The organism is Acidiphilium sp. MT5, from assembly GCF_054767495.1.
Genome location: NZ_BAABMR010000009.1, coordinates 1 through 111,670 on the forward strand (window position 1 = coordinate 1; position 111,670 = coordinate 111,670).

Consider the following 111,670-nt stretch of genomic DNA (forward strand, 5'->3'; position numbering starts at 1 on the left):
GTCCGACCCCATCTTGGCACATCCGATGCCGTAGGGCCGTCCACCCCAACATTTGAGGGTGAGATTAAAGCGGGCGTAGTCGGGGGCGCCGAGGGTTTTGCGGAGCATCTGCGCGATCGCGGTGAAGCGGTCGGCGAGACTCTGTGCGAGGGTGTTAGTGACCTGCTCCATTTCGCTAACATGGCATAAGAGGGGGTGGGTGCGAAAGGGGAAAATTAGCACAAGAATTAATTGGCTATTAGGGATTGGGGGTATAGCGTGGGGGCATGCATCAAATACGGGGTTTGGTGGGTGCGAATCGGTATTGATCTGGTAGGCACGGCGTTATGATGCTGTGCGGCGTGTGGTGAAGGTTGGGGGCGGTATGCTGAGTTCAGTTGAGATGTGTGCTGGCGCTGGTGGACAGGCCCTGGGCCTGGAGCAAGCGGGATTCGGCCATGAGGCGCTTGTCGAGATTGAGCAAGATTATTGCAAGACTTTGCGGTTCAATAGGTCAGAGTGGAATGTATTGAGCCGAAGCTTGGTTGATTTTGATGCCCGACCGTATCGGGGCATTGATTTGCTGGCCGGCGGGTTGCCTTGTCCACCGTTTTCAGTCGCTGGGAAGCAGCTTGGCGAAAATGATGAGCGGAATTTATTTCCCGAGGCGTTGCGTCTTGTTGACGAGTGCCGCCCGCGGGCCATCATGATTGAGAATGTGCGTGGATTTTTGGATGCAGTGTTTGAAGATTACCGGGTTTATTTGAAGGATCAATTGAAGAAGTTAGGCTACGATACTGAGTGGCGATTGCTGAATGCCTCGGAATTTGGAGTTCCGCAGTTGCGCCCGCGTGTGGTGATTATTGCGCTCAAGAAGGGGGCGATGGGTGATTTTGAATGGCCGGCGGTTGCTGCCCATAATCCGCCCACGGTTGGCGAGACGCTCTATGATCTCATGGCGGCGAATGGCTGGCGCGGCGCTCCGGCTTGGCGGGAGCGCGCGAGCGAGATTGCACCAACGATTGTTGGTGGATCGAAAAAGCATGGCGGCCCTGATCTTGGCCCGACGCGTGCGCGCAAGGCTTGGGCGACACTTGGGGTGAATGGTATTTCGATTGGCGAAGCCGCACCTGATCCTGATTTTGTTGGGATGCCCCGTTTAACCGTCCGGATGGTGGCTCGGTTGCAGGGATTTCCCGATGATTGGCAGTTTGCGGGCAAAAAGACGATTGCCTATCGGCAGGTTGGCAATGCGTTTCCACCACCGGTTGCTCGTGCCGTAGCCACCCAAATTCAACGGGTTTTGGCGCGACCGAAAGCGGTGATGACGACCCCGGCACGGCGAGCCTCGTAAAAGCCGGCGAAATCAGTGATTTAGAGTCGGCAAGCCCTCCCGAATTTGCCATAGTTTGGCAGAGACAAATTGGGAGAAGTCCGTTGGCAAAGGTTGATGGCGCAAAAAGGCGCTTGTTAGCTCATTTTCTGGCAAATATCGGCCGGGTGATGGACAGGGATGAATTGCGGCCGATTGCCAATAATCGAAGCGAATGGGCGCGCCGGGTGCGCGAGCTTCGCGATGAGCAAGGTTACCAAATTTTGTCGCACTCTGATCGGGCAGACCTGAAGCCTGGTCAGTATTTGATGATTTCGGCGGAGCGTAAGGAGGCCGCTGAACGAGCAATTTCAAAAGAGACGCGGGCGCGAGTTTTGGAGTTATATGGGTCGGTTTGTTATAGTTGTGGTGCCATCGCCGGTGAACCGAACCCCGCGAATGGCAAAGTCACTGTGTTACATATGGGCCATATCAAAGCCAAATCGCATGGTGGCGACGATACAATATCGAATCTTCGGCCAGTCTGCATGGTTTGTAATACCGGCGCTTCGAATACCACCCCTGAGTTGCCCAGTGCAAAACGTATCATTTCAGAACTGCGCAAGGCTCCCCGTTCTGACCAGTTCGACGTGTATACGTGGCTTAAAGGTAAATTCGAACCAGAAATTTAGCAACGGGCGTTTGGGGATGTCGTCAGGGTAGCGAGTGATCGCACGATTGGGGCACGAAGGGTTGGTGCTGATGGGCACGCAGAAGGGTGGTGGGGTGCTCAAGCGCACCCGATCCTACGAGGCGGTTGGGGCGGCGTGAGATGATGGCGTAATGCGCGGTTGGCTGGGTCGCCGATATGGCGGGCGGTGAGGTGGGCGGCGAGGGCTGATAGGGTTAGGAAGAGGGCGAGCCAGGGAAGTTGCAGCCAATAGCTCATGGATTGGGCGGGCACGATGTCACGCATGATGGCGAGGATGATGATGTGAAACAAATAAAGCTCGTAGCTATGACGGCCAAGCCATTGGATGGGTTGTGCGGGGAATTGGCGGGTCCAGCGCGGTGTTGGCTCCGGCAGGCTACCGAGAATGATTCCGGCCGTTGCTAATGCGAGGAGGGTGAAGGCGTAGATTTTGCGATCTCCGCCAAAGCCGTTCAGCCAGACTTCAATGAGTGTGAGTGTGGCGATGATGCGCAGGGCGCGGGCGGCGCGGTTGGAGAGTTTTAGGTGTGGGGCGAGCAAGGCGCAGAGGCAGCCGATGGCGATTGCGTCGAAACAGGCGAGATTGGCGTAGAGATAGAAGATGTCGCTATGCAGATGGTGGGCGCGGTAATACGGCCCGATGATGATGAGAATGATGCACAGGGCAACGATGAGCCAGGTTTTGCGGAGCAGAATGCAGGCCAGCGGGAAGATCAGGTAGAATAAATCCTCGACCGATAGCGACCAGTAGATATTGAGGCAATAATTGAAATAACCCAGACGCTGCATCAGAATATTATGCCAGAAGGTTAACACCGACCACGCGCCGAGTACAACATCGATGAGTGGTTTGTTGGGTTGCTTGAAGGGGGCCAAGCCGGTGAGGCCGAGGGTGACGATGATGGTTAGGGCGATGAGCAATAAGGGTTCGAGTCTGGAAAAGCGCATGACGTAGAAAGAACGGAGCGAAATTCGGTTCAGCGCGCCGTATCGGGCCAGGGAATTGCTGGTGATCAGATAGCCCGAAATGACAAAGAACATTGTCACGCCAAAATTACTCCAGCCGATGAGCGCAAAAACGGCGGCGCCGCCGAGCAGAGTGTGGAGCGGGCCGCTGCTCCAGGGCTGGTACGTATCGCTGAAATGGAGCACCATCACCATCAGGATCGCGATACCTCGGAGGAGATCGATCCGCGGGTTGCGTTGGGGGGCTGGGGTCAAGCGATTGATGGTGTTGAGGGGGGCATGGTGCGGTCCGAATTGGAGATTGGGGGGATGGTGGCCAATTTGGCGGGAGCGTGCAAGACTGATTGTGGTTAGTGATTTTGGTTGGCAGCTCATCGGGTGATCGGTTGCGCGACTCATGAAGCCTATTCGCGCGTCATTCTCGGATCGGCGCGTTTTTGATTTGTGCGCGCGCACGGGGTGGCCGAAAGATGGTTGGGTGGATGGTCTTCATCGATGAGGAGCAGAGATGAAAATTCTTACGATTATCAATGAGTTTCTGGCTAAATTTCAGGGGGGTGCGGCGGGCAGGATCAGTGCTTTGCCGGTGCCGGTTCAAGATATTCGGCTTGATCCGCGTGATTCGACAATCATGATGTATGTTTCCATGGTATTTTCAGATCATTTGGAGCCTGAAGCGCTGCGCAGGGCTGTTAATTATTGCTTTGAGACATACCCTACTATTGAGGGTGCGCATTTTTCGCCGCTGATAAATTGGGTGAACGAGCATGCGGATGTTAAGTTTTATGAGATTCCGGTTCGGATGCGGGTTCAATTATGGCGGGGGGTGATTCGGTATTTTGGATCATCATTCGCGGCGGAGGCGGAACGGCTGCCGTTGGCGGTGCGATCGATCCCTTATCAGCGGTCATGGACCGAGGACAAAAGGCGGCAGCGCGCGATAAAAATTTTGTTTCAATGCTTTATGGAGGCACATTTTAATATATGTCCGATCGCTGATGCGGAGCAAATTTATCCGTTTAAAGCGGTGACGCGGAAATTCTACATCCATAGGCGGCTGGAGCGGTTTCATTGCGTGAAGTTTGGGCAAATTGCTGAGCCAGATCGGCAGGAGATTTACCGGTCAATTCTTGATTATTTTGATTTGACCGAGGATCAGTTTCGCTATCCCAGGGTTTTGAAAGTCATCAAATATACCCCCCCGGCAAATGCGCCGCGAGGCGATTCGATAAGGCGCTGAATGCGCTTCTGATTGAGCGAAAAGTTTTTGCTGCTTTTTTCAAAAAGCAGGCTTTTGCTTGGTTACGACGCGGCTTGGATGGCGGTGGCGAGGGCTTGGGCGGTGCAGGCGTAGCCTTGGTCGTTGAGGTGCATGTGGTCGGGGGCGAGGAAGTGGTGGAGGTGGGGCCAGCTGCGCATTAGGTGGTCGCGGGAGAATAGGTTGACGCGGTATTCTTGGGCGAGGTGGGCGAGGGCTTGGTTGATGCGGGTGTTATCGGGCTGGCGGCGGAGTTTATCGGAGCGTTGGTTATCCATCAGGATGATATCGGCGCCTGAGGCTTTGAGGCGGTGCAGGCCGATGCGCACGAGGCGGGTGAAGATTTGGGGGGGTTCGCCCCTTGCTGCGGCGTTGGCGCCGACTTGCCAGATGATGAGTTGCGGGCGGAGCGAGAGGATGTCGCTTTGCATGCGTTGGTCTTCGCGCTTGGCGTCTTCGCCGTTGATGCCGCGATTGATGACGCTGATTTCGGCGCTGGGGAAGGCTTCGGTCAGATCATCTTGGAGTTCGGCGGGGTAGGAATCGGCGGGGTCGCTGGCCATGGCGCCGGCGGTGGAGGAGGAGCCGAGGGCGGCGATGATGATCGGGCGGTGTGCGGCGAGGGCGGCTTTGAGCACCGGCAGATGCAGGGTTTGGCGCGGGGATGGCGGGCAGGTTGGCGCGGCGGCGGCGCTGAGGCCGGGACTGACGCTGGCGGCGAGGAGCGATAGGATCAGGATGGTGGCGCGGTGCAGATTAGGCATTCGGCGCGGATTCCTTGGGTTTGCTGTCTTTGAGTTTGTACCAGGCACCGAGGGCGGCGATGGCCCAGAGGAGCGACAGGCCGGCGGCGTTGACGAAGAGTTGGGCGAGCCAGCCCTGATTGGTTTCGAGGATGGCGCGGCCAATGAAGGAGAGCAGGATGCTCGCGCAATAGGTGCTGAGCCCGTATTGGCCGATCAGGATGAAGATGGCGGCGGCGCGACTGCGCATGATCGGGTGATCGGCGCGGAAATAGCGGGCGGCGAGCCAGGCGAGGGCGAGGATGGAGGCGAGGCGGTACGGGTGCAGGCCGGATTTGTCGATATTGCGGATGAGGGGCGCGATCAGGGTGGGAACGTGGCGGGCGAGGCTGGGTTCGATCCAGGTGGTGAGCAGGATGACGAAGCCGAGGACGAGGGTGGCGATGGCCAGGGCATCGGTGCTGCGGGGCGGGAGGTTTGGGCGACCGTAGCGGGCGAAGCTCATGCCGAGCACGAACAGGAATTGCCAGGTGAATGGGTTGAAGAACCAGCCATGGCCGGTGGCGGTGGGCAGGTTCCAGCCGAACAGGCGGGCGCCGGTATAGAGGGCGAGGCTGCTGAGCAGGAGGGTGCGGGGGTGGCGGAGCAGAATGAGCAACGGGGCGATGCCGACCATGATGGCGACATAGAGGGGCAGGACGTTGAGATAGGCCGGTTGGTAGGTGAGGAGCACGAGGTGGATTGAGGCGCGGAGGGGATTGGCGATGAAGGCTTGCAGGCCGATGGCGGCGAGGTAGTGCGGGCGGTGGAATTGGCCCGCGAGGGCGGAAACCAGGGCGATGAACAATACGGCGAGGAAGATGTGGGCGATGTAGAGGGTCCAGGCGCGCTTGGCCATGTCGGCACCCGCAGAGAGGGGGTTCGCGCGATCAAGTTTGCGGCCATAGACCAGGGCGGCGGCGAAGCCTGCGAGCAGGATGAAGATTTCGGTGGCATCGTTCAGAGCGAGGTTGCGCACGGTGAAGCGGGCGAGGGTATCGTGCGGGATATGGTCGAGAAAAATGCAGAACAGGGCGATGCCCCGGAAGAAATCGACGCGCAGATCGCGCCCGGTGCCACGGATGAGGGTCATTAGATCAATATTGGTTTCGCTCGAATCGACAGATCCGAGCGGAACCAATGAAATTGATCGGCAAACCAAGGCTAGGGCGCGATTGATGAGGAGCAATCACGCTCTAAGCTTCTCGGCGGGCGGATAGAGCGAGGGCGAGGGTGCCATCATCGAGGATGTCGATGGCGCCGCCGACGGGCACTCCTTGGGCGAGGCGGGTGACGCGCACGCCGATGGGTTTGAGGCGTTCGGCGAGGTAATGGGCGCTGGCCTGGCCTTCGACGGTGGAGGGGAGTGCGAGGATGATTTCCGGGGCTTCGGCGAGGCGGGCGAGCAAGGGGGTGATGCGCAATTGATCGGGGCCGCGCCCGGCGATGGGCGAGAGCAGGCCGCCGAGCACGTGATAGCGTCCGCGAAACAGGCCCGCGCGTTCGAGCGCCCAGAGATCGGCGACGGTCTCCACCACGCAGATGATCGGCTCGCGGGTGGGGTCGGTGCAGATGGCGCAGGGGTCGGTGCCATCGAGGGTGCCGCAGATGTGGCAATTTTGGATTTTGGTGGCGGCGTCGGCCATCGCTTGGATCAGGGGGATCAGCCTTTGTTCCTTATCGCTCAGCAGGCGCAGCACAATGCGCCGGGCGCTGCGCGGGCCGAGGCCGGGGAGACGACCGACGAGCTGGATCAGGCGTTCGATTTCCGGCGCACTCATGGTTCTGCGATAGCGTGTGGCGCGGGGCGCTGCAATTGGTATAAGATTGGGCGGTGTAAGATTGAGGAGCAAAAAATGGCTGAGCAGGATTATCCGTTTCAATTGAGCGATGCGGAATGGCGGGCGAAGCTGAGTGCGGATCAGTATCGGGTGATGCGCGGGCATGGCACTGAGGCGCCGGGGAGTTGCGCGCTGCTGAGCGAGAAGCGGGCGGGAGCCTTCTCCTGTGCCGGGTGTGGCGCGCGGTTGTTTGAGACGGCGACCAAGTTTGAAAGCGGCACCGGCTGGCCGAGTTTTGATGCGCCGGTGGCGGGCAGTGTGGCGAGCACGATCGATCGTTCGCACGGGATGGTGCGCACCGAGGTGCATTGCGCGCGCTGCGGCAGCCATCTCGGCCATGTGTTCAATGATGGGCCGGGACCGAGCGGGCTGCGCTATTGCATTAACGGGATTGCGATGGATTTCACGCCCAGTTAGACGCGCTCACATGAACAGGGTTTTGTTTTGCGGCATGCCGGCATAGAGCGAGGCGACATATTTGGCGTAGCCATTGTAAATAACGGTGGGAATCACTTGATCGGTGCCGATCACGCGCTCGCGCGCCTGGCTCCAGCGCAGGGTGGGGAATTTTGGGTTCACATTGGCCCAAAAGCCGTACATGTCCGGGCTGGTTTGCTGCCAGAAGGTTTTCGGCTGGGATTCCACGAATTCGATGCGCACCAGGGATTTGGCGGATTTGAAACCGTATTTCCAAGGGAGCACCAAGCGGATCGGGGCGCCGTCTTGTTTGGGCATCGGCTGGTGGTACATGCCGGTGCCGACGAAGGCGAGTTCATTCATCGCCTCTTCCATGGTCAGGCCTTCATGGTAGGGCCAGGGGAAGAACGGGATGTTCAGGCCGGGCATGACTTTATGATCGGCGAGTGAGGTGAATTTGAGATATTTGGCGCGGGCGGTGGGTTGGGCGAGTTTGACCAGATCGCTCAGGGCAAAGCCCTGCCAGGGGACGACCAGCGACCACGCTTCGACGCAGCGATGGCGATAGACACGGGTTTCGGTTTTGACCTTTTTCATCAGGTCATCGAAGCTGATGGTGAAGGGCTTGGCGACCTGGCCATCGATGCGGATGGTCCAGGGTTCGAGGGGGAGTTTTTGGGCGGCGCGCCAGATGTCTTTGGAGAGGCCGAATTCGTAGAAATTATTGTAGGTTTCGGCGTCTTTGACCGGCGTGATCGGGCGGCCCGGATCAAAGCGCATGGCGTGGGGCGAATAGGATTGCGCAGCGGGCGCGGTGGCTTGGGCCTGTGCGGTGCCGATCAGGCCAAAGCCGAGGGCGGCACCGCCCATGGTGGCGAGGGCGGCGCGGCGATCCAGCGCCAGGGCTTCGGGGGTGGCGGCGGATTCGGGCAAATCCCAATCGCGAGGGTGGCGGATCAACATGGTTCGCTCCTTGTTTTGGCCTATATAGGGGCGTTTCTGAAACTTGGCTATCAAACTGATGTGAGGGTGGCGTGATGGATGACCCAATAATGGCGGCGTTGCTCACGGTGATGGCGCGGCTGCGCGACCCGCAGAGCGGCTGCCCGTGGGATTTGCAGCAGGATTTTGCCAGCATCGCGCCCTATACGGTGGAGGAAGCCTATGAGGTTGCCGAGGCGATTCGGAGCGGTGATCCAGAGGCGCTGCGCGATGAGTTGGGCGATTTGCTGTTGCAGGTGGTGTATCATGCGCGGCTGGCCGAGGAGCGCGGCTGGTTTGATTTTGCCGGTGTGGCGGCGGGTATTACCGATAAGATGATCCGGCGGCATCCGCATGTGTTTGGCGCGGGGGCGGCGCGCGATGCGGCGGCGCAGAGTGCGGCTTGGGAGGCGCAAAAGCAGCGCGAGCGGGCGGGGAAGGCGATGAGCGGGACGCTCGATGGGATTGCGAGCACCCTGCCCGCTTTGATCCGCGCGAAGAAACTGAGCGGACGGGCGGCGCGGGTGGGGTTTGATTGGCCGGACGCGCACGCCGTGCTCGATAAATTGGATGAGGAAACGCGGGAGTTGCGCGCCGAGTTGGCGGGCGCTGATCCGGCGCGGCTGGAAGATGAGCTGGGCGATATGTTGTTCGTGATGGTGAATTTGGCGCGCAAGCTGGGCTGCGATGGCGAGGCGGCGCTTTCGCGGGCGAATGCGAAGTTCGAGCGGCGGTTTCGCGCGGTGGAGCAGCGTTTGGCGGCGCAGGGGCTGGCGCCGGCGATGGTGGATTTGGCGGCGATGGAGGCGGCGTGGCAGGCGGTGAAGCGTGAGGAGATTGGGGGGCCAGAGCAGGCTGGATGAAAATATTCGGGTAATTGCATAAAAACTATTGATCGGCGCTGAAAAATGTTCCATTGAACGAATATAACGGGATCACGCAATCTTTATTGCTGGGTCAGAATGAAAAACGTTTAGGGAAGGAATGGGGATGCGGTATAAAACACGTCTGATGCTCGGGCTGGCCGCGGTGATGGGGTTCGGGTTTGGCACCGCGCATGCGACATCGGGTTATTTTCAGACCGGCTATGGGCAGAAAGTAGTCGCGATGGGCGGCGCCTCGGATGGCGTGGTGACCGGCGCAATGGGCGGGGCGAATAACCCGGCGAGTATTGCGTTCGCGGGTGAGAGCTTCTCGATTGGTGGGACGTTTTTCAATCCGATCCGCAGTTCCAACCGGATCGATAATGCGTATGGGCTGAACGGGTCATCGGTGAGCAAGGATGATAATTTCCTGATCCCGGACATTGGTTTCAACACGCATATCAATGATCAATGGTCGTTTGGGCTGACCATTTATGGCAATGGCGGCTTGAACACCGATTATCCGGGTGGGGCGCTGAAATGCCCCAATCCGCAGACCGGGCAGTTGCAGCCGGGCAATTTGCTGTGCGGGCCGGGTCATCTCGGGGTTAATCTCACGCAGGCGATCGTGGCGCCGAGCATTGCTTATCGGGTGACGCCGACTTTTGCCGTCGCGGTTTCGCCGCAGATTATTTATCAGACGTTCTCCGCCGATGGGTTGCAGCCGTTTGAGGGTTATTCATCTGATCCGGCGGCGGTGACCAATCGCGGTGGCGATGGCTCGCTCGGCATTGGCGTGAAAGTCGGGGTGTTTTGGCAGGTGACGCCGCAATTCTCGGTGGGTGGCACCTATTCGCCCAAGGCCGATATGGAGCGGTTCAAGAAATATGCTGGGCTGTTTGCCGGGGCGGGTGGTTTTGATGTGCCGGCGAGTTTTTCGGTCGGCGCGGCCTATAAGATTACGCCGCAATTGATGGTTGCGGCTGATTTCCAGCGGATTTTCTATGGGGATGTGCCCTCGATTGGCAATCAGAGCAGCAATCAGGCGCCGCTCGGGGCGAATAACGGGCCGGGCTTTGGCTGGCGCAATATCAATGTCTATAAGGCCGGTGTTGCCTATAAAATCGATCCGCGCTTCACGCTGCGGGCCGGTTATGCCCATTCCGACAATCCGGTGACATCGAAGAATGTGACGTTTAACATTCTGGCGCCGGGTGTGGTGGAAAATCAGGTTTCCGCTGGTTTGACCTATCATTTTACGCCGCAAAACGATGTGACGCTGACGGTGTTCCATGCGTTCCAGAACAGTGTTTCGGGCGCGACCAGCCCGCTGCTGCCGGGTGGCGGGATTGATAGCGTCAAATTGTCGGAAAATTCGGTGGGTATTGGGTTCTTGCACCATTTTGCTCCGCCGCCGCCCGCACCGGTGGCACCCGCGCCGATGCCGGTGGCGACCCCTGCCCCGGCGCCGGCACGGACCTACCTTGTGTTTTTTGACTGGAATAAGGCGAATTTGACGCCACGGGCGGATCAAATCATCGGGCAGGCGGCGCAAGCCTCGCGCAGCACGCAAGTGACGGCGTTGCACGTGAATGGCTATACCGACACCTCCGGCACGGTGGCTTATAACCAGAAATTGTCGCTCCGGCGCGCGGATGCGGTGGCGGCAAAGCTGGTGACCGATGGTGTGCCCAAACAGGACATCGAGATCAAAGGCTATGGCGAGACGCATTTGCTGGTGCCGACCGGGCCGGGTGTGCGCGAGCCGCAAAACCGGCGGGTTGAGATTATTCTAAACTGATAGTGGCGACAGGGTGCGGATGGTTCCGCACCCTTTTGCTGATCGGGCCTTCACCACGCAGCCGGTGCGCCGGTTGCCAAGGCGGGAGCGTTTGTCATGATGAAATCAAAATATAGTTTGGTTCTGCTGGCTTTGTTGAGCGGCACGGCCCTGGCTGCGCCGCCGGGCGGCAGCGTGGCTGGGGGCGATGCCGGCAAGCCGGTGTTTATGTCACCGCAATGGGCCGGGCATTTATGCGATGCATGGAACCATGACCCGCAATTGACCAAAGGTTTGGCCGGGGGTTGGGCGCATAATGTTGATGCCCACGGCTATAAAATCATTACGATTTCAGACTCGATTTGCAAAATCAGCGCGCCGATCGAGCTGAAAATCCAGGATCAGGCCGGGTTTGCTAAATGTATTTATGGCGGGGCGCTGACGGCCAAACATCTTGATTATAGCCATGATTATTCGATGTGGGCGACCACCCAAAACTGGCTGCATATGGGCTCGCCGATGACGGCGATGATGTTTGGGCGGTTGAATTTCAAAGGGCCGAAATTCGAGGCCATGGGGAATATGGGGCCGTTTGGCGGATTTTTGCATCTGGTTTCCACCGTGCCGGCTAGTTTCGGCTATTGCCCGCCGCAAGGGCCGGGCTTGCCAAAATAGCCCTATCGCCTGGATTTCGCGTTGTGGTAGCTTTTGGGTGAACCGGCCCGGAGCAAAGCCATGACATTGTCCTCGCCCCCTGATCGACCTCATCTTGCTCCGGCAGGGCGCGGGCCGGGCACGCGCGCATGGCTCGCGGGGGTTTTTGCCGCGATTGCCGAGCGCACGCGCCGGAGTGCGGTGCCGGGCAGTGCCGGGCCTGATCCGCTCGATTATGCCAAATTATTGGCGGCGTCGTTGATTTCTGAGCGCGGCGAGGCTTCGGGCGCGGCGATTGCGCAGGAATTGCTCGCGGTGCTGGCCTCGCTCAGCGCGGAGCAGCTTGGCGCGTTCTGCACCTATTTGGGCGATGGGTTTGTCCCTGATCCGGCGGCGCTGCGGGCGGCTTCTTCGCGCTACTTAGAAGCGCCGAATGCGGAGAATAGTTTTTTGCTGGCCGAAGCCGCCGAGCCGCCCCGGCAGGAATTGCTGCGGCGGATGAATATGGCACCCGGCGGCACGGCGGCGCTGATTGCGCTGCGGCGCGATGTGCTGGCGCGGCGGAGCGCCAATCCGGCGCAAAAGCGGCTGGATGCGGATTTACGGCATTTATTCTCCTCCTGGTTTAATCGTGGGTTTTTGGAATTGCGCCGGATTGATTGGCAAACACCGGCAGCGATTTTGGAGAAATTGATCGCCTATGAGGCGGTGCATGAAATTCAGGATTGGCAGGATTTGCGCCGCCGCTTGGCTGCCGACCGGCGCTGTTTTGGGTTTTTTCATCCGGCCTTGCCGGGTGAGCCGTTGATTTTCGTGGAAGTGGCGCTGGTGCACGGCTTGGCCGGATCGGTGACGGCTTTGCTCGATCGCGATGCTGATGACGCGGCACAGCGTGCGCGGGCGGCGGCTTCGGACACCGCGATTTTCTACTCGATTTCCAATTGTCAGGACGGGTTGCGCGGGATTTCGTTTGGCAATTTGCTGATTAAGCAAGTGGTTGAGGAGTTGCGCAACGAATTGCCGAATTTGCGCTATTTCTCCACCCTGTCACCAGTGCCAGGATTTCGCGCCTGGCTGGAAGGCTCGCATGGCGCGGCGGTGCTGGCCGAAATTCTGCCCGACGACACGCAACAGGCGACGCAAGCGGCGACGCGGGCGGCACTGGCGGGCGCGCAGAATGCCGAGCAGCTTGAGGCGACGGCGCTGCGGCCGATTTTGTTACAGCTTTGTGCGCGCTATTTGACCGGCAAGGCGGCCTATTGGCGGATTGATCCGGTCGCGAAATTTCATTTGGGCAATGGGGCGCGGCTGGAGCGGATTAATTGGATGGCCAATCCGACGCCGCGTGGCTATCAGGAATCCTACGGGATTATGGTGAATTATCTCTATGATTTGGCGGCGATTGAGGAAAATCATGAGGATTTCACCCGTGATGGCCATGTGCATCGCGGGGCCTCGGTCGAGGCGTTGCTCAAGCCGCCCGTGTCGGCGGGCGAAAAGCCGGGGCTGGTGCGGCGCATGCGCTTGGGGTGAGTGATTGGGGTGAGTGAAGGTCTTCCGCCTGCGCCGGTTTATCTGCCGTTTCAGGCGGGGGCGTACCGGCCGGCGATGGGCTTGATGGCGGGACCGCTCGATCAGCTCACGGCTTTTGACGATCAATATCTGGATCAGATGGCGCAGCGGCGGATTTTGCTGGCAACGCGGCGCGATGAGGTGTTGGCGGCCACACCTGGTTCGGGCGCGATGTGTGCTGAGGCGCTGGCGGTGCTGGTTGCGCATTTATGCGCTGACCGTGCGGCGTGGTTCAGCCGGTGCGACAATGTGCTGACCAATCATTTGACCGGCGAGACATGGGCGCTGGATCGGCTCGATCATGATCCGCTGGAGGTGGCGGGGCGATTGGTGGTTGAGGATATTTGTTTGCTGGCCCCTGCCCCCTGCCCGCTGCTCGCGGCTGCGGTGCTGTGTTTTCCCTCACGCTGGCGGCTTGCCGATAAAATCGGCCAACCGCTCAGTGCGATTCATGCGCCGGTGCCTGATTATGGGCCGGCGTTAAGCGGGCCGGTTGATCGGTTTCTCGGTTTGCTCAAGCCGGGGCGGCTGGTTGCGCGGATGAATTGGTCGATCCATGATGATGCTGCTTTGTTTCAGCCCGAGGCCGATCATGCGCCGCGTCAGACGATCACGGCGGCGAATGCCGGGGCGCTGCTCACCATGCGCATTGAGCGTCAGACGCTGAGCCGGTTGCCGCAGACGGGGGCGATATTGTTTACCATCCGCACCTATCAGCATCGGTTGAGCACGGTGGCCGCTGTGCCGAGCGCGGCGGCTTCGCTGCGGGCGGCGTTGGCGGTGCTGCCCGATGCGGTCGCGGCGTATAAGGGGATTAGCGCGTTTCGCGCGGCGCTGGAGGGGTATTTGGGTGGGTTTGCTTGCGTGGAGGGGTCGTGAGGGGATTGGTAATCGACTGATTTGATCAACACCGATATAACGCGAATGAGTTGAAAGGCACACAACATGGCAGCAAATCGCGGCGTAGGCGAGTTTGAGCATGAGGCGAGTGGGTTAAATCAGGATCGTGCCGTTGCATCGATTAACGACGGTATCGAGATCGGCGCGCCGTTTCGGGTTGATCGCAATGAGATGCTCGAACGACTTCGGTTAATCAGCATGCGCAGCAGTGCTCGACTGCACGGGCGGACGATGATCGCCGAGACTGAGCTTTATGACGAAGCCGGTCTACCCACGTAAATTTTTGTGCTCTTTCAGTTATCGTTTTGCAGGGGTGGAAATCCCAGCGGTTAAGCCGGTCAGACGAGAGTGAGCGAAAGATCAATCTCGTCGCGGATTGCAATGTTATCGTGCCCGATCAGCGGAATTTCGGGTTTGAGGGCGCGTGCGGCATTGACCGCGCCGGGGCGTAGGGATTGGAGCGTAAAACCCCGACGTTGGTAAAAGCGCAGCGCGGCGATATTATCGTTGGTGGTGGTGACCCTGAGCGATGGCACGCCATCGCGTCGCAGGGCGGTGATGAGGGCTGCTAACAGTGCGGAACCGACCCCCTGCCCTGGCGTTAGGGCATCGAGCGATAATAATTCGGCACCGCTGGCGCTGATCCGATAAGTTGCCAAGCCGCGCTGCGGGTCCACAACCCAGGCCGGGAGCGTCGACAAATCGATGATCTCGTTATGCACCACCATTTTAGCACCACCCCAGCGCGCCTGGAGCAAAGTCTCGATCCAGCGTTGATCGGCGCTGGTACGGGGACGAGCGTGGGGACAAGCGGGGGGACGGTGCAAAATTTACACGTCGAGATTCGAGACTTTGAGGGCGTTGCCGACGATGAAATCGCGCCTTGGTTCGACCACGTCACCCATCAGGGTGGAGAAAATTTGATCGCTTTCCTCGGCGTCGCCGATGCGCACTTGCAGGAGGCGGCGCAATTGCGGGTCGAGCGTGGTTTGCCAGAGTTGATCCGGGTTCATTTCGCCGAGGCCTTTGAAGCGTTGGATGGCGAGGCCTTTGCGCCCGATGGCGAATAACGCCTCGATCAGGCTGCACGGGCCTTGCACGGCGCGCAGCACGTCGCCCTGGCGCAGTTCCGGCGCTGTGGCGAACAAGGCGGACAGGCGGGCCGTGCGGTCATGCAGCCAGCGCGCTTCGCTTGAGCGCAAGGTTGCGAGATCGAGCGTGAAACGCTCGGCGACGCCGCGCACAGTGCGGGCGATGACGATGCCGCCAGCATCGACCGCGACGATCCAGCCGCGTTCATTGGGGAGCGAAATGGCATCGAGCCGGGCGGCGAGTGCGGGGGCCTGTTCGGTCATCGCCGCAGGATCAGCGCCGAGCAGGCCGACGATGGCGGCTTGTTCGATATAGGCCACCGGCATGTCGCGCGCGAGATCGGTGATGCGGCGGGCGGCTTCGCGCAGGAACGGCAATTCGGCGGCGAGATCCATCCCCTCGATCCGCGCTTCGTGCAAGGCGCGCTCGAACAGATAGGCTTCCATCGCGTCATCATCCTTGAGGTAGCGCTCCTCATTGCCGCGCTTGGCGCGATAGAGCGGCGGTTGGGCGATGTAGAGATGGCCACGCTCGATCAATTCGCGCATTTGGCGGAAGAAAAACGTGAGCAGGAGTGTGCGAATATGCGAACCATCCACATCCGCGTCGGTCATGATGACGATGCGGTGATAGCGCAATTTGCTGATGTCAAAGCCGCCTTGATCGGCATCCGCCGGGCCGATGCCGGTGCCCAGCGCGGTGATCAGCGTGCCGATTTCCGCCGAGCCTAACATGCGGTCAAAGCGGGCGCGTTCGACATTGAGGATTTTGCCTTTGAGCGGCAAAATGGCTTGGGTTTTACGATCGCGCCCTTGTTTGGCGGAGCCGCCGGCGGAATCGCCCTCGACGATGAAAATCTCTGATTTGGCGGGGTCACGCTCCTGACAATCGGCGAGCTTGCCGGGGAGGGTGGAAATATCAAGCACGCCTTTGCGCCGTGTGAGTTCGCGGGCTTTGCGGGCGGCTTCGCGCGCGGCGGCGGCATCGAGCACTTTTTGCACAATCAGCTTGCCCTCGCGCGGATGGGTTTCCAGCCAATGTTCCAGCGCATCGGCGACGGCGGCTTGCACGAGCGGCTGAACTTCGGAGGAAACCAGTTTATCTTTGGTTTGCGAGGAGAATTTCGGGTCCGGCACTTTCACCGAGAGCACGGCGGTGAGCCCTTCGCGCATATCTTCGCCGTTCAGCGAGAGATTGTCTTTTTTGCTGATGGATTCGGCGAATTTTGACAGAACACGGGTCAGTGCGGTGCGAAAGCCCGCGAGATGGGTGCCGCCATCGCGCTGCACGATATTATTGGTGAAGCAGAGCATGGTTTCGTGATAGGTTTCATTCCAGCCCATCGCGAATTCAACGCGGATGCCGCCGGGACCATCGGCTTTGTAATCGGTGATCGGGGGGGCGAAAATCGGGGTTTTGGCGCGATCCAGCCAATTCACAAACTCGGTCAGCCCGCCTTTATAGAGGAATTTTTCCTCCTGCACCGGCGTATGACGCTCATCGCGCAGGGTGATCGCGAGGCCGGAATTGAGGAACGCCAATTCGCGCAGGCGGCGCTCGAAAATGGCGAAATCGAATTCGGTGTGGGTGAAGGTGCCGGCCGAGGGTTTGAAGCTGACTTCGGTGCCGTTGACATGGTCTGACTGGCCGACGCGCGCGAGCGGGGCAACGGAATCGCCATGCTCGAAGCGGATGAAATATTCCGCACCATCGCGCCAGATCCGCACCTCCATCCATTCGGAGAGGGCATTGACCACGGCGGCGCCGACGCCGTGCAGGCCGCCGGAGACTTTGTATGAATTCTGGTTGAATTTGCCGCCGGCATGCAGCTTGGTTAGCACCACTTCGGCGGCGGAAATGCCCTCCTCGGGGTGGATATCGACCGGGATGCCACGGCCATTATCGGTGACCGTCATCGAGCCATCGCCGTTCAGCACCACTTCGACCTCGGTGGCGAAGCCGGCTTGGGCTTCATCGACCGCGTTATCGATGATTTCGGTGCCCATATGGTGCAGGCCGGACCCGTCATCGGTGTCGCCGATATACATGCCGGGGCGTTTGCGCACCGCATCCAGCCCGCGCAGCACGCTGATCGAGGCGGCGTCATACGCTTGGTCGGGGGTTTGGTCGGGGGTTTGGTCGGGGGTTGGCTCGGCCATGGAATCGGAGGATGGGGTCAGGCCAGGGGACGCCACGGATTGGGTCATAAAAACGATGCACTCCAGAGATCGGGATTCGGGTTTTTATCGCACAAAATGACCGATTTGCCTAATCGCCGACGGGTTGGATCAGGGGGGCGCACCGGCGAGGGCGGCGCGCAGGGCGGCGGCATCGAGCAGGCGGGTGGTTTGCGCTTGGCGCTGCGCGAGGACGGCCTGCTGCCAGGCGATTTCTGTTGTTAAAACAGTGTTGTAGCTGACGGCACCGAGGCGGAACTGGGCACGGGCCAGGCGATAGGCGGTTTTGGCGGTGTGGGCGCTCGCGCGATCATCATCCACCGTGGCGCGGGCGGCTTGCTGCAGGCGCAGCCCATCGGCCACCTGCTGGAAGGCGGTGAGCACGGTTTGGCGATATTGCGCGAGGGCGGCGGCCAGGGTGGCTTGGGCCGCGCGCTCATGGGCATGCAGCACACCGCCCTCGAACACCGGGGCGAGCAGCGAGCCAGCCAGCGTCCAGAGCGCGGCGCTGGGCTGAAACAGCGTGTTCAGGGTTTCGGCGGCATAACCGCCTTGCGCCGAGAGGTTCAGGCTCGGGTAAAGGGCGGCGACCGCCTCGCCGACGACGGCGTGATCGGCGCTGACCAGAGCGCGGGCGGCGATGATGTCGGGCCGGTGCGCGACCAGAATGGAGGGCAAGCTGAGTGGCGGGTTGGGCGGCAGGGCAAAATCATGCAGGCGAAAATGGGCGCCGGTGAGTTGGGCGGGCGGGATGCCGGCGAGCACGGCGATGGTGTGGCGCTGGACGCTGGCGGCGGCGCGCAAGGCAGGGATTTGCGCCAAGGTGGCCTGGAGTTGGGCGCGCTGCTGGAGCACGGGCAGGCGGGCAATGGCGCCGGCGCTGCGTTCGCCGGTGAGCAAGGTGAGCAAATGGCGCTCGCTCGCGGCGATACTTTTCTCCGTATCGATTTGCGCCTGCAAGCCGGCCTCGGTGATGGCGGCGTTGACCAGCGCGTCCGCGACGGTCAGGCGGGCGGCGGCGGCGGCAGCGCGGCGATAGGCGATGCGCGCTTGGCCGTTGCGAAAGGCGCTGGAGCGCGCACCGAACAGGCCGGGATTATAGCTCAGCGTGCCGGTGACTTGGAAAATCGTGTAGGCGCCAAAGCCGTTCGGGCCGGTGGGGAAGGCTTGGCGGGATTCCTGCGGGTTAAGGCTGAGTTGCGGCAGGAAAGCGCCATTGGCGGCTTGCGCGTTGGCGCGGGCGCGGGCGACCAGCGCCTCGGCGGCGGCGATGGTGGGGCTATGGACCTGTGCGGCGGTGATCAGGCGGTTCAGGGCGGGGTTTTTGAAACTCTGCCACCAAGATTGGCGGAGCGAGCTGCGCACGCTCGGCGTGCCACGCAGATAGGCGGTGGGCACGGGTTGCTGCGGTAGTTTGGCGAGCGGCACGGCGCAGCCGGTGAGGGTAGCGCTGGCTGTAAGGGCGATCAGCAACATGCGGGCGCGGGTGCGAAAAATCATCGGGCGCGCCGGTGGAGTAAAAGATACATGGCGGGAACGGCGAACAGCGAGAGCATGAAGCCCGAGGCCATGCCGGTGGCGAGCACCGCGCCGATATCGTAGCGGATCACCGCTTGCGGGCCGTTCGCGAGCATCAGCGGCACCGCGCCGCCGATCAGGGCGAGCGTGATCATCAGGATCGGGCGGAAGCGCAGCTGGGCGGCGCGATAGATCGCGGCGGGCAGATCATCGCTGTCACGCGCTTCGAGATGGGCGATTTGCACGAACAAAATCCCTTGCCGGGCGATCAGGCCCCAGACCGCGAGCAGGGCGATTTCGGTGACGATGTTGAGCGTGGCCCCGCCGAGGCTGATCAGGATCAGCGGGCCGAGGCTGGCGAGCGGCACGGTGGTGATCACCACGAACGGATCGCGCAGCGAGCGGAACTGGCCGGCGAGCAGGAAAAATAAACCCGCAAAGCCGAGCGCAAACAGCATGTTATTCGCCCGCTGCGATTGGCGAAACGTAGCAGAGGGGCCGGCATAGCCGAAGGAGGAGCCGGGGGCGTGCTGGAGCAAAAAGGCGCGGTGCAAGGTGGCGAGCGCATCGGACAGGGCGATGCCTGCGCGCGGCTGGCCGGTGATGGTGACGGTGGGCAGGCCTTGCCACGAGCCGATCGCGCTGGGGCGGGCGCGCAGGCGCATGCGCGTCACATCGCCGAGCGGGATCAAGGCACCGCTCTTGGTGCGCACCGGGGTTGCGGCGAGGGCGGCGATGTCGCTCGCGCGCGGGCCGGTGGCGATGATATCGAGATTGGCGTGGCCCAAGCTCACATGGGCGAGCGAGGCGCCGGAGAGTTGATCGCTGATCGCAGCCCCGATGGCGGCTTGGCTGACGCCGAGATTGGCGGCGAGGCGGGTGCGGGTGGTGATGATGTATTCAGGCTGCACCGATCCTGGCGAGACTTGCAGAAAATCGAATTTGCCGCTCGCATAGCCGGCATTGATGATCGATTGGGCGAGGTTGAGCAAATTGCCGTAATGGGTTTGGCCGGACACCAGCACATCGACCGGCAGGCCGTTCAGGCCGGGCAGGCCGTTATTTTCGGTGACATAGGCCTGCACGCCGGGCAATTTGGCGAGGGCGGTGCCGAGGATTTTCGCGGCGTGGCGGGCCTCACTCGGATTTTCAAAACTATAGCCGCCAAACAGGCCGTGGTAATTTTCATCGGCGACCATCCAGTCGGGCTGGCCGGGTTCGAGCCGGTCGAGCACATTTTGGATGGTGTGGAATTGCTGGGTGAGATAGGTGATCGAAGCACCATAAGGCCCTTCGGCGAAAATATTGACCGACAGCCCATCGGCGGCGGGGGTCAGATTGCGCGGTGCGGCGCTGTACAGCACGCCGCTCAGCACGGCGAGGCCGAGGGCGATGCTGACGACCCAGCCCGGATGCGGCAGGCTGCGGGCGAGTAGGCGCAGATAAATCGCGCGTAACCGATCGATGATGGAGGGGCGGGTGGAATGGTGCTCGCGTGCGCCGGCCCAGAGCGCGATCAGCGGCACGGCGGTCAGGGCGATCAGCAGCGAAAATAGAAAAGCGGTGATCAACACCAGCGCGAAGGGGCGAAACAAGGCCGCGGTCAGGCCTTGCAAAAACACCAAGGGCAGGAACGCGACCACCAAGGTCGAGGAAATCGCCGCGAGCACCGGGGCGAGGAGTGTCACGCTGGCGGCGGCGGCATCGAGCGGGGTTTCGCCCTCGGCGATGCGGCGGAAAATATCCTCGACCACCACAATCGCGTCATCGACCACCAGGCCGACGGCGAGCACCAGGGCGATGATGGTGAATAGATTGAGGCTTTCGCCGAGCAGATGCATCACGATGGCGGCACCAAGCAGCGAGAGCAGAATGGCGAGGAAGGGTGCGGCGGCGGCGCGCAGCGTGCCGAGCGAGAGCCGCACGATCACGCCCACCAAGAGGATAGTGATCAGCAAGGTGGCGGCCAGATCGCGCAGGCTGCGGGTGATGCTGATCGATTGGTCATAGGTGACGTTGAGATGCAGGCCGGGCGGCAAGGTGGTGCGGATATTGGCCAGCACCCGGCGAAAATCGCGCGAGACTTGCAGCACATTGCCGCCGGGGGCGACGCCGGCGGCGAGGAACACCGAGGGTTTGCCGCGCCACCAGTTTTTGAAACTATGGCTGGGTGGGCCGAGCGAAACCGTGGCCAGCGCCGAAAGCGGGATGGTGACGCCCGCGCGCGTGGTGATTGGGATGGCACGAAAGCGTGCGAGCGAGCCGAGATCCGGGCTGCCTTGGATGGTGATGATCGAGGCGTGATTGCGCAGGCTGCCGCCAGCGGCGAGCGCGGCGCGGCTGCGCAAGGCGCGGGCAATATCTTGCGCGGTGACGCCGAGAGCCACCAGCCGCGCCGGGTTCATCGCCACCCTGATCGCGGGGCTGGGCGCAAATAGATGCACCGGGCCGATATTGGGCACGGTTTCCAGCCGGGGGATTACGTCGGTTTGCAAAAACCGGATGACTTCGGTGCGCGAAATGCCGGGCGCGATGCGGGCATTGACATTGAGCTCCTGATTGCCGTTGGAGCGGCCGATCAGCGCGACATTGGGCAGGCGGACGGCGGCGGGGATGTCGTTACGGGCGGCATTCACCGCCGAGAGCACTTCGGCATAGGTGGTGTTTGGGTTAGCGCCGGGGGCGAGGAAGGCGCGAATATGCGACACACCTTGCCGGCTGGAGCCAGTCACATAAGCGATGCCGCCGACGGCAGCGACACTCGCTTCGGTGGGCACAGTGACGAAGCGATTAACCACCGAGGCGGCGGCACCGGGATAATGGGTGCTGATTTTGATCCGGTTGGCGGGGATTGGCGGGCTGGGGCGGATCGGCAAGGTGGCGAGCGACACCAGCCCAAACAACACCAGCGCGCAAACCCCCAGCAGCACCAGGATCGGGTGCTGTAACAGCCGCGCCCACAGGCCCGGGCGCGGGGGGGTGGTGAGGGTGGCGCTATTATCCATCAGGCGGCGGCGGCAAACGGGTCGATCATTTCGCCATCACGCAGCTTGAAGCCGCCCAGGGCGACGATGCGGTGGAGCGACGGATTGGCACCGATGATCGCGGTGGCGCCGCTGGTGGCCAGCACATGCACATAGATTGCATGCACGCTGGTGCTGCCTTTGGCGGTGTGCAGCGCATAGACGAACGTGCCAATCGGGCTGTTATTCAAGGCGGTGGCGGGGATGGCCAGGGCTGCGACCGGCGCACCGACCTTGAGATGAACAATGCCAAAGGCACCGGGCAAAGTATCGGGGTTCGGGTTGATGATTTGCCCTTCGACGCTGCGGGCACGGGTGGTGACATTGAGTGCGGGGCTGAGGGCGGTGATCACGCCGCGCACCACCGGCATTGGCGCGCCAGGGCGGGCGCGATCGGGGAGTGAAAGTGCGAAATGATCGCCAGGGCCGATGCCGGCCAGCTCGGTTTGCGGCACGGCGAAGCGCACCAGCAACGGGCTGGTTTGGGTCAGAGTGACGATGGGAGTGCCGGGGGCGAGATAATCACCGAGCGAGACGCGCCTGATGCCGAGCACGCCGCTGAACGGCGCGGTGATCACGAGTTTTGCGGCTTGGGCGGCATCGAGCGCCAATTGGGCTTGGGCTTGCGCGGCGATTGAGCGATCCGCATCGATTTGCGCGGCACTGACCCCGGAAATCGCCTGCAATTTGGCATCGCGCGCCAACACTTGGGCGGCTTCTTGCGCTTTGGCGTGGTCCAAAGCGAGGCGGGCTTGGGCGGTGGCCTGGTTCATGCGCAGCAGGATTTGGCCCTGGCTGACACGCTCGCCCGAATGAAACAGGATGGCGCTGACCATGCCGGCCCGGCTTGCCGCCAACACGGTGCTTTGGGCGGCGACCACCTGACCGGAAAGCTGGATTGCGGCGCGATAATGCAGAGGGGTGACCACGCTGACCGGCACGCGCGGCGCAGGGGCGGCGGCGATCAGTGTGACGGCGAATAGCGGCGCCATAATCCATCGAACCGGCGCGATCATCCTGGCGGCTGGCATGCTTCTTCCTGAGGGTGGCCACGCGGGCCGGATGGAGTGAAAAATTTTATTACGCGGATTTTTCCGCTTGGCAAAGACCCGCCAGGGGATAATGTGCGAAGCCAAGGAACGCGCAAAATTTTGCCCAGGCGGAGGAGACGACAATGGATCACGCGAGCGGCGATGCGGCGGCCACCCATGAGGTGTTGAATCAGGTGGGCGAACCGCCCGATTTTAATGCCTATCGGCAGGATCAGGCGCTCAGCGAAGCGATAGAGGCGTTCGGCGCAGGGTGGGCGGCGCCGAAGCTTGCGGCCTGTGGCGCGCTGATCGGCAGTGGCGCGATGCGCCAACGGGCCTATGAGGCCAATCGCTACGGGCCGGAATTGCGCACCCATGACCGGTTCGGTCACCGGATTGACCAAGTATTGTTTCATCCCGCTTGGCATGAATTAATGACGCAAGCGCGGGCGAGCGAGACCCATGCGCTCGCTTGGACCAGCAACCAACAGGCCGGTCAGGTGGCCGCGCATGTAGCCCGGGCGGGGCTGGCTTATTTATGGGGTCAGGGCGAGCCGGGCGTGATGTGCCCGAGTGCGATGACCTTTGCCGCGCAGGGGGCGTTGGCGCATGCGCCCGACTTGCACGCACAATTCGGCGCCAAAATCTGGTCGAGCGCTTATGATCCGCGCCCGCTGCCGCCGGCGGAAAAAGCCGGGCTGGTGGTGGCGATGGCGATGACCGAAAAGCAAGGCGGCAGCGATTTGCGGCAGACCCAAACCATTGCGCGCCCGCTCGGCGGCGGGCGCTACGCGCTGACCGGGCATAAATGGTTTTTCTCGGTGCCGATTGCTGATTTGTTTCTCACCTTGGCGCGCACCGAGAGCGGGATTTCCTGCTTTTTGGCGCAAGGCTGGCGCGATGATGGCGCACGCAATGGCGTGCAGATCCAACGGCTCAAAGACAAAATGGGCAATCGCTCGAACGCGTCCTCAGAGGTTGAGTTTCGCGATTTGGAGGCGGTGATGGTCGGCGCTGAGGGGCGCGGGATCGCGACGATCATCGACATGGCGCATTTGACCCGGCTGGAATGCGCGATTGGTGCGGCGGCGCTGATGCGCCACGCGACCAGCCTTGCCTTGTTTCATGCCAGCCGACGCACCGCGTTTCAACGAAAATTGATCGATCAGCCAATGATGCAGGCGGTGCTGGCCGATATGGCGCTCGATAGCGAGGCGGCGCTCTGGCTTTCACTCCGCGCCGCCGCCGCCATTGACCAGGGCGAGGCGTTGGCGCGGGTGATTGTGCCGGTGGCCAAATATTTCATTTGCAAACGCGCACCGGGCTTGGTGGCGGAGGCGGTGGAATGCCATGGCGGCAACGGGTTTGTGGAGGAAAACCCAATTGCCCGGCTGTATCGCGAGGCACCACTCAACGGGCTGTGGGAAGGCTCGGGCAATGTGATGTGCCTCGATGTGATCCGCGCACTCACCCGCCAGCCCGAATCGGCGGCGGCGTTGCGTGCGGAATTGGTCGCCGCCACCGGGCTTGAGCCGGCGCTCGATGGTCTGCTCGGCGAGATTGAGGCGGCTTTGGCGGCACCAACCCATATTGAGCCGCAGGCACGCCGGGTGGTTGAGCAGATTGCCCTGGCCCTGAGCGTCGCGGTGCTGCGCGCCCATGCGCCTGAGCCGCTCGCTGGCTGGTTCTGCACGGCGCGGATTGCAACACCCGGGCTCGCTTATGGGGCGGCGCGCGGCATTGATGCGGGGGCGATGCTGGCGCGGGCGGCGGTGATTCGCACCGCCTGATGCGGGCGAATACCAATCTGGGCGGCTGATCACGGGGTTAGCACGGCGCGGTTAGCAAGGCGTGGTTAGCAAGGACTGCTTTTTTGAAAAAAAGCAGCAAAAAACTTTTGAAAACTAGATCAATATTGGTTTGAACTGAATCGACAGAGTCGAGCTAAACTAATGAAATTAATCGATAAACATAGGCATGAGCGTGATTGATGACAAGCAATCACGTTCCAGGGCAAGGGCATTTGCACCGGCACCGACCCCGATCAACAAAGTTTTTTTTGCTGCTTTTTTGTTCACAAAAAAGCAGAGTCTTGGCTTGCCGCCTGACCGCCGCATGCGGGCGTTAGGGCAGCACGATGCCAAATTGCGCGTCGGGCCGGTCGAACAAGGTGAAAAACTGCCGCAGGGCCGGGATGTCGCCGCTGATCTGGAGGGCGCTCGATTGGATTAGGCCGGGGAGATCGGCGGCTCCAGCGAACAAAGCGAGCAGAACGGCGCGGGTCAAGGTGAGGCTCGCTTGCGCTTGTGGTATTGCGTCCGCTGCCGCCAATTTTTGATGGTGCAGCACGCTGTTGGTGATCTGCATGGCGTGGGTTTCGCTGACATCGGTGAAATGCCAGAGCAAATCGAAGGCCAGCCCATCGGCGCGCGGCCCGTTCAGGGAGACGGCGAGCGTGTCAAGGATGGCGGCGACCGGCAGCATCGCGGCCATGCCGCCGGGGGCGGCGGCGCGGCCCATGGCCGGTTTTTGGATGGTGCGCAATTCCTGAGCGCCGGTCAGGTAAAAATTGCGCCAGGGGGCAGATTCCGCCTGATAGCCGAGCTGTTCCAGCGCATCGGCCTGCAAATGGCGCGCGGCTTGGTGGCTGGGATCGGCGAACACCAGATGGGTGAGCACCTCGGCGACGAAGCGATACTCACCGGCCTCATAGGCGGCGGTGGCTTTGGCCATCAGCGCGTCAGCGCCGCCGATGAAATCGACATAACGGCGTCCGGCCTCGGCGGGCGGCAGCGGATGCAAATGCGCGGGATGGCCATCGAACCAGCCGAGATAACGCTGATAGACCGCCTTCGCATTGTGCGCGACGGTGCCGTAATAATCGCGCAGGCTCCATTCGCGCGCGAGCGATGGCGGCAAGCGCAGCGCCTCCGCGATTTCGATGGGGGTGCAGCCTTGATTGGCCAGGCGCAGGGTTTGATCGTGGATATATTTATAGATATCGCGCTGGCCGGTGAGATAATGGCGCACCGACTCAGTGCCAAAGCGCGGCCAATGATGGCCGCCGAACAGCGTTTCGGTATCCGCGCCGAACCGGCGGATGGCTTGATCGAGCGCATGGCTCCAGGCCAGCGCATCGCGCACCTCGGCACCACGCAGCGTATAGAGATTATGCAGGCCAGCGCAGGCATTATCGGCGATGGCGAGTGCGCGGAATTGCGGCAGGAAAAACATCATCTCCGCCGGGGCTTCGGTTTCCGGGGCGAGTTGGAAGATGAAATCGACGCCATCGATGGTGGCGGTTTCGCCATCCTGCGCGATGATCCGGTTGGGCACCAGCAAACCGACGCGCCCGCCCGAGGTGGCCTTGCCCAAACCGGCATCGATGCTGCCTTGCGCATCGGCGGGGAGCAGCGCGCCATACATATAGGCCGCACGGCGGCGCATGGCATTGCCGGCGAGGATGTTTTCCGAGACCGCATAATGCAGGAATTCGGCGGGGGCGATGATCGGTAAATCAGCGATGGCATGGTCGCGCACCGCTTCGGAGCCGCCGAAATGATCGACATGGCTATGGGTGTAGATGAGTGCGGAAATGGGCCGGACGCCGCAATGAAGGTTGATCAGCGCAATCGCGGCTTCGGCGCATTCGCGCGAGATCAGCGTATCGACCACGATGCGCCCGGTTTGGCCTTCGATGAAGGTGATGTTGGACAAATCAAGCCCGCGCACCTGATGAATGCCGGGGCAGACCTCGAACAGCCCGCCAATGGCATTGAGCTGGGCTTGGCGCCATAGGCTGGGATTGACCGTGGGCGGGCATGGCGCATCACGCCCCTGCCCTGCGGTCAGCCGGGCGAAATCCCATACCGGGCGGGGTCCGGCACCCATGATCGGGGCGGGATCCAAGGGCGCGATCAGGCCGCGCTGCGCATCGATGAAGTCGCGATCATCTTCGGGCGGTAATTCTGCGCGCAGCGCCTGATGCGCCGCCAAGGTTGCAAGCGAGGCGGGTTTACGGTCCATGATGGCGCTCCCTTGATTAGTTTTGGACGATGGCGTTCAGCGTGGCGCGGCGCGCGCGGTAAGGCCCGCGCCCGAGCGCGAAGGCGATGGCGGCGACCAGCCCGGCGATGGGGGCCACCACCGCCATGGCGATGCCAAGATTGGAGTGGAGCAGCCCGGCCACGACCGCGACGCTGAGCGGCCCGAGGCCGAGGGCGATTAAATTCAGGATGGCGGTATAGACCGCCGTGACCCGGCCCAAAACCGCGCCGTGAATGATTTCCTGCAAAGCGCCGGGGGCGATGCCCCAGACGAAGCTGGTGAAAAAAATCACCGGCACCACGCCGGCGAAAGCGAGGCCCGCGCCGGGGGCAAAGCCAACCAGCATGGCGGCGGGGATGACGCCGAGCCCGGCGATGATGCCCACCAGAAATTTACCATCGCTGCGGCCCGCGCGCTCCAGCCGGTCCGCGAGCCAGCCGCCGAACACGGAGCCGATGGGGCCGATCACCAGCACCACCAACCCGAAGCGCAGGCCGATTTGCGTCACCGTCCAGCCATGGGTGCGGACGAAAAATGCTGGAAGCCAAGCGGTGGCGGCGTAGCTGGCAAAGGCAATGGCGGTAAAGCCGACCAGATGGACGACCAGCGCGCCGCCAGCCTCGGTGAAGCCGGTGAAAAAACCAAAGTCAGCACGATGCGGGGTGACGCGCACCGGCTCGCGCATCCAGAGTGCGACGATGGCGAGCAGAATGCCGGGAGCGGCAATCGCCAAGAACACGCTTTGCCACGCGGCGACCGTACCGATCAGCGGCAGGTGCAGATGATGGGCCGAGAAATAATGGAGCAAAATGCCACCGATGATCAATGCGGCAGCGCTGCCGACATAAATGCCCGAGGCAAATACGCCAAGCACGCGGCCGCGCTTTGTGGGCGGGAAATAATCGGCGATCATCGAGGTGGCGCCGGGCAGAATGGTGGCCTCCCCGGCACCGACGCCGATTCGCGCGGCCAAGAATGGCGCGAAGCCGGTGGCCAGCCCGCACAGGCCAGTCATCACGCTCCAGACCAGAATCCCGCCCGCGACGATTGTGCTCCGGCGCAGCCGGTCAATCGCCCAGGCAATCGGCAGGCCGAACCCGGCATAAAACAAGGCAAATGCCGTGCCTTGCAGCAAGCCCATTTGCACATCGGAGACGTGCAGATCATGCTCGATGGGCACCACCAGGAGCGAAATCACGGTGCGATCCGCGAAGGCGAGCAGATAGCCCAATGACAGGATCGTCGCGGCGAAATACGCGCCGCGCTGGGTGGCGCGCTGGGTGCCGCGTTGGGGGGGGTGCGGGATGGGTTGGGTTTGGCTCACGGTAAATCATCGACGTGGCGGTAGCCTTGGGCGGCGAAGCGCTCACGGGTGGCGGCGGAACAGGGGGCCGCGAGGCCGGCCTCGATCATATCGAGCAGATTGCCGAGGAAGCTTGGGAAATCGCCATCCGGGATCAGGCTTTGCTTGGGGATCACCCCGCGCTGCCAGTCTGACAGCGCGTGCACGGCGATGCGCACGCCAAACATCACCCGCTGATCGCGCACGATTTGCGGCAATTCCGGGCGCAGATCGCCATAGACCCGGCGCACCGTCAGCAAGCCCATCGTATAGCCGCGATCGGCGAAATAGCGGCCAAAATCAAATTCGTCATATTGATAGATGCGGGCGTGGAGCTGCACCCAATTCAGCCGGTCTTCGCGGGCCCGCACCGTATGGGCGAGGGGCAGCACAATCGCCTCGGTCAAAGCGCGCATCTGCGCCTCGCGCGGTGCGGCTTCGCAAATCGCCATCAGCTCGATCCGCTTGGCATCGACGGCGGGCATGCGGCGGTCGATCAGCGCTTCGAGCAGGCGCTCGCGGTTGGAGAAATGATAATGGAGGGCGGAGGCGTTGCGTTGACCGGCGGCCCGATTGATCTCGCGGAAGCTGACGGCGGCGATGCCATTGGCAATAAAGAGTTCTTCGGCGCTGTTCAGCAATTTCGTCTTAGTATCGATCCGCGCCGCCATGGGAAACTCCAAAAATTTGAGCATATACCGCTCAGAACTCTAATCTGGACTTATTAATTAAGCATTTTTTTGGCTTTGGCTAGACCATGGATCGGCCAAGTCAGATTAATTATGCCAGAAGCGTGCGCTGGGTTCGTTATGACCGGGTATGGACCCCATGGCCGAGATGGTTCACAAGCCCGGTGATGGAGAGCCGCATCGAGCGTCAATGCGTAGCCAATGGGCTGAAAATGACCCACCCTCGGCGGGTCATTGCGCAGGTATTGTCTGACGTGACCGATCATCCGGATGTCGATGAATTGCATCGTTTGGTGCAGGCGACCGATCCGCGCATTTCGCTGGCGACGGTGTATCGCACGGTGCGGCTGTTCGAGCAGGCGGGCATTTTGGAGCGGCGCAATCTGGGCAGCCGGCGGGCGCGCTATGAACCTTCGGGGGAGCGAGACCATTTTCATCTGGTGGATCGAGAGACCGGCACGGTCATTGAATTTGATGAACCGGAGACCGAGGCTTTGATGCGGCGGCTCGCGGCGCGGCATGGTTATGAGCTGATTTCGCTGAAAATCGAGCTGTTTGGTCGCCGGATCAAGCCCGAACCGCCAGGGGCTAAGCTTGGGGGCACCAAGCATGGGGGTCGAACCAACCATGCGTGACGCGATGGCCCCGGTGATCGAGTCGGCGGGGGCGCCGGAGGGTTTTGAGGAGTTGCGCTCGGGCAATTTGGGGGTGCGCCTCGCGCAATCCGCCGCCGATCTCGATGCGGTGCAAACGCTGCGCTACCGAGTTTTTTACCATGAGATGGGTGCCACACCGGACGCGGCGACCCAGCAATCCGGGCGCGATTCGGATCGGTTCGATGCCATCGCCGATCACTTAATGGTGATCGATCATGATTTGCCCGAAGGCGGCGTGGTGGGCACCTATCGGTTGATCCGTCAGGAAGCGGCGGCGCGGCTGGGGCAGTTTTACTCGGCAGATGAGTATGATTTATCGGCCTTGGAGCGATTCCCGGGCCGCAAGCTCGAATTGGGGCGGTCTTGCGTTGATGCGGCCTATCGCTCGCGCGCGGTGATGCAATTATTATGGCGCGGCATCGCGGCCTATGTGTTTCATCATCAGATTGATCTGATGTTTGGCTGCGCCAGCCTGCCCGGCACCGATTTGGACGCGTTGGCGGCGGATTTGACCTATTTGCATGAAAATCATCTGGCGCCGCCGGAAATCAGGCCACGGGCGCTGCCGTCTCGCTATGTCGATATGCGGCGGCTGGGCAAGGATGCGATCAATACGCGGCGGGTGCTCGGCGAGTTGCCGCCCTTGATCAAAGGGTATTTGCGCCTGGGCGGGTTTGTCGGTGACGGTGCTGTGATCGATGCGCAGTTCAACACCACCGATATCGCGGTGGTGGTGCAGACCGATCTGGTGACCGAGAAATATTACAAACATTACGAGCGCCAGGTGCGCCCTGAGGCCCCAACTGATCTGAGCTGAGCGTGGTTTGGAAGCGGGCGGCGGGGCGTCATCGTTTGGCTGCTCTGCGCGGCCACACTTGGCCGCAGGCGGCACTCGGGCTATGGGCAGCGCATGGAAGATGATGATGTGCCGATGGAAAGCCTGCTCCCCTATGATGCTTGGGCGAGTGAAGCGTTACGCGCCGTGGTGCTGACCGCGCTGGATCATGCCGCTCAGCATGGTCTGCCCGGGAACCATCATTTTTACGTGACGTTTCGCACCGATTATCCCGGCGTGACGGTGCCTGATCGGTTGCGCGAGCGCTACCCGACGGAAATGACGATTGTGCTGCAGCATCAATATCGCGATTTATGGGTCGATTTTGCGGCCAAGCGATTTTCGGTGACCCTGTCATTCGGCGGGATTCCCTCCACGCTGGAAATTCCGGTAGAGGCGGTGACCGGCTTTGCCGATCCGGAAGTGCAATTCGGGTTGCAATTTATCGTCACACCGCCCGCCATCGCGGCGTCCGAGCCGGAACCCCCCTCTGCGCCGGAGGTTGAGCCGAGCGAAGCGCCTGAAGCCGGTTCGGCCCCGGTGGTGAGCCTTGATGCGTTCCGGCGCCGAACGCCGCCAAAATCCTGATCCCACTCTCTGACCCGATTCCCAGACCAGAGGCGATGCGATGAATATGATCTCCCAATCCATCGAGGCGACACCCTATCAACCGCTCCTGCCGCTCGGCCCGGATCACACACCCTGGCGCAAGCTTGATCTCAGCGGGGTTTCGACCATCAGCGTCGAGGGCAAGCGCGTTGTCAAAATTGCGCCCGAAACCCTCTCCGCCCTCGCTTTTGAGGCGTTCCACGATGTCTCGCACCTGCTGCGGCCCAGCCATTTGCAGCAATTGCGGGCGATTTTGGATGATCCCGAAGCCTCGGAAAATGATCGCTATGTCGCGATGGCGTTTCTGAAAAACGCCAATATCGCCGCCGGCGGGATTTTGCCGATGTGCCAGGATACGGGCACCGCCATTGTGTTTGGCAAAAAGGGCCAGCGCATCTGGGTTGAAGGGGATGAAGAACGCGCTTTATCGCACGGGGTGATGCGCACCTATACCGAGACCAATTTGCGCTATTCGCAAATGGCCCCGCTCAGCCTGTATGACGAGGTGAATACCGGCACCAATCTGCCGGTGCAGTTTGATATTTATGCCGCACCGGGCGAGGCGCATGCCGAAGAGTTCGAGTTCATGTTCGTCGCCAAAGGCGGTGGATCGGCCAATAAATCCTTTCTCTACCAAGAAACCCGTGCTGTGCTGAACCCGGCGAAATTGCTCGCCTTCATCGAGGCCAAGGTGAAAACGCTCGGCACCTCGGCCTGCCCGCCTTACCATCTGGCCATCGTGATTGGCGGCACCTCGGCCGAAGCGACGATGAAGACGGTCAAGCTCGCCTCCACCCATTATCTCGATACGCTGCCCACCAGCGGCTCGCGCACCGGGCATGGGTTTCGCGATCTAGCGCTGGAGCAAGAGATTTTGGCGATGACCCGCAATTTGGGCATTGGCGCGCAGTTTGGCGGCAAATATTTCTGCCATGACGTGCGGGTGATCCGCCTGCCGCGCCATGGCGCGTCCTTGCCGATCGGCATTGGCGTGTCATGCTCGGCGGATCGGCAGATTAAAGCGAAAATCACCGCCGACGGGGTGTTTTTAGAGCGGCTGGAGCGCGATCCGGCGCGCTATCTGCCTGAGATCACCGACGATCATCTGGGCGGTCCGGTGGTGCGTATCGACCTCAACCAGCCGATGCCCGCGATTTTGGCGACACTCAGCCAGCATCCGATCAAAACCCGGGTCGCGCTGACCGGCACCATCATCGTCGCCCGCGACATCGCCCACGCCAAGCTGCAAGAGCGGCTCGATCGCGGCGAGGGTTTGCCCGATTATATCAAGAATCATCCGGTTTATTACGCAGGCCCGGCGAAAACCCCGCCCGGCATGCCCACCGGCAGCTTCGGGCCGACCACGGCGGGGCGGATGGATAGCTATGTCGCGGCGTTCCAAGCCGCCGGCGGCTCGATGATCATGCTCGCCAAAGGCAATCGCTCCAAGCAGGTGCGCGATGCGTGCAAAACCTATGGCGGGTTCTATCTTGGCTCCATCGGCGGTCCCGCTGCGGTGCTGGCCGAGCAAAATATCCGCCATGTCGAGCTGCTCGAATATCCGGAATTGGGCATGGAGGCGGTATGGAAAATTACCGTCGAGGATTTTCCCGCCTTCATCGTCATTGACGACAAAGGCAATGATTTCTTTGCGGATTTAGGCTGAAACAATGAAATTCACCATTGACCGGATCGATCACGTGGTTCTCACCTGCGCCAATATCGATGCGACCGCCGATTGGTATGAGCGCGTGCTCGGCATGGAGCGCGAAGAATTCGGCGCGGATCGGCGCATCGCGCTACGCTTTGGCGCGCAAAAGCTCAATTTGCACCAGGCCGGTTCGGAATTGGCACCGCACGCCGCCAAGCCGCAGCCCAGCGCGCTGGATATTTGCTTTATCACCGCCCTCGGCTCGGAAGATGTGGTCGCGCATTTGCGCAGCCAGCAGGTCGAGGTGGTTGAAGGCCCGGCGGTGAAAATGGGCGCGCTGGGTGCCATGCGCTCGGTCTATTGCCGCGATCCAGACGGTAACCTTGTCGAAATTTCCACCTATCTTGAGGATTAATTCGCCGTTGCTGCTGTCGGATTTCGATTACGCGCTACCGCCCGAGGCCATCGCGACCGAGCCAGCCCGCCCGCGTGATGCCGCGCGGTTGCTGCATGTCGGGCCCACCGCGTTAACCGATTGGCGGGTGCGCGATTTGCCAAACCTGCTGCGCCCCGGCGATTGTTTGGTGGTGAATGATACCAAAGTGATCCCCGCCCAGCTCACCGCCACAAGGGGCGATGCGACCATCGGGATCACGCTGGATCGGCCCCTCGCGGGCGGACTTTGGCGGGTGCTGCTGCGCAACGCACGGCGCGCGCGCCAGGGCGATAGTCTGACCATTCGTGGTGCGCCTGATTTCACCGCTGAAATCATCACGCCTGCGCATGATGGCAGCGCGGAGTTGCGCTTTAACCGCAGCGGTGCCGCGTTCGATGCCGCCCTCGCCGAGGCCGGTGCCTTGGCTCTGCCGCCTTATATCGCCCGGCCCAGCGGCCCGACGGCGCAAGATGCCAGCGATTACCAAACGATTTTCGCGGCCCGCGCCGGCGCCGTCGCGGCCCCGACGGCAGGGCTGCATTTTACCCCTGCCCTGCTCGATGCGCTCGCCGCACGCGGCATCGCCACGGCGCGGCTCACCTTGCATGTCGGTGCCGGAACGTTTCTGCCGGTGCGCGGCGAGCAGATCGATACCCATAAAATCCACGCCGAATACGGCGAAATCAGCAGCGCCACCGCCGATCAGATCAATGCCGCCCGTGCCGCCGGAGGGCGGGTGATTGCGGTCGGCACCACCTCGCTCCGCTTGCTCGAATCCGCCGTGACGCCGGAGCGGCAGATCAGACCATTCACCGGTGAGACCGATATTTTTCTGCATCCCGGCGTTGCCATGCAGGCCGCCGATCTGCTGCTGACCAATTTTCATCTGCCGCGCTCCACCTTGCTGATGCTGGTGGCCGGTTTCGCGGGGCTTGACCGCATCCGCGCGGCCTACGCCCACGCCATCGCCTCGGGCTACCGGTTTTACTCCTATGGCGATGCCTGCCTGTTAGAGCGCGCATGACCGTATTCGGCTTCTCGCTGCTCGCGACCGACGGCACCGCCCGGCGCGGGCAAATTCACACCGCCCACGGCACGGCGCAAACCCCGGCCTTCATGGCGGTGGGCACCGCCGGCACGGTGAAATCCCTCACCGCCGATGCGGTGCGCGCCACCGGCACCGAAATTGTGCTCGGCAATACCTACCATTTGATGCTGCGCCCCGGTGCCGCGCGCGTCGCCCGGCTGGGCGGTTTGCATAAATTGATGGATTGGCCTGGCATTATTCTGACCGATTCCGGCGGGTTTCAGGTGATGTCCCTCGCGGGTTTACGCAAACTCGATGAGACCGGCGTGACATTCCGCTCGCATCTCGATGGCGCGGCCCATCACCTCACGCCGGAATCATCCACCGCAATCCAGCATGATCTGGATGCCACCATCACCATGGCGTTCGATGAATGCACGCCCTTCCCCGCCACCCACGCCCAAGCCGCCACCTCGATGCGCCTATCGATGCGCTGGGCCGCCCGCTCGCGCGCGGCCTTCGTGCGCCGCCCCGGCTATGGGCAATTTGGCATCGTGCAGGGCAGCGTCTTTGACGATTTACGCCACGAATCGGCAACCAGCCTCCAGGCGCTCGATTTCGAGGGCTACGCCATTGGCGGCCTTGCCGTCGGCGAAGGCCAGGAAGCGATGTTCGCAACCCTCGATCACACCGTGCCGCATCTGCCCGCGCACAAGCCCCGCTATCTGATGGGTGTCGGCACGCCCGATGATCTGCTCGGCGCCATCGAACGCGGTGTCGATATGTTCGATTGCGTCATGCCCACCCGCGCCGGGCGCACCGCACGCGCCTACACCTCGCGCGGGGTGTTTAATTTGCGCAATGCCCGCTTCGCCGAGGATGACCGCCCGCTCGATCCTGGCTGCGCCTGCCTCGCCTGCACCCGCCATAGCCGGGCCTATTTGCATCATTTGTTCCGCTGTGGCGAAATTCTCGGGCCGGTGCTGCTCACCGCCCATAATCTGAGCTATTATCAATCGCTGATGCGCGCTTCGCGCGAGGCCATCGCCGATCAGCGTTTCACCGCCTATACGCGCACAACCCGCGCCGGATGGACCCAGACCGATGACCGATAACGCCACGCCACCCCCCGATGATCGCTACGCCAATCTCCAAGCGCTCGGCCAGCATTCCGCGATTCCCACCAGCCCCGAGGCCGCGATCCTTGAGCGGGTCAGCGCCCCCGCCGCCGGGCAAAATTACGTGATCCGCTTCACCGCACCCGAATTCACCTCACTCTGCCCGATCACCGGCCAACCCGATTTCGCCCATATCGTGCTCGATTACATTCCCGATTCCTGGATCGTCGAAAGCAAATCGCTCAAACTCTTTCTCACCGCCTTTCGCAATCACGGCGCCTTTCACGAAGCCTGCACCATGATGATCGCCAATCGTATCATCGAGGCCATCAGCCCGCGCTGGCTGCGCATCGGTGCTTATTGGTATCCGCGCGGCGGCATGCCCATCGATATTTTCTGGCAAACCGGCGCGCCACCCGCCGGCGTTTTCCTGCCCGATCAAGGGGCCGCACCCTATCGCGGCCGTGGCTGAACACCCGATCAAAGCGTTTCTCACCGAACGCGCTCGCAGCCTCGGCTTCGATGCCATCGGCTTTACGAAGGCCACGCTCAGCGCCACCGAACGCGACCGGCTCAATCACTTCCTCGCCCAAAACCATCACGGCAGCATGGGCTGGATGGCCAGCCGCGCCGCGCAACGCGCCAACCCGCAAACCCTCTGGCCCGAAGCCGTTAGCCTCATCTCCCTCGGCCTGTCCTACGCCCCCGCCGAACACCCACTCGCCACACTCAGCCTGCCCGATCGGGGCAATATCTCGGTCTATGCCCGCAATCGCGACTATCACGACATCATCAAAGGCAAACTCAAACATCTCGCCCAGGCCCTGATCGCCCGCGCCGGCGGCACCGTGAAAGTGTTCGTCGATACCGCGCCGGTCATGGAAAAACCGCTCGCCCAACAGGCCGGCCTCGGCTGGCAAGGCAAACATACCAACCTCGTATCGCGCACCCACGGCTCCTGGCTGCTGCTCGGTGAAATCATGACCACCCTTGCGCTCCCGCCCGATCCGCCACACGCCGATCGCTGCGGCTCCTGCACCGCCTGCCAAACCGCCTGCCCCACCAACGCCTTCCCCACGCCCTACACACTCGATGCCACACGCTGCATCGCCTACCTCACCATCGAACATCCCGGCCCCATCCCACACGCATTCCGCCACGCCATCGGTAATCGGATCTATGGCTGCGATGATTGCCTCGCCGTCTGCCCCTGGAATAAATTCGCAGCCACCGCCCAAACCCAAAAACTCGCCGCCCGCGCAGACCTGATCGCCCCAGACCTCGCGCACCTCGCCACCCTCGATGACGCCGCCTTCCGCACCCTGTTCGCCGGCTCGCCGATCAAACGCATCGGCCGCAACCGCCTCGCCCGCAATATCGCCATCGCCATCGGTAACGCCCAAAACCCCGCCCTCCAGCCCGCCGCCCAACAGCTCGCCAATGACGCCGACCCGATCGTCGCCGAAGCCGGCGCTTGGGCGTTGGCGCAAGGGGTGGACGGGAAAGGTTAAGGCCAAGGGGCGCTGCCCCTTGGAACCCCGGCAAAGGCTGAGCCTTTGCAATCCATTCGTTTTAGGGTTGGGGAGGGCGATCCCGGCACGGGCTGCGGAAGGGCCAATGCCGCGCCCTCCCCAACCCTAAAACGCTAAAGGGTTCTAAGGGCTCAGCCCTTAGCGGGTCCAGGGCAGAGCCCTGGCCTTGCCTTCACCCTTTCCCCCAGCCCCGCGCCAAGGCGACCAGCACGGCCAGCACGGCGAGCAACTGGGCGCCATTGAGCCAGACGGACAGCCGGTGGCCACGGGCGAAGGCGGTTTGGTTGCCGCTATCGCGCAGGCTGTTGAGGTGGGGCAACCAATCTTGCCAGAGCCAGAGGGTGAGCACCAGGACGAGGGCGAGGATCAGGGCGAATGGCAGGTTGCCGCGGAGCACGAGGCCGAGCGCGGCGATGGCGGCGGCGACGCTGACATACAGATAGTAGCGCGGGAAGGTGGCGCGAATGAACAGGCTAGCGGTTTCGGGGGGTAATTTGGTGAACACCAGCGGCGTCATGATGGTGCCGAAAAACACCATGCCGCCGAACAGGCAGCCGAGGCCGAGGAGGGCGATGATGGAGCCGCTGGTGTGCATCATGGATTAATAACGATATTCGTCGTGTTTGTAGGGGCCTGAGCCGGCGACGCCGATATATTCGGCTTGTTTGGGAGTTAGCGCGGTGAGTTTGGCGCCGACCTTGGCGAGATGCAGGGCCGCGACTTTTTCATCGAGATGTTTGGGCAGCACGTAGAGCTGATTTTTATATTTGCCTTGCGGTGCGGTCCAGAGTTCGATTTGGGCGAGCACTTGGTTGGTGAAGCTGGCGGACATCACGAAGCTGGGGTGGCCGGTGGCGTTGCCGAGATTGACCAGGCGCCCTTCGGACAGCACGATCAAGCGCTTGCCATCGGGGAATTCGACCTCATCGACTTGGGGTTTGACGTTATCCCAGCGATAATTGCGCAAAGCCTCGATTTGGATTTCGCTATCGAAATGGCCGATATTGCAGACGATGGCGCGATGTTTCATCGCGCGCATATGATCGGCGGTGATCACATCGATATTGCCGGTGGCGGTGACGAAAATATCGCCGCGCGGCGCAGCGTCATCCATGGTGACGACCTCGTAGCCTTCCATGGCGGCTTGCAGGGCGCAGATCGGGTCGATTTCGGTGACCAGCACGCGGCAGCCGGCATTGCGCAGGCTAGCGGCGGAGCCTTTGCCGACATCGCCAAAGCCGGCGACCACGGCGATTTTGCCGGCCATCATCACATCGGTGCCGCGACGAATGCCGTCCACCAGGGATTCGCGGCAGCCATAGAGATTATCGAATTTGGATTTGGTGACGCTGTCATTAACATTGATCGCCGGGCAGAGCAGCGAGCCGTCTTTGACCATGTCGCGCAAGCGATGGACGCCGGTGGTGGTTTCTTCGGAGATGCCGCGAATATCCTTCATCATGTCGGGATATTTATCGTGCATCAGCTTGGTCAGATCGCCGCCATCATCGAGGATCATGTTCGGCGTCCAGCCATCCGGCCCGCGCACGGTTTGTTCGATGCACCACATGAATTCGTCTTCGGTGAGGCCTTTCCAGGCAAACACCGGCACGCCTGCGGCGGCAACACCGGCGGCGGCGTGATCCTGGGTTGAGAAAATATTGCATGACGACCAACGCACGGTGGCACCGAGGGCGGTGAGGGTTTCGATCAGCACGGCAGTTTGGATGGTCATGTGCAAGCAGCCGGCGATGCGCGCCCCTTTCAGCGGCTGGCTTTTGCCGAACTCTTCGCGCAGGGCCATCAGGCCGGGCATTTCGGTCTCAGCCATGCTGATTTCTTTGCGACCCCATTCCGCCAGGGTGATGTCGCGCACTTTATAATCGGTCGGGCTATGGCGGTCGGGCATGGTCGTCCTTACGAGGTTGGATGCTTAGAGATAGGGAGGTTTTGCGAAAAATCAGGTGTTCATCGCGTCGAAAAAGTCATTATTGGTTTTGCTGTATTTGAGCTTATCGAGCAGGAATTCCATCGCCTCTGTCGGGCCCATCGGGTTGAGGATGCGGCGCAGCACCCACATTTTCGAGAGCGTGGCTTTTTCGACCAGCAATTCTTCTTTGCGGGTGCCCGATTTGGTGATGTCGATCGAGGGGAAGGTGCGCTTGTCGGAGAGTTTGCGGTCCAGGATCACTTCGGAATTGCCGGTGCCTTTGAACTCTTCGAAAATCACTTCATCCATGCGCGAGCCGGTATCGATCAGGGCGGTGGCGATGATGGTGAGGCTGCCGCCTTCTTCGATATTGCGGGCGGCACCAAAGAAGCGCTTCGGCTTTTGCAGGGCGTTGGCATCGACACCGCCGGTCAGCACCTTGCCCGATGAAGGGACGACGGTGTTGTACGCGCGGGCGAGGCGGGTGATGCTGTCAAGCAAAATAACCACGTCGCGCTTATGCTCAACCAGGCGTTTGGCTTTTTCCAGCACCATTTCCGTCACCTGCACGTGGCGCGTGGCCGGTTCATCGAAGGTGGAGGCGACGACTTCGCCTTTGACCGTGCGGGCCATGTCGGTCACTTCCTCGGGCCGTTCATCGATCAGCAGCACGATCAGGAAGGCGTCAGGATGGTTGGTGGAGATCGAGGTGGCAATGCTTTGCAGCATCACGGTTTTACCGGTGCGTGGCGGCGCCACGATCAAGGCGCGCTGGCCTTTGCCGATCGGCGCGATCAGATCGATCACCCGAGCGGTATTGTCCTTCTGAACGCCCTTGGCTGGCAAGGCGGCGGATTCGATTTCCATTTGCAGCCGCTCGGTTGGGTAGAGCGGGGTGAGATTGTCGAAATTGATCCGGTGGCGCACCGCGTCCGGCTCTTCGAAATTGATGGTTTCGAGCTTGAGCAGCGAGAAATAGCGTTCGCCTTCCTTGGGGGCGCGGATTTCGCCAGCCACGGTATCGCCGGTGCGCAGGCCATAGCGGCGTACTTGGGCGGGCGAGACGTAAATATCATCGGGGCCGGGCAGGTAATTGCTCTGCGGGCTGCGCAAAAAGCCGAATCCATCGGGCAGGATTTCGAGCGTGCCATCGCCATGGATCGCCTGGTCATTATCGGCGTAGGCTTTGAGGATCGCGAACATCATGTCCTGCTTGCGCAGCGATGAGGCGTTTTCGACTTGCAATTCCTCGGCCAGCGAGAGCAGGTCAGTGGGGGATTTTATTTTCAATTCAGCGAGATTCATCGGGTTTCCAGACAGGAAAAAGGTCGCAATGCGGGCGTGATTGGCGATCGTTGGTGCAACAGGGTCGGTGACGATCGATCACAGGATCGGGGTGAGAACGGAGGGAAAGCCTTGGAGCCAGGACGGTCCAGACGCGATGATGCAGCGATTACGCTGCCCATTCCGATTTAGATGCATCGCGCGCGGCGTGAGGTCAAGAGGGGCGGTTAGGCGCCACAGGCCGGACCCGCGCGAAAGATTGACGCGCGGTTGGGGTGGGATGGGTTTACAAATCGATAATCGGGTGCAAATCGGGGTGAGCGAAAATAGTCCGAAATTGAGGTGGTTCATGGCGTCGCAAGCCGTTGCGCAGTCCCGTCGCGAGGTGGAAAGAGCGGAAATCGCAGCCTCGCCTGCCAATCGTAAATTGGTCGCGACCTGGCTGTTCGTCAGTTTTGCGCTGATTGTCGAGATGTTCGGCATTGGCGCTTACGTGCAGAATGACAATGCTGGCCTGTCGATCATGGCGTGGCAGCCAGTGTCGGGGGTGATTCCGCCGCTCAGCCATGCGGCGTGGGAGCGGATGTTCGCGCTGTATAAGACCATTCCGCAATATAAGCTGCTCAATCATCATATGGATTTGGCCGGCTTCAAGGCGATTTTCTGGCCCGAATGGATCCATCGTCTCTGGGGGCGGTTATTGGGGCTGGATTTTGGGGTGCCGCTGGTTTGGTTTTGGTGGACCGGGCGGCTGGAGCGGCGGCTGCGCCCTTGGCTGGTCACCTTGTTTGTACTGGGCGGGGTGCAGGGCTTTATCGGCTGGTGGATGGTGCGCTCTGGCTTTCAGCCGGGGCTGACCGAGGTTTCGGTGTTTCGCCTCGCAATCCATTATTGCTTTGCCACGGCGCTGGCGATTGCGGTGTTCACGACGGGTCTGGTGGTGCTGAAACCAGAAGCAGCGCGTCTTCCGCCGGACTTGGCGGCACGCTATCGCACCGCCCGCTGGTTCGCGATTGCCTCGATCGTGGTGATTTGTGTGGCTATCGTCGCCGGCACATTTCTCTCGGGCACCCATGCCTACACGGTGGATAACACCTTCCCGTTGATGCAGGGCCGCTGGATTCCGCCCAATTACGGCCATTTGCACCCGTTTTGGAGTAATTTTTTCTTGAGCAAAGTGACCACCCAATGGGATCATCGGGTGATCGGCACCATCGCGGCGCTGGTGGTGTTGGTGGCGGTGGTGGGCGCGATCCGGGCTGATCTGCCTGCGCGGGCGCGCGATGCGTTTTTGGTGATGGGCGCGTTGTTGATCGTGCAATATATTCTGGGCGTGACGACGCTGGTTTCGAAAATTCTGGATATTGGCATTGTGCATCAGCTCAATGCGGTGCTGCTGCTCGCCGCCGCGGTCTGGGCCTATTTCGAACTGCGCGGCCGCCGCGCGGCATGAGCACGCGCCGCCAGCAATCTCTGGTCGGAACTTGGTTGTTGATCATTGCAGCGATGATTTTCGGCATGGTAATGGGCGGCGGCGATGTGCGCACCATCGGGGCTGGTTTCATTCTCCAGCAATGGCAGCCGCTCTTTGGCATTCTGCCCCCGCAAAGCCACGCGGCTTGGGTGCATTTATTCGGGCTTTATCAACGCACCGCGCAATTTCAAACGCTGCACCCGCGCATGAGTTTGGCGCAGTTCCAAGCCTTGGCGTGGCCCGATATTTTGGACCGTGACTGGGGACGGCTGATGGCGCTGGTGTTTGCGGTGCCGCTGGCGGTGTTTTGGCGGCGGGGGTGGATCAGCGCGAAACTTGGGTGGTGGTTGATCGCCCTGTTCGCCGCCGGTGCGATCGAGGCGACGATGGGTTGGATGATGACCTATCAGGGGATGTTCGGTGTACTGCACCCTTCCCCGCTCTATTTGGGGCCGCATTTGGTGCTGGCGATGCTGATTTTCGCGGCGATGCTGTGGACTGGTTTTTCGTTGCGTCATCCAGAGCCAGTGCCGATTGAAGGCTATACCGGGCTGCGGACGCTACTGAGTTGGTCGGTGGGGTTATTGATTGTCACGATTGGTCTGGGGGCCTTGGTGGCGGGCTCCGGCGGGCTGCATGTTGATCATAGTTTTCCGCTGATGAACGGACATTTTTTTCCACGGCGCGGCTGGGCGCTGCATCCGGTATGGCTCAATTTATTTGCCAATCCGCACACGGTGCAGTTCGAGCATCGGGTTGTCGCGACGATCACGGCGGGTGTGGTGATCGTCGCGGCGGCGATTGGGCTGCGCGCACCGCTCGGCCCGCGGGTGCGGGATTTGTTTTTGCTGCTCGCCGGGCTGATTACGCTGCAATATATTCTGGGGATGAGCACGGTCGTTTCGGGTATGGGCGATTTGGGCTATATCCATGAATTGACGGCGGTGCTGCTGCTTGCGGCATGCATCGCCTGCCGCCATGCGCTGCGCGGTGCGGCACCACGACCGGTTTCAACACAATTGACGATGAAGGCTGCTGAATAATGTCTGACCAACGGACGATTGCTGATCGCTTGTTTCACGGCACCACCGGCCTTGATCCGCATGAGGCGGCGCGCTTGATCGCGCCGGTGCTGGAACTGGCTGATGATGGGGAACTGTTCCTGGAATATAGCGAATCCGAGGTGGTCAGTTTTGATGATGGCCGCATCCGCATGGCGAGTTTCGATAGTCGTTCGGGGTTTGGGCTGCGGGCGGTGACCGGCGAGAGCGCGATTTACGCCCATGCCGGGGAGATTTCGGTGCCGGCCCTGAGCCGGGCGGTGGGGACGTTGCGCGACGCGCGAGCGGGCGAGAGCGGCAGCATCGCGGTGGGGCCGGGTGGGAATGGGCCGGCGTTATACACCGCGCAGAACCCATTTGCGGCGATGGATTTTGCCGCAAGGGCCGATGTGTTGGCCGAGATTGATGCTTATGCGCGGGCGCAGGACCGGCGGGTGGTGCAGGTGACGGCGAGTTTGTCGGGCGAGTGGCAGGTGGTCGAGATTTTGCGGGCCGATGGTTCGCGGGTTGCCGATGTCAGGCCGCTGGTGGTGTTGAGCGTTTCGGTGGTGATGGAGCAAGGCGGGCGGCGCGAGAGCGGCGGTCATGGCGCGGGCGGACGCGAGACCTATGCGAGTGTGACCGCGCCGGGCTTTTGGCGTGCGGCGGTGGATGAGGCGATTCGCAAGGCCTCGCTGAACCTCGAGAGCGTTCCAGCGCCGGCGGGGGAGATGCCGGTGGTGCTTGGCGCCGGTTGGCCGGGGATTTTGCTGCATGAGGCGATTGGTCATGGGTTGGAGGGGGATTTCAACCGTAAGAAAACCTCCGCCTTTGCCGGGTTGATGGGGGCGCGGGTCGGCAGCAAGGGCGTGACGGTGATTGATGACGGCACGATTGCGCATCGGCGTGGCTCGTTGAGTGTGGATGATGAGGGTACGCCGACGCAGCGGACGGTGCTGATCGAGGATGGGATTCTCACCGGCTATATTCAGGACCGGCAGAATGCGCGGCTGATGAATATGCGCGCGACGGGGAATGGCCGCCGGCAATCTTATGCGCATATGCCGATGCCACGGATGACCAATACGATCATGCTCGCGGGCGAGGCGAGCCGGGAGGATATGATCGGCTCGATCAAGCGGGGGATTTATGCGGCGAATTTCGGCGGGGGTCAGGTGGATATTACCTCCGGCAAGTTCGTGTTTTCGGCGTCCGAGGCGTATTTGATTGAGGATGGCAAGGTGGGGGCGCCGCTGAAGGGGGCGACGCTGATTGGCAATGGGCCGGATGCGCTGACTAAGGTTGAGATGATTGGTGCGGATTTGGAACTTGATCCGGGCATCGGCACTTGCGGCAAGAATGGTCAGGGGGTGCCGGTGGGGGTTGGGCAGCCGACCCTGAAAATATCCGGGCTGACGGTTGGGGGGACGGCGGTATGAGTGCCGCACCGCAGGCGAAGCGCGCGCCGGTTACGCTCACGCAGTTGGGCCGGGTGCGGGTTGATGAGTATGCGTGGATGAAAGACCCGGATTGGCAGAAGGTGTTGCGCGACCCTTCGGTGCTGCGGGCTGATATTCGTGATTATCTCGACGCGGAGAATGGCTATACCGAGACGGTGCTCGGCGGGACGGCTGCGTTGCAGGCGACGCTGCGTGCGGAGATGGAAGCGCGGATTGATCCGGATGATCGATCACCGCCGATGGATGATGGGGCGTGGTCGTACTATTATCGGTATGCGCCTGGAGCGGAACATCCGATTTATGCACGCACGCCGCGGGCGGGGGGAGCGGAGCAGATTTTGCTCGATGCCAATGTGCGGGCGGTGGGGCAGGATTATTTTAAGATTATCGCGGCGGCGCATAGTCCGGATCATCGGTTGTTTGCGTTTGCCGAGGATGTGCAAGGCTCGGAGGTGTACCGGGTTTGGGTGATGGAGATTGCCACCGGGGCGATGGTGGGGTCAGCGATTGAGGATTGCACCGGGGATTTTTGTTGGTCCGCGTGTTCGCAGCGGATTTTTTGGATTTATCGGGATGATCATGGCCGACCGACGCGGGTGATGCGGCGGGTGGTGGGGCGTGATTTTGATCAGTTGGTGTATCAGGAGCGGGATCCGGGATTTTTTCTGGGGGTGAATGCGGCCAGTTCCGGGCGGGCGATTTTTATTCAATGCGGCAATCAGGAAACCAGCGAGGCTTGGTTTATTCCGGGGGATGCTCCGGATGCGGCGCCGGTGTTGATTGAGGCGCGGCGCGATGGGGTGCGGTATGAGGCGGTGGATTGGGGGGGCAGGCTGATTATTCGCACCAATGATCAGGCGGATGATTTTCGGCTGGTCGAGGCTTCGTATGCGCAGCCGGGCCGGGCGCATTGGCGCGATGTGCTCGCGCATGAGGCGGGGCGGTTTATTGTTGATGTGGTGGCGTTTGCGGATTTCCTCGCGGTGTTGGTGCGGGTGAATGCCAATACGGAGATTTTGCTGGTGCCGCGGGTGGGGGATGTGCGGCGGATTGGGTTTGATGAGCCGGCTTATGTGGTGCGGATTGAGGAGGGGTTTGAGTTTGACACCACGATTCTACGGTTTCGCTATTCTTCGCTGACCACGCCGACGCAATGGTTTGATTATGACATGGCGCGGGGTGAGCGGGTGTTGGTGAAGGCGCAGAAAATTCCTTCGGGGCATGAGCCTTCGGATTATGTGACCACGCGGATCGAAAGTGTTGCGCGGGATGGGACGTTGGTGCCGGTGACGTTGTTGCATCGGCGGGATGTTCGCCCGGATGGGGCGGCGCCGATTTTATTGTATGGGTATGGGGCTTATGGGATTCCGACTGATCCGGCATTTCGGGCGAATGTGCTGAGTTTGGTGGATCGGGGGTTTGTGTATGTGATTGCGCATATTCGCGGGGGTACTGAGCGGGGGTGGAACTGGTTTTTGGCGGCGCGGGGGACGCGCAAGGCGGTTAGTTTTACCGATTTTATTGATGTGGCTGAGGATTTGATTAAGCGCGGGATGGCGCAAGCGGGCCGGATTGTGGGGTTGGGCGGTTCGGCGGGTGGGTTGTTGATGGGGGCGGTGTTGACCATGCGCCCGGATTTATGGGCGGGGATTATTGCGGCGGTGCCGTTTGTTGATGTGCTCAACACGATGTCTGACGACACGCTGCCGTTGACGCCGCCGGAATGGCCGGAATGGGGCAATCCGCTGGTGGATGAGGCGGCGTATGAGGCGATTGCGGCTTATTCGCCGTATGACAATATCAGGCCCCTGCCCTATCCGGCGGTTTTGGCGACCGGGGGGCTTTCTGATCCACGGGTGACGTATTGGGAGCCTGCGAAGTTCGTTGCGAAATTGCGGGCGGCGAGCACGGGGACGCAGCCGATTTTGCTGCATATGGAGATGAAGGCCGGGCATGGCGGGTCTGCCGGGCGGTTTGATGCGTTGAAGCAGGTGGCGCTGACTTATGCGTTTGCGCTGTGGGCGGTGGGGCTGGCCTGAGATTTTATTTGTTTTGATACCGGAATGATTTGGGCGCGAAGGCGCGAAAGGCCGGTTAGGCGCGATATTTGTTGGGGTTGAGGGGTTTGTAGAGGTGGCCTGGGAGCATGGGGCGCACCGGGGGCGGGTATTTGGCCAGGAAATATTCGTAAAGGGTTGGTTCGGGGGGTGCGGGTTTTTTGATCCGGGGCCGGCGTGGGCGCGGCGGAGAAAAAGATTTGGGGCGGGGGATTTTTGGTCGGCGCAAATTATCGGGGAGCGGGATGCCGAGCATGTGGCAGAGGGGGCGGAGGATGCGCCCGAGCTGGGGGGTTTCGGCGATCAGCGCGGTCATATCCGGTTCGGTGAGAAAAGTTTGGAACTGCCCCCGGGCGCAGGGGACGAGGTGACCGGGGAACAGGCGCGGCAGCCAGGCGTGGCGGGTGGGGAGTTTGAGTAAGCTGGGATCGGCTTGGGGTTTGGACGCGCTTGGGCTGCGGTTTGGGCGCGGGGGGCGGGGTTTGGGGGGATTGGTCGCGATTTGGCGGAAGCGGCGGATGAAATAGCCGACGCGTTTCCAGATGAGGAGATTGAGGGCGGGATTGATGCGCAGCGCCGGGCCTTGATCGCCGATGATTTTGCGCAGCATGGTGAGGATCACGGTGAGGCGATCCGCCAGCGGCAGCGCAAGAGGGTTAGTTCTCGTGGCCATGCGTTAATATGGCATGGTGGCGGCGGGGTGGGCAAGAGGGAAAATACTTGCGCACAGCTCGTCGCTGAATATCCTTCAGATCCAAGTTTCTAGCTACAGTTTATATGATTACTGGATCACCGAATATTTCAACTGCCGCCAAGTGCAAATACGTTTTTGATTTTAAAACTCGGATCCTAACAAATTTTGCTAATGCTTCTGATTCGGATCGAACCCATTGCAACGGGATATTCGGTCTGACGGCTGCACCAAAATCAAAATTTTCGTGCGTTCTAAAAATTTCAGACCATGCTATTCCGTCTAAAGAAAATTCAAGCGCAAACGGGTTGATCCTTGTTCTTATAGCGGCGATATTGACTCGATTAAAAATATTCACGCACTCAATATTGTGCAACCCATTAAGATTTACAACCCACCACGGAAAATCTTCAACGTCTGTATGAAACGCGCACTCCTTATTTGAATCTCCATCGAGCGCACGCATAGCATCCTCATGTGTTGTTTCGCCAATTGACCATGCGGATATTGAGCTCTGGTTTGCTGACTTACCTTCTGAGATGTTTGGTGAACTGGGCAAATATATATCTTTATGCCAGTTATAATTTCGTAACACACCAACTTCAGCATAGTGGTGTGATGCGTCGTGATACCATCCTTCACTTATTTCCCAGGCCGCAATTGGATACTGTTTTATATACCACTCCTCGTCTATGGGTAATTCAAGAATATGCCGATTCAGTATCGGCTGTTGCCGTTTTAATTGATCTACATAGGCGTGTGAGATTTTTTTTGATATTGGATTTAAATTTGATACGTGGTTTAAATATAAATCCATCGTCTCCCCGTGAATAAGGGGCATGAGATGGAAATGATATCTAGGATCATGTGTCGGAGCTAAGTCTATCCCACCTAAGCCGTGCATGCCTGGCTTAAAACAATGTGGGTGCAAGAACCCCAGTAAAGGGACGTGAATTTGATCAGCGTTGGACAACCAAGCTGAAGCCCACGAAAAAGTACTGACCGCGATGCAGATATTCTTTGCTTGTCTTAGTCGATTAAAATCTGACACCGCTCCTTGACTTGGCAACAGCCGCGCCGATGGTAATAGATCAACTATCTCGTCAACATATCGATTACGATCTAATTGACCCAGCAGTACCGGTTTCATATTTGTGTCGTCGACGAGGTTCTTATAGAAAATTGGCGGAACAAGAGGATACCAACTTACGCCGTTTAAGATTTCACCTGCCCGAATATTCAAGACGATTTCATCATCTGCAAATTCTGATTGGTATGCAGAATCGATCGGAAACAGCTTCCGATAGTATTCCGGATTGCAATATAGATTTATTCGTTGAAAATACCCTTCAAATATAACATATTTTTTTCCCGTCGCATTAATTTTCATCGCGATAGTATTTACATCAACCACATCGCTGTCACTCAAATACAAAACCTCATCCTTATAGTTTTTCATTGATTCGTGTAAATTTTTGTCATACACGTAATTCCATTCTGGCAGATCGACATTTATTAATACTTTGGAATTTATTTTTGATGCGATTGCCGCAGCAGCAAAAAACTCTAGAATCCGGTTCCCGAGATTTCCCCACGAGGCGATTGAAAAAATTACAGGATTAGAATTTTCCATTTCAAAATTTTCTACGTCTTTGAATTATTTTTTTGTTCGATAAACGTTGTTTTTTCAACAATAAGTTCTTGTGCTTTGGCTTGACCTGCCCACGACATCATCCGTATGAGCTCGTTATGAAGAATTTCATCGTCTGGATAAGCGTTCGAAGCTTCAATTGCAAACCTCGCCGCTTCGGCCTGACGCCCCGCCCAAATTAACATATCAATAACTGATAAATAACTTCGCGAAGATGGGTTTAAAGCTAATTCATTAATTATTGTTTGATAAACTGATCGCACTTCAGAATTTTCAAAATCGAGATTTATATTCGATGGGTAGGTGTTTTCTCCCCGATGAAATATTACCTGATTACGATATAATGCAATTGATTTAGTTATTTTACCGAAAGAATTAATCTCGTCCTGATTTGTTGGAATAAATCCTTCCAGTATATGCATCGCGAGTCCCACACGATGCGCTAGATCAAAAATGGTGCCCGCTCCAGACTGGTTGCCCCCAGAATTTGTCGAGAAGGAGGTCTGGACGTCCTCAATAGCATAAATGCCCGAGGACGCCATAAGCGGGTAAAGACAAATAAAACTGTCTATCATGTGCGACACAACATGACTTCCATCATCTACAATGATATCAAACGGCCCATGTTCGCCGGTAATTTTTTTGAGGAGATCAATGTCAATTTGTGAGCCTTGAATAATTTTGACGCGCGGGGAAATATCGATTTTCTTGGCCTCGATATCGAGCCCAATGATCTTTGCATAAGGAAAATATTCTGCCCACATTCGTAAGCTTGCGCCTCCAGCTTTCGGAGAATCATATCCCCCAATTCCGATTTCTAACATCCGAATTGACTTCTCACGGAGATGCTGAAAAAGTTGGTGGTAGATCGGCGTGTAAATATGGCCGCCAAATTTGTCGGAGCCGTGGCGAATTGCGGCGCGTGTTAGTGGGTCGGTTCTTGAGGCGATAAATTCATTCATTTTCTTATCCAATGTACACTTTACGATTTGGCCAAATGTTGGCTGATTTTCTATTGTTAAGTTAGCCGATGGATAGCAAGCAAGTCAATGCGATTCGTCGTAGTTAACTGCGCTATGCGGCGTCGACAAGCGCCCCGTTGTTCGACCAGATAATTAGCGGATCCAAATAGTTTTTCGCCGAAGTCCGATGCCAATCCCGCGATGAGGTTTGGATTTTTCATCCCAGTTTTCCTTGAGTCTTTCAATTACGAGAAATTGGCGACGAAACACCGTTCCAGCACGTTTTTTTATTCTCATTGGATCCCCCGAATATGCTGCTCAAGCAACTGTCGGATGATGATATCGCCATGTTTCTCGTAGAGAGCATAGCGCTCGCGCCAGTGTCCACCGTGGATTTCGAGTCCTTGTGAATTGCGGAAGGCTTTGCCGCCGTTGATCACTTTGCTTCGCGTATGGTCGAGCGAGCGGAGCGGGAAATGGGCCATATACCAATCAGCGAGGGCTAGTGGGCGGCTTGCGGCCAAGGACGACGAAAAATTTTCGACGAAGTGATTTCCCATCATCGGGGCCAAGCCGAGATTGGTTCGGAAGGCGATTTTTGGCACAACGGGCAGCAGACGAGAGGTAAATTTGCTGAGGAGGATGAAGGGGTCGTACAAATCGGGCGGGGTTTCGATGGCGGTGTGGGATGCTGCGTGGAGCCAATGCAGGACGAGGAGGTGCGCGTCTGGGTTCGTCAGTTCGGCGTTGAGTGCGGCGATGCCGGTGGCGTTGTCCGGACCGGTATAGGCGATGAATTCATCGGCATCGATAAAGAACATCCAATCGAGATGGATATTGGCGATGGCCGCGTAACGGATGAGCGTTTGTTGGAAAATATCCATTTTAGCGGATTGGTAATAGCCCACGATTGGATCGTTGACGGCGAGGACCAATGCGTCGGCGTGATTTTTGCGGAATGCGTGGATTTTATCCGGGGTTGCATCGGTGCTGCCATTATCGAGTAGGCAGAAAGTGCGAAAGCCGAGCGCGTAGTGATGGTCGAGATTTTGGGTAATGATATCGGCTTCGTCTTTGACCATCATGATCAGCCCGGCTTGGGCCAGGGCGGGGACGGAACCGGGCATGCGCGGGCGCCAATCGGGCTGGTGCCGGGTTTGGTTGAAATGGTCGTAGGCCCGAAATTCGGCGAGGTGGCGGGCGATTTCGGCGCGACCATCGGGGCGGAGTGTTTCGTAGGCTGACTCGATTAGAGCTTGGCGCTGATCGGCCCGGCCCGTTTGGGCAAGAAGTTGGGACAGCCGGAGAATTGGCCAATGGCTGCCATGGTCAGCGGCGCGAGCAAAGGCCAGCATGGCTTCGGCACCTGCAATGTCGTTTTGATTTGCCTTGATTTCGGCGGTTTCGAGCATGGCGCGAAAACGCGCATGGAAGTCATCCGACCCTGAGAGTTGTTGTAGGACGGTTAAGGCTTCGGCATGTCGGTTTTGGCTTGCGTAATATTTGGCAAGTTCAATTTGTCGGTCCGCGTCGTGCGGATTTTCCGTTGCCTGAGTTTCTAGGAACGCCAACGCCTTGTTCGTTTGATCCGTGTTGCGGAGTTCGATAAACGTGGTGCGCCAGTCGGGCGGATCAGTGGGCATGGGGGGCTAACGGATCGTGGTTGAGAACATGCTAGTTTTTGCCATGGCGGCGGGTCGGCGGCAATGGCCAGCGCGAAAGTCCGGAGGCGCATTGCTTGGGGAATTGACGTTCATGCGCTGGGGCCTTGGCTATGTTCGCGGGCTTTTGGTGGTGGGCGGGGTGCGGAGAGAAAAATTGCTTCACTGCGTTCGCAATGACGGGGTGGGGCGTGGCGGGGTTGGGGTCAATACACCACGGAAGAGAAAAAGGCGGTCGTGTCGTGGGGTTCAAGGCTCGATTTGCCGGATTCGAAGGAGAGTGGGGCGATGTTGGCGGGGCAGTAGTGGGTGACGACGCTGCGGCGGGTGTCGGTGGAGGAGATGGGTTTGCCGCCATGGGCGAGGTCGGCGTGCCAGATTAGGGCGTCGCCGGCGTTCACGATCAGGGTTTTTTCGGAGAGATTACGGTGGTTGGCGTGGGCGACGAGGCTGTGGGAGTGAGACTCTTCGCGGTCGCGGAGTGCGTTATCGCCGGCGGCGTTGGTGCGGCGGGCTTCGTGGATGCTTTTATGGTGCTCGCCGTAGAGATAGTCCGGGAAGGAATGGCTGCCGGGGTAGTAGAGGAGTTCGCCGGCGCCGGGTTTGACGTCTTCCAGGGCGATCCAGGAGGCGGCGAAGCGGCGGGGGTGGGAGTAGACGACGTAGGCGGTGTCTTGGTGGGGGGGTTGGCCGGAGCCGCGCAGGAAGCCGAGGCTTTGGGAGGCGAGGGGTTTTTGTTCGAAGATGAGGTTGAGGAATTGGATGATGGGGGGTGCGAAAATTAGGTCGCGGGTGATGGCGGATTTGGCGTGCAGGTCGAGCGCTTTGGCGGGTTTTTCGTTGATGGCGGGTTGCCAGGGGATGTTTTCGTTGGAGAGGGCGAGGCATTGGAACAGGAGGCCATCGATTTCGCCGTTATAGGCGCGGTCAAGCTCGGCGCGGGCGGCGGCCAGGAGGGGGAGCGAAATGGCGTTTTTGATGATGACGTAGCCGTGCTCGACCCAGTGCAGGAGGGCGGCGGCGGTGGCTTCGGTGAGGGCGCCGATGGAGAGGCGACCGAGGATGATGTCACGGGCATCGGGCTGGTCGGTCCAGAGGCCGCCGAAGCGATCGCGCGGGTGGGAGGGATTGTCGGGGCGCGGGGCGTGGGGGTTGGGGAGGTAGCCGCGATATTTGCCGAGGCGGAGATAATGGTGCCAGGCGGTGGGGGCGCGGCCTTGTTCGAGATCGAGCCGGGCCATGGGGTAGGTGGACAGGTACCAGTCCGCATCGAAGGCGGGGACGGCGAGGCGGCCTTCGGCGCGGCCATGCAGGGTGTAGTGGTGGTAGCCATCGAGGAAGTAGCCGTCACGGATGCCGCCCAGCACGTCCGGGTTGGTGGCGAGGTAGTATTCGGGGTCGAAATAATCGGATGGCGGGGCGAGTTGGTTCATCGAGGCGGGCTCCTGGAGAGCAATGGTAGCGGCGGGAAATGGGGGCGGCAAGGGTGAGAAATTAGGAGACGAGCTGGAGATTGGCGCGGCGGGTGGCGGGGGCAAAAGCGTCGGCGAGGATGGATTGGACGGTGGCGTTGAAGGGGGCGGGCGCGTTTTCGGCTTCGAGGCGGCGGAGGGCGGCTTCGCGTTGGGCGTTCCAGCGGGCTTCGGATTGGTAGAGGCGCGCAATAGCGGTGGCGAAGGCGTCGGCGTCGTTGATGGGGGCGGTGGTGATTTCGACGCCTTCGGTCCAGCCGAGCTGGTCGCGCAGGAGGGCGGTGGCGATGGCGGGGAGGCCGAGGGCGGCGGTTTCGTAGATTTTGTAGGGGGTGCCGGCGGCGTAGCGGGTGGGGGCGATGAACAGGCGGTGGGTGTTGTAGGCTTCGGTGGTGTCATCGACGGCGCCACGGAGCAGGACGTAGCGGCTGGCGAAGGGGGAGAGGTCGATGCCGGGGGCGGTGTAGCCGATTACGGTGAGTTTGGGCGGGTCGATCAGGAGGGTGATCAGGCGGGGCAGGATTTCGGTGACGTACCAGTGCAGGCTGTCATAGTTGGGGCTGTCGGTTTGGTGGATGGAGGCGATGAACAGCAGGCCGTCGCGCGCGGTGAAGTGGCGCGGGGTGGGGGATGGTTCGCGGATGGTGCCGAGGAGGGAGCTGCGGCGCAGATTGAGGCTGTGGAGGAGCGAGACTTCGGCTTGGTTGACGGCGGTGATGTGGGTGCAGAGGGCGGCGTTGGCGAATTCGCGGTTGAGGGCGGCGGTGAGGTCGAATTCGGTGGTTTGGGTGGGGTTGAGGGAATTGTTGAGGGAAGCGGAGGCTTGGAGGCGGAGGGCTTCGATGGCTTCGGTGTCGAGGATGATGGGGGTGCGGGCTGGATCGATGCCGGCGGCTTGGAAGATGGGGAGGGTGCGGTCGAGATTATGGGTGCGGGAGACCCAGATGGCGTCGAAGAAATTGGGGCGTTCGGCGAGGAGGGTGGCGAGGTCGTTGATGGTGCGGTCGTAGAGGATTTCGACGGTATCGGGCAGGTCGGCGAGGAGGGAAATGATGTCGAGTGAGGTGCCGTTGATGGGCAGGATGGTGAGGGCGTGGCCGGCGGCGGCGATGGCGCAGGCGACGTCGTTCGCGCGGACGAAGCCGGAGCCGAGGCGGCGGACGGGAACGGTGTCTTCGAGGTAGAGGATGCGTTTGGCGGGGCTGGGGGTGCGGGCGCGGATGTGGTTGGCGGGGGATTGGGGGAGTTTGGTGGCGAGGTAGTCGGCGTGTTTGGCGCGGAATTTGCGGCGGCCTCGGCGCATCAGGTCCATGGAGGCTTCGGAGCCGGCGGCGCTGCCGAATTCGAGATGGTTGATGACCACGGAGGGGTCATAGACGATGCGGTAGCCGGCTTTGTGCATGCGCACGCAGAGATCGGCCTCTTCGTAATAGGCGGGGGCGAAGGCGGGATCGAAGCCGCCGAGGCGACGGACGAGATCGGTGCGGCAGAGCAGGAAGACGCCGGAGCAATAATCGACATCGCGGACGAAATTGGCTTCGGGGGCGAGGGGCGAGGCGTCACGCAGATAGCCATCGGTGCGGCCATCGTCCCAGATGATCGAGCCGGCTTCTTGCAGGCGGGCGTGGGTGCGCAGGATTTTGCCGCCGACGGCGCCGATGTCCGGCGCGCTGGCGAGGCGGGCGAGGGCGCGGGCGAGGGCGGCGTGGCCGAGGGTGATGTCGTTATTCAGATAGAGCAAAGCGGGGGCGGTGACGTGTTCGAGGGCGAGGTTGCAGGCGCGCAGGAAGCCGAGATTGTCGGGGCTGTGGATGATGGTGGCGCCGGTGACGAAGCGTTCGAGGCGGGCGGTTTGGTCGGTGGAGGCGTTGTCGATGATGATGAGTTGCAGGTCGGCCGCGAAATTGTCGCGCAGGGAGGCGAGGGCTTGGAGGGTGAGGTCGAATTTGTTGAACAGGACCATCACGATGGCGACGGAGGGTGCGGATTTCGGGGTGAAATCGAGCTGATGGCGGGCGAAGAGCGGCAGGGCGGCGGCGGCTTGGCGGTGGAACAGCAGGCGGGTGGCGGGTTCGAGGATTTCGGGTTCGGGCGGGGGTGGCGCGAGGGCGAGCGGTTCGGTGCGCCCGGTGGTGCAGAGATAGGCGTAAGCGTGCGGGTGGGTGCCATCGGCGAGGGCGGCGGCGACGGCTTGGTGGGCGGATTGGATATAAGCGAGGTCGATATCGGCGCGGGGGCGGCGGGTTTCTTCGGCGCCGTGGAGCAGGAAATGGGTGTAGCCGGAGCGGAAGGCGGCGTTGGCGACGGCGTCGGCGACGTCGGGGTAGGTATCGAGATAGTAATGTTCGGAGAATTCGGCGCACGGATCGAACGCGCCGGTATGATCGTGGCGGAGATAATGATCGAGCGCGCCGAGATAGGCGCCGGCGGCGATTTGGGCGGCGGCGTCCGGGTAGCGGGTGCAATACCAGGTCGGGTCGAAATAGGGGGTGGTGGCGAGTTCGGGGGCGCGGTGATGCAGGCGGGTGAGGTAGTGGGTGAAGGGGCCGAGGCGGTTGAGTTCGGCGGGGTCGCAGCCGGCTTGCAGGGCGGCGGTGCGGTAGAACACCGGATCGAACAGCGGGTGGGCGATGCGGTTCTGGAATTGGCCGATGGTGAGATAGTGATCGTAGAGATCGTGACAGCGTTCGGCGGCGAGAAAATCGGGCGTGAGCTCGGGGTTGCGGGTGATGTAGAGATGGACGTTGAAGAGCGGGTGGGGGTTGCGATCGCCGCGACCATCGCTGCCGAAATGCTGGAAGCCGGAGGCGAGTTTGGCGCTGGTGATCAGGGCGGCGATGTCGGGGTAGGTGGCGCGGTAGAAGCGCTCGTCGAACAGCATGTTCGGGCTGTGGCCGAGGCGGCTGCCTTGGTGGGCAAAGAATTCGGCGAGGCTGTCACCGGAGATTTTGCAGGAGATTTTGCTCTCGGGGTGGCGGGTGACATACCAAGCGGCATCGAATTGCGACCAAGCGGGCGGGCGATCGATTGGGGGGGGAGCGCTGGAAGTCATGGGAGCCTGCATCAATTATGAGATTATATGTAGAATAATTAATGATGCGGTGCAAGATTGGGACGCATGATTTGAAACGGGGGCAGAAAATGGTCGGAGCGGCGGGATTCGAACCCACGACCCCCAGTCCCCCAGACTGATGCGCTACCAGGCTGCGCTACGCTCCGACGAGATGGGGTCTAGCAATGCTGAGGCGCGGAGGCAACCGGGGCGATTAACTTAGCTGGTTCCGCAAGGTTTCGAGGGCGGCGAGGGCTTCGCGTAGGGCGGTGCGCAGGCGGTGCAGCTCGGCGTCCCGCGCTTGGTTGTGGCTGAGTTTGGTGGGGCGCGGTGCGGCGGGCGGCAGTTCTGGGGTGAGCGGTGCGAGCAAATCGCTCTGTTCGCCGCGCTCGGCGGCGGCGGCGGCGCGCTCTTCGGGCGAGGCGGGCGGGATGAATTCATGCAGGGCGCCGCCGCCTTCTTTGAGTAGGCGTTGTACACCTTTGATTGTATAGCCTTGATTATACAGCAAATCAGCGATGCGGCGGAGGAGCGAGATATCATCGGGCCGGTAGTAGCGGCGGCCACCGCCGCGTTTCAGCGGCTTGATGCGGGGGAATTTGGTTTCCCAGAAGCGCAGGACGTGCTGGGGGACGTGGAGTTCATCCGCGACTTCGCTGATGGTGCGATAGGCCTCGGCGGATTTGCGCGCACGGGCGGGCGTCGCTTCCTCGTTGGCGAGGCTGTTGGTCACGAGGCGTGGGGTTCGGATGGGGCGATGCCGGCATCCACCGCGTCGCGCAGAATATGGCTGGGGCGGAAGGTGAGCACGCGGCGGGGCAGGATCGGCACTTCGATGCCGGTTTTCGGGTTGCGCCCGATGCGGCGGCCTTTCTGGCGCACTGAAAACGTGCCGAAGCCGGTGATTTTAACGGTTTCGCCGTTGGCCAGCGAGCGACGAATATGGTCGAGGGCCGACTCGAGAAGATCCGCGGATTCGTTGCGGGACAGGCCGACGGCGCTGTAGATTGATTCGGCCAAGGCCACACGGGTCAAGGTGTTCATTTTGCAAGATTACCAAGATTTTCGCGCGGGTCAACAGATCGATTCGCGTAACGAGCCGAAAATCAGAGGCGAATCAAGGCGGAACCCCAGGTTAGGCCGCCGCCGAGGGCTTCGATCAGCACCAGATGGCCGGGTTTGATCCGGCCATCATTGACCGCTTCGGCGAGGGCCAGGGGGATGGAGGCGGCGGAGGTATTGGCGTGCCGATCGACGGTGACGACGACTTGATGATCGTTTAAATTCAGGCGCTTGCCCATCGCATCGATGATGCGGCGATTGGCTTGGTGGGGGACCAGCCAATCGATATCGGCGGTGGTGAGATGGTTGGCGGCCAGTGCTTCCTCGACCGCGCCGGCGAGTTTGCCGACGGCGTGGCGGAAGACTTCGCGGCCATTCATCACCAGATGCTGGGGTTTGTCGGATTGGCCGGTCGCGCCATCGATATAGAGGATGTCGCCATAGCGGCCATCGGCGTGCAAATGGGTGGAGAGCACGCCTCGGGGGTTGGTTTGATTGTCAGGCTGATCGTCGGCGAGCAGCAGGGCGGCGCCCGCGCCATCGCCGAACAGGACGCAGGTGCCGCGATCCTGCCAGTTGAGGATACGCGAATAGATTTCGGTGCCGATGACCAAGGCGGCTTTGACCTGGCCGGTGCGGATCATCGCGTCCGCCACTGAGAGGGCATAGACGAAGCCGGAGCAGGCGGCGGAGAGATCGAACGCGAAGCCTTGGGTGATGCCGAGTTCGGCTTGGATGGTGACGGCGGTGGCGGGGAAGGCTTGATCCGGCGTGGAAGTGGCGACGATGATGCAATCGACCATGGCGGCCTCGATATTCGCCATGGCGAGGGCGCGGCGTGCGGCTTGGGTACCCATGAAGCCAGCGGTTTCCTCGGCGTTGGCGAGGTGGCGACGCTCGATGCCGGTGCGCTCGCGAATCCATTGATCCGAGGTATCGAGGCCATATTCGGCGGCGAGTTCGTCGTTGCTGACGGAACGGACGGGGAGATAGCCGCCGATACCGGCGAAGAGAGAGCGGCGCATGATTATCCTGCTGCGATTTCGGGGCGGCTGGTGGCCTCGGCCTGTTCGGCCAGGGTTTCGCGATTGGCGTGCTGGCGCAGACCATCGCGGATGCGTTCATTGAAGCGATTGACGATCATGTCCATCGCGACATCGACGGCGTGCGCAAAACCTTCGGCATCGGTGCCGCCATGGGATTTGACCACCACGCCATTGAGGCCGAGCAGCACGGCACCATTATAGCGGCGCGGATCGAGCCATTCGCGCAGGCGGTTCAGGCCGGGGCGGGCGAGGATATAGGCGAGTTTGGCGGCGATGGAGGCGGTGAACACGCGTTTGAGCAGGTCGGCGACCAGTTTTAGCGCCCCTTCCCCGGTTTTCAGCGCGATATTGCCGGTGAAGCCATCGGTGACGATGACATCGACGGTGCCGGCGGCGATGTCATGCCCTTCGACGAAGCCGTGAAATTGCGGGGCGATGGGGCTGGCGCGCAGGGCTTCGGCGGCGCGTTTGCGCATTTCATCGCCCTTCATTTCCTCCGAGCCGACATTGAGCAGGCCGATGGTGGGGGACGGCAAGCCGAGCACGGTGCGGGCGAACGCTTCGCCCATGACGGCGAATTCGATCAGGTTGCGGGCGTCGCACGCCATGTTGGCACCGAGATCGAGCATCACCACGTCGCCCCGGGCGGAGGGGCCGATGGCGGCCATGGCCGGCCGATCGATCCCGCTCATGGTTTTTAGGATGATTTTGGTGAGGGCGAGCAAGGCGCCGGTATTGCCGGCGGAGATGACCCCGGCGGCTTCGCCGGCGGCGACCGAATCGATGGCGCGGCGCATTGAGGCGTCCCGCAGGCGCAGGGCGGCGGTGGGTTTCAGATCATCGGCGATGCGCTCGCTGGTGGGGCGGATGACCACCCTGCCCTGCAGCCGCTTGGCGCGGCGCAGCGGCTCGGTCAGAGCGGATTCGGTGCCGAAAATCAGGAATTTGGCCGCCGGATGGCGTTCGGCGGCGATGTTTAGCCCGTCAATGACGCTATCGGGCGCGAAATCACCACCCATGGCATCGACGGCGAGCAGATAGGTTCCTGGCTCCTGCGCGGAGGGGGCCGGGAGATTATCCGACACGGGGGATTCCAAGCAGCGATAGGGGCGGGACGGTCAGATCCGAACCGCGCCTTTGAGGGGTTTGCCAGCTTCGACCACTTCGCGGCTGTCATAATGGCCGCAATGGCTGCAGACATGATGCGGGCGCTTGAGTTCGCCACAATTGGCGCATTCGGCGTGGGCTTGCGGGGTGAGCGCCTGATGGCTGCGCCGCATGCCGCGACGGGACGGAGAGGTTTTTCGTTTCGGAACAGCCATGATGGGTCTCGTTTGTTGTCAGAGTGAGAAGAAGGGCCAAAATAGAACACGGCGCGGCGGAGGGGCCGAGCCGTGGCGAAGGGCGGAGGTAGCAGAGGCGGAGGGATTGGGCAAGATGGCGGGTGGTGAGGCGCACCCGCCATTTTGAACCATGGGACTGGTGGTTAACCGGGACCGTTGCCGGGGCCGCCGGGGCCGTTGCCGGGGCCGTGACCAGGGCCACCGGGGCCATTACCGGGACCATGCGGGCCGCGACCAGGGCCACCGGGGCCATTACCGGGACCATGCGGGCCGCGACCAGGGCCACCGGGACCGCCGGGACCACGACCGGGTGGGCCGCCGCGTTGCGGTCCGCCATGTTGGGGGCCGGGTCGATAATTGCCGGGAGGCGCAAAAGTTTGGCGCCAATGGGGGATGGGGCCGCCGGGGCGCGGGTGGGGTGCGCCGGGGTAGCGACCGGGGCGTTCGATGCGCAGGCCGGGGAAGAATCGACCGGGCGGCGGCGGGGGTGGCGCGCCGTAGGGCGGGCGCGGCGGGCGCGGGATGCCGGGCGGGGGTGGCGGGGGTGGTGCGTAGTAATAATGGTAATATTGTGAAGGATAATAATACCACATCATATATTGAGCGTAGAGCGGCGGCGAGTAATAGCGCTGGTAATAGGGGGGTGGCGCCCAGAAGCCGACATTATAGCCGGGGGAGCCGAAGCTGAAATTGAGCGAGACGCTCTGGGCTTGGGCGGAGACTGGCGCGGCGAGCGGCGCGGCGGCGAGGCCGGCCAAGGCGAGTCCGCCGACCCAGAAGGCACGACGCGTTGGGCGATGATCGGCCATTTTTTTGCTCCTGGTGGTAGGAGCGAAGTGGTGATGGGCTTGGGTGATTGCAATGCGATGACGGTGTGAGCGGGTGGGTGGCGGTGGGGGTGGGCGGCGTTGGCAAAAGTTTTGACTTGAATCGGTGCTGGCTTAGGCTCATATCATGCCTCGTTATAAGGGTATTTTGTGAGGCATTATGGCCGATTCTCTGATTCATTCGGGGCCTGACCAGGGCGATGATGGTTTTCTTGCCGAGGTGTTTGCCCCGAGTGGGGTGATCCAGCTCGACCGGTTGACGCAATTGCTGCGGGTCACCAAGGCGGATTTGGCGTTTTCGATTGGTTTATCGCGGGAGGCGATTTCCAAGACTTCCCGGTTCAATGCGCCGGCAACGCAAGCGAGGCTGCGGGAGACGGCGGAGATTATTAATCGGATTTTGCCGTGGTGCGGATCGGTGCCGCAGGCGTTTTCCTGGTTCCGTTCGCAGCCGATCCCGGCTTTTGGCGGGCAGACGTCTGAGGATTTGGTGCGGGGTGGCCGGATTGCTGACATTAAAGAGTATTTGGCGGGTCTGGCGGTTGGCGGTTTTGCTTGAGGCTACGGACGATTATTTGCACCGCGCACGACCCGCGATGGGCCTGGGCGCCTAGTTCTGGCGCTGGGGCTGCGCTGCATGGGGGCCGGTTCAACCCGGTGGGCGTTGAGGCGCTGTATACCTCACGACGGTTGCAGACGGCATGGCTGGAGGCGCAGCAAGGTTTTCCATACAAGGCGCAGCCGATGACATTATGTGGCTATGATGTTGATTGTGAGGATATTCTCGATTTGACCGATGACGGGGTGCGTGCGGCCCATCAGGTGACGTTGGATGATCTCGGTTGCGCGTGGAAAGACCTGGCGACACGGAAGATTGAGCCGCCGTCATGGGCGATGATGCGACGGTTGGAGGCGGACGGGGTTGCTGGGATTATCGTTCCAAGCTTTGCGCTTGGCGCGACGGCTTTGGATGTCAATGTGATCTTCTGGACCTGGGATGTTGCGCTGCCGCACCGGGTGCAGGTGATTGACGATGGGGGGCGATTGCCGAGGGATATGAGCTCGTGGCGGTGAGGTATCGTGGGCGGTGGGGGATGGTTGGTGGTGGTGGCGGGCGGGATCGGCTGGTTGGCTGGCGTTGGACCTGGGACGCGGCGTTGGGTTGGGGTTCCGCTACGGGCTGATGGAAGCGGTGGGGTGTGACAGGGCAGACTACGCGCGTGCGATTATCGGACGGTATTTTGGAGGTAATATGAGGGCATCAAGTATACAGCGTCACCTGCGGCCTTCTACCATCATGGGGCGGAAGAGCACCTTTTCGAGCGCGTTTGCGTCGGCGCTTGCGCCTCACGACAATTACAGCGAAGCGGCTGTTTTTGAGGCCATTAGAGACCTTGATCAGGATCCTAACGCGGAATTAGAGTGCGTCTATTGCGGGGCGGAGGCAGCCACATGGGATCACGTCTTTGGTCGCGTTGTGAAAGGTGAATTCTCCGGCCATGGCCACCGTATCCGTAATCTCGTCCCTTGCTGCCGAGAGTGCAACGAATCTAAGGGGAGCAAGCATTGGCGTAAATTTATCGAGACACGTAATCCAGACAAAAAAATCGAGCGAGTCGAGCGAATGGAGCGTTTCCTTCGTGCTACCAACGTGCAGTCAATTAATACCGAGAGTACGGGACATGAAGTTACGTCGGAACTCACGCGGTTCCTCGCGATCCGTTCTCAGGTTTTTGATCTAATGGCGGAAGCAGACCGCCTTGCAGTAATTATTCGCCAAAGAGCGACGAGCTCATCGCAGACAGTTGGACAGCAAACGTAGCGAGCGTAGGATGGGTGAGCGAAGCGCTACCTATAAATTCCGGCATCTCATCGCCCCGAAAAATCAACATCCCCCTCGGGTAGCGTCCAAAGGCAATGGTGGTGGTCCGGCAACACGACCCAGGCATGAATATTAAATGGCGCACGCACCTTATGGACTGCATCGCGCAAAAGATCGATATTCGTTGTGGGACATTGGCTACGGCGATCATCAAGGTTGACCGAAAAAATAGGGGCCACCGGGAACGCGATTACGCAGTTAATTAGTTGCACCGGCAATATTGCAGTTAACACCAAGCCGAACGATGATATTCAGACACGATAGCTCGTACCCCTTGCTTCAAGCCCCGACACTAAAAAGGAACGGATAGCGCTGCGCTCACCCATCCTAAGCTGCTTGGGAATTTTTATTGAACTTGCAAATTGAAAAATGGTAGATGTCAAACGAGAAAGGCGAGGACATGATTATCAAATTATGGCCAAAAGTCGTGATACGGCTCGGTATTGTTGCATTTATTTGCTTGTCATTATACCCGCCCTGGACCAATCATGGCGTCAATTACAAATTACAAATGGCACCCCAGTTTGGTCTTTGTAATTATTCTTTTATATGGAACCCGCCACATTTTACTCCACTTACTTTCGTGGTTACCGGCTCGCCACGAGGGTATCAATCTCGACTCCCACCACCAAGTCCACTTCCCAGCGTCTGCATGATTGATAGTCAACGACTAGTAATTGAGTGGCTTATAGTTGTTGGAGTGGTCGCGCTATTCATGCCATTAGGGGAAGTTGAAAGACGCATTCGACGACGGTAGCAGCGGCACACGAGTTCTTTGACATCGAATTTGATGGCAATCGTACAAAACGATATTGGGACCCCCCTGCCCTGCTCTTTCGGCTTTCCGGCGCAAAATTGTGGGCGGCGCGAAAGGCCGACCGCCGGGGTGGGCGGTCGGCGGCGGAGGGCGCGAATTATTCCATGAACCAGCCGTGGCTGACGACGAGGGATTGGCCGGTGAGGGCGTTGGTGGGGAAGCCGGCGAAGTAGAGGACGGCGGAGGCGACGTCATCGACGGTGGTGAATTCGCCGTCGACGGTTTCTTTGAGCATGACGTTACGGATGACTTCGGCTTCGGTGATGCCGAGTTCTTTGGCTTGTTCGGGGATTTGTTTTTCGACCAGGGGGGTGCGGACGAAGCCGGGGCAGACGACGTTGGCGCGGACACCGTGTTCTGCACCTTCTTTGGCGAGGACTTTGCAGAGGCCGATGAGGCCGTGTTTGGCGGTGACGTAGGGGGCTTTGAGTTTGGAGGCTTCTTTGGAGTGGACGGAGCCGATATAGACGACGGAGCCGCTTTTTTGGGCGTACATGTATTTCAGGCAGGCGCGGGTGGTGAGGAAGGCGCCGTCGAGATGGATGGCGAGGAGTTTTTTCCAATCGGCGAAGGGGAAATCGACCAGGGGTTTGACGATTTGGATGCCGGCGTTGCTCACGAGGACGTCAATCCGGCCGAATTTTTTGAAGGCGGCATCGACGCCGTCTTGAACTTGTTGCTCGTTGGCGACGTCCATGGCGATGGCGAAGGCTTCGGGGCCGGATTGGCCGATTTCGGCGGCGGTGGCTTGGGCGGCATCGAGGTTGAGGTCGGCGATGACGGCGTGGCCGCCTTCGCGGGCGAATTGTTCGGCGATGGCGCGACCGATGCCGCTGGCGGCGCCGGTGATGATGCCAACTTTTCCGTCAAAACGAGCCATGGGTGATCCTTTCGGTTGGGGGGTGAGGAGAGAAAATTAGGCGAGGTAATTAGGCCAGATAATCATGGACGACGTCGCCGAGGCCCAAGGTGAGGTCGGCGAGGATGTGGGTGGCGGAGAGAATTTCGCGCACCGGCAGGTCGGCGACCGGGGCGAGGGCGTGGGGGTAGAGGCCGAGGGCGCCGGGGCCGGTCCAGGCGCCTTTGAGGGTGATGTCGGTCAAATAGTAGCGGACGAGTTCGCAGATGCGGGGGCTGCCATCGACATGGGGGATGATTTTGAGGAGGAAGCTGGGTTCGGCGAGGGATTTCAGCACGGTGTCATGATCGAGGGTGCGGTGCTTATAGCCCATGGTGCCGGTGGCGACGCGGATTTTGCCGTAATCGAGGGTGCCGACCAGCGTGTCGATTTCGACTTCGAGGACGGGGTTGGCGAGTTTTTTGGGGAAGCCCCAGAGTTCGCGCCCGCCGGCGATGGGTGGGTGATCGTTGAGGAACATGGAGTGGACGTAGCCGCCCTTTTGGCCGTTGAGGGTGACGGGGATGACTTGGCCGGATTCGGTGTAATCGCCGAAGCCGGTGCTGTCGGGCATGCGGATGAATTCGTATTTGACCACGTCATCGGCGAGTTCGAGCGGAGCCGGGATGATTTTTTCGAGTGCGGCGCGGTCGGTGCGGTAGGTGATGATCATATATTCGCGGTTGACGAAGCGATACGGGCCCATGGGGAAGCCGGGGCTGGTGAAGGGCATGGCGAAGGCGGATTTTTGCACCGTGTTGGCGTCCATCGAGCGTTCCTTTCGGTGGTTAGGTGGGGGTGATCAGGCTTGGTCGGCGGTGATGTCGAAGGTGCGCATACCAAGCTCTTTGGGGTGGGGCGCGCGCCAGGGGGCGGCGTGCAGCGCGCGGTTGGCGTCTTGCAGGCCGGCTTCCCAGCGTTGTTCGGCGGTGAGGCGATCGAACTGGAAGTCTTTTTGGCCGCCTTGTGGGCGTTCGGGGCGGTAGATCAGGTGGACCACGTCGATCTGGGCGGGGCAGGCGAAATCATGGAGGAATTCGGTGACCGGGTCGGCGTGGAGGTCGGGCGGGAGCCGTTCGATGAAGGCGGCAACGCGGCGGCGGAGGTCTTGACGGCGTTTTTCCTGATCGGTGGCGGAGCGGGTGCGGCTGGAATAGCGGATGTCTTTGTCGCGCTCGGTGACTTCATCAAGCGTGGTGGGCATCGGGCCACGGGCGGGGAACAGATCGATCTGGAAGACGAGGCTGTCCTGGCGGGGTTCGGTGCTCATCATGTATTCGAGCGGGGTGTTGGAGACGAGGCCGCCATCCCAGTAGCATTCGCCCTCGATTTCGACGGGGGGGAAGCCGGGGGGCAGTGCGCCGCTGGCCATGATGTGATCGGCGGTGATTTTGCCGATGGTATTGTCGAAATAAATCATGTTGCCGGTGCGGATTTGCACGGCGCCGACGGCGAGGCGGGTTTGTTGGCTGTTGATCCGGTCGAAATCGACCAGGGATTCCAGGGTGCTGCGCAGATGGCTGGTGTCATAAAAGCTGAGCGGGGTGGGTTTGGCGAGGAAATCGGACGGGCTGCGCGGGCGGAAAAAGCCGGGTTGGCCGAACATGACGGCGTTCACCGCGCCGAGTTTTTGTTCGATATCGGCCATGAAGGGCAGGTGAAATGGCATTAGGCTGGGTGGCATTAGGCTGGGTGGTGGGGCGGTGATCCGGTTCCAGAATTCGCGCAACCGGTCCAGCCGGTGTTCGGGCGCGTTGCCGGCGATCAGGCTGGCATTGATCGCGCCGATGGAGACGCCGATCACCCAATCGGGGTGATAATCATGGGTGGCGAGGGCTTCGTAGGCGCCGGCTTGATAGGCGCCGAGCGCGCCGCCGCCTTGCAGGAGCAGGACGTTGCGCACCGGATCGCTCGCGGTGCGGTGGTCGGTGAACAGGGAAGATTTTGGGGCGCGGGGTTGGGATTTGGCGGGCATAAAATGGGACCTCTGGGCAATACAGGCTTACGGGTCGATAACGAATGCTATGTGTGGCGGGGCGAACGGCGGGTCAAGCCGCAGTGCAGCACAGAGATGATTATTTCGGATAATTTAGATGATAAAATCATTATAATTGTTTGTTATAGAATGATTAATTAAGGTTATTACAGTGTCGTGACCGCGCTGGTTTAGGCGAATCTGTTGGTGATTAGAAATGAGTCCAGCCAAAATGATCGGGGAGCGACAAAGGCGGATCATCGAGGAGGGTCAAGCCCGGGGCGCCGGGTGCGAAATGGCCGATGCGGGTGATGGGTGTTGGGGCACAGGCTTGACGCAGGGCGGTTTCGGCGCTGGGCGGGGCGGCGAGGATTAGTTCGTAATCATCACCGCCGGTGAGGCGGCGCATCAGCGCCTCGGGGCCGCAGGCGGCGGCGGCGGGCGAGGTTGGCACGGCGCGGGCATGGATGGCGGCGGCGAGGTTGGATTGCGTGCAGAGATGCATCAAATCTTGCAGCAGCCCATCGGAGACATCGATGGCGGCGTGGACGAGGCTGTGGATGGGTTGGTTGAGGCGTGGCTCGGGCAGCAGGCGGCGAGTGCGCAGGAAGCCGGTGGGGTCGGGATAATCGCCACGGGCGACGGCGAGGCCTAAGGCGGCGTCACCGATGGTGCCGGTGACGAAAATGGCGTCGCCGGGTTGCGCGCCGTTGCGGCGGAGCGCGCTGCCGGGTTCGATCGTGCCGATCATGGTGATGCTGAAGGCGAGCGGGCCGGGGGTGGATGTGCTGTCGCCACCGATCAGGGTGATTTGGTAATGCGCCTGGTCGGCGGCGAGGCCTTGGGCGAATTGGGCGAGCCAGGGTTCGGGCGTGTCGGCGCGCAGCGCGGTGGTGAGCAGATAATGCAGCGGTGTGGCCCCCATCGCTGCGAGATCGGAGAGGTTGCGGCGGAGGAGCTTGCGGGCGATCAGGTCCGGCGGGTCAGCGGGCAGAAAATGCACGGATTCCAGCATTTGATCGACGGTGATGATCTGGTCGCGCCCTGGGGTGGGGCGCAGGCAGGCGGCGTCATCGGTCAGGCCGAGGCTGGGGGCGGCGGCGAGGGGCGCGAAATAGCGGGCGATGCGGTCAAACTCGCCACTCATAACAGCGCTGGGTTCACCACCCATGCGGTCAGGCGGCGGAGGGGGGAAAATCGGCGGGGCGCAAGGCGCGGGCGATGCGATCGAGCAGGGCGTTGGCGAGTTGCACCGCGTCATCGGCGAAGAAGCCGTGGGCGATGTCGAGATATTCGTTGATCACCACGCGGGCCGGCGGGCCGTCGCTCATCCACAGCTCGGCGGCGGCGGCGCGCAGCAAGGCGCGCAGCACCGGATCGAGCCGGGGCATGGGCCAGGATTCGGGTAGCAGATTGGCGATCAGCGGGTCGATTTGGTCTTGTTGGGTGGTGACGAGCCGCACGATGCGCGCAAAGAGCGGGGCGTTGGCGTGCGGGCTGAGGCCGTTTTCGATGCTGTGCGCGAGTGGGTTACCGGGCTGGCTGCTGGGCGGAAGCGGATGGGGGGTGAGCCGGTGCCGGATGAATTGGTCGATCACGGTTTCGGCGGTTTCGTTGGTTTGTTCGCCTTGGTACAAGGCTTGGATGGCGGCGACGCGGGCCAAGGTGCGCGGGCGTTCGGTGGACATGATCAGGCGGCCCCTAATTCACGGGCGATGGCGATTTGGCGCAGGCAGGCGATGGCGGCTTCAGCGCCTTTGTTCGGGCCGGTTTCCGCGCTGCGGGCTTCGGCTTGGGCGATGGTATCGACGGTGAGCAACGCGGTGCCCAAAGCGAGGCCGAATTGGGTGCTGACCTGCATCAAGCCGGTCATGGCGGCGTGGCAGATGAAATCATAATGATCGGTCTCGCCGCGCACCACGCAGCCGAGCGCGATATAGCCATCGAAAGACGGGGTGCCGCGCAAAGCGAGGCGCAACGCTTGCGGCAATTCATAGGCCCCCGCGACATCAATGCTGTGGTGGGTGGCATGGGCTTGCGCGAGGATCGAGAGTGCTGATTGGGTCATGCCATCGACGATGGCGCGGTAATAGGGCGCGCGGATCAGCAGGATGTGCGGTTTTGCGCCGGGTAAAGCGGGGATAGCGCCGAGAACGGCGTCGGCGGTGCTCATCGGGGCGCGGTTTCGTGAGGATGAAGTTCGCCGGGGTAAGGCTCGATGGGCATTTGGTCGGTGATGTTGAGGCCATAGCCTTCGAGGCCGATGACCGGGCGTTGGTGGTTGGTGAGCAGGATCATGTCGCGCACGCCGAGATCGGTGAGGATTTGCGCACCGATGCCGTAATCGCGCAGCACCGGATCGGGCTTGGCGCCGCCGGTGATTTGGCGCAGGCGCAGCGAAATCGCATCGGGCCGGGATTCGCGGATCAGCACCACCACGCCGCGACCGGCGGCGGCGATTTGGGCCATGGCGCGGCGCAGATCGCGCACATGGGCGCCGCCGAGAATATCATCGATGGTGCTGATGGCGTGCATGCGCACCAAGACCGGATCGGGGGCGGTGATGTCGCCTTTGACCAAAGCGAGATGTTCGACTTGATCGATGCTGTTCTCAAAGCTGACCAGACGCCAGGATTGGCCCGCGCCATCGGTGACTTGGCCTTCGCCGGTGCGGCGGACCAGCTTTTCGGTGGTGCGGCGATAGGCGATCAGATCAGCGATGGTACCGAGTTTGAGGTTATGATATTGCGCGAAACTGACCAGATCGGGCAGGCGCGCCATGGTGCCGTCATCGTTCATGATTTCGCAAATCACGCCGGCGGGGGTGAGGCCGGCGAGGCGGGCAATATCCACCGCCGCTTCGGTGTGGCCGGTGCGCACCAACGTGCCGCCCTCGCGGGCCATCAGCGGGAAAATATGGCCGGGGGTGACGATGTCATCGGCGGTGGATTCCGGGTTGATCGCGACGGCGATGGTGCGGGCGCGATCGGCGGCGGAGATGCCGGTGGTGACGCCCTCGCGCGCCTCGATCGAGACGGTGAAGGCGGTTTCGTGGCGCGAGCCATTGGATTGCGCCATCATTTTCAGGCCGAGCGCATTGCAGCGGGCGCGGGTGAGGGCGAGGCAGATCAGACCGCGCGCGTGGCGGGCCATGAAATTCACCGCATCCGGTGTCGCGAATTGCGCGGGGATCACGAGGTCGCCTTCATTTTCGCGATCTTCGTCATCGACCAGGATGAACATGCGCCCGGCGCGCGCTTCCTCGATAATGTCAGCGGCAGGGCTGAGATAGGTTTGCAGCGAGGCGGTTTTGAACTGATCCATCAGAGTTTGTCCTGCGCGGTGGGGCGGTAATTGGTAAGACGGGCGACGTAGCGGGCCAGCATGTCGATTTCGAGATTGACCGACTCGCCGGGCTTGAGCGTGCCGAAATTGGTCATTTGCTCGGTATGGGGGATGATGTTGACCCCGAACTGGGCGCCGTCAACCTCATTGACGGTGAGCGAGACGCCGTTCAGCGCGACGCTGCCTTTGGGGGCGATGAAGCCGGCCAGTTCGGGCGGGACGGCGAAGCGCCAGCGGGTTGAGCCGTGTTCTTGGGTGCTGGAGAGCACGCGGGCGAGACCATCGACATGGCCAGAGACGATGTGGCCGCCCAGCTCATCGCCCATGCGCAGCGCGCGTTCGAGATTGACCGGCGTGCCGGGAACCCATTGGCTCAGCGTGGTTTTTGACAAGGTTTCGTTGGACACTTCGACGGTGAAGGCATCCTGTTGCGCCGCGATTACGGTGAGGCAGCAGCCAGAGCAGCAAATCGACGCGCCGAGGGCGATGGTTTGCAGATCGGCCCAAACCGGATTGGGTTGGGGCACCGCGATGATGAAGCGGGAATCGCGATCAGATGTCGCGGGCGCGATGCTGCGGACCTGGCCGATGGCGGTGATAATGCCGGTGAACATTAGGCGCTCCTGGAATAATGGGCCAGCCGGTCAGGACCGAGTTGCTGGAGATGATCGAGCGTGAAATGGGCGGCCTGGGTGATTTTGTCGATGCCAAAACCGGCGATTGCTGGAATACCATCACCGCCGATCACCAAAGGGGCTGTGAACCAGGCCAGGCGATCGATCAGATCGGCTTGTAGCAAGGCGGCGGCCAGGGTGCTGCCCCCTTCGACCAGCAGGCGGGTGATGCCCGCTGTCGCCAGAGCGCGTGCGGCATGAGGCAGTGAAATGCCGGTGGCGCTGGGCGGGAGTTCGATCAGGCGCACGCCGAGATCGGCGAAGGCGATGCGGCGGGCGGGGTCGGTGCCGTCACGGTGCAGCATCCAGATCGGGCTGTCGCGGCGGCTGACCAGCAAGCGGCTAGTGAGCGGGGTGCGCAAATGCGAATCGACGATGATGCGGATCAGTGGGGTGGCGCGATAGGCTTCGAGGCGACAGGTGAGTTCGGGGTCATCGGCGAGGATGGTGCCGACGCCGACCATGATCGCGTCGTGATTGCCGCGCAACGCATGACCGGCGGCGCGGGCGGCGGGGCCGGTGATCCATTGGCTGGCGCCGGTGCGCGTGGCGATTTGGCCATCGAGGGAGGTCGCGAGTTTCAGGGTGATCAGCGGGCGCGATTGCTCGATGACGCACGTGAAGCCGGCATTCAGCGCGGCGGCTTGGGCAGCGCCGATGCCGGTTTCAACCGTGATGCCTGCACGATGCAGGAGCGAAATACCGTAGCCATTGACCCTGGGATCAGGGTCGGTCTGGGCGATGACCACGCGGGCGATGCCGGCCTCGATCAGCGCTTGGGCGCAGGGGGGGGTTTTGCCATGATGGGCGCAGGGTTCCAGCGTGACATAGGCGGTGGCACCGCGTGCGGCGGACCCGGCGAGGGCGAGGGCTTGGGTTTCGGCGTGCGGGCGGCCACCGGGCGCGGTGCGCGCACGGGCGAGGATGATGCCGTCACGCACGATGACGCAGCCGACGCTGGGGTTGGGCGCGGTATCACCGAGGCCGCGCCGGGCCAGAGCGAGGGCGATGCGCATAAAATCATGATCGGTCAGCGGCATGGCGGCGGGCGGTTATTTGGAGGGGTCCATCGCGCCCAGGAAATTGCGAAAATCGCCGGTTTCCTGAAAATCGCGATAGACCGAGGCGAAGCGGACATAGGCCACAGCATCGACCTCTTTGAGCGTATCCATCACCAATTCGCCGATGTCTTTGGAGGCGATTTCGGCTTCGCCGGAGGCTTCGAGCTGGCGGACGATGCCATTGACGATGCGTTCGATCCGCTCATCATCGACGGGGCGTTTGCGCAGCGCGATGCGCACCGAGCGGGCGAGCTTGTCACGATCAAAGGCGACGCGGCGCTGGTCGGCCTTGACCACCACCAATTCGCGCAGTTGCACCCGCTCGATGGTGGTGAAGCGCTGGCTGCATTGCGGACAAAAGCGCCGCCGCCGGATGGCGCTGCCATCATCGGACGGGCGGCTATCTTTGACCTGGCTATCCGCTTCGCCACAAAATGGACACCGCAATTTTCGCTCCTTTAGCCCGGTGGCAATCGGGCGGTTCAGCGATAAATGGGAAAGCGGGCGCAGAGCTCTTGGACTTTGGCCCCGATTTCGGCTTCCGCCGCATCGTTGCTGCCATCATTGGAGGCGGCCAGACCATCGAGCACGGCAACGATGAAGCGGCCCACGGTGCGGAACTCCTCAGGCCCGAAGCCGCGCGAGGTGGCGGCGGGGGTGCCGAGGCGAATGCCCGAGGTGATGGCGGGTTTAGCCGGATCGAACGGGATCGCGTTTTTATTGGCGGTGATGTGCGCGCGCTCAAGCGAGGCTTCGGCGGCTTTGCCAGTGACGTTTTTCGGGCGCAGATCGACCAGCATCAAATGGCAATCGGTGCCGCCGGTGACGATATCAACGCCGCCTTCGACCAGGGTGGCGGCGAGCACTTTGGCGTTTTCGGCCAAGGCGCGCTGATAGGCGCGAAATTCCGGGCGCAACGCTTCGCCGAACGCAACCGCTTTGGCGGCGATGACATGCATCAGCGGGCCGCCTTGCAGGCCGGGGAACACGGCGGAATTGAATTTTTTGCCGAGTTCCAGATCATTCGAGAGGATCATGCCGCCGCGCGGGCCGCGCAGGGTTTTGTGGGTGGTGGTGGTGACCACATGGGCGTGCGGCAGTGGCGAGGGGAATTGGCCGGCGGCGACGAGGCCGGCGAAATGCGCCATATCCACCATGAAATAGGCACCGATTTCATCGGCGACGGCGCGGATGCGGGCGAAATCGATATGGCGCGGATAGGCCGAGCCGCCCGCGATGATCAGGCGCGGCTTGTGGGTGCGGGCGAGGGTTTCGAGCTCGTCATAATCGATCAGCCCGTCGTCGCGGCGCACGCCATATTGCACCGGCTTGAACCATTTGCCGGAGAGGTTGGGCGCGGCACCATGGGTGAGATGGCCGCCGGCGGCGAGCGACATGCCGAGAATGGTATCGCCCGCATCGAGCAAGGCGAGGAACACGGCCTGGTTGGCTTGCGCGCCCGAATGGGGCTGCACATTGGCGTAGGCGCAACCGAAGAGTTGCTTGGCGCGATCAATGGCGAGCTGTTCGGCGACATCCACGGCGGCGCAACCGCCATAATAGCGTTTGCCGGGATAGCCTTCGGCGTATTTATTGGTCAGCACCGAGCCTTGGGCTTCGAGCACGGCGCGCGAGACGATGTTTTCCGAGGCGATCAGCTCGATCCCGTCTTGCTGGCGGACCAGTTCGCGCTGAATGGCGGCGGCGAGTTCGGGATCGGTCTCGGCGAGGGGGGCTGAGAAAAAGCGATCAAGGCTGGGGGCGGCGCTGTGCTGGTTCATCAATTCGCTCCGAAATTACTTTGGGCTTAGTTTGGGAAATTATTTAGGTGGGCGGGTTGAGTTTGGCGAGGCGGCGATCATGACGCCCGCCTTCATAGGCGGTGGCGAGGAAGGTGCTGAGGCAATCAAGGGCCACGGCATCGCCGGTGAGGCGTGCGCCAAGGGCCAGGATGTTGGCGTTATTGTGCTGGCGGGCGAGCCGGGCTTCGGTGACGTCGCGCGCTTGGGCGCAGCGAATGGTGGGGTGGCGGTTGGCGGCGAGGGCCATGCCGATGCCGGTGCCGCAGACCAGGAGGCCGAAGGTAGCGGCGCCGGCTTCGAGGCGCTGGCAGACCGCGTGGGCGAAATCGGGGTAATCGCAGCTGGTGGCGGTGTTGGTGCCGCAATCGATCACGGTCCAGCCGGCATCACGCGCGGCTTGGGCCAGTTGGTCCTTCAGGAGATAGCCGGCGTGATCGGCGCCGACCGCCAGGGTGCGATCTGTGCTCATGGCGTGGCTCTAGCACGGGCGGGGCGGTGGGTGAAACAGTTTGGGTGGAGAGAAATTTCGCGCGGGGCGCGGATGCGGTTATGATCGGGCGGCGAGAAGAATGAGGAGCGAAAAAATGATCACGGGGCAATTTCCGGCGACGCGGCTGCGGCGCAATCGGGTGGATGGGTGGACGCGGCGGATGGTGGCGGAGACCAGCCTGTCGGTGGATCATTTGATTTGGCCGATTTTTGTGCGCGATGGCGGGGGGGAGCCGACGCCGGTCGCGACGATGCCGGGGGTGACGCGGGTGGGGCTGGACCGGCTGGCAGCGCATGTTGCGGAGGCGGTGCGGTTGGGGATTCCGGCGATTGCGCTGTTTCCGGCGACGCCGCCGGAGCGCAAGAATGCGGAAGGCACCGAGGCGCTTAACCCGGAGAATTTGATCTGTCAGGCAGCAAGGCTGCTCAAGCGGGAATTTCCGGATTTGGGGCTGGTGGGGGATGTGGCGCTCGATCCTTATACCGATCATGGCCATGATGGCGTGCTGCGCGCGGGTTATGTGGCGAATGACGAATCGGTAGCGATTCTGGCACGCCAAGCGGTTAATCAGGCGGCGGCGGGGATTGATATTATTGCGCCCTCGGACATGATGGATGGGCGGGTGGCGGCGATCCGCGCCGCTCTGGACGCGGCGGGGGATATTCACACGCGGATTATGAGCTATGCGGCGAAATATGCCTCAAGCTTTTACGGGCCGTTTCGCGAGGCACTGGGCTCACAGGCGGCGCTGAAGGGCGACAAGAAGACCTATCAGATGAACCCGGCCAATTCCGATGAGGCGCTGCGCGAGGTGGCGATGGATTTGGCGGAGGGGGCGGATATGGTGATGGTCAAGCCGGGGATGCCGTATTTGGATATTGTGCGGCGGGTGCATGATGAATTCCGCGTGCCGGTGTTCGCGTATCAGGTGTCGGGCGAATATGCGATGCTCGCGCATGCGATGCAGCTCGGGCTGATTGACCGCGAGCGGGGGATTATTGAGACGCTGATGGGGTTCCGGCGGGCCGGCGCGTCTGGGGTGTTGAGCTATTTTGCGGTGGAGGCGGCGCGGATTTTGCGGGGGTGATTGGCGCTAAACGGATTGTCTCGAATTCGGTGATTCGAGACAATCCGGGGTTTTTAAACGGAACTGATAGAACGATTTATCAGAAGATCGCGTGATAGGCGACGAGCACCACAACCGCGCCAACAGTGGCGACGAGCAGGCTGTAGAGATTGAGGCCGGTGACGCCAGCGCCGCCGAAGAGGTGGAAAATGAAGCCGCCGACCACGGCGCCGACGACGCCGAGCACGATATCGATGATGAAGCCGGAGCCGGAGCGATTGACGAGTTTGCTGGCGATGAAGCCGGCGATCAGACCGAGGATGATCCAGCCAATAATAGACATTTTGTCACCTCATGGTTGTGAAACGCGACACATGGGGAAAATAGCACCGCTTGGCGCTGAGGCCAAATCAGCGCGCGCGATGGCCGCTACATGCCAAGCGCGCGCTTATAGACATCGAGCAGGGTTTCCTGCTCCTCGACATCGGCGGGCTCTTGTTTGCGCAGGCGGATGAGTTGGCGCAGCACTTTGACATCGAACCCGGCGGATTTGGCTTCGGCGTAAATATCTTTGATGTCCGAGCCGAGGGCTTTGCGCTCTTCCTCAAGCCGCTCGATGCGCTCGACAATGCTTTTCAGACGGTCGGCGGCGATGTTGCCGGTGGTGGCGTGGTCGGACTGGGATTTATCAGCGGTGTCGAAGGCCATGGGTCGCTCCGGTGCGGGTGCGGGGAGCGGGCGGGATAGAGCGGGCGCGGCGCAGGGTCAATGGCTGGGCCGCGCGCCGCGCGATCCGATTGGTATTAATGATCTTTTGGTTGGGATGCGAAAGCTTCTTGCTGCTCGGGCGTGGCTTGCTTTTGGTATTTGGCCTGCCAATCGCGGTAGGGCATGCCGTAAATCAATTCGCGCGCCTCAGGATCGGTGAGCGTGATGCCACGGCTTTCGGCGGCCTCGCGATACCAGCGTGATAGGCAGTTGCGGCAAAAGCCGGCGAGATTCATCATGTCGATATTCTGCACATCGGTGCGCTCTTGCAGATGCGCGACCAGCCGACGAAAGGCGGCGGCTTGCAGTTCGGTGGTTTCGTCCATCGCGATTCTCCCATAAATTGCGCGTGAGGTAGTCATGATAGCAAGAATTTGCCATAGCAGGGGCGAACAGAGGAAATGGGTATGACATCATTGCTGCGCAGGCATCGACGCACGAAAATCATCGCGACGATTGGGCCAGCAAGCTCCACGCTGGAAATGCTGACCCAGCTCTTCGAGTCGGGTGCGGATATGTTTCGGCTGAATTTCAGCCATGGCAGCCATGCGGATCATGCCGAACGGATCGCGATGATCCGGACGTTGGAGCGCAAAATGGGCCGCCCGATTGGGATTCTGGCCGATGTGCAGGGGCCGAAATTGCGCGTTGGGCAGTTTCAGGGCGGGCGCGTGCAATTGCAGGCCGGGCAGAGTTTTCAGCTCGATTTGAACGGCGCACCCGGCGACACCAGGCGGGTGAATTTGCCACATCCCGAAATTATCGCCGCCGCCGGGATTGGCACCACCTTGCTGCTTGATGACGGCAAGCTGCGGTTGCGGGTGACGCGCAAACGCGAAGATCATTTGCTCACCGAAGTGCTCAACGGCGCCGTGCTGTCAGACCGCAAGGGCGTTAATGTGCCCGACGTGGTGCTGCCGATTCCAGCACTGACCGTGAAAGATCGCGCGGATCTCGATTTCGTGCTCGCGCTGGGTATTGAATATATCGGGCTCTCCTTCGTGCAGCGGCCCGAAGACGTGCTGGAGGCCAAAGCCATCGCCGCCGGGCGGGCGCTGGTGATGACCAAAATGGAAAAGCCGCAGGCGCTTGATGATCTCGACGCTATTCTGGACGCCTCCGATGCGGTGATGGTCGCACGCGGCGATCTCGGCGTGGAATTGCCCGCCGAGGAAGTGCCGATTGCCCAGAAACGCATTATCCGCGCCGCCCAACGCCGGGGATTGCCCGTGGTGGTCGCCACCCAAATGCTGGAAAGCATGATCAGCGCCCCTGCCCCCACCCGCGCCGAAGCCTCCGACGTCGCGACCGCCGTGTTCGATGGCGCCGACGCCGTGATGCTCTCCGCCGAAACCGCCGCCGGACAATATCCGCGCGAAGCGGTGAATATGATGGATCGAATCGTCGCGCGCGTGGAACGCGACCCGGATTGGCGCCTCGGGATCGACGCCAAACGACCCGAACCGGAACCCTCCTCGCCCGACGCCATCGCCCGCGCCGCTTGGCAAGTCGCCCGCACCATCCACGCCCGCGCCATTGTTGCCTTCACCAACTCCGGCGCCAGCGCCCTGCGCGTCGCCCGCGAACGACCCGATTGCCCGGTGATCGGCCTCACACCCTCCACCCAAACCGCCCGGCGCCTCGCCCTCGTTTGGGGGGTTCACGCCGTGGTCACCGCCGTCATCCACTCAATGACCGAATCCGTCGCGGTCTCACGCACCGTCGCCCGCCAAGAAGGCTTCGCCACCCACGGCGACGAAATCGTCGTCGTCGCCGGCGTGCCGTTCGGCCAATCGGGCAGCACCAACGCCCTCCGCGTCGCGAAACTATAGGCGCTTAAGGCGGGGGATGGGACGAAAAGGGGAGCAAAGGCCAAGGGGCGCCGCCCCTTGGAACCCCGGCAAAGGCTGAGCCTTTGCAATCCATTCGTTTTAGGGTTGGGGAGGGCGAGGCATTGGCCCTTCCGCAGCCTGTGCCTGGATCGCCCTCCCCAACCCTAAAACGCTAAAGGGTTCTAAGGGCTTGCCCTTAGCGGGTCCAGGGCAGAGCCCTGGCCCTCCCTGCCCCTTTTCGCTCAACCCGGTCTTACACGCCCAATTGTGTCGCGAGGTCGGTGACGCTGGTGGTGATCAGGGTCCAGTTGCCGTTGGGGGTGGCGTGATGGGTGGGGGTGGGGCCGAATTCGGTGGGGCGGGTGATGAAGGCGGTTTGCAGGCCGAGGGCGGCGGCGGCGGCGAGGTCATCGTTATGGGCGGCGGCGAGCATGACGTGGTTGGGGGGCAGGCTGAGGAGATCGCAGGCGGCGAGATAGACGGTGGGATCGGGTTTATAATGTTGGAATAGATCGGCGCCGAAGGTGACGTCCCACGGGAAGTTATTGCGTTTGGCAAGGTTGATTTGCAAGGCGAGGTGGCCGTTGGAGAGCGGGCCGATGATGAATTTGGTTTTCAGGCGGGTGAGGCCAAGGCTGCTATCGGGCCAGGGATCGAGCCGGTGCCAGAGATTGACGAGTTCGGTGCAATCGGCGTCGCTGAGGGGTGGGATGTCGTGGCGGCGGGTGATTTCGATCAAGGCGTCGCGATGCAGGTCATCGAGGATGGTCCAGGGGATGGCGCCACGGCGGACGCGATCCATGGAGGGGCGGTAGGCGCGGCGCCAGGAATCGGTGATGTCGGCCCAGTCGGCGGTGATGCCGCGCAGGGCGCCGAAGCGTTCGAGTCCCGCGATGACGCTGCCGCGCCAATCGACCAGGGTGCCGAACACGTCGAACAGGATGGCGCGGGGCTGGGGCATGGGATTAGTGGAAGAACAGGAGCAGGATGACGACCAGGGCGATGGCGACGGCTTGGAGTGCGACGCGCAGGCGCATGAGTTTGTTTTGGCGGCGCGGATCGGCGCCGGTGGTCATGCCGACGGCACCGAACAGCAGCACGGCGACGACAGCGATCATATCGGCACCGAGGAGGACGAGGAGGATGTCACGCATGCGACCGATATAGGGTGGGTGCGGCGGTGCGGATAGGGGGGCGGTTGACATTCGGGCGTGGGGTGCCTTTGTGCCGGGGATGAAAATGCTCCGACATGTCGTGTTGCTGGTGATGATGCTGGCCGGTCCGGTGGTGGCGTGTCCGGTGATGGCATGGGCGCAGGCGGTGACGCCGATGCAGGCGGTGGCGAAGGCGCTGACGCCCGCAACATCGGGGCCAGCCAATGCGGCACCCGCGAAACCAACGGCGGTGGCCCCTGCCCCGGCTTTGAGTGTGGCGCAGTTGAATGCGGCGATTGCGAGTTTACAGAATCCACAGCAGCGGGCGGCGTTGATTGCGACGCTGGAGGCGTTGCGGAGCAAGGCGGCGGTGGCGGCAAAGGCTGCGCCGGTGGGCAAGGCGGCGGCCAAGGCCGCGCCGTTGAGCGTGCCGCAAGATTTGATCATGGATGCTGGGCGCGTGGCCGGGCGGGTGGTGCGGACTTTGCAGGCGGCGACCGATGTAAGTTTGCTCGTGCATTGGGTGAAATTTGTCGCCGGGGATTCATGGCTGCGGATGACGCTGCTGCGCACCTTGGGGCGGCTCGCGGTGGTGATGGCGACGGCTTTGGCCGTGGAATTGATGGTTTTGCTCGTATTGCGCCGGCCTTTGGCGGCGCTGCGGCGCGCGCCGAGTGCGTCGTTGCTGGAGCCATCGGCATCGGGGTTGGAGGCGGCGGAGGCGGGTGAGACGGAGCGGCGGGCGCGGCGGTTTTCGCTGCGGGCGTGGCTGCGGCGGTTGCCGCGAGCCTTGGCGGCGTTTGGGTTGGGGTTGTTGCCGATTATCGCGGTGGCGCTGGTGGGGTTGGTGTTTTTGGGATCGGGCTTTACCGCCGCGCGGGTGCCGCGCTTGGTGGTGACGGCGGTGCTGGAGGCCTACATTGTTTGCCGGTTGGTGCTGGAGGTGACGCGTTTGGTGGTGTCACCGGCGGCGGCGACGTTGCGGCTGGTGCCGCTGTCAGATCAGCGTGCGGCATGGGTGGTGATGTGGCTACGCCGGTTGATTGCGGTGATCGCCTTCGGGGTGGGGGCGGTGCAGACTGGCACGCTGTTTGGCTTATATTCAGCGGCGACGGCGGTGTTGTTCAAGCTGATTTCGCTGGTGGTCCATGGGATGCTGGCGGTGATGGTGATCCAACTGCGCAAGCCGGTGGCGGCGCTGATCCGGGGCCAGCGGCGCGATGGCGGGGTGGTGACCAGTTTGCGGGCGACGATTGCCTATACCTGGCATTTACTGGCGCTGTTTTACATTGTGGTGCTGTGGGTGGTGTGGGCGCTGGGGGTGCCCGATGCGTTTGTGATCATGCTGCGGGTGGTGGCGGTGGTGGCGGTGGTCGGCGCGTTGGCGCGCGGGGCGGCGTTTCTGGCGGGCCATGCGATTGATGCGGCGTTTGCCGAAGAGGCGCGCTGGCAGAGTGCGTATCCGATGCTGCATGCGCGCGCGCAGATTTACCGGGGTGCGCTGCGGGCGATTGCGGGGTTTGCGATTTCGGTGATCGCGATTTTGCTGGTTCTGCAGTTTTGGGGGGTGGGTGTGCTGGGCTGGTTGCTGAGCGCGCCGAATGGCCAGCGGGTCGGCGGGGCGGCGATTACGGTCGGGGTGGCGCTGCTGGCGGCTTTGGTGGTGTGGGAAATCATCAATGCGGTGATGGATGGGCATTCTGAGCGGTTGATCCGTCAGGGCCGGGCGGCGCGGGCGGCGCGCTACCGGACCTTGCTGCCGATGCTGCGCACGGCGTTGCTGGTGGTGTTGGTGGTGATCACCGCGCTGGTGGTGCTGTCGGCGGTGGGGGTGAATGTCACGTTGCTGTTGGGTGGCTTGTCGATCTTTGGCTTGGCGGTGGGGTTTGGCTCGCAGAAATTGGTGCAGGACATTATCACCGGGCTGTTTTTGCTGCTGGAAGATGCGATGCAGGTGGGGGATTGGGTCACGCTGGGCGGGATTTCCGGCACGGTGGAGAAATTATCGATCCGCACCATTCGGCTGCGCGGTGGCGATGGCTCGTTGAATATCATTCCGTTCAGTGCGGTAACCACGGTGACCAATAGTTCGCGCGATTTTGGCTATGCGCCGATCAATTTGGGGGTGGGGTATAAGGACGATGTGGACCGGGTGCAGGCGGTGATCAGGGAGGTGTTCGAGAGCATGACGGCGGAGCCGAACTGGCGGGCGCAGATTTTGGGCGATTTGGAATTATGGGGGCTTGATCAATTTGGCGCGTCCTCGGTGGTGATTACCGGGCGGATGAAGACGCCGGCGGGCAAGCAATATGCGGTGAAGCGCGAGTTCCACCGGCGGGTGAAATTGCGCTTTGATGCAGAAGGAATTGAATTGCCGTATAATTATCAGAAAATCACCATTGACCCGGCGGAGTTTCGGGCGGCCTTTGCTGGCCCCAAGCGCAGCGACAATACAGCGAGCAGCGACGGCGCGGCGCGCGGCGAGGCGGCGGCGAATGGCTGATGCGATGGTGAGGCTCTGGGCGGCGGGCGGCGCGGGAGTATAGTCGGGAGCATGAATCAGGTGGGATTGATGGTTGATCGGCTGAATTTGGCGGAGCATCTGCGCACGACCGGGTTTGCCTTTGTCCAATCGGCCAGTTTCGATGCGTTATTGCCTGCGCATGTATTGACGCCGGAGAGTTGGGACGCGTTTGCGGCGAGCTGGGAGAACATGCCGCTGGATAATTATATGGCCGATGGCGGGCGCTATCGGCGCCGCCGATTTGCGGTGTTTGAGGGGCGGCCCGATCAGCCGATCAAGCGGGCGGCGCATCAGCCGCATTATCAGGCGCGGGATTATAATGCGCTGAATGGCGGGGTTGAGCGTTGGTTTGCACCGATTGCTGATGTGGTCAGCCAGGGGGCGTGTTTTCAGGCTTTGCTGGGACTGACCCGCTCCCTGTTCGAAGGGGTGGCCGGGAGTTTGGCGTGGCATGTCGAGGCGCATCAATTTCGCATTGAAACCGGGCCGGAGGGGGCGGGTTTGCCGACGCCCGAAGGGATGCATCGTGATGGTGTGGATTATGTGCTGGTGTTGATGGTCCGGCGCTCGAATATCGAGCAAGGGACGACGACCATTCATGATTTGGACGGGCACAGCCTGGGCGAGTTTACGCTGGTGCAGCCGCGCGATGCCGCTTTGGTTGATGATCGGCTTGTGTTTCATGGGGTGACGCCGGTGGTGCCGGTTGACCCTGGCTTGCCCGCGTTTCGCGATGTGTTGGTGTTGACCTATCGGCGCATTTGACGCGGTTTGGTCCGGCTCAGCTTACGGATTGGCCGCACGGTAGCGGGCGATATTGGCGAGCTGGGTTTTGAAATGGCGGGCGAAGACGTGGCCGCCATGGCCGGTGGCGACGAAATAGAGCGCGTTGATCGGGGCGGGATGCAGCACGGCGCGGATGGCGTGCAGGCCAGGGGCGCAGACGGGACCGGGCGGTAGGCCATTGAATTTATAGGTATTATACGGGTTGTCGCGGTTGAGATCGGCCATCGTGATCGGGTGATTGAGGGCGGTGGCGCGGCCTCCCGTGGCGGCGAAAATCACGGTGGGATCGGCTTGCAATTTCATCCCGCGCTTGAGCCGGTTTTCATAGACGGCGGCGATTTTCGGGAGTTCAGCGCGGAGCGGGGTTTCGAGCTGGACGATGGAGGCAAGGATCAGGGCTTGGTTGGGCGTGGTGACCGGCAGGTTGGGCGCGCGCTGCGCCCATTGGGCGGCGAGGGTGCGGCGCAAGGCGGCTTGCGCGCGGGCGAGGATGGCGGCGCGGGGTGTACCGCTCGGATAATCAAAGGTTTGCGGCAGAATGCTGCCTTGCGGCGGCGTGCCGATATGGCCGGTGGCGTGGGGGGCTTGATTGATGATGGCGGCGATTTGGGTCGCGGTGAGGCCGGGTGGCAGGGTGATTGGGTGTTCCACCACCGGGGCGGTGCGCAGCGTGTTCAGCGTCTCACGCAGGCTGCCATGGGCCACGAAGCGAAATTCGCCGGCGCGCAGCTTGCCCTGGCGCCGGGTGAGATAGGCGGCGATTTCGAAAATGAGCGGATGGCGGATCACACCGGCCTGATCGAGCGTGCGGGCGATGGTTGGCAGGCCGCCACGCGGGATGGTGACGTTTTTGCTGACCGCGAGCGGGCCGGGTCCGTTGTAGCTTTCCTGGATCGCGGTGCGCAGAATGCCGAGCACGATCACCAGGGTCCAGAGCGGCAGAACCAAACGGCGCCACTTGGTCATGCGCAGCAAAATCCGCTGCTGATGATTTTTATCGTTATTTTATTGGGGCTTACGGAACAGAATTGAGGCATTGGTGCCGCCAAAGCCAAAGCTGTTGGACAGGGCGATGTTGACTTTGCGCGGCTGCGCTTGCAGGGCCACGCGGTCGATCACGCTGGCGCGGCTCGGCTCGTGCAGATTGAGGGTGGGGGGGGCGACTTGATCGCGGAGTGCGAGAATTGAGAATACGGCCTCGATCGCGCCGGCGGCACCGAGCAGATGGCCGGTCGCGGATTTGGTCGAGGACATAGCGAGATTTTTGGCGTGGTCGCCGAACAGGTTTTCGACCGCTTCCAACTCAAGATCATCGCCAAGCGGCGTGGAGGTGCCGTGGGCGTTGATGTAATCGACATCCTCGGGGGTGAGGCCGCCTGATTTCAGGGCCGCTTTCATCGCGCGGAAAGCACCATCGTGATGCTCGGCGGGGGCGGTGATGTGATAAGCATCGCCCGACATGCCATAGCCCGCGATTTCGGCGTAGATTTTGGCGCCGCGCTGTTTGGCGTGTTCATATTCTTCGAGCACCAGCACGCCCGCGCCCTCACCCATCACGAAGCCATCGCGGTCTTTGTCCCACGGGCGCGAGGCGGCGGTGGGATTGTCATTAAAGCCGGTGGAAAGGGCGCGTGAGGCGCAGAAACCGCCAATGCCCAAGGCGCAGACCGTGGCTTCGGCACCGCCCGCGACCATGACATCGGCATCGCCGAAGGCGACCAGACGGGCGGCATCGCCAATCGCGTGAACGCCGGTGGCGCAGGCGGTGACGACGGCGTGGTTGGGGCCTTTGAAGCCGTAGCGGATTGAGATTTGGCCGGAGATCAGATTGATCAGGGCTGAGGGGATGAAGAAGGGTGACATGCGCCGGGCTTTGCCTTCATGCACCAGCACCGAGCCTTCATAGATGGTTTGCAGGCCGCCGATGCCCGAGCCCATCATCACGCCTGTCGCGCAGCGCTCTTCCTCGGTTTGGGGTTCCCAGCCGGAATCGGCGACCGCTTGGGCGGCCGCAGCGATACCGTAATGGATGAACGGGTCCATTTTTTTAACGTCTTTGACCGCGATCCAATCCGAGGCGGTATATTTGCCCTCGGCCATCGGGCCGAGCGGCACTTCACCGGCGATTTTGGCGGGAAGATCACCGGCATCGAAGCTGGTAATCGCTCCGATACCGGATTGGCCGGCGAGCAGTTTGGACCAAACATGCTCGACACCCAGACCAAGCGGGCAAACGATGCCCATACCGGTGACCACAACGCGACGCATAGCGCTCTCCCTCGCCGGGTGCCGATTATTCGGCTTTTTTCTTTTCGATATAGTCGATAGCGTCTTTGACGGTCGCGATTTTCTCGGCGGCGTCTTCGGGGATTTCGACGCTGAAGGCTTCTTCGAACGCCATCACCAATTCGACGGTATCGAGGCTGTCGGCACCCAGATCATCGATGAACGAGGCTTCCGGGGTCACTTTGGCCTCATCGACGCCGAGATGTTCGACCACGATTTTCTTCACTTTATCGGCGACTTCACTCATGATGATTTAGCTCCTGCAACGATAGTGGTCCGGCACGGCGGACACGGGGTTATTCGGCACCTTCTATTCGGTTGGATTTGAACTGAATAGGGGGACGAGTCGGCAAAGATGGGCGCGCTTAGCATGGTTTGCTGCGATGCGCCAACCACCGCGCGCGGCGCGGGCTGGGGGGCGAAACGCGGCCTTGGTTACAGCATGGCCATGCCGCCATTGATGTGCAGCGCAGCACCGGTGATCCAGGCGCCGGATTCGGCGGCAAGGTACGCGACGGCGGCGGCGATGTCTTCGGGGGTGCCCATGCGACCGAGGGGAATTTTGCTGAGCAGGGCGGTGCGCTGGGCATCGGTCAGCGCATCGGTCATCGGGGTGGCGATGAAGCCGGGGGCGACCAGATTAACGGTGATGCCGCGCGAGGCGACTTCTTGGGCGAGCGCCTTGGTGAGACCGGCAAGACCGGCTTTGGCGGCAACGTAATTGGCCTGGCCGGGATTGCCGGTGGCACCGACGATGCTGCCAATATTGATGATCCGCCCGGCGCGGCGGCGCAGCATGCCTTTGAGCGCGCTGCGCGCGAGGCGGAACGGCGCGACCAGATCAAGATCGATGATGCGTTCGAAATCGGCGTCGCTCATGCGCAGCGCAAGACCGTCTTTGGTGGCGCCGGCATTATTGACCAGGATATCCAGACCTCCCATCGCGGCCTCGGCGGCGGCGATCAGCGCGTCGGGCGCGGCAGGGTCCGCGAGATCAGCGGGGCAGACATGCGCGCGCGCACCCAATTCGGTGGCGAGGCTGTGCAGGGCCTCGGCCCTGGTGCCCGATAGCGCGACGGCAGCGCCTTGGCTGTGCAGCACGCGGGCGATGGCAGCACCAATGCCGCCGGAGGCGCCGGTGACCAGGGCGCATTTGCCGGTGAGCGAAAATAGGGCGCTGGCTGGGTTATTGGACATGGTTGATGACCGTTTCGAGTTCGGCGGGGGTGCCTGCGGAGACCGACTCGATATCGGGGGCGATGCGCTTGACCAGCCCGGCAAGGACTTTGCCGGCGCCGAGTTCGACCATGCGGGTGATACCGTGCTGGGCCATGAAGGCAACCGATTCGCTCCAGCGCACGGTGGCGGTGACTTGGGTGACCAGGCTGGCGGCGATGGCGGCGGGATCGGTCAGGATGCCGGCGCTGACATTGGCGACCAGCTTCACGCGGGGGGGGCGCGGCGGTGTTTGGGCCAAGGCGACACGCATCGCTTCGGCGGCGGGAGCCATCAGGGCGCAATGGAACGGTGCGGAGACCGGCAATTTCATGGCGCGCTTGACGCCTTGGGCTTTGGCGACCTCGATCGCGCGATCGACGCTGGCGAGGCTACCGGAAATGACCACTTGGCCGCCGCCATTATCATTGGCGATCTCGACCACCTCCCCTGCCCCGCTTTGGCTTTGCGCTTCGGCGCAGATGGCGCGGGCTTGATCGAGCGTGGCGCCGAGCAAGGCCGCCATGGCACCGGCACCGGGCGGGACGGCGCGCTGCATGGCTTGGCCGCGCAGGCGCAGCAAGCGGGCGGCTTCGCCGATGGTGAACGAGCCAGCGGCGGCGAGTGCGGTATATTCGCCGAGCGAGTGGCCGGCGACGAGGGCGGCCATGTCCGTGAGGGAGCGGCCGGTTTCTTGTTCCAACGCCCGCAAAGCCGCCATGGACACGGCCATCAGCGCCGGTTGGGCGTTTTCGGTGAGGGTGAGCTCATCGGCGGGGCCTTCGAAGATCAGGCGCGATAATTTTTGATCGAGCACGTCATCGACCTCCTCGAACACCGCACGGGCGGCGCTGAAGGTTGCGGCGAGGTCTCGACCCATGCCGACGCTGTGGCTGCCTTGGCCAGGAAAGATGAAGGCGGTTGCCGCCATGTGAGGGTCTCCGATGTTGCAGCGGCGGTAGAGCAGGGTTGGTTCGGGTGTCAATGTATGGGAGCGAATTTCGGGGTTGGGGCGCGACACGCGGCGCGACATGTGGCGCGCCAGGGCGGCTTAGATCAATATGGGTTTAGGTTGAATCGACAGATTCTAGCTAAACCAATGAAATTGATCGACAAACAGAGGCTAGAGCGAGATTGATGATAAGCAATCACGCTCTAGAAATGCCGCTCGCGCACCTTGATGACATCGCCGGGGGCGATCGCGGATTCGGCGCGGGCGCTGAAGCGGTGCGGCTGGCCGTTGCGGGTGCGAATCACCAAGAAACGCTGCTCGGCGGCACGATCGGTAAAGCCGCCTGCGATCGAGGCGGCGGTGAGCACGGTCATGCCGGGTTGGAACGGGTAGGCACCGGGACGGCGGACTTCGCCCAGAATGTAGAACGGCCGGTAGCGGCGGATTTCGACGGCGACGGCGGGATGGGCGAGCAGGCCGGCGCGGGTGAGGCGGGCGGCGATGCGTTGTGCCAGCGCGTCGGGCGTGAGGCCCGTTGCGTCGATGGGTTTGAGGAGTGGAATGGCGATATGGCCATCGGCGGCGATGCGATAGCGGGCGCTGAGCTGCTTTTGGCCGAACACCGCGACGCGGATTTCATCGCCGGGGCCGAGACGATAGGCGCCGGTCGGCGGCAGCGGCGGCAGATCGGTCGTGGCGCAGGAAGCGAGTGCGAGCGGGGCGGCGAGCGCGAGCGGGGCGGCCAGCATCAGGCTGCGGCGCGATATACAACTTAAGATTGACTTTTGCCCGGATTCCATCAACGATCAGTATAGGTCAATTCGGGATTGGGCAAAAGGCGGCAATGACCAGGATCGATCACGCGACGCTGGCTGAGGAGGGCGATCCGCTCGCAGCGTTTTGGGCGATCCGGCGGCATTGGCGATTGGGAATGTTGGTGGCGGTGATGGTGCCGGGGTTGGCCTTGCTGGCGCTGACGCGCATGCAGCCGACCTACACGGCGACCGGAATTTTGCTGTATGCGCCGGCGGACTTCAACCCGAAGTTGCTAGGCGGCGTGGTGGCGCGCAATCAGGTGACCCATGCGTTGATGGATAGCCAGGTCAATTTGCTCACCGATCGGCCGGTGTTGAAGGGGATTGCGAAGCGGCTGGCCGCCGCCCCCGTGAGCGGCGTTGCGCCCCGGTCATCATGGCGCGGCTCTTGGCTTGATCGCTGGTTTCCGTGGCATCGGCGGGCGGCGGATGCGCAGGCGGTGCGTCGGGCGGCGGCGCTGGAGCGGGTGCGGCAGGCTTTGCGGGTGACGGTGGAGCCGGGATCGCAGATTATTCGGGTGCGGTTTTCGGATGCTGATCCCGCGCGGGCAGCGGCGGCGGCAAATTTGGCGATGCGGCTTTATTTGCAAGCCCAGCAGCAGCGGCGCGAGAAGCTGTTGGATCATGCGCGGCTGTGGCTGGAGACGCGGGCGCGCCAGATTGGCCATGATTTAGCGGCGACCGATTTGGCGTTGGCGCAAGCGCGGGCGCGGGCGGGCACCGAGCGGGGGGTCAATGCACCCTTGACCAACCAGGCGGCGGGGCAATTGACCGATGCGCTGATTGCAGCGGAGGCGCGGCTTGCGGCGGCGCAGAGCCAAATTGCCCGCGATGGCGGGGTATCGGCGGCGTCAGCCGGGGCGGCGGTGGCCCCATCGCTTGATCCGCTGCGGGCGAAGGCGGCGCAGATTGCGGCACGCTTGGCGGCACACGCGGCGACTGAGGGGCCGAATTATCCGGGGATGCGGGCGGATCGGGCGGCGTTGGCGGCGGTGCAGCAGGCGATTGGGGCGGCGATGGCGCGGACGATGGCGCATGATCGTGCCGCCGTGACCGGCGCGGCGGCGCAGGTGGCGGCGCTGCGCGCCCGGCTGGCGGCGGCGCGCGATCAGGCAACGGCGGCGTCGGTGCGGGCGGCGCCGATGGCGCAGCTCGAGGGGCAGCGGGCGGCGGATCGCAGCTTGTTGCAGGAATTAACCAAGCAGATCGGCGTTTTGGATAGTCAGAGCCTGCTGACGCCGCCGGATGCGCGGATTTTATCGCCGGCGGCGGTGCCGACGCGCCCGAGTGCGCCGCATCCGGCTTTGATTTTGGCCGGGGCCGGGGCGCTGGGGGTGGCGTTGGCGGTTTTGGCGATGCTGGCGCGGGCGGCGCTCGATCGGAATATTGGCAGTGGCGAGGATTTGCGGGCGGCTTTGGCGGTGCCATGCTTGGCGCTGTTGCCGGAATTGAGCCGCCGGGCGCAAGGCGGGCTATTGGCCGCGGATTATGCCGTGCGCAATCCGTTTTCGCCGTTTAGCGAGCAATTGCGCGCATTGCGGATCGGGATTTCGCTGGAGCAGGGTACGCCGCGCAGCATCGCGGTGACGGCGGCGCGACCGGGCGAGGGCAAGACCACCTTGGCGCTGAGTTTGGCCGCGAGCCTCGCGATGACCATGCGTTTGGCGACTGGCGATGGCCGGCGGGAGGACATAACCGGGCACGATGATGATGCGGGTGGCCGGGTGTTGGCGATTGATTGCGATGTGCGCCAGCCGAGTTTCGATAGTTTGTTCGATTTGGCGGGGGCGGCGGGGCTGACCGATTTTTTGGCGGGGCGGGTCGATTTGGCGCAGGCGATCCAGCCGAGCCGGATTGCCGGGCTTGATTTGATGCCGGCGGGGGCGGTGGCGACCGATGCGCTGAGCCTGTTTTTATCACCCGCGATGCCGCTTTTGTTGGAGCGGTTGGCGGAGCGCTATGCGGTGGTGATTTTGGATTTGCCGCCGGTTTTTGCGCTCGCGGAGGCGCGGGTGCTCGGGCGCTTGGCGCAGCAGACGATTTTATGCGTGCGTTGGCAGCAAACGCCCAAGCGCATTGCGCTGGCGGCGGCCTCGTTACTCACGGAATCAGGCTGTGTGCTCACCGGCTCGGTGCTGACGCGGGTGAATAGTGCGCGGCATGCGCGCGCGGGTTATGTGGATTCTGAATTATATCATCCGCGCTTGGGCGGGTATTTTCGGCTGTGAGATGAGGGCGGCTTGCAGCTTACTCGGCGCGGTGATCGCGCCCGACGAGGAGCACCAGATAGAGGCCGAAGCGACGCCAGCGATAATCGATGGCGTGGGTGGCGCGGTAGCGCATGGCGAAATGCCAATGGATCGCGGCAAGTTGCTCGGGGGTGAAGCTGGCGGCCAAAGCGGGTGGCAGGCGTTCGAGAAAGCGCGATAAAGGGGTAGCTAGTCGGTCAGCCGATCGAGGGCCGGAATGGCGGAGAGGGCTTGGCGTTTGATCAGGATCGGCCCGAGTAAGCCGGCGGCGAGCAGGAGCGGTGCGAAGGCAAAGAAATGCCAGCCATTCCATGAGGCGAGGGCGAGCAGGCCGGCTTTGGCGAGGCCGATGCAAATGGTGTTCAGCAGATAGATCGCCATTGAGAAGCGCCCGAGATTTTCCAGCCATGATGCGGAGTTTAGGCGCGAAAATCTTACCAAAGCGTTGAGAGCGGGCATTGAGAGCAGGCCCATGGGCAGCAAAGTGACGGCGAAGGGCGGGTTCAAGCGGGCGACCAGCAGGCCGCCCATCGAAAAGATAACGAGACAGGCGAGGCCGTACCGATCGATCCAGGCGGACCAGGCGGCACCGGCAGCACCGGTGGCGAGGCCGACGGCGTAAAAAATGGCGTAGCGGCCAATCAAGGCCACGTAGAGATGCGAGGGGAGTGGCGTGAGATAAAGCGCGCTAGCCAGCAGCAGGAGCGGCCAAAGCCGGTTGCCGGTGGCACGATGCAGGATCGGGGCGGCGATGCTGAGGGCGAACAGCACGATCAGAAACCATAAATCATAGGCCGGGCTGTGGTTGGGGTGCCAGACGAGGTTGATCAGGCCGGCTTGGATGCTGACCGGCACGTTATCGACCGCGATGAACGGGGCGGCGAGGCGTTTGGCGAGAATGATCAGGGGGCCGAGCAGCAAGGCGGGCACGAGCAGGCGGTGGGCGCGCGATTTGATCAGGGCGGGTAGGCCCGCGCGCGACGTGGCGAATTGGCCGGAGAGAATAGCAACGCGCCCGCTGAGGTAAAAGAAAAACGGCATGTGGAAGCTGTAGATCACGCGGCGGATGATTTCATACCAATGCGCATCGGTGGGTGGTTGGCGGGCGACGATATGGCCGAATACCACTAGGGCAATGGCGAGGCCCCGCGCGCGGTCAAGATCGGGGTGGCGGCGGGCGATGCGGATCATCGTTTTATTCACCGGTTGACGGAAGTATGCAATTACTGGTTGTGTAATGGAAGTTTCAGCCCGTTGGAATAGAAATTTGTCCCGACGCCGCCTTTTGTCGCTGGTTACGCTGATGGGAATGCTGGCATGCGGAAGCTGGGCGTGCGGCGGCTGGGCGCTTGGGCAGGTGCTGGACTCGGCGCTGCCGGGCGATATTCCAGGTTTTCAGGTGGCGCCGGGATTGGCGCGGATTACCGCACGGCGGGCAATGGCACAGCCTTTGGGGTTTTCGGTGCAATCGTTGGAGATTCTACCCTCGATTGATCTGGGCGCGGGGTATGATCGCGCTTCCGGGCTGGCGGCGTCGGGCTTGGATGGACCGGGATCGCCGCTTGTGGCGGTCACGCCGCAATTGCGGCTGATTGACCCGATTATCGGGATTGCCGGGGTGGTGCGCCTCAATGCCGAGCGTTATGCGCGCGCGCCGCAGCAAGATACCACCAATGTGACGGCGGCGCTGGGCTGGCGGGTGCAAATCGGCCCGGATCGGCTGGATGTGGGGGTTGCGCGCGCGGCGCTGCAAGAAGATGCGCTGGGGCTCGCGGCGGGCGATGGCGCGGGCAGCGCTCTGCCATTTCGGGTGCAGCTGCGCGCGGTGCGGGCGGCGTGGCGGCATCAATTCGGGGTGGTGACGCTCAAGGGCGGGGTGGGGGCCACGCACAGCCAGATCAGCGCGCACGGTGCGGCACCGGGATTTCGCGACGCGACCTCGGTACAGGGGCGGCTGCAGGCGATCACCACGCGGCATGCACCGCTGCGCTGGGTGGTACAACTCGATGGGCGACGCACGAACTATGCCGGGGTGTTGGTGGGCGCGCCCTATGGCACGACCCGGGCGCTGGCGCTGCAAGCGGGTGTGGCGACGCCACGCGATGCGATTTTCACGCTGCGGGCCTTGGTGGGCGGGGCGCAGGTGCGCGTGGTGAGGGAGCGTGGGGAGGGGGTATCGCCGACCGGCGGGGTGGTGCCGGTTTTTGTGCTGGCGATGGGGTGGATGCCGGATCGGCTCAGTGCCGTTGGGGTATCGCTCAGCCGCACCGATACCGGCAATCCGGGGCTGAGCCTGCCGGGGCATCCGATCGAGCGGGCTGGTTTGGCGGCAGCGCTTGGGGTTGACCGGCATGTGGTGGTGGCGGCGCGGCTGCATGGCACCCAGGCGGTAGTGCCGGGGGGCGTTGCCCGCGAATGGGCGGTGCGGTTGGCCGTGCGCTGGCGAATCGGGCGGATGGTGACGGTGGCACCGCATGTGAGCGAGCGATGGCGCCGCGACGTGCCGGGGCTGGCGCCGCGCGAATTTCGTGCGGTGCTGGCGCTGCGGGTGGCACCATGACCATCGATGCGTTTGGGGTGAGTTTTGCCGCTATCGGGCTTGATCAGGCGGTGACGCAGTGTTTGGCGCGTGATCCGGCGGCGCGATTTGAGTTTGTGGTGACGCCGAATACCGATCATTTGGCGCGGCTGCGGCGCGATCCGGCGTTGCGGGCCATTTATCGGGCGGCGTGGCTGTGTTTGCTCGATTCGCAGGTGATTGCCAGGCTGGCGCGGTTCTGCGGCCAGGGGGCGCTGCCGGTGGTGACCGGGGCGGATTTGACGCGCGATGTGTTGGAAGGGCTGCCCGCCGGTTCACGCGTGTTGCTGGTGGGGCTGGACGCTGCGGATGCGGCGGCGCTCGCAGCGCGGTTTGGCGGGTTGGTGATTGCGCATCATGCACCGCCGATGGGGCTAGATGATGATCCGGTGGCGTTTGCGCGGGCGCGCGATACGGTGCGGGCAAGCGGTGCGGCCTTGGTGCTGCTGGCGATTGGTTCACCCCGGCAAGAGCGATTGGCCCACGCGGTTTGGCAGGCGGGCGATGCGACCGGGCTTGGATTATGCGTGGGGGCAGCACCTTTATTTGCCGCCGGGCGCATCCGGCGGGCGCCGGTTTGGATGCGCCGATGGGCCTTAGAATGGCTGTGGCGGCTGGTGTTGGAACCACGGCGCTTGGCACGGCGCTATGGGCTGGACGGGCCGCCGGTGCTGCTGGCGTTGGCCTGGCGTTGGTGCTCTTGTCGGCGGCGGCGATCCGCGCAATAAAATAACTATGAGCAAAAAAACAGCGAGGCGGTGTTCAGAACCATGACCGTGATCCCGACCTCGATTGACCGACGCAGTGCGGAATTTCGCGCCAATTTGGCTTCGATGACCGACTTGGTCGAGCGTTTGCGCACAACGGTTGAGCAGATCCGCCAGGGCGGCGGGGCGGTGGCGCGTGAGAAACATTTGGCGCGCGGTAAATTGCTGCCGCGTGACCGGATTCGCAGCTTGATTGACCCGGCCTCGCCATTTTTGGAATTTTCGCAGTTGGCGGCGCATGGATTATATGGCGGCGAGGTGCCGGCGGCGGGGATTATCACCGGGATTGGCCGGGTGGCGGGGCGCGAATGCGTGATCGTTGCGAATGATGCGACGGTGAAGGGCGGGACCTATTTTCCGTTGACGGTGAAAAAACATCTGCGCGCACAAGCGGTGGCCGCGCAAAATCGGTTGCCGTGCATTTATTTGGTGGATTCGGGCGGAGCGAACTTGCCCAATCAGGATGAGGTGTTTCCGGATCGTGAGCATTTTGGCCGGATATTTTACAATCAGGCGACGATGTCGGCGGCGGGGATTGCGCAAATCGCGGTGGTGATGGGCTCCTGCACGGCGGGGGGCGCTTATGTGCCGGCGATGGCGGACCAAAGCATTATTGTGCGCGAGCAGGGCACGATTTTTCTGGGCGGCCCGCCTTTGGTGAAGGCTGCAACCGGCGAAATTGTTACGGCGGAGGAATTGGGCGGTGCTGATGTGCATACCCGCATTTCCGGCGTGGCCGATCATTTCGCGGAGAATGATGCCCATGCGCTGGGGCTGGCGCGGCGGATTGTTAGTGGGTTGAACCTGGCGAAATATCCAATACCCGATCGCCAAGCGCCCCGCCCGCCGCTTTATGATCCGGCGGACTTATATGGCATTGTGCCTGAGCGTTTGAGCACGCCGTTTGATGTGCGTGAGGTGATTGCCCGCATCGTCGATGACAGTGCGCTGGAGGAGTTCAAGCCGCGCTATGGCACGACGTTAGTGACGGGCTTTACCCGGATTTGGGGCTATCCGGTAGGGATTATTGCAAATAACGGCGTGTTGTTTTCCGAATCGGCCCTGAAAGGCGCGCATTTCATTGAGCTTTGCGCCCAGCGGCAAATTCCATTGGTGTTTTTGCAGAATATCACTGGGTTTATGGTGGGGCGGAAATATGAAGTCGGCGGTATTGCCAAAGATGGGGCGAAGTTGGTCACGGCGGTGGCGACGGCGAGCGTGCCGAAATTTACCGTAATTATCGGCGGATCGTTCGGGGCGGGGAATTATGGCATGTGCGGGCGGGCTTATGATCCACGGTTTTTATGGATGTGGCCGAATGCCCGGATTTCGGTGATGGGCGGGGTGCAGGCGGCCTCAGTGTTAGCGCAGGTGCGGCGCGATAATATCGAGGCGAAGGGCGGGCAGTGGGATCTGGCTGCGGAAGCCGCATTTCGCGCGCCGATTGAAGCGCAATATGAGGCGCAGGGTGAGCCTTATTATGCCAGCGCGCGGCTTTGGGATGATGGGGTGATTGATCCTGCCGATACGCGCATGGTGCTCGCCTTGGGCTTGTCAGCAGCGATGAATGCACCGCCGGAGCCGACGCGCTTTGGCTTGTTTCGGATGTGATGCGATGAATGATGCTGTGATACTGACGATCGAGCAGGCGATTGCCACCATCACGCTGAACCGCCCGGCGGTGCATAATGCGTTCGATGATGCCATGATTGCGCAGTTCAACGACCATTTGGTGCGCGTGACGGCGGACCCGTCATTGCGGGCTTTGGTGCTGCGCGCGGCGGGGAAAAGTTTTTCGGCGGGTGCTGATTTGGAATGGATGCGCCGGATGGCCAGCTATTCGATGGAGCAGAACGTTGCTGACGCTGGTGGATTGGCAACATTGATGCACCGGCTTGATCAATTACCGATCCCGACTTTGGCGTTGGTGCAAGGCTCCGCGTTTGGTGGCGGCGTGGGATTGGTGGCGTGTTGCGATATTGCGATTGCGGCGACCAGCGCAAAATTTTGCTTCTCGGAAGTGAAATTGGGGCTGATCCCGGCGGTGATCAGCCCGTATGCGGTGGCAGCGATTGGCGCGCGGGCGGCGCGGCGTTATTTTCTGACCGCAGAAATTTTTGACGCGGCGACGGCGCACGCTTTGGGCTTGGTGCATCGGGTGATCGAGGCGGAGGCTTTGGATTTGGCCGCCGAGGCGATACTGGAGAGCTTGAGGCAAGGCGGTCCGGGCGCGCAGGCGGCGTCCAAGGCGTTGATCCGCACCGTGGCGGGCCGATCCATCGATCATGGGTTGGTGGCTGAGACCCAGCGATTGATTGCCGAGCAGCGGGCTTCGGTTGAGGGGCGTGAGGGGATTGCTGCATTTTTGGAGCGGCGGGCGCCGTCTTGGAGGTCCGCATGACGATTACCCCGATCCGCTCGGTGTTAGTGGCCAATCGTGGTGAGATCGCCAGACGGGTGATGCGCACGGCGCGCCAATTGGGGATTGGCTGTATTGCGGTGTATTCCGAGGCCGATGCGGGGGCTGCGCATGTGCAAGAGGCGGATGCGGCCTATTTGATTGGCGCGGCACCCGCCCGTGAGAGTTATTTGGATGGCGCGCGGATTATCGCGCAAGCGCTGAAGGCGGGGGCGGATGCGGTGCATCCCGGTTACGGATTTCTCAGTGAAAATGCCGAATTTGCCGAGGCCTGTGCCGCAGCGGGGCTGGTGTTTATTGGCCCGCCGGGCGCTGCGATCCGCGCGATGGGCTCAAAGGCTGCAGCCAAGGCTTTGATGCAACAATCGGGCGTGCCGCTGGTGCCTGGTTATCATGGTGCCGATCAGGCGCCTGATTTGTTAGAGGGCGAGGCCGCACGGATTGGCTATCCGGTGTTGATCAAAGCCTCGGCGGGGGGTGGCGGCAAGGGGATGCGCATCGTCGAGCGGGCGGCGGATTTTGCCCAAGCGCTGGCGCTGGCGAAGGGCGAGGCGTTAGCGGCGTTTGGCGATGAGCGTGTGTTGATCGAACGCTATTTGACGCGGCCCCGGCATATCGAGATCCAGGTTTTTGCCGACCGGCAGGGCAATGTGATTTCGCTGTTCGAGCGCGATTGCTCGATCCAGCGGCGGCATCAGAAAATTATTGAGGAGGCCCCTGCCCCGTTCATGACCTTGGCGCGCCGACGCGCGATGGGTGAGGCGGCGTGTGCGGCGGCGCGCGCGATTGGCTATGTGGGCGCGGGCACGGTGGAATTCATTGTCGAGGACGATGCGTTCTATTTCATGGAAATGAATACCCGCCTGCAGGTTGAGCATCCGGTGACGGAGGCGATTACCGGGCTGGATTTGGTGGAATGGCAATTCCGGGTGGCGGCGGGTGAGCCCCTGCCCTGCCGCCAGGATGATGTGCGGATTGAGGGTCATGCGATTGAGGTGCGGCTTTATGCCGAAGACCCAGCACAGGATTTTGCGCCCTCGACCGGGGTTATTCAGCATTTGCGCTGGCCCGCACAGGCGCGGATCGATAGTGGCGTGCGCGCGGGCGATGCGGTGAGCATTCACTATGATCCGATGTTGGCGAAGCTGATTGTGCATGGGCCGGACCGCGCCGCCGCCGTGCGGATGCTCACGCAAGCGCTGGCTGAAACCGAGATTGAAGGCGTGCGCAGCAATTTGACGCTGCTGCGCCGGATTGCGCGCTTGCCGGAATTTGCGCAGGCGCAGTTGGATACCGGCTTTATCAGCCGTCATGAGGCCGTGTTGTTGGCGCCTGATGCGCCCGCCGCGCTAAGGGTGTTGGCGGCGGCGGCGGCGCGGTATTTGGCGGATTTGGCGGCGGGGCATGCCGGGCCGGTGGACACAGCCGATCCGGACTCGCCTTGGGGGCTGACGACGGCTTGGCGGCTGAATGGCTCCGGGTATCAGGATTTTGCGCTGCGAGCAGGTGCTGAGCGCTATGCGTTGCGGGTTTATCTGCATGATGCGGCGCGGTTTGATCTTGAATTTGAGGGGCAGGTTTATCCGGTGATGACGGCACCGCTGGCGGAGGGGCGGTTTGCGCTGACCCTACAGGGGCAGACCGGGCCGGTGAGTGTGGTGCGGTTGGGCGATGAGCTGATCGTGCATGAGGCGGGGGTGCGCAGCGCGCTGACATTGATTGATCCCTATGCGAGCGCTGCCGGCGAGACGGCGCAGGACCGATCCGTGCGCGCACCGATGCCGGGCAAAATTTTGAGCGTGGCGATTGCGATGGGAGATCAGGTGCGCAAGGGCGATGTGTTGTTTTTGCTCGAGGCGATGAAGGTGCAGATGCGCATTGTTGCACCGGCGGATGGGGTGGTCGCGCTGGTTGATGGCGCGGTGGGTGACTTGATTGAGGCCGGCATGGAATTGGCGCGGATTGATCCGGCGGGCGAGACCTAAACCAATATTGATCTACAGGCTGAGTGTTCGGTTGCTGGCGGCACCGAGGCCGCTCCAGAGGGCTGGGATTAATGTGGCGATTAGGAATAGCAGTGCGGGCTGCCAATGGCCGGTTGCAGCGTGAATCGCCCCCATGCCGAGCGGGCCGGCGATCGAGATGGCGTAGCCCATGGCTTGCGAGAAGGCTGAGACGCCCATGGCGGTGGTGCCGTCTCTGCTGCGCAGCACGATCAAGGTGAGGGCGAGCGGAAAGGCCGCGCCTTGGCCGGCGCCGATGCACAGCATGGCCGGCCAGCCGAGCGCGCGCGGGGCCAACAAGATCATGCCATAGCCAAGGGCGCAGAGGGCGAGCACGCCGAGCAGAAAGCCGCGCTGATCGGGGCGGCGGGCGGCGATGGCCGGGGTGAGCAGCGAGACCGGAATGGCGATCAGCATGGTGGAGGACAGCATCAGCCCGGCGAGGGCGGGGTTGATGCCATGGGCGCGCAGAATGCTCGGCAGCCAAGAGAGGATGGAGTAAAAGCCCAGTGATTGCATGCCCATGAACAGGGCGATTTGCCAGGCGAGCTGTTGGCGGATCAATTGGCGAAACGCGCCGGAGCGATGGGCGAGCTTGAGGTGATGCGCGCCATGGCTCAATTGCGGCAGCCAGACCAAGGCGGCGATGATCGCGGGGATCAGCCAGAAGCCGAGCGCGCCGCGCCAGCCGAGATTGCTGGCCAGCGGCACGGCGATGGCCGATGCGAGGGCGGCGGCGGCGTTCAGCGCGGTGACGTAGAGCCCGGTGATCAACCCGACGCGGTGCGGAAAATCGCGCTTGACGATGGCAGGGAGCAAGACATTGCCGATGGCGATGGACGCGGTGGCGAGCGCGGTGCCGAGATAAAGTGCTGGCGCATCACCGAGCAGACGCAGTGCCAAGCCCGCGACCAGGGCGATTAGCAAGAGCTGGGTGGTGCGTTCAACGCCGAGGCGGCGTTGCAGCGGCAGGGCCAGGGGGGCCAGGGCGGCGAAGCAAAAAACCGGAATCGTCGCGAGGGCGGTTTCGCCATAGGCGCTGAGGCCGAGAGCTATGCGCACGGTGCCGAGCACCGGGGAGACCGAAGCGATGGCGGGGCGCAAATTCACCGCGATCAGCAAGATACCGGCGAGCAGCACGGCATTGCGCAGCGCTGAATTGGGGGGGTTGGGTATTTTGGGCGCCTCGCTCATCATCGCCGCCTACCGTGAATTTTGCGATCTCGCCATTGGCGCGGGCGCCGAGCTGCTTTGCATCGGCGTAAAAATCTCGATATGTTTCGAGCTGGCTATAAAAAAGGGGAGCGAACCATGAAAAAGATACGCGCTTTGGGACTAGCTTGCATGGCGTTGGGGTGGGCGGGGCTGGCCCATGCTAATCCATCGATGATGAAGAGCTTTAAGTTTGATGAGCCGAGCTATTTGCAGCCGCACCCGTTTGCGAAGGCGCATGTGGTGATCCAGGTTGATCAGGATAATCCGCAGCGCTGGGGGTTGGCGCTGAATAATGTGCAGAACATGCTCGATGATATGGGCAGCGATAAAATCCAGATCATCGTGGTGGGGTTTGGTCCGGGCTTGAAGATGTTGCTGGCACACAGCCCGGATGCCAAGCGGATTGAATCGATGGCAGCCGAGGGTGTGGAGTTCGATGCCTGTCATAATACGATGGAAGCGATGGCGCGGAAATTGGGCCATATGCCGGTCTTGTTGCCACAGCCGGTGATTGTGCCGGCTGGGGTGATCCGCATTGTGCAGCTTGAGCAGCATGGTTTTTCGTACATTAAACCGTAACGACTGAATTGATGACAAGGTGCTGACATTCCCGGCCCGCAGCTTATTATAAGGCTGAGGGGTAAAGGGGTTTGATGGCATGGACGCGATGGTGACCGGTGATGCGGCGAGCGATGCGGCGGTGAATGCTTCATTGCTGCACCACTTTGATGCCGTGCGGCAGCACAGTGAATCGTTGGCCGCTTTGCTCAGCGCCGAGGATCAGGCGGTGCAATCGATGCCGGATGCAAGCCCGATCAAGTGGCATTTGGCGCATACGACGTGGTTTTTCGAGCAATTTGTGCTGCGGACGGCCCGGCCTGATTATCAAATATTCGATCCGGATTTCGGGTTTTTGTTCAATTCCTATTACGAGGCGGTCGGGCCACGCCATGCGCGGGTGGCGCGCGGCATGATTACCCGACCGAGTGCGGCGCAGGTGAGTGATTACCGTGCGCATGTGAATGGTGCGATGCGCGATGTGCTGACCGAGGCCCTAGCTGATCTGGATGATGTGGCTGATCTGGCCGATTTAGTGGTGTTGGGCCTGAACCATGAGCAGCAACATCAGGAATTGATGATTACCGATATCACCCATGCTTTTGCGCAGAACCCGCTGCTGCCGGCGGCGATACCGGGCTGGGGGCTACCGGTGCAGGCGCGGCGTGATCCGCCGGGTTGGGTGGAATTTGCCGGTGGCTTGGTTGAGATTGGCTATAGCGGTGAAAATTTTCATTTCGATAATGAGGGGCCGCGCCATTGGGTTTGGTTAGCGCCCTATGCGCTCGCGGATCATTTAGTGCCCTGCGCGACCATGCTCGATTTCATCGCTGATGGTGGTTATCAGACGCCGACATTATGGATGGCCGATGGCTGGGCGCAGGTGCAGGCGCAAGGCTGGACGGCGCCGCTTTATTGGCGGCAATTGGACGATCAATATTGGGGTTTCGGGCCGGGCGGGTCAGCGCCGATCGACCCGCAGGCGCCGCTCGTTCATCTATCATGGTATGAGGCGGATGCGTTGGCCCGCTGGGCGGGGGCGCGGCTGCCGACGGAGGCGGAATGGGAGGCGGCTTATGGCGATCCACGCTTGGCGGCGATGACCGGGGTGGTCTGGCAATGGACCGAGAGCGCGTATCGGCCTTATCCGGGCTTCCGGCCGGTCGCGGGGGCGATTGGTGAGTATAATGGCAAATTCATGATTAATCAGATGGTGCTGCGCGGCTCTTCGGCGGCGACGCCGGTGGGGCATAAGCGGGCGAGCTATCGGAATTTCTTTCATCCTGAAAAACGCTGGCAGTTTTCGGGATTGCGGCTGGCGCGGGATTGCTGAGCATGGATTTGGCACGGCGGGTGCGCGATGTTGGCGCTGCGGATCGGGGCTTGGTTGATGAGGTGTTGGCGGGGCTGACGGCGATGCCGAAAACCTTGCCGCCGAAGCTGTTTTATGATGAGGCGGGCTGCGCTTTGTTCGGCGCGATCACCGCGTTGCCGGAATATTATCTGACGCGAACCGAGACCGCGATTTTGCGGCGCATCGCACCGGATTTGGCCTCGTTGCTGCCTGCACGCTCGGCCTTGATCGAGTATGGCGCGAGCGATGAGGCGAAGGGGGCCATTTTGATCGCGGCGTTGGCGCCTCGGCTTTACGTGCCGATCGATATTGCCGGTGGCGCTTTGGCTGATTTACGGGCGCGTATGGCGCGGAGCCATCCGACCTTAGCGGTTGAGCCGATGATGGCCGATTTCATGCAGCCTTTGGTGATCCCGCGTGCGGTGGGCGAGCCGCGTGTTGGGTTTTTTCCGGGGTCGACGATTGGCAATTTGGACCCAGAGGCGGCTTTGGCGTTTTTGCGCCGGGCGCGGATGGATTTGGGCGCAGGCGGCGCGCTGGTGATTGGGGTTGATTTGGAAAAATCACCGACGCGGTTAATCCCAGCCTATGATGATGCGGCTGGTGTGACCGCGCGGTTTAATTTGAATATGCTGACGCGGTTGAACCGGGAAGCCAAGGCTGATTTCGTGCTGGAGCGATTTGCGCATCAGGTGGTGTGGAATGCTGGGCAGCATCGGATCGAGATGCATTTGCGCAGTTTGATCGCGCAGACGGTGATGGTGGCGGGACAGGCAATTGCTTTTGCGGCGGGCGAGACGATTCACACCGAGAATAGTCACAAATATGCGGTGCCGCGATTCCAGGCGCTGGCCAGCCGAGCGGGTTGGCGCACCGCGCAGGTTTGGAGCGACGATGAGGCGTTATTTGCGGTTTATCTGCTTCGATAGTCGGGTTATTTGACGATCACGTGGAAGGTGACGGCGGGGGAATTATCAACCGCGCGCAGCATAATGGGCATGGCGAAAATTAGCGGGTGGCTGCCGGTTGCCGGGGCGCGCACGCCCTGGAGCGACGAGAGAAGCGAGCGATCGATCAGCACATTGCCGGATGAGCGGTCCAGCAAGGTGGCGAAAATGCGACCATTGGGCAGGGCGGCAAAGGAAATCACCGCGTTGACCCGGCGGGCGTGCTGCAAGGCGGCCTTGAACGGGCCGTTGCTCAGCAAGGCGCGCTCGACATTTTCGCAGAAGGCGGGGAATGCGACGGTGCCGTGGTCTTGATAGGTGGTGGTGGCGCAGGTGGCGGGGAGGCCCGGTGCGTCAATGACTGTGGGGCTGGGGACTAGGGCCAGGGCTGGTTTGGGGGCGATAGTGATCGCGGCCATGATCGCGAGGGCGGCGCTGAGCGGCTTTATGGACATTTTCGTCTCCTTTGGCGGGATGGGAAGACTTTTTCGGGCTAAAATTACGCGTTTTGAGGCATGATCAACCAGCGTCATTTATGCATGGCTTGCGAAACGCGATGCGGGGCAGGTCAAGCGGGGCGGGGCGGGTCAAGCGGGGCAGGTCAAGCGGGCGCACGCCATGGCTGATGGCAATCGGGTGGGTCTTGCCGAGTGCGACGGTATCGGCTAGTCGATCCGACATCGCGCACCCGTAGCTCAATTGGATAGAGCACCAGACTACGAATCTGGGGGTTAGGAGTTCGAGTCTCTTCGGGTGCGCCATCTTTCTCTTATTGGGAATGCGCATGACCGAGACTGCGCCGATCGATCCGAAATTGTTGGAATTGCTGGTTTGCCCGCTGACCAAGGGGCCGTTGATCTATGATCGGGCGGCGGGGGAATTGATCAGCGAGCGTGCGGGGCTGGCGTTTCCGGTGCGCGATGGCATTCCGATCATGCTGGTTGATGAGGCGCGAAAGCTCGACACATGAGCGATGCACCGGAACCGACCGAAATTCGGCTCAAGCGGGCGGAGCGGGTGCTGGAAATCCGTTTTGCCGATGGCGCGATGTTTGCGCTGCCGGCGGAGTATTTACGGGTGGAAAGCCCGAGTGCCGAGGTGCAGGGGCATAGTCCGGACCAGCGGCAATTGGTGAGTGGCAAGCAGCAGGTTGGCATTACGCATATTGAGCCGAACGGGCATTACGCGATTCGGATTAGTTTTGATGACGGGCACGCGACCGGGATTTATTCCTGGGATTATCTGCACCGGCTGGGGCGGGAGATGGAGTATCGGTGGGCGGCCTATTTGCGCGCCCTGGAGGCCGCCGGCGCCACGCGGTAACGCGGCGCGGGCGGCTGACGCGGATTAAATCGCAACCTCTTTGACCGGCGTGATGACCGGTGCGGCGGCAACTAGATGGCCGACGGCAGCGAAGGCGGCGGTGAGATGCGGCGATTGCATATGATGATCCAACGCCGCTTGATCGCGATACACTTCGTAGAAGTAAAACTGGCCGGCTTTGGCGGGGTCTTCATGCAGCGTGTAAGACAGGCAACCCGGCTCGGCGCGGGTGGCGCGGACCAGGGTGATCAGCGCATCGCGAATCGTGGCTTCGGCACCGGGTTGGGCTTGGACATGGGCGATGACGCGGATTTCGTGATTTTGAGACATTTTCGCTCCCGTTTGGTGATGAGTAGAATAAGGTCGGGCGACAGCCGCGTTGATTGCAGCCGCCGCCCGGTTGGGTGGTTTATTCCGCGCCAAACATTTCGGGTTCACCGGCGAGGATGGTTGCTTTGGCTTCTTCCGGATCGATCATGCCGGAATTCATCGCGACAAACAGCATCACCAGGCTGAACACGACCAGGATTGCCGAGTCGGTGACTTGGTTGAGCGTGCCGGTGCCTTGCACCAGGCCTTTCGGGCCGAGATAGGTGAGCAGCCACATGCCGAAGAAATAGGGCGCCAGCCACCACGCGCCGCGCCAGTGCAGATTTTGTAGGCCGACGCCAAGGATCGCCTCGTAGCCGATATAGAGGACGGCAAACACGCCGATCAGGCCGAACAAGAAATTATCGGTATGGGCGCCGCTCCAGAAAATGATGAAATTGGAGATGATGAAGGCGAATCCGGCGATGACAGGTGCGCCCGCAAGCAGGAACGGGCGCGGGAATTTCCCCTCCGGCATGGTTTTACGCAGTGTTAACAACACCACCGGCCCGGTGCCGTAGGAGAGCACGGTGGCCGAGGAAATGAAGGTCACGATGCCTTGCCAGGACGGAAACGGTGCGAGGAACAACAGCCCGACCAGGAAGGTGACGATGACGCCCACGACGGGCACGCCAACGCTGGTGAGTTTGGCGAAGAAATTGCCGCCGATCAGCCCTTCCTTGCCGGTGGCATAGAGCACGCGCGAGGTGGTGGTGAAATAAATGATGCCGGTGCCTGAGGGCGAGATGAAGGCATCAATATAGAGCAGCACCGCCAACCAACCAACACCGAGCAGTGAGGCGAGGCCGGCGAACGGGCCGAAGGCGCCGGTGAAATTCACATTGGCCCAGCCTTTGGTCAGATCCGCCGGTGAAACAGCGCCGATAAAGACGATTTGCAGGCCAGCATAGATGACCAACCCGATCAGCACCGAGCCGACGATAGCGATGGGCAGATTGCGCTTGGGGTTGGAGGATTCACCGGCGAGTTCCACCGCTTGGCGAAAGCCGAGATACGAGAAAACGATGCCCGACGTGGCAACGGCGGAGAAAATGCCCGAGGCGCCGGAGGGCGCAAAACCATGCGAGGTGAAGTTGCTGATGTGAAAGCCCGCGAACAAAAACACAATGATGGTCAGCGCTGGAATCGCTAATTTCCACCAAGTGAGGGTGCTGTTGATCAGCAGCACCAGCTTGATGGCGAGCATGTTCACCACGGCAAAAATCGCCAGCAGAACCGCTGACGCGATGAAGCCTTCGGTGGTGAGCACACCGGCTTTATCAACCAGGCCCGTGATATAGTTGCTGGCATAGGTGATCACGGCAGAAGCCTCTGCGGGTGCGACCGAGGCGTAGCCGAGGAACACCACGAAGCTGAGCATGGTCGCCATCAAATTGCCGTGAGACAATTTTGGGAATGCAATCACCGCACCCGCGCGCGGAAATGCGGTGGCGAGTTCGGCATAAACAAAGGAGAGCAACAGCACCGCGAAGCCGCCGATGGCCCAGGCGATCAATGAGGCGGGTCCAGCAACTTTTGCCGCTGTGAGTGGCCCGAGCAGCCAGCCTGAGCCGATGATGCCGCCGAGACTGGCGAATAACAGGCCAATGATCCCCGCATCACGTTTGAGTTTGACATTCATTCCGTCGGCCATTGTGGTCTCCTTATTGGAAATTACGGATCGATGCGCCATGCCCCCCGGCGCATTGGTTATGATGCCCAGCATTCAGCGATCATGTCAACTTTAAGGCAAATCGTATCGATCATGGCTCCAGGTTATGCATTTTTAATGCCGCTACCGAATTTGTGGGTGCGAAAAGGTTATTGGATTGTTTTTGTTAATTTTTATTGTGATTTGCCGGCGGTATGGGGACGTGAGATCGCGCTTGAGGCGCGGGGTGCCGCTTGTTTGGGCAATTCGGGCGTCCATTTTGAATTGGAGAGAATATTCAGGAGTTGATGATGGACGATAATGAAATTGCTGGTGCGGCCAAGGATTTTGGCGGCAAAATCAAGGAAGGTTTAGGGTCGGCGAATGGTGATGATGATTTGCAGGCCGAAGGGCTGGCTGATCAAGTCACCGGCAAGGCGCAGAAGGCCTATGGCGCGGCCAAAGACGCAATCCATGGCGCGGCTGAGACTGTGCGATCCGCCGTGGATGCGCCGGGCGAGGCGACATCGGCGGGCGGTTTTGCTCAGCCGATTCTTGACTTCGTCAAGCGCCAGCCGGCTCTTGCGTTACTCGGGACGGCGGCGGCTTCCTACGCGCTCGCGCTGTTGGTGCATCGCGGCAAAAGCTGATCGCCGCCATGGCGAGTGGCGTTGGCGGGACCGAATGATCGATCAGCCGATTGCGGTGAGGCCTTTGGCGAAACGCTGGGCGTTTTTGACGTAGTGCAGAGCGGATTGGCGCAGCTGGGCGGCGGATTCGGGCGGCAGGGTGCGTTTGACGGCGGCGGGTGAGCCGACGATCAAGGAATTTGGCGGAAATTTCTTGCCCTCGGTGACCAAAGCGTGGGCGCCGACGATGCAGTTTTCGCCGATCACCGCGCCATTCAGAATGATCGCACCCATGCCGATCAGGCTGCCACGGCCAATGGTGCAGCCATGCAGGGTGACGGAATGGCCGATAGTGCAATCCTCCTCGATGGTGAGGGGGGAGCCGATATCGGTGTGCAGCACGCAATTTTCTTGGATATTGCTGCGCGCGCCGAGCGAAATCAACTCGTTATCACCGCGCAGGACCGCGCCGAACCAGACGCTGGATTGAACACCGAGGCGGATTTTGCCGATAATTTGAGCATTGGGGGCAACCCAAGCGCTACCATCGGCGGGAAGTTCGGGGGCCAGACCGTCAAGCGCGTAAATGGACATGTTTCTCTCCTGTTTTCTTGATGAGGGTGACGATGACGCTGCGCAAGGCAGGGGCCGCGAGCAGCAGCGCGCAGCCGCTCCAGATGATAAATTCGGTATTGAGCCAACCGGCGATGATGGCGCTGGCCACGGCGCCGAGTGCCAAGAAAGCACTCGGCAGCGCATCGCGCCAATCGCGGATCGCAGGATCATCGCTGGATAACAGCCGAAATGCCGCAACCACGATCGGCACGGCAAAGACGGCGAAGGGGGCATCGCGATAGCGCGGGTCGAACACCAGCATCATTTGCATGATGGTGGCCGTGATCAGGAATAAAAACCAGAGATGATCGAATAGATCGGCCCACCAAGCGCGCAGGGGCGCATGGCCGAACAGGCTCGCGCGGAGCAGATTGATGGTGCGCGCCGCCGGGATGGCCCCTGCCCTGCCCGTGCCTCGGCGCAGGAACAGCCAAGCGAGCAAGATTTGCGCGGGCAGGTTGATCGCGGCGCAGAGCAACAGCGAATTGTCATAGAGCACGTGCCAGGTGCTGGTGCTTGCATAGATGATGGCGTTGGCGAGGGCGAAGGCGCTGATCTGGCTGCGCGCATCACGCATTGCGGCGCTGAGGGTGAGCAGCAGGCCAAGGCCGATGGCGAGGCCCGCGTCGGTCGGCCAGTGCGGCATTTCGACCACCGGGCCGGCCAGGGGAAATTTCGGCTGGCGCTCGGCATTCCAGATGCCCCAATTGGCGCCGGCAATCCCTTCGTCATGGTATTTCCAGCTTTGATTGAACGCCTCGATCAAATTGTAATCGATATGATCCCGATCCGCCAAGGTGACGAATTTGCGCAGAAAAATGGCTTCATTGACGCGCGAGGGGGCCGCATCGCCGCGCCAGCGTCCCCGGCTGGGCCAGCCGGTTTCCCCCACCGAAATCCGCTTGCCGGGGAAAAGTTTCTTGGTTTTGGCGATGGTGCGGGCGATCCGCGCGATGGCGGCGTTCACATTGACCGGATGATTTTGCCAATAGGGCAAGAGATGGATCATCACGATATCGACATGTTTGGCGACTTCGGGGAATTGGAACCAGAAGCTCGCGACATCTGCATAGGCGACGGGTTGGTGAACGCGCGCTTTGACGTAATCAATATCCGCGATCAAGGCTTGGGGCGATAAATCGCGCCGGAGCAACACCTCATTGCCGACCACAACGCGGGTATCGGTATGGGGATGCGCGTTGGCTTGGGCAATGCCGGCGGCCATTTCGCGGGCATTGTCACGCGGGTTGGGGCCCAGCCAGATGCCGACCCAGACTTTCAGGCCGGCTTGCTTGGCGAGCGCGCCGATATCGTAATTGCCTTCGAGCGAGGAATAGGTGCGAATGCCGTTGGCGTGACGGGCGATGAGGTGCAAATCCTGCGCGACTTGCGCGGCGGTGGGGAAATTTTTGGTCAAGGGCGATTGGCCGTTGCGAAACGGCGCGTAGGAAACCGAGTGAAATCGGGCATCTGGCATGGTGATGTTGGCCGCCTGGGGCCGGTTTGGCCAATACCAGCCCGCGAGGGTGGCGAGGATGAGCAGGAGGAGAATGGGTAATCTTGCGGCGCGCATGCGAACTGACTTACAAGACGGACCCGATACAGACCATAGGAGCGATGATTAAATGCACGAGCCACCGCTCGCGGTTGATGGTCTTGATGATGCGACGATCAGGCACGTGCTGACCACCACACAATGGATTGCGCTGGTGGGCGCGTCGGCCAATCCGGATCGGCCTTCGCATGAGGTATTGGGATTTTTGGTCGCGCGCGGCTATGCGGTGACGCCGGTTAATCCGGGGTTGGCGGGGCAAAAATTATATGACCGGACCGTGGTGGCCGGGCTTGATCAAGCCACACCGTTAGAGATGGTGGATTTATTTCGGGCGAGCGATCAGGTTTTGGCGCCGGTGCGCGAGGCGATTAGGCTGGGCGCACGGGTGATTTGGATGCAGCTTGGCGTGATTAACCAGGAGGCGGCTGCGTTGGCGCGGGCGGCGGGGCTGATTGTGGTGATGGATCGTTGTCCGGTGATTGAAATGGCCCGGTTGGGGCTTTAACAATCACCGTTTTGACGATCAAGGCACGACCTATCATCAGTGCGCCGATTAAGGCATGATAACGCGTTGTTGCTCAGGGAGTGAACCATGGCTGAGAATCCGATTTCCAATCTTTTTAACAACCGGCCACCGCGACCGCCGATGGGTGCTGGCCCTGCGCGCGCGGGCCATTCGGCGCGATTGATTATTTTGATTGGTCTGATTGTGCTGGCTGTCATTACGTTGAGCGATTGTTTTTATATTATTCCGCCGACGGAAATGGCCGGGGTGACCCGGCTCGGGGTGGTTGCGGTGCGCGAGCCGGTGGGGCCGGGCGCGCATTTCAAATTACCGTTTATTGAAACGGTCAATCCGATCCAGACCTCGATTTCTCGGTTCAATTTGCCACAAGTGCAGGTTTACACGGCGGACAATCAATTGTTGGATTTGGGAGTTTCCTTGACCTACCAGGTGCCGCGCAGTGCCGTGCTGCATTTGTTGTATGATGTGGGCAAGGCGGGCGATATTGATATTGACTCAACCATCGAGCCGATTATTGCGGATCGGGCGTTACGGGTTTTTGCGCAGCATAAGACGATCAATATTAGCGAAAGACGCGCGCAGATTGATGAGCAGATGAATGTTGCGATCAGTAAAGCGCTTGAGCGTTTATTTGGCATTCATGTGATTGATATTCAAATTCGGAGTATTCGCTACACCAAGGCCTTTGATCGTGCAGTTGAGGAGGCGGTGGAAGCCAAGGCGCAGGCAGTGAAAGAGCAGAATTTGGTGCTGGAGAAGCGCTATATGGCTGACCAAGTGGTTGCCACCGCCGAGGGCGCAGCGCAGGCGCGGATTGCGCAGGCCAAGGGCGAAGCGCAAGCGACAGTGCTGCAAGCGACGGCGCAGGCGCAATCGATTGGCATTGTCGCCAAGGCCCGAGCGCAGTCAATTGCGGAAATTGGCGCAGCGGCGCGGGAAAATCCGACGATTATTCCTTATACTTTCGCACGGCGTTGGAACGGCACCATGCCCTCGACCGTGGTGGGCGATGGCAAGGGCGCTGATATGTTCAGGATGATCGTGCCCAGTGGTACGGCGGCGGCGGGGAAATGACGGCGTGGCGCGGGTGGCCAGGAACGATTATGGTGAGGCTGGGGCGAGGTGAGATTGCGTCAATCTTGATCGTCTCCGTCTCGTATTTTGGGACAGACGATCCCTCGCGCCTGCCTTGAGCAGGGTCAATCAGCGTCACAAAACCGGCAAAGATTGATCGATCCGGGCTGTGCAGGATAGCATCAAAGCGCGATACGCGATATTAGAACGATAAGTTAATCGTATTTATTCAGGCGAGGCGCGCTATGACCATTCTTATTGATCTACTTGATATTACAACCCCCCTGGGGCCGGATCAATTTCGCATCATGTCGGTGAATGGCAGCGGGCAGATTAGTCAGCCATTCAGTTATCGGATTGTTTTGCGATCTGGCACGGCGAAGCTTGATGAGAATCAACTGTTGCACAAGCCGGTGACGGTTTCGATTGTGCAAACGAGCGTTCATGTTTGTTTTTTGAATGGGCTGGTCTCGCATGTGCAGCAATTCCCAGCGGATTCGCGTGAGACTTGGGATTACAGCCTGACCATTGTGCCAACGATCGCCTTTTTGGAACAGACCCGCGATTGTCGGTTTTTTGAGAATCAATCATCGCTCGATATCGTCGAGAGTATCTTTAGCAAATTTGGCATTCGTAATTACAAAGTTCGCGGCGCCGTCAGCCCGCCGAAGCGGGCTTATACGACGATGTTCAATGAGACATATCTCGATTTTATTCATCGGCTGTTTGCGGAAGATGGAATTTTCTATTTTTTCGAGCATAGCGACTCAGATCATACGATGATTATTGGTGCCGATAACACCGCGTTCAAAGCGACAGCGACATCGCCCTATGGAATGACCAATGAGGGGGGCATTCTGACGGGGTTTGAGCGCTGGACGCGCACCGACACGACAACCTACGGCAATGTTGATACGGGCGATTACAACCCTGAGACCAGCACAACGCCGGTTAAGGCTTCGGTTCCATCGGTCAAAAAGGCGGCGGGGCTTGATGTGCGCGCGCATTATCATTGGCCGAGCCGGGCGGCGACCTCGGATGGTGCCAATACGCTGGCCGACCGGCAATTGCAGGCGCATGAAGTCTCCACACAGCTTTATCACGGATCGGCCAATATTCCCGATCTGTATGCGGGCAGTAAATTCACGCTGGAAAATGATCCGGTCAGCGGGAGCACCAGCCAGTATGTGCTCCACGCCGTGTCGATTTTAGTTGAAGATCACAGCGATCAACTCAGCGGGTCGGGCAGCACGATCAAAGCGGGGCTGACCGCTTTTACCGCTGAGACCAATTATAAGCCAGTGCCGCACCCCAAACCGGTGCCGCTGGGGATGTATTCAGCGACGGTGATCGGGGAGACCGGCGAGGAAATTTACACCGACAAGCTTGGACGGATTAAGGTGCAATTTCCCTGGGATCATTTGAATGAGACCACCTCCTCCGGCACATTCTGGGTGCGGGTGGTGCAGCCTTGGGCCGGGGCTGGCTGGGGGGCGCAATTCATTCCCCGGGTGGGGATGGAGGTGCTGATTAGCTTTCTTGAAGGCGATATTGACCGGCCGGTGGCGATTGGCACCTTGTTCAATTCCAATAATACGCCGATTTATTCTGAAGCGGACAAGAATAAATCCGGGTTTCGCTCACGCTCGACCAAGAAGGGCGGCACCGCAGATTATAATGAGATTTCGTTTGACGACACCAAAGGGTCGGAAGTGTTGCTGGTTCATGCGCAAAAGGACCATGTGACCGAGGTTGAGAATGATCAGAGCCTCACCGTTGACAAAAATCGGGCGGTCTTGATTAAAAACGATGAGACGATCACGATCAAAGGTAAGCAGACGATCAAGGTTACCGGCGCTGTTTTGTATGAGTCAGACGATTCTATTACATTGAAGGTGGGCGGGAATAGTATTGTTATTAATACCAGCGGCATTACCGTGAAGGGCACCAAAGTCTCGATTACGGGGGAGGCCACGCTCAAAACAACATCGCCCGATAGCACCCATGAGGGACAGACGATGATGACGCTCACCGGCGGCATCATCAAGATCAATTGAGCGAGATCGGATGAGCGCGTCCACCCAAAGCAAGCTTGGCGAGATTGATCTGCCCACGGCGCTCGGACGGTGCGAATTCCAGCCCGAGATCAATATGCTGATTGATCGGCGGGCCAGTATTGAGTTGGCGATCACGACATTGCAAGAGGCGGGAAAGCTGGTGGAGGCCAGCAAGCTGTTTGCCCATGCTTTGCCCAAGCGCGAGGCGGTTTGGTGGGCTTGCGTTTGCGCGCATTACAGTGAGCCGGTGGATATTACGGAGGCAGATCGGCTAGCGCGCGAGATTGCGGCGGATTGGGTGCGCAAGCAGGATGATGATTTGCGCTATGCGGCGTATAAGCAGGCCGGTGAGACCGGGTTTCAAAGCGCGCATGCCTGGGCGGCGGTGGCGGCGTTTTGGTCTGGCGCTTCGATTTCGCCGCGCGGCACCACGCCGATGGCGCCGGGCGCGCATTTGACCGGGTTGGCGGTTGCCGGTGCGGTGGCGTTAGCAGCGGTGCGGGGTGGTGCTGAACGGCAGACCGAGCGATTGCAGCTTTTTCTGGCCTCGGCACGCGATATTGCCGCTGGTGGCGGTGGGCGGATTGGCAGGGAGGCGACATGACCTTAACCTTGAGCATATTACGCTGCCCGGATGCGGTGCCGCCGCAAACCCGCACCATTGAGGGCGGGGAGTTCCGGATTGGGCGGGGGCCGGACAATGATTGGGTGCTCGCTGATACCGACCGGGTTTTGTCCAAGCGCCATTGCGTGATCGCGTTTCGCGCCGGGGTTTGGCAATTGGCTGACACCTCGACCAACGGCACGTTTCTCAACCGTGAGCCGGAGCCGGTTGGCCCGGGTTCTGTGCGCACGCTGGAGGATGGAGATCGGCTGCGGCTGGGGGCGTATGAAGTTGAAGTCAGGCTCGCCAACCAGCCGCGCTTTGGTCAGGGTGGTGGCGCGGCGCCCGCCCGGTTTGATGATCCGTTTGGCGATGATCCGTTCGCCACCCCAGCGCCGCCGCCTGCGCGATCAACGGGGTTTGGTGATCCGGGCTTTGGCGCCTCGCCGTTCGATCAGGCCGACCATATTGCCATGCCGCAGCCTGATCCATTTGGCGGCGGGTTTGGTGCGCCGCCGGTGAGCGCTGGGTTTGGTCAAGCCACCCAACCAGATCACACGCCGAGCCAGAGCGATGCGTTTCGCCCGCCGCCGATTGCACCGCGTGTTTTGCCGGATGATTGGGATTTGGACCTTGGTCTGGCGCCGGGTCCACAGCCTAGTCTGACACCGCCGATGGTGCCTTTGGCGCCGGATTTGCCCGATCCTTTTGCCGAACCGCTTTCGCCGGTTGCGCCTGTTGCTTCCCAGCCTGTCGCATCATCACCCGTCGCGCCGCCGCCCGTTGCGCCGCCGCCCGTTGCCCAGCCGGCGGCACCGACTCAGGGCGCCGGTCTGCATGATTTGATGGATGCGTTTCTTGCCGGCGCAAATTTGCCGCGTGAACGGCCGATCGATCGGCCCGCCGATCCTGATGCGGCGATGCGCGCCTTGGGAGCGGCGTTCCGCGCGACGGTCAGCGGGCTGCGTCAAGCGATGATCGCGCGGGCCGCGGTGAAGGGCGAATTTCGGATCGAACAAACGA

At 61.4% G+C, this 111,670-nt stretch carries 107 protein-coding genes, 2 tRNA genes and 2 pseudogenes (1 of these 111 cut by a window edge); 50 read left to right on the top strand and 61 right to left on the bottom strand.

Translation table 11 applies throughout. The features are described from left to right. Positions 1-382 precede the first annotated feature (382 nt). Both ACYUCQ_RS10540 and ACYUCQ_RS10545 read left to right on the top strand, forming a co-directional pair. Positions 383-1,333 (top strand): DNA cytosine methyltransferase, encoded by a 951-nt coding sequence (locus ACYUCQ_RS10540; RefSeq protein WP_460254640.1) that lies wholly within the window; start codon positions 383-385, stop codon positions 1,331-1,333. An 83-nt stretch (positions 1,334-1,416) separates the two neighbouring features. After that, positions 1,417-1,983, top strand: coding sequence for an HNH endonuclease (locus tag ACYUCQ_RS10545; protein WP_460254490.1), 567 nt, complete (start codon positions 1,417-1,419; stop codon positions 1,981-1,983). A gap of 98 nt (positions 1,984-2,081) precedes the next feature. Here ACYUCQ_RS10545 and ACYUCQ_RS10550 read toward each other — a convergent pair whose 3' ends face one another. Further along, on the bottom strand, positions 2,082-3,368 hold the full coding sequence (locus ACYUCQ_RS10550) for an acyltransferase family protein (protein ID WP_460254491.1): 1,287 nt from the start codon (positions 3,366-3,368) through the stop codon (positions 2,082-2,084). A 109-nt stretch (positions 3,369-3,477) separates the two neighbouring features. Between ACYUCQ_RS10550 and ACYUCQ_RS10555 the strand changes: the two genes are divergently transcribed. Next, the gene (locus tag ACYUCQ_RS10555; protein WP_460254492.1) at positions 3,478-4,209 is read left to right on the top strand and encodes a hypothetical protein; all 732 of its coding nucleotides are present in this window, start codon (positions 3,478-3,480) and stop codon (positions 4,207-4,209) included. Positions 4,210-4,271: 62 nt separating this feature from the next. Here the strand turns inward: ACYUCQ_RS10555 and ACYUCQ_RS10560 are convergent, their stop codons facing one another. The 3 genes from ACYUCQ_RS10560 to recR form a co-directional block, all read right to left on the bottom strand. Continuing rightward, positions 4,272-4,991, bottom strand: a complete 720-nt coding sequence (locus ACYUCQ_RS10560; protein ID WP_460254493.1) for an SGNH/GDSL hydrolase family protein — start codon at positions 4,989-4,991, stop codon at positions 4,272-4,274. Beyond that, complete coding sequence (locus ACYUCQ_RS10565) at positions 4,984-6,102, bottom strand: OpgC family protein (protein ID WP_460254494.1); 1,119 nt, start codon at positions 6,100-6,102, stop codon at positions 4,984-4,986. Before ACYUCQ_RS10565 ends, ACYUCQ_RS10560 begins: the two co-directional genes overlap by 8 nt. Positions 6,103-6,205: 103 nt before the next feature. Further along, entirely contained in the window at positions 6,206-6,790 is a 585-nt protein-coding gene (recR, locus tag ACYUCQ_RS10570) for a recombination mediator RecR (RefSeq protein ID WP_460254495.1), read from the bottom strand. Between the two features lie 75 nt (positions 6,791-6,865). Between recR and msrB the strand changes: the two genes are divergently transcribed. Next, complete coding sequence (gene msrB, locus ACYUCQ_RS10575; protein ID WP_460254496.1) at positions 6,866-7,267, top strand: peptide-methionine (R)-S-oxide reductase MsrB; 402 nt, start codon at positions 6,866-6,868, stop codon at positions 7,265-7,267. 6 nt (positions 7,268-7,273) lie between these two features. Here msrB and msrP read toward each other — a convergent pair whose 3' ends face one another. Further along, complete coding sequence (gene msrP, locus ACYUCQ_RS10580) at positions 7,274-8,230, bottom strand: protein-methionine-sulfoxide reductase catalytic subunit MsrP (protein WP_460254497.1); 957 nt, start codon at positions 8,228-8,230, stop codon at positions 7,274-7,276. Positions 8,231-8,304: 74 nt separating this feature from the next. Between msrP and mazG the strand changes: the two genes are divergently transcribed. The 7 genes and pseudogenes from mazG (at position 8,305) to ACYUCQ_RS10615 (ending at position 14,296) form a co-directional block, all read left to right on the top strand. Beyond that, entirely contained in the window at positions 8,305-9,111 is an 807-nt protein-coding gene (mazG, locus tag ACYUCQ_RS10585) for a nucleoside triphosphate pyrophosphohydrolase (RefSeq protein WP_460254498.1), read from the top strand. Positions 9,112-9,391: 280 nt separating this feature from the next. Next, positions 9,392-10,402: pseudogene (locus tag ACYUCQ_RS10590) on the top strand (OmpP1/FadL family transporter); the annotation flags it as partial. Positions 10,403-10,489: 87 nt separating this feature from the next. After that, positions 10,490-10,912 (top strand): annotated as a pseudogene (locus ACYUCQ_RS10595) (OmpA family protein); the annotation flags it as partial. 96 nt (positions 10,913-11,008) lie between these two features. Then, entirely contained in the window at positions 11,009-11,566 is a 558-nt protein-coding gene (locus ACYUCQ_RS10600; RefSeq protein ID WP_460254499.1) for an SCP2 sterol-binding domain-containing protein, read from the top strand. A gap of 60 nt (positions 11,567-11,626) precedes the next feature. Continuing rightward, complete coding sequence (locus ACYUCQ_RS10605) at positions 11,627-13,078, top strand: malonyl-CoA decarboxylase domain-containing protein (RefSeq protein WP_460254500.1); 1,452 nt, start codon at positions 11,627-11,629, stop codon at positions 13,076-13,078. A gap of 9 nt (positions 13,079-13,087) precedes the next feature. Next, positions 13,088-13,996 carry a heme-dependent oxidative N-demethylase family protein gene (locus ACYUCQ_RS10610; protein WP_460254501.1) on the top strand — a complete coding sequence of 303 codons (909 nt, stop codon included), beginning with the start codon at positions 13,088-13,090 and terminating at the stop codon, positions 13,994-13,996. Between the two features lie 66 nt (positions 13,997-14,062). Continuing rightward, positions 14,063-14,296, top strand: a complete 234-nt coding sequence (locus tag ACYUCQ_RS10615) for a hypothetical protein (RefSeq protein WP_460254502.1) — start codon at positions 14,063-14,065, stop codon at positions 14,294-14,296. A gap of 59 nt (positions 14,297-14,355) precedes the next feature. On the opposite strand, the gene ACYUCQ_RS10620 is transcribed toward ACYUCQ_RS10615, so the two are convergent. From ACYUCQ_RS10620 to ACYUCQ_RS10640, 5 genes are all read right to left on the bottom strand, one after another. Then, the gene (locus tag ACYUCQ_RS10620; protein WP_460254503.1) at positions 14,356-14,775 is read right to left on the bottom strand and encodes a GNAT family N-acetyltransferase; all 420 of its coding nucleotides are present in this window, start codon (positions 14,773-14,775) and stop codon (positions 14,356-14,358) included. A gap of 72 nt (positions 14,776-14,847) precedes the next feature. Continuing rightward, positions 14,848-17,316, bottom strand: a complete 2,469-nt coding sequence (gene gyrB, locus ACYUCQ_RS10625) for a DNA topoisomerase (ATP-hydrolyzing) subunit B (RefSeq protein WP_460254504.1) — start codon at positions 17,314-17,316, stop codon at positions 14,848-14,850. Positions 17,317-17,397: 81 nt separating this feature from the next. Further along, entirely contained in the window at positions 17,398-18,786 is a 1,389-nt protein-coding gene (locus ACYUCQ_RS10630) for an efflux transporter outer membrane subunit (RefSeq protein ID WP_460254505.1), read from the bottom strand. Beyond that, positions 18,783-21,809, bottom strand: a complete 3,027-nt coding sequence (locus ACYUCQ_RS10635; RefSeq protein WP_460254506.1) for an efflux RND transporter permease subunit — start codon at positions 21,807-21,809, stop codon at positions 18,783-18,785. Before ACYUCQ_RS10635 ends, ACYUCQ_RS10630 begins: the two co-directional genes overlap by 4 nt. Continuing rightward, positions 21,809-22,858 (bottom strand): efflux RND transporter periplasmic adaptor subunit, encoded by a 1,050-nt coding sequence (locus ACYUCQ_RS10640; RefSeq protein ID WP_460254507.1) that lies wholly within the window; start codon positions 22,856-22,858, stop codon positions 21,809-21,811. The genes ACYUCQ_RS10635 and ACYUCQ_RS10640 overlap by 1 nt, the downstream gene beginning before the upstream one ends. 143 nt (positions 22,859-23,001) lie before the next feature. Between ACYUCQ_RS10640 and ACYUCQ_RS10645 the strand changes: the two genes are divergently transcribed. Further along, positions 23,002-24,648, top strand: a complete 1,647-nt coding sequence (locus ACYUCQ_RS10645; RefSeq protein ID WP_460254508.1) for an acyl-CoA dehydrogenase family protein — start codon at positions 23,002-23,004, stop codon at positions 24,646-24,648. A gap of 334 nt (positions 24,649-24,982) precedes the next feature. Here ACYUCQ_RS10645 and ACYUCQ_RS10650 read toward each other — a convergent pair whose 3' ends face one another. The 3 genes from ACYUCQ_RS10650 to ACYUCQ_RS10660 are packed head-to-tail and all read right to left on the bottom strand — an operon-like array spanning position 24,983 to position 28,942. Continuing rightward, entirely contained in the window at positions 24,983-26,884 is a 1,902-nt protein-coding gene (locus ACYUCQ_RS10650; protein ID WP_460254509.1) for an alkyl/aryl-sulfatase, read from the bottom strand. Positions 26,885-26,900: 16 nt separating this feature from the next. Then, positions 26,901-28,229, bottom strand: a complete 1,329-nt coding sequence (locus ACYUCQ_RS10655) for an MFS transporter (protein WP_460254510.1) — start codon at positions 28,227-28,229, stop codon at positions 26,901-26,903. After that, positions 28,226-28,942 (bottom strand): TetR/AcrR family transcriptional regulator, encoded by a 717-nt coding sequence (locus ACYUCQ_RS10660; protein ID WP_460254511.1) that lies wholly within the window; start codon positions 28,940-28,942, stop codon positions 28,226-28,228. The genes ACYUCQ_RS10655 and ACYUCQ_RS10660 overlap by 4 nt, the downstream gene beginning before the upstream one ends. A gap of 161 nt (positions 28,943-29,103) precedes the next feature. Here ACYUCQ_RS10660 and ACYUCQ_RS10665 point away from each other — a divergent pair, with 161 nt between their 5' ends. From ACYUCQ_RS10665 to queG, 9 genes are all read left to right on the top strand, one after another. After that, positions 29,104-29,571 carry a Fur family transcriptional regulator gene (locus ACYUCQ_RS10665; protein WP_460254512.1) on the top strand — a complete coding sequence of 156 codons (468 nt, stop codon included), beginning with the start codon at positions 29,104-29,106 and terminating at the stop codon, positions 29,569-29,571. Beyond that, positions 29,564-30,409: a GNAT family N-acetyltransferase gene (locus ACYUCQ_RS10670; RefSeq protein WP_460254641.1), complete on the top strand. Its 846-nt coding sequence runs from the start codon at positions 29,564-29,566 to the stop codon at positions 30,407-30,409. Before ACYUCQ_RS10665 ends, ACYUCQ_RS10670 begins: the two co-directional genes overlap by 8 nt. 93 nt (positions 30,410-30,502) lie before the next feature. Continuing rightward, positions 30,503-31,015: an SspB family protein gene (locus tag ACYUCQ_RS10675; protein ID WP_460254513.1), complete on the top strand. Its 513-nt coding sequence runs from the start codon at positions 30,503-30,505 to the stop codon at positions 31,013-31,015. A gap of 40 nt (positions 31,016-31,055) precedes the next feature. Continuing rightward, positions 31,056-32,702: a fumarate hydratase gene (locus ACYUCQ_RS10680; protein ID WP_460254514.1), complete on the top strand. Its 1,647-nt coding sequence runs from the start codon at positions 31,056-31,058 to the stop codon at positions 32,700-32,702. Positions 32,703-32,706: 4 nt separating this feature from the next. Then, complete coding sequence (locus ACYUCQ_RS10685) at positions 32,707-33,102, top strand: VOC family protein (RefSeq protein WP_460254515.1); 396 nt, start codon at positions 32,707-32,709, stop codon at positions 33,100-33,102. Positions 33,103-33,109: 7 nt separating this feature from the next. Next, positions 33,110-34,147, top strand: a complete 1,038-nt coding sequence (gene queA, locus ACYUCQ_RS10690) for a tRNA preQ1(34) S-adenosylmethionine ribosyltransferase-isomerase QueA (protein ID WP_460254642.1) — start codon at positions 33,110-33,112, stop codon at positions 34,145-34,147. After that, positions 34,144-35,265, top strand: coding sequence for a tRNA guanosine(34) transglycosylase Tgt (gene tgt / locus ACYUCQ_RS10695; protein WP_460254516.1), 1,122 nt, complete (start codon positions 34,144-34,146; stop codon positions 35,263-35,265). The genes queA and tgt overlap by 4 nt, the downstream gene beginning before the upstream one ends. Next, on the top strand, positions 35,255-35,740 hold the full coding sequence (gene queF / locus ACYUCQ_RS10700; protein ID WP_460254517.1) for a preQ(1) synthase: 486 nt from the start codon (positions 35,255-35,257) through the stop codon (positions 35,738-35,740). The genes tgt and queF overlap by 11 nt, the downstream gene beginning before the upstream one ends. After that, positions 35,724-36,779, top strand: a complete 1,056-nt coding sequence (queG, locus tag ACYUCQ_RS10705; protein WP_460254643.1) for a tRNA epoxyqueuosine(34) reductase QueG — start codon at positions 35,724-35,726, stop codon at positions 36,777-36,779. The genes queF and queG overlap by 17 nt, the downstream gene beginning before the upstream one ends. Positions 36,780-36,972: 193 nt before the next feature. On the opposite strand, the gene ACYUCQ_RS10710 is transcribed toward queG, so the two are convergent. Genes ACYUCQ_RS10710 through rho form a run of 3 tightly spaced genes read right to left on the bottom strand, consistent with a single transcriptional unit; the run spans position 36,973 to position 40,035 of the window. Then, positions 36,973-37,398, bottom strand: a complete 426-nt coding sequence (locus ACYUCQ_RS10710) for a DUF4149 domain-containing protein (RefSeq protein WP_460254518.1) — start codon at positions 37,396-37,398, stop codon at positions 36,973-36,975. Between the two features lie 3 nt (positions 37,399-37,401). Further along, a complete protein-coding gene (gene ahcY / locus ACYUCQ_RS10715; protein ID WP_460254519.1) occupies positions 37,402-38,709 on the bottom strand; it encodes an adenosylhomocysteinase in 1,308 nt (435 codons plus the stop codon). A 51-nt stretch (positions 38,710-38,760) separates the two neighbouring features. Beyond that, entirely contained in the window at positions 38,761-40,035 is a 1,275-nt protein-coding gene (gene rho, locus ACYUCQ_RS10720; RefSeq protein WP_460254520.1) for a transcription termination factor Rho, read from the bottom strand. A gap of 328 nt (positions 40,036-40,363) precedes the next feature. Here rho and ACYUCQ_RS10725 point away from each other — a divergent pair, with 328 nt between their 5' ends. From ACYUCQ_RS10725 to ACYUCQ_RS10740, 4 genes are read left to right on the top strand one after another with little or no spacing between them, the layout of a single operon-like run. Then, positions 40,364-41,467: a COX15/CtaA family protein gene (locus ACYUCQ_RS10725; RefSeq protein WP_460254521.1), complete on the top strand. Its 1,104-nt coding sequence runs from the start codon at positions 40,364-40,366 to the stop codon at positions 41,465-41,467. After that, positions 41,464-42,531, top strand: coding sequence for a COX15/CtaA family protein (locus ACYUCQ_RS10730; protein ID WP_460254522.1), 1,068 nt, complete (start codon positions 41,464-41,466; stop codon positions 42,529-42,531). Before ACYUCQ_RS10725 ends, ACYUCQ_RS10730 begins: the two co-directional genes overlap by 4 nt. Next, positions 42,531-43,967: a metalloprotease TldD gene (gene tldD, locus ACYUCQ_RS10735; protein WP_460254523.1), complete on the top strand. Its 1,437-nt coding sequence runs from the start codon at positions 42,531-42,533 to the stop codon at positions 43,965-43,967. The genes ACYUCQ_RS10730 and tldD overlap by 1 nt, the downstream gene beginning before the upstream one ends. After that, the gene (locus ACYUCQ_RS10740) at positions 43,964-46,027 is read left to right on the top strand and encodes a S9 family peptidase (protein ID WP_460254524.1); all 2,064 of its coding nucleotides are present in this window, start codon (positions 43,964-43,966) and stop codon (positions 46,025-46,027) included. Before tldD ends, ACYUCQ_RS10740 begins: the two co-directional genes overlap by 4 nt. A gap of 55 nt (positions 46,028-46,082) precedes the next feature. On the opposite strand, the gene ACYUCQ_RS10745 is transcribed toward ACYUCQ_RS10740, so the two are convergent. From ACYUCQ_RS10745 to ACYUCQ_RS10805, 13 genes are all read right to left on the bottom strand, one after another. Next, positions 46,083-46,718 carry a hypothetical protein gene (locus ACYUCQ_RS10745; RefSeq protein ID WP_460254525.1) on the bottom strand — a complete coding sequence of 212 codons (636 nt, stop codon included), beginning with the start codon at positions 46,716-46,718 and terminating at the stop codon, positions 46,083-46,085. Between the two features lie 100 nt (positions 46,719-46,818). Beyond that, positions 46,819-48,369: a discoidin domain-containing protein gene (locus ACYUCQ_RS10750; protein ID WP_460254526.1), complete on the bottom strand. Its 1,551-nt coding sequence runs from the start codon at positions 48,367-48,369 to the stop codon at positions 46,819-46,821. An 11-nt stretch (positions 48,370-48,380) separates the two neighbouring features. Beyond that, on the bottom strand, positions 48,381-49,349 hold the full coding sequence (locus ACYUCQ_RS10755; RefSeq protein WP_460254527.1) for a class I SAM-dependent methyltransferase: 969 nt from the start codon (positions 49,347-49,349) through the stop codon (positions 48,381-48,383). A 293-nt stretch (positions 49,350-49,642) separates the two neighbouring features. After that, the gene (locus tag ACYUCQ_RS10760; RefSeq protein ID WP_460254528.1) at positions 49,643-50,992 is read right to left on the bottom strand and encodes a glycosyltransferase family 2 protein; all 1,350 of its coding nucleotides are present in this window, start codon (positions 50,990-50,992) and stop codon (positions 49,643-49,645) included. 224 nt (positions 50,993-51,216) lie between these two features. Beyond that, positions 51,217-52,443, bottom strand: coding sequence for a phytanoyl-CoA dioxygenase family protein (locus ACYUCQ_RS10765; RefSeq protein WP_460254529.1), 1,227 nt, complete (start codon positions 52,441-52,443; stop codon positions 51,217-51,219). A 61-nt stretch (positions 52,444-52,504) separates the two neighbouring features. Beyond that, complete coding sequence (locus ACYUCQ_RS10770; RefSeq protein WP_460254530.1) at positions 52,505-55,534, bottom strand: glycosyltransferase; 3,030 nt, start codon at positions 55,532-55,534, stop codon at positions 52,505-52,507. Positions 55,535-55,624: 90 nt separating this feature from the next. Further along, a tRNA-Pro gene (locus ACYUCQ_RS10775) sits at positions 55,625-55,701 on the bottom strand. A 47-nt stretch (positions 55,702-55,748) separates the two neighbouring features. Next, positions 55,749-56,267, bottom strand: coding sequence for a MerR family transcriptional regulator (locus ACYUCQ_RS10780; protein WP_460254531.1), 519 nt, complete (start codon positions 56,265-56,267; stop codon positions 55,749-55,751). Further along, positions 56,264-56,578 (bottom strand): integration host factor subunit alpha, encoded by a 315-nt coding sequence (locus tag ACYUCQ_RS10785; RefSeq protein ID WP_460254532.1) that lies wholly within the window; start codon positions 56,576-56,578, stop codon positions 56,264-56,266. The genes ACYUCQ_RS10780 and ACYUCQ_RS10785 overlap by 4 nt, the downstream gene beginning before the upstream one ends. A 62-nt stretch (positions 56,579-56,640) precedes the next feature. Continuing rightward, positions 56,641-57,621, bottom strand: coding sequence for a beta-ketoacyl-ACP synthase III (locus tag ACYUCQ_RS10790; protein ID WP_460254533.1), 981 nt, complete (start codon positions 57,619-57,621; stop codon positions 56,641-56,643). 2 nt (positions 57,622-57,623) lie between these two features. Next, positions 57,624-58,661, bottom strand: a complete 1,038-nt coding sequence (gene plsX, locus ACYUCQ_RS10795) for a phosphate acyltransferase PlsX (protein WP_460254644.1) — start codon at positions 58,659-58,661, stop codon at positions 57,624-57,626. Positions 58,662-58,760: 99 nt separating this feature from the next. Beyond that, a complete protein-coding gene (rpmF, locus tag ACYUCQ_RS10800; protein ID WP_460254534.1) occupies positions 58,761-58,964 on the bottom strand; it encodes a 50S ribosomal protein L32 in 204 nt (67 codons plus the stop codon). Positions 58,965-59,128: 164 nt separating this feature from the next. Beyond that, positions 59,129-59,794: a hypothetical protein gene (locus tag ACYUCQ_RS10805; protein WP_460254535.1), complete on the bottom strand. Its 666-nt coding sequence runs from the start codon at positions 59,792-59,794 to the stop codon at positions 59,129-59,131. 178 nt (positions 59,795-59,972) lie between these two features. Between ACYUCQ_RS10805 and ACYUCQ_RS10810 the strand changes: the two genes are divergently transcribed. Both ACYUCQ_RS10810 and ACYUCQ_RS10815 read left to right on the top strand, forming a co-directional pair. Then, positions 59,973-60,371, top strand: a complete 399-nt coding sequence (locus ACYUCQ_RS10810; RefSeq protein WP_460254536.1) for an XRE family transcriptional regulator — start codon at positions 59,973-59,975, stop codon at positions 60,369-60,371. Further along, on the top strand, positions 60,368-60,886 hold the full coding sequence (locus tag ACYUCQ_RS10815; RefSeq protein ID WP_460254537.1) for an RES family NAD+ phosphorylase: 519 nt from the start codon (positions 60,368-60,370) through the stop codon (positions 60,884-60,886). Before ACYUCQ_RS10810 ends, ACYUCQ_RS10815 begins: the two co-directional genes overlap by 4 nt. A 1,722-nt stretch (positions 60,887-62,608) precedes the next feature. Here ACYUCQ_RS10815 and ACYUCQ_RS10820 read toward each other — a convergent pair. The 12 genes from ACYUCQ_RS10820 to rpiB form a co-directional block, all read right to left on the bottom strand. Next, a complete protein-coding gene (locus ACYUCQ_RS10820; protein ID WP_460254538.1) occupies positions 62,609-63,391 on the bottom strand; it encodes a 3-hydroxybutyrate dehydrogenase in 783 nt (260 codons plus the stop codon). A gap of 49 nt (positions 63,392-63,440) precedes the next feature. Next, the gene (locus ACYUCQ_RS10825; protein WP_460254539.1) at positions 63,441-64,178 is read right to left on the bottom strand and encodes an acetoacetate decarboxylase; all 738 of its coding nucleotides are present in this window, start codon (positions 64,176-64,178) and stop codon (positions 63,441-63,443) included. Positions 64,179-64,211: 33 nt separating this feature from the next. Further along, on the bottom strand, positions 64,212-65,384 hold the full coding sequence (locus ACYUCQ_RS10830; RefSeq protein ID WP_460254540.1) for a patatin-like phospholipase family protein: 1,173 nt from the start codon (positions 65,382-65,384) through the stop codon (positions 64,212-64,214). Positions 65,385-65,595: 211 nt separating this feature from the next. Next, the gene (gene thiL / locus ACYUCQ_RS10835; protein WP_460254645.1) at positions 65,596-66,531 is read right to left on the bottom strand and encodes a thiamine-phosphate kinase; all 936 of its coding nucleotides are present in this window, start codon (positions 66,529-66,531) and stop codon (positions 65,596-65,598) included. Positions 66,532-66,559: 28 nt separating this feature from the next. Next, positions 66,560-67,072 carry a transcription antitermination factor NusB gene (gene nusB / locus ACYUCQ_RS10840; protein WP_460254541.1) on the bottom strand — a complete coding sequence of 171 codons (513 nt, stop codon included), beginning with the start codon at positions 67,070-67,072 and terminating at the stop codon, positions 66,560-66,562. A 2-nt stretch (positions 67,073-67,074) separates the two neighbouring features. Further along, entirely contained in the window at positions 67,075-67,557 is a 483-nt protein-coding gene (ribH, locus tag ACYUCQ_RS10845; RefSeq protein ID WP_460254542.1) for a 6,7-dimethyl-8-ribityllumazine synthase, read from the bottom strand. Beyond that, positions 67,554-68,708, bottom strand: a complete 1,155-nt coding sequence (ribB, locus tag ACYUCQ_RS10850) for a 3,4-dihydroxy-2-butanone-4-phosphate synthase (protein WP_460254543.1) — start codon at positions 68,706-68,708, stop codon at positions 67,554-67,556. The genes ribH and ribB overlap by 4 nt, the downstream gene beginning before the upstream one ends. Beyond that, a complete protein-coding gene (locus ACYUCQ_RS10855) occupies positions 68,708-69,343 on the bottom strand; it encodes a riboflavin synthase (protein WP_460254544.1) in 636 nt (211 codons plus the stop codon). The genes ribB and ACYUCQ_RS10855 overlap by 1 nt, the downstream gene beginning before the upstream one ends. Further along, the gene (gene ribD, locus ACYUCQ_RS10860) at positions 69,343-70,443 is read right to left on the bottom strand and encodes a bifunctional diaminohydroxyphosphoribosylaminopyrimidine deaminase/5-amino-6-(5-phosphoribosylamino)uracil reductase RibD (protein WP_460254545.1); all 1,101 of its coding nucleotides are present in this window, start codon (positions 70,441-70,443) and stop codon (positions 69,343-69,345) included. Before ribD ends, ACYUCQ_RS10855 begins: the two co-directional genes overlap by 1 nt. A 12-nt stretch (positions 70,444-70,455) precedes the next feature. After that, on the bottom strand, positions 70,456-70,911 hold the full coding sequence (nrdR, locus tag ACYUCQ_RS10865) for a transcriptional regulator NrdR (RefSeq protein WP_460254546.1): 456 nt from the start codon (positions 70,909-70,911) through the stop codon (positions 70,456-70,458). Between the two features lie 35 nt (positions 70,912-70,946). After that, complete coding sequence (gene glyA, locus ACYUCQ_RS10870; RefSeq protein WP_460254547.1) at positions 70,947-72,245, bottom strand: serine hydroxymethyltransferase; 1,299 nt, start codon at positions 72,243-72,245, stop codon at positions 70,947-70,949. A 43-nt stretch (positions 72,246-72,288) separates the two neighbouring features. Continuing rightward, positions 72,289-72,735 (bottom strand): ribose 5-phosphate isomerase B, encoded by a 447-nt coding sequence (gene rpiB, locus ACYUCQ_RS10875; protein ID WP_460254548.1) that lies wholly within the window; start codon positions 72,733-72,735, stop codon positions 72,289-72,291. Between the two features lie 115 nt (positions 72,736-72,850). On the opposite strand from rpiB, the gene hemB reads away from it, so the two are divergent. After that, a complete protein-coding gene (gene hemB / locus ACYUCQ_RS10880; protein WP_460254549.1) occupies positions 72,851-73,843 on the top strand; it encodes a porphobilinogen synthase in 993 nt (330 codons plus the stop codon). Between the two features lie 79 nt (positions 73,844-73,922). Here hemB and ACYUCQ_RS10885 read toward each other — a convergent pair whose 3' ends face one another. The 3 genes from ACYUCQ_RS10885 to ACYUCQ_RS10895 form a co-directional block, all read right to left on the bottom strand. After that, the gene (locus tag ACYUCQ_RS10885) at positions 73,923-74,165 is read right to left on the bottom strand and encodes a GlsB/YeaQ/YmgE family stress response membrane protein (protein ID WP_460254550.1); all 243 of its coding nucleotides are present in this window, start codon (positions 74,163-74,165) and stop codon (positions 73,923-73,925) included. An 86-nt stretch (positions 74,166-74,251) separates the two neighbouring features. Further along, positions 74,252-74,530, bottom strand: coding sequence for a DUF2312 domain-containing protein (locus tag ACYUCQ_RS10890; RefSeq protein WP_460254551.1), 279 nt, complete (start codon positions 74,528-74,530; stop codon positions 74,252-74,254). A gap of 95 nt (positions 74,531-74,625) precedes the next feature. Further along, positions 74,626-74,916 (bottom strand): DUF1244 domain-containing protein, encoded by a 291-nt coding sequence (locus ACYUCQ_RS10895; RefSeq protein ID WP_460254552.1) that lies wholly within the window; start codon positions 74,914-74,916, stop codon positions 74,626-74,628. Between the two features lie 81 nt (positions 74,917-74,997). Between ACYUCQ_RS10895 and pyk the strand changes: the two genes are divergently transcribed. Further along, on the top strand, positions 74,998-76,422 hold the full coding sequence (pyk, locus tag ACYUCQ_RS10900; protein ID WP_460254553.1) for a pyruvate kinase: 1,425 nt from the start codon (positions 74,998-75,000) through the stop codon (positions 76,420-76,422). Between the two features lie 253 nt (positions 76,423-76,675). Here the strand turns inward: pyk and ACYUCQ_RS10905 are convergent, their stop codons facing one another. Beyond that, positions 76,676-77,383, bottom strand: a complete 708-nt coding sequence (locus ACYUCQ_RS10905; protein WP_460254554.1) for a haloacid dehalogenase type II — start codon at positions 77,381-77,383, stop codon at positions 76,676-76,678. Positions 77,384-77,387: 4 nt separating this feature from the next. Beyond that, entirely contained in the window at positions 77,388-77,576 is a 189-nt protein-coding gene (locus ACYUCQ_RS10910; RefSeq protein WP_460254555.1) for a twin transmembrane helix small protein, read from the bottom strand. A gap of 85 nt (positions 77,577-77,661) precedes the next feature. Here ACYUCQ_RS10910 and ACYUCQ_RS10915 point away from each other — a divergent pair, with 85 nt between their 5' ends. Both ACYUCQ_RS10915 and ACYUCQ_RS10920 read left to right on the top strand, forming a co-directional pair. Then, entirely contained in the window at positions 77,662-80,079 is a 2,418-nt protein-coding gene (locus ACYUCQ_RS10915; protein ID WP_460254556.1) for a mechanosensitive ion channel domain-containing protein, read from the top strand. A gap of 51 nt (positions 80,080-80,130) precedes the next feature. Beyond that, positions 80,131-80,865, top strand: coding sequence for a 2OG-Fe dioxygenase family protein (locus tag ACYUCQ_RS10920; RefSeq protein WP_460254557.1), 735 nt, complete (start codon positions 80,131-80,133; stop codon positions 80,863-80,865). 21 nt (positions 80,866-80,886) lie between these two features. On the opposite strand, the gene mltG is transcribed toward ACYUCQ_RS10920, so the two are convergent. From mltG to ACYUCQ_RS10950, 6 genes are all read right to left on the bottom strand, one after another. Continuing rightward, positions 80,887-81,852 carry an endolytic transglycosylase MltG gene (mltG, locus tag ACYUCQ_RS10925; protein WP_460254558.1) on the bottom strand — a complete coding sequence of 322 codons (966 nt, stop codon included), beginning with the start codon at positions 81,850-81,852 and terminating at the stop codon, positions 80,887-80,889. 39 nt (positions 81,853-81,891) lie between these two features. Continuing rightward, the gene (gene fabF / locus ACYUCQ_RS10930; RefSeq protein WP_460254559.1) at positions 81,892-83,154 is read right to left on the bottom strand and encodes a beta-ketoacyl-ACP synthase II; all 1,263 of its coding nucleotides are present in this window, start codon (positions 83,152-83,154) and stop codon (positions 81,892-81,894) included. A gap of 25 nt (positions 83,155-83,179) precedes the next feature. Beyond that, entirely contained in the window at positions 83,180-83,419 is a 240-nt protein-coding gene (locus tag ACYUCQ_RS10935; RefSeq protein ID WP_460254560.1) for an acyl carrier protein, read from the bottom strand. A 188-nt stretch (positions 83,420-83,607) separates the two neighbouring features. Next, complete coding sequence (locus tag ACYUCQ_RS10940; protein ID WP_460254561.1) at positions 83,608-84,369, bottom strand: 3-oxoacyl-ACP reductase family protein; 762 nt, start codon at positions 84,367-84,369, stop codon at positions 83,608-83,610. Then, complete coding sequence (gene fabD, locus ACYUCQ_RS10945) at positions 84,359-85,318, bottom strand: ACP S-malonyltransferase (RefSeq protein WP_460254646.1); 960 nt, start codon at positions 85,316-85,318, stop codon at positions 84,359-84,361. Before fabD ends, ACYUCQ_RS10940 begins: the two co-directional genes overlap by 11 nt. A gap of 224 nt (positions 85,319-85,542) precedes the next feature. Then, complete coding sequence (locus tag ACYUCQ_RS10950) at positions 85,543-86,088, bottom strand: polysaccharide biosynthesis/export family protein (protein ID WP_460254562.1); 546 nt, start codon at positions 86,086-86,088, stop codon at positions 85,543-85,545. A 95-nt stretch (positions 86,089-86,183) separates the two neighbouring features. On the opposite strand from ACYUCQ_RS10950, the gene ACYUCQ_RS10955 reads away from it, so the two are divergent. Further along, complete coding sequence (locus ACYUCQ_RS10955; RefSeq protein ID WP_460254563.1) at positions 86,184-88,382, top strand: polysaccharide biosynthesis tyrosine autokinase; 2,199 nt, start codon at positions 86,184-86,186, stop codon at positions 88,380-88,382. 19 nt (positions 88,383-88,401) lie between these two features. Here ACYUCQ_RS10955 and ACYUCQ_RS10960 read toward each other — a convergent pair whose 3' ends face one another. Both ACYUCQ_RS10960 and ACYUCQ_RS10965 read right to left on the bottom strand, forming a co-directional pair. Next, entirely contained in the window at positions 88,402-88,551 is a 150-nt protein-coding gene (locus tag ACYUCQ_RS10960; protein WP_460254564.1) for a hypothetical protein, read from the bottom strand. A gap of 41 nt (positions 88,552-88,592) precedes the next feature. Further along, positions 88,593-89,594 carry an acyltransferase family protein gene (locus tag ACYUCQ_RS10965; RefSeq protein ID WP_460254565.1) on the bottom strand — a complete coding sequence of 334 codons (1,002 nt, stop codon included), beginning with the start codon at positions 89,592-89,594 and terminating at the stop codon, positions 88,593-88,595. A 112-nt stretch (positions 89,595-89,706) separates the two neighbouring features. Between ACYUCQ_RS10965 and ACYUCQ_RS10970 the strand changes: the two genes are divergently transcribed. Genes ACYUCQ_RS10970 through ACYUCQ_RS10990 form a run of 5 tightly spaced genes read left to right on the top strand, consistent with a single transcriptional unit; the run spans position 89,707 to position 96,152 of the window. Beyond that, complete coding sequence (locus tag ACYUCQ_RS10970) at positions 89,707-90,963, top strand: hypothetical protein (protein WP_460254566.1); 1,257 nt, start codon at positions 89,707-89,709, stop codon at positions 90,961-90,963. Then, positions 90,891-91,709 carry a WecB/TagA/CpsF family glycosyltransferase gene (locus ACYUCQ_RS10975; protein ID WP_460254567.1) on the top strand — a complete coding sequence of 273 codons (819 nt, stop codon included), beginning with the start codon at positions 90,891-90,893 and terminating at the stop codon, positions 91,707-91,709. Before ACYUCQ_RS10970 ends, ACYUCQ_RS10975 begins: the two co-directional genes overlap by 73 nt. Before the next feature lie 42 nt (positions 91,710-91,751). Next, a complete protein-coding gene (locus ACYUCQ_RS10980; protein WP_460254568.1) occupies positions 91,752-93,359 on the top strand; it encodes a carboxyl transferase domain-containing protein in 1,608 nt (535 codons plus the stop codon). A 4-nt stretch (positions 93,360-93,363) separates the two neighbouring features. Next, positions 93,364-94,149, top strand: coding sequence for an enoyl-CoA hydratase-related protein (locus tag ACYUCQ_RS10985; RefSeq protein ID WP_460254569.1), 786 nt, complete (start codon positions 93,364-93,366; stop codon positions 94,147-94,149). Then, a complete protein-coding gene (locus tag ACYUCQ_RS10990; protein WP_460254570.1) occupies positions 94,146-96,152 on the top strand; it encodes an ATP-binding protein in 2,007 nt (668 codons plus the stop codon). The genes ACYUCQ_RS10985 and ACYUCQ_RS10990 overlap by 4 nt, the downstream gene beginning before the upstream one ends. Positions 96,153-96,164: 12 nt before the next feature. Here ACYUCQ_RS10990 and ACYUCQ_RS10995 read toward each other — a convergent pair whose 3' ends face one another. After that, the gene (locus tag ACYUCQ_RS10995; protein ID WP_460254571.1) at positions 96,165-97,364 is read right to left on the bottom strand and encodes a CynX/NimT family MFS transporter; all 1,200 of its coding nucleotides are present in this window, start codon (positions 97,362-97,364) and stop codon (positions 96,165-96,167) included. 117 nt (positions 97,365-97,481) lie between these two features. Between ACYUCQ_RS10995 and ACYUCQ_RS11000 the strand changes: the two genes are divergently transcribed. From ACYUCQ_RS11000 to egtD, 3 genes are all read left to right on the top strand, one after another. Beyond that, positions 97,482-97,964: a DsrE family protein gene (locus tag ACYUCQ_RS11000; protein WP_460254572.1), complete on the top strand. Its 483-nt coding sequence runs from the start codon at positions 97,482-97,484 to the stop codon at positions 97,962-97,964. A 79-nt stretch (positions 97,965-98,043) separates the two neighbouring features. Next, positions 98,044-99,276 carry an ergothioneine biosynthesis protein EgtB gene (gene egtB, locus ACYUCQ_RS11005; protein WP_460254573.1) on the top strand — a complete coding sequence of 411 codons (1,233 nt, stop codon included), beginning with the start codon at positions 98,044-98,046 and terminating at the stop codon, positions 99,274-99,276. A gap of 2 nt (positions 99,277-99,278) precedes the next feature. Next, complete coding sequence (gene egtD, locus ACYUCQ_RS11010; RefSeq protein ID WP_460254574.1) at positions 99,279-100,226, top strand: L-histidine N(alpha)-methyltransferase; 948 nt, start codon at positions 99,279-99,281, stop codon at positions 100,224-100,226. A 5-nt stretch (positions 100,227-100,231) separates the two neighbouring features. Here egtD and ACYUCQ_RS11015 read toward each other — a convergent pair whose 3' ends face one another. Both ACYUCQ_RS11015 and ACYUCQ_RS11020 read right to left on the bottom strand, forming a co-directional pair. Further along, on the bottom strand, positions 100,232-100,699 hold the full coding sequence (locus tag ACYUCQ_RS11015) for a hypothetical protein (protein ID WP_460254575.1): 468 nt from the start codon (positions 100,697-100,699) through the stop codon (positions 100,232-100,234). A gap of 64 nt (positions 100,700-100,763) precedes the next feature. Continuing rightward, positions 100,764-100,925 carry a hypothetical protein gene (locus tag ACYUCQ_RS11020; protein WP_460254576.1) on the bottom strand — a complete coding sequence of 54 codons (162 nt, stop codon included), beginning with the start codon at positions 100,923-100,925 and terminating at the stop codon, positions 100,764-100,766. 3 nt (positions 100,926-100,928) lie between these two features. Between ACYUCQ_RS11020 and ACYUCQ_RS11025 the strand changes: the two genes are divergently transcribed. From ACYUCQ_RS11025 to ACYUCQ_RS11035, 3 genes are all read left to right on the top strand, one after another. Beyond that, positions 100,929-101,005, top strand: a tRNA-Arg gene (locus tag ACYUCQ_RS11025). Positions 101,006-101,028: 23 nt separating this feature from the next. Continuing rightward, positions 101,029-101,214, top strand: a complete 186-nt coding sequence (locus ACYUCQ_RS11030) for a Trm112 family protein (RefSeq protein WP_460254577.1) — start codon at positions 101,029-101,031, stop codon at positions 101,212-101,214. Continuing rightward, positions 101,211-101,567: a gamma-butyrobetaine hydroxylase family protein gene (locus tag ACYUCQ_RS11035; RefSeq protein WP_460254578.1), complete on the top strand. Its 357-nt coding sequence runs from the start codon at positions 101,211-101,213 to the stop codon at positions 101,565-101,567. Before ACYUCQ_RS11030 ends, ACYUCQ_RS11035 begins: the two co-directional genes overlap by 4 nt. Before the next feature lie 24 nt (positions 101,568-101,591). Here the strand turns inward: ACYUCQ_RS11035 and ACYUCQ_RS11040 are convergent, their stop codons facing one another. Then, positions 101,592-101,897 carry a putative quinol monooxygenase gene (locus ACYUCQ_RS11040; RefSeq protein WP_460254579.1) on the bottom strand — a complete coding sequence of 102 codons (306 nt, stop codon included), beginning with the start codon at positions 101,895-101,897 and terminating at the stop codon, positions 101,592-101,594. Positions 101,898-101,976: 79 nt separating this feature from the next. Continuing rightward, a complete protein-coding gene (locus tag ACYUCQ_RS11045) occupies positions 101,977-103,590 on the bottom strand; it encodes an APC family permease (RefSeq protein WP_460254580.1) in 1,614 nt (537 codons plus the stop codon). Between the two features lie 30 nt (positions 103,591-103,620). Between ACYUCQ_RS11045 and ACYUCQ_RS11050 the strand changes: the two genes are divergently transcribed. Beyond that, positions 103,621-103,896 (top strand): hypothetical protein, encoded by a 276-nt coding sequence (locus tag ACYUCQ_RS11050; protein ID WP_460254581.1) that lies wholly within the window; start codon positions 103,621-103,623, stop codon positions 103,894-103,896. 2 nt (positions 103,897-103,898) lie between these two features. Continuing rightward, positions 103,899-104,237 carry a CsbD family protein gene (locus ACYUCQ_RS11055; protein WP_460254582.1) on the top strand — a complete coding sequence of 113 codons (339 nt, stop codon included), beginning with the start codon at positions 103,899-103,901 and terminating at the stop codon, positions 104,235-104,237. Positions 104,238-104,279: 42 nt separating this feature from the next. Here the strand turns inward: ACYUCQ_RS11055 and ACYUCQ_RS11060 are convergent, their stop codons facing one another. After that, positions 104,280-104,810 carry a gamma carbonic anhydrase family protein gene (locus ACYUCQ_RS11060; RefSeq protein ID WP_460254583.1) on the bottom strand — a complete coding sequence of 177 codons (531 nt, stop codon included), beginning with the start codon at positions 104,808-104,810 and terminating at the stop codon, positions 104,280-104,282. Continuing rightward, the gene (locus ACYUCQ_RS11065) at positions 104,791-106,404 is read right to left on the bottom strand and encodes a glycoside hydrolase family 17 protein (protein WP_460254584.1); all 1,614 of its coding nucleotides are present in this window, start codon (positions 106,402-106,404) and stop codon (positions 104,791-104,793) included. The genes ACYUCQ_RS11060 and ACYUCQ_RS11065 overlap by 20 nt, the downstream gene beginning before the upstream one ends. Positions 106,405-106,456: 52 nt before the next feature. On the opposite strand from ACYUCQ_RS11065, the gene ACYUCQ_RS11070 reads away from it, so the two are divergent. The 5 genes from ACYUCQ_RS11070 to tagH form a co-directional block, all read left to right on the top strand. Further along, positions 106,457-106,891 carry a CoA-binding protein gene (locus tag ACYUCQ_RS11070; RefSeq protein WP_460254585.1) on the top strand — a complete coding sequence of 145 codons (435 nt, stop codon included), beginning with the start codon at positions 106,457-106,459 and terminating at the stop codon, positions 106,889-106,891. Between the two features lie 87 nt (positions 106,892-106,978). Next, a complete protein-coding gene (locus ACYUCQ_RS11075; RefSeq protein WP_460254586.1) occupies positions 106,979-107,986 on the top strand; it encodes an SPFH domain-containing protein in 1,008 nt (335 codons plus the stop codon). A gap of 245 nt (positions 107,987-108,231) precedes the next feature. Continuing rightward, positions 108,232-110,043 carry a type VI secretion system Vgr family protein gene (locus ACYUCQ_RS11080; RefSeq protein ID WP_460254587.1) on the top strand — a complete coding sequence of 604 codons (1,812 nt, stop codon included), beginning with the start codon at positions 108,232-108,234 and terminating at the stop codon, positions 110,041-110,043. Positions 110,044-110,053: 10 nt separating this feature from the next. Next, positions 110,054-110,647, top strand: coding sequence for a DUF6931 family protein (locus ACYUCQ_RS11085; protein ID WP_460254588.1), 594 nt, complete (start codon positions 110,054-110,056; stop codon positions 110,645-110,647). Next, positions 110,644-111,670, top strand: partial view of a type VI secretion system-associated FHA domain protein TagH gene (gene tagH / locus ACYUCQ_RS11090; RefSeq protein ID WP_460254589.1) — the 5' portion only. The gene runs 407 nt beyond the window's last position; the window shows 1,027 of its 1,434 coding nt (coding positions 1-1,027); the start codon lies at positions 110,644-110,646; the stop codon falls past the right edge of the window. The genes ACYUCQ_RS11085 and tagH overlap by 4 nt, the downstream gene beginning before the upstream one ends.

Bases quoted from the DNA above. Each gene is read 5' to 3' on its own strand.
- ACYUCQ_RS10540 (WP_460254640.1), top strand. From the start codon at position 383: ATGTGTGCTGGCGCTGGTGGACAGGCCCTGGGCCTGGAGCAAGCGGGA.
- ACYUCQ_RS10550 (WP_460254491.1), bottom strand. From the start codon at position 3,368: ATGAGTCGCGCAACCGATCACCCGATGAGCTGCCAACCAAAATCACTA.
- ACYUCQ_RS10555 (WP_460254492.1), top strand. From the start codon at position 3,478: ATGAAAATTCTTACGATTATCAATGAGTTTCTGGCTAAATTTCAGGGG.
- ACYUCQ_RS10560 (WP_460254493.1), bottom strand. From the start codon at position 4,991: ATGCCTAATCTGCACCGCGCCACCATCCTGATCCTATCGCTCCTCGCC.
- ACYUCQ_RS10565 (WP_460254494.1), bottom strand. From the start codon at position 6,102: ATGACCCTCATCCGTGGCACCGGGCGCGATCTGCGCGTCGATTTCTTC.
- recR (WP_460254495.1), bottom strand. From the start codon at position 6,790: ATGAGTGCGCCGGAAATCGAACGCCTGATCCAGCTCGTCGGTCGTCTC.
- msrB (WP_460254496.1), top strand. From the start codon at position 6,866: ATGGCTGAGCAGGATTATCCGTTTCAATTGAGCGATGCGGAATGGCGG.
- msrP (WP_460254497.1), bottom strand. From the start codon at position 8,230: ATGTTGATCCGCCACCCTCGCGATTGGGATTTGCCCGAATCCGCCGCC.
- mazG (WP_460254498.1), top strand. From the start codon at position 8,305: ATGGATGACCCAATAATGGCGGCGTTGCTCACGGTGATGGCGCGGCTG.
- ACYUCQ_RS10600 (WP_460254499.1), top strand. From the start codon at position 11,009: ATGATGAAATCAAAATATAGTTTGGTTCTGCTGGCTTTGTTGAGCGGC.
- ACYUCQ_RS10605 (WP_460254500.1), top strand. From the start codon at position 11,627: ATGACATTGTCCTCGCCCCCTGATCGACCTCATCTTGCTCCGGCAGGG.
- ACYUCQ_RS10615 (WP_460254502.1), top strand. From the start codon at position 14,063: ATGGCAGCAAATCGCGGCGTAGGCGAGTTTGAGCATGAGGCGAGTGGG.
- gyrB (WP_460254504.1), bottom strand. From the start codon at position 17,316: ATGACCCAATCCGTGGCGTCCCCTGGCCTGACCCCATCCTCCGATTCC.
- ACYUCQ_RS10630 (WP_460254505.1), bottom strand. From the start codon at position 18,786: ATGATTTTTCGCACCCGCGCCCGCATGTTGCTGATCGCCCTTACAGCC.
- ACYUCQ_RS10635 (WP_460254506.1), bottom strand. From the start codon at position 21,809: ATGGATAATAGCGCCACCCTCACCACCCCCCCGCGCCCGGGCCTGTGG.
- ACYUCQ_RS10640 (WP_460254507.1), bottom strand. From the start codon at position 22,858: ATGCCAGCCGCCAGGATGATCGCGCCGGTTCGATGGATTATGGCGCCG.
- ACYUCQ_RS10645 (WP_460254508.1), top strand. From the start codon at position 23,002: ATGGATCACGCGAGCGGCGATGCGGCGGCCACCCATGAGGTGTTGAAT.
- ACYUCQ_RS10650 (WP_460254509.1), bottom strand. From the start codon at position 26,884: ATGGACCGTAAACCCGCCTCGCTTGCAACCTTGGCGGCGCATCAGGCG.
- ACYUCQ_RS10660 (WP_460254511.1), bottom strand. From the start codon at position 28,942: ATGCTCAAATTTTTGGAGTTTCCCATGGCGGCGCGGATCGATACTAAG.
- ACYUCQ_RS10665 (WP_460254512.1), top strand. From the start codon at position 29,104: ATGGAGAGCCGCATCGAGCGTCAATGCGTAGCCAATGGGCTGAAAATG.
- ACYUCQ_RS10670 (WP_460254641.1), top strand. From the start codon at position 29,564: ATGCGTGACGCGATGGCCCCGGTGATCGAGTCGGCGGGGGCGCCGGAG.
- ACYUCQ_RS10675 (WP_460254513.1), top strand. From the start codon at position 30,503: ATGGAAGATGATGATGTGCCGATGGAAAGCCTGCTCCCCTATGATGCT.
- ACYUCQ_RS10680 (WP_460254514.1), top strand. From the start codon at position 31,056: ATGAATATGATCTCCCAATCCATCGAGGCGACACCCTATCAACCGCTC.
- ACYUCQ_RS10685 (WP_460254515.1), top strand. From the start codon at position 32,707: ATGAAATTCACCATTGACCGGATCGATCACGTGGTTCTCACCTGCGCC.
- tgt (WP_460254516.1), top strand. From the start codon at position 34,144: ATGACCGTATTCGGCTTCTCGCTGCTCGCGACCGACGGCACCGCCCGG.
- queF (WP_460254517.1), top strand. From the start codon at position 35,255: ATGACCGATAACGCCACGCCACCCCCCGATGATCGCTACGCCAATCTC.
- ACYUCQ_RS10710 (WP_460254518.1), bottom strand. From the start codon at position 37,398: ATGATGCACACCAGCGGCTCCATCATCGCCCTCCTCGGCCTCGGCTGC.
- ahcY (WP_460254519.1), bottom strand. From the start codon at position 38,709: ATGCCCGACCGCCATAGCCCGACCGATTATAAAGTGCGCGACATCACC.
- rho (WP_460254520.1), bottom strand. From the start codon at position 40,035: ATGAATCTCGCTGAATTGAAAATAAAATCCCCCACTGACCTGCTCTCG.
- ACYUCQ_RS10725 (WP_460254521.1), top strand. From the start codon at position 40,364: ATGGCGTCGCAAGCCGTTGCGCAGTCCCGTCGCGAGGTGGAAAGAGCG.
- ACYUCQ_RS10730 (WP_460254522.1), top strand. From the start codon at position 41,464: ATGAGCACGCGCCGCCAGCAATCTCTGGTCGGAACTTGGTTGTTGATC.
- tldD (WP_460254523.1), top strand. From the start codon at position 42,531: ATGTCTGACCAACGGACGATTGCTGATCGCTTGTTTCACGGCACCACC.
- ACYUCQ_RS10740 (WP_460254524.1), top strand. From the start codon at position 43,964: ATGAGTGCCGCACCGCAGGCGAAGCGCGCGCCGGTTACGCTCACGCAG.
- ACYUCQ_RS10745 (WP_460254525.1), bottom strand. From the start codon at position 46,718: ATGGCCACGAGAACTAACCCTCTTGCGCTGCCGCTGGCGGATCGCCTC.
- ACYUCQ_RS10750 (WP_460254526.1), bottom strand. From the start codon at position 48,369: ATGGAAAATTCTAATCCTGTAATTTTTTCAATCGCCTCGTGGGGAAAT.
- ACYUCQ_RS10755 (WP_460254527.1), bottom strand. From the start codon at position 49,349: ATGAATGAATTTATCGCCTCAAGAACCGACCCACTAACACGCGCCGCA.
- ACYUCQ_RS10760 (WP_460254528.1), bottom strand. From the start codon at position 50,992: ATGCCCACTGATCCGCCCGACTGGCGCACCACGTTTATCGAACTCCGC.
- ACYUCQ_RS10765 (WP_460254529.1), bottom strand. From the start codon at position 52,443: ATGAACCAACTCGCCCCGCCATCCGATTATTTCGACCCCGAATACTAC.
- ACYUCQ_RS10770 (WP_460254530.1), bottom strand. From the start codon at position 55,534: ATGACTTCCAGCGCTCCCCCCCCAATCGATCGCCCGCCCGCTTGGTCG.
- ACYUCQ_RS10785 (WP_460254532.1), bottom strand. From the start codon at position 56,578: ATGAACACCTTGACCCGTGTGGCCTTGGCCGAATCAATCTACAGCGCC.
- ACYUCQ_RS10790 (WP_460254533.1), bottom strand. From the start codon at position 57,621: ATGCGCCGCTCTCTCTTCGCCGGTATCGGCGGCTATCTCCCCGTCCGT.
- plsX (WP_460254644.1), bottom strand. From the start codon at position 58,661: ATGGGTGGTGATTTCGCGCCCGATAGCGTCATTGACGGGCTAAACATC.
- rpmF (WP_460254534.1), bottom strand. From the start codon at position 58,964: ATGGCTGTTCCGAAACGAAAAACCTCTCCGTCCCGTCGCGGCATGCGG.
- ACYUCQ_RS10805 (WP_460254535.1), bottom strand. From the start codon at position 59,794: ATGGCCGATCATCGCCCAACGCGTCGTGCCTTCTGGGTCGGCGGACTC.
- ACYUCQ_RS10810 (WP_460254536.1), top strand. From the start codon at position 59,973: ATGGCCGATTCTCTGATTCATTCGGGGCCTGACCAGGGCGATGATGGT.
- ACYUCQ_RS10820 (WP_460254538.1), bottom strand. From the start codon at position 63,391: ATGGCTCGTTTTGACGGAAAAGTTGGCATCATCACCGGCGCCGCCAGC.
- ACYUCQ_RS10825 (WP_460254539.1), bottom strand. From the start codon at position 64,178: ATGGACGCCAACACGGTGCAAAAATCCGCCTTCGCCATGCCCTTCACC.
- ACYUCQ_RS10830 (WP_460254540.1), bottom strand. From the start codon at position 65,384: ATGCCCGCCAAATCCCAACCCCGCGCCCCAAAATCTTCCCTGTTCACC.
- thiL (WP_460254645.1), bottom strand. From the start codon at position 66,531: ATGAGTGGCGAGTTTGACCGCATCGCCCGCTATTTCGCGCCCCTCGCC.
- nusB (WP_460254541.1), bottom strand. From the start codon at position 67,072: ATGTCCACCGAACGCCCGCGCACCTTGGCCCGCGTCGCCGCCATCCAA.
- ribH (WP_460254542.1), bottom strand. From the start codon at position 67,557: ATGAGCACCGCCGACGCCGTTCTCGGCGCTATCCCCGCTTTACCCGGC.
- ribB (WP_460254543.1), bottom strand. From the start codon at position 68,708: ATGGATCAGTTCAAAACCGCCTCGCTGCAAACCTATCTCAGCCCTGCC.
- ACYUCQ_RS10855 (WP_460254544.1), bottom strand. From the start codon at position 69,343: ATGTTCACCGGCATTATCACCGCCATCGGCCAGGTCCGCAGCATCGCG.
- ribD (WP_460254545.1), bottom strand. From the start codon at position 70,443: ATGCCGCTGACCGATCATGATTTTATGCGCATCGCCCTCGCTCTGGCC.
- glyA (WP_460254547.1), bottom strand. From the start codon at position 72,245: ATGAACCAGCACAGCGCCGCCCCCAGCCTTGATCGCTTTTTCTCAGCC.
- rpiB (WP_460254548.1), bottom strand. From the start codon at position 72,735: ATGAGCACAGATCGCACCCTGGCGGTCGGCGCCGATCACGCCGGCTAT.
- hemB (WP_460254549.1), top strand. From the start codon at position 72,851: ATGATCACGGGGCAATTTCCGGCGACGCGGCTGCGGCGCAATCGGGTG.
- ACYUCQ_RS10885 (WP_460254550.1), bottom strand. From the start codon at position 74,165: ATGTCTATTATTGGCTGGATCATCCTCGGTCTGATCGCCGGCTTCATC.
- ACYUCQ_RS10890 (WP_460254551.1), bottom strand. From the start codon at position 74,530: ATGGCCTTCGACACCGCTGATAAATCCCAGTCCGACCACGCCACCACC.
- ACYUCQ_RS10895 (WP_460254552.1), bottom strand. From the start codon at position 74,916: ATGGACGAAACCACCGAACTGCAAGCCGCCGCCTTTCGTCGGCTGGTC.
- pyk (WP_460254553.1), top strand. From the start codon at position 74,998: ATGACATCATTGCTGCGCAGGCATCGACGCACGAAAATCATCGCGACG.
- ACYUCQ_RS10905 (WP_460254554.1), bottom strand. From the start codon at position 77,383: ATGCCCCAGCCCCGCGCCATCCTGTTCGACGTGTTCGGCACCCTGGTC.
- ACYUCQ_RS10910 (WP_460254555.1), bottom strand. From the start codon at position 77,576: ATGCGTGACATCCTCCTCGTCCTCCTCGGTGCCGATATGATCGCTGTC.
- ACYUCQ_RS10915 (WP_460254556.1), top strand. From the start codon at position 77,662: ATGCTCCGACATGTCGTGTTGCTGGTGATGATGCTGGCCGGTCCGGTG.
- ACYUCQ_RS10920 (WP_460254557.1), top strand. From the start codon at position 80,131: ATGAATCAGGTGGGATTGATGGTTGATCGGCTGAATTTGGCGGAGCAT.
- mltG (WP_460254558.1), bottom strand. From the start codon at position 81,852: ATGACCAAGTGGCGCCGTTTGGTTCTGCCGCTCTGGACCCTGGTGATC.
- fabF (WP_460254559.1), bottom strand. From the start codon at position 83,154: ATGCGTCGCGTTGTGGTCACCGGTATGGGCATCGTTTGCCCGCTTGGT.
- ACYUCQ_RS10935 (WP_460254560.1), bottom strand. From the start codon at position 83,419: ATGAGTGAAGTCGCCGATAAAGTGAAGAAAATCGTGGTCGAACATCTC.
- ACYUCQ_RS10940 (WP_460254561.1), bottom strand. From the start codon at position 84,369: ATGTCCAATAACCCAGCCAGCGCCCTATTTTCGCTCACCGGCAAATGC.
- fabD (WP_460254646.1), bottom strand. From the start codon at position 85,318: ATGGCGGCAACCGCCTTCATCTTTCCTGGCCAAGGCAGCCACAGCGTC.
- ACYUCQ_RS10950 (WP_460254562.1), bottom strand. From the start codon at position 86,088: ATGCTGGCCGCCCCGCTCGCGCTCGCCGCCCCGCTCGCACTCGCTTCC.
- ACYUCQ_RS10955 (WP_460254563.1), top strand. From the start codon at position 86,184: ATGACCAGGATCGATCACGCGACGCTGGCTGAGGAGGGCGATCCGCTC.
- ACYUCQ_RS10965 (WP_460254565.1), bottom strand. From the start codon at position 89,594: ATGATCCGCATCGCCCGCCGCCACCCCGATCTTGACCGCGCGCGGGGC.
- ACYUCQ_RS10970 (WP_460254566.1), top strand. From the start codon at position 89,707: ATGGGAATGCTGGCATGCGGAAGCTGGGCGTGCGGCGGCTGGGCGCTT.
- ACYUCQ_RS10975 (WP_460254567.1), top strand. From the start codon at position 90,891: ATGGCGCCGCGACGTGCCGGGGCTGGCGCCGCGCGAATTTCGTGCGGT.
- ACYUCQ_RS10980 (WP_460254568.1), top strand. From the start codon at position 91,752: ATGACCGTGATCCCGACCTCGATTGACCGACGCAGTGCGGAATTTCGC.
- ACYUCQ_RS10985 (WP_460254569.1), top strand. From the start codon at position 93,364: ATGAATGATGCTGTGATACTGACGATCGAGCAGGCGATTGCCACCATC.
- ACYUCQ_RS10990 (WP_460254570.1), top strand. From the start codon at position 94,146: ATGACGATTACCCCGATCCGCTCGGTGTTAGTGGCCAATCGTGGTGAG.
- ACYUCQ_RS10995 (WP_460254571.1), bottom strand. From the start codon at position 97,364: ATGAGCGAGGCGCCCAAAATACCCAACCCCCCCAATTCAGCGCTGCGC.
- ACYUCQ_RS11000 (WP_460254572.1), top strand. From the start codon at position 97,482: ATGAAAAAGATACGCGCTTTGGGACTAGCTTGCATGGCGTTGGGGTGG.
- egtB (WP_460254573.1), top strand. From the start codon at position 98,044: ATGGACGCGATGGTGACCGGTGATGCGGCGAGCGATGCGGCGGTGAAT.
- egtD (WP_460254574.1), top strand. From the start codon at position 99,279: ATGGATTTGGCACGGCGGGTGCGCGATGTTGGCGCTGCGGATCGGGGC.
- ACYUCQ_RS11015 (WP_460254575.1), bottom strand. From the start codon at position 100,699: ATGTCCATAAAGCCGCTCAGCGCCGCCCTCGCGATCATGGCCGCGATC.
- ACYUCQ_RS11020 (WP_460254576.1), bottom strand. From the start codon at position 100,925: ATGTCGGATCGACTAGCCGATACCGTCGCACTCGGCAAGACCCACCCG.
- ACYUCQ_RS11030 (WP_460254577.1), top strand. From the start codon at position 101,029: ATGACCGAGACTGCGCCGATCGATCCGAAATTGTTGGAATTGCTGGTT.
- ACYUCQ_RS11035 (WP_460254578.1), top strand. From the start codon at position 101,211: ATGAGCGATGCACCGGAACCGACCGAAATTCGGCTCAAGCGGGCGGAG.
- ACYUCQ_RS11040 (WP_460254579.1), bottom strand. From the start codon at position 101,897: ATGTCTCAAAATCACGAAATCCGCGTCATCGCCCATGTCCAAGCCCAA.
- ACYUCQ_RS11045 (WP_460254580.1), bottom strand. From the start codon at position 103,590: ATGGCCGACGGAATGAATGTCAAACTCAAACGTGATGCGGGGATCATT.
- ACYUCQ_RS11050 (WP_460254581.1), top strand. From the start codon at position 103,621: ATGCGCCATGCCCCCCGGCGCATTGGTTATGATGCCCAGCATTCAGCG.
- ACYUCQ_RS11055 (WP_460254582.1), top strand. From the start codon at position 103,899: ATGGACGATAATGAAATTGCTGGTGCGGCCAAGGATTTTGGCGGCAAA.
- ACYUCQ_RS11060 (WP_460254583.1), bottom strand. From the start codon at position 104,810: ATGTCCATTTACGCGCTTGACGGTCTGGCCCCCGAACTTCCCGCCGAT.
- ACYUCQ_RS11065 (WP_460254584.1), bottom strand. From the start codon at position 106,404: ATGCGCGCCGCAAGATTACCCATTCTCCTCCTGCTCATCCTCGCCACC.
- ACYUCQ_RS11070 (WP_460254585.1), top strand. From the start codon at position 106,457: ATGCACGAGCCACCGCTCGCGGTTGATGGTCTTGATGATGCGACGATC.
- ACYUCQ_RS11075 (WP_460254586.1), top strand. From the start codon at position 106,979: ATGGCTGAGAATCCGATTTCCAATCTTTTTAACAACCGGCCACCGCGA.
- ACYUCQ_RS11080 (WP_460254587.1), top strand. From the start codon at position 108,232: ATGACCATTCTTATTGATCTACTTGATATTACAACCCCCCTGGGGCCG.
- ACYUCQ_RS11085 (WP_460254588.1), top strand. From the start codon at position 110,054: ATGAGCGCGTCCACCCAAAGCAAGCTTGGCGAGATTGATCTGCCCACG.